99 protein-coding genes and 1 pseudogene (1 of these 100 running past the window's edge) are annotated in these 115,343 nt (G+C 64.2%); 62 read left to right on the forward strand and 38 right to left on the reverse strand.

The genetic code is table 11. The features are described from left to right. The 4 genes and pseudogenes from U5A67_RS26160 to U5A67_RS26175 form a co-directional block, all read left to right on the forward strand. Positions 1-339: pseudogene (locus U5A67_RS26160) on the forward strand (hypothetical protein); the annotation flags it as partial. Positions 340-449: 110 nt separating this feature from the next. Further along, positions 450-1,658, forward strand: coding sequence for an HlyD family secretion protein (locus tag U5A67_RS26165; RefSeq protein WP_321816458.1), 1,209 nt, complete (start codon positions 450-452; stop codon positions 1,656-1,658). Between the two features lies 1 nt (position 1,659). Continuing rightward, on the forward strand, positions 1,660-3,774 hold the full coding sequence (locus U5A67_RS26170; protein WP_321816459.1) for a peptidase domain-containing ABC transporter: 2,115 nt from the start codon (positions 1,660-1,662) through the stop codon (positions 3,772-3,774). After that, positions 3,771-5,309, forward strand: a complete 1,539-nt coding sequence (locus U5A67_RS26175; RefSeq protein ID WP_321816460.1) for a TolC family outer membrane protein — start codon at positions 3,771-3,773, stop codon at positions 5,307-5,309. Before U5A67_RS26170 ends, U5A67_RS26175 begins: the two co-directional genes overlap by 4 nt. 120 nt (positions 5,310-5,429) lie before the next feature. Here the strand turns inward: U5A67_RS26175 and U5A67_RS26180 are convergent, their stop codons facing one another. Together U5A67_RS26180 and uraH are read right to left on the reverse strand one after the other, a co-directional pair. Then, positions 5,430-6,623 (reverse strand): urate hydroxylase PuuD, encoded by a 1,194-nt coding sequence (locus tag U5A67_RS26180; RefSeq protein ID WP_321816461.1) that lies wholly within the window; start codon positions 6,621-6,623, stop codon positions 5,430-5,432. 171 nt (positions 6,624-6,794) lie between these two features. After that, complete coding sequence (gene uraH / locus U5A67_RS26185; protein WP_205981701.1) at positions 6,795-7,148, reverse strand: hydroxyisourate hydrolase; 354 nt, start codon at positions 7,146-7,148, stop codon at positions 6,795-6,797. Positions 7,149-7,709: 561 nt separating this feature from the next. Here uraH and U5A67_RS26190 point away from each other — a divergent pair. Beyond that, positions 7,710-9,086 carry an 8-oxoguanine deaminase gene (locus tag U5A67_RS26190; protein WP_321816462.1) on the forward strand — a complete coding sequence of 459 codons (1,377 nt, stop codon included), beginning with the start codon at positions 7,710-7,712 and terminating at the stop codon, positions 9,084-9,086. Positions 9,087-9,207: 121 nt separating this feature from the next. On the opposite strand, the gene U5A67_RS26195 is transcribed toward U5A67_RS26190, so the two are convergent. Continuing rightward, positions 9,208-10,140, reverse strand: coding sequence for a LysR substrate-binding domain-containing protein (locus U5A67_RS26195; protein WP_027814783.1), 933 nt, complete (start codon positions 10,138-10,140; stop codon positions 9,208-9,210). Between the two features lie 288 nt (positions 10,141-10,428). Here U5A67_RS26195 and U5A67_RS26200 point away from each other — a divergent pair, with 288 nt between their 5' ends. The 4 genes from U5A67_RS26200 to U5A67_RS26215 all read left to right on the forward strand — a co-directional run bounded on the left by U5A67_RS26200 (position 10,429) and on the right by U5A67_RS26215 (position 15,434). Further along, a complete protein-coding gene (locus U5A67_RS26200; protein WP_321816463.1) occupies positions 10,429-12,075 on the forward strand; it encodes an ABC transporter ATP-binding protein in 1,647 nt (548 codons plus the stop codon). A 92-nt stretch (positions 12,076-12,167) separates the two neighbouring features. After that, on the forward strand, positions 12,168-13,274 hold the full coding sequence (locus tag U5A67_RS26205; protein ID WP_205981698.1) for an ABC transporter permease: 1,107 nt from the start codon (positions 12,168-12,170) through the stop codon (positions 13,272-13,274). A 38-nt stretch (positions 13,275-13,312) separates the two neighbouring features. Then, entirely contained in the window at positions 13,313-14,242 is a 930-nt protein-coding gene (locus tag U5A67_RS26210; protein ID WP_321816464.1) for an ABC transporter permease, read from the forward strand. A gap of 106 nt (positions 14,243-14,348) precedes the next feature. Beyond that, the gene (locus U5A67_RS26215; protein WP_205981696.1) at positions 14,349-15,434 is read left to right on the forward strand and encodes a BMP family ABC transporter substrate-binding protein; all 1,086 of its coding nucleotides are present in this window, start codon (positions 14,349-14,351) and stop codon (positions 15,432-15,434) included. A gap of 128 nt (positions 15,435-15,562) precedes the next feature. Here the strand turns inward: U5A67_RS26215 and U5A67_RS26220 are convergent, their stop codons facing one another. Continuing rightward, on the reverse strand, positions 15,563-15,772 hold the full coding sequence (locus U5A67_RS26220) for a dodecin (protein WP_205981695.1): 210 nt from the start codon (positions 15,770-15,772) through the stop codon (positions 15,563-15,565). 219 nt (positions 15,773-15,991) lie between these two features. Here U5A67_RS26220 and U5A67_RS26225 point away from each other — a divergent pair, with 219 nt between their 5' ends. From U5A67_RS26225 to U5A67_RS26245, 5 genes are all read left to right on the forward strand, one after another. Next, positions 15,992-16,897, forward strand: coding sequence for an NAD(P)-dependent oxidoreductase (locus U5A67_RS26225; RefSeq protein ID WP_321816465.1), 906 nt, complete (start codon positions 15,992-15,994; stop codon positions 16,895-16,897). A 179-nt stretch (positions 16,898-17,076) separates the two neighbouring features. Continuing rightward, positions 17,077-18,669: an ABC-F family ATPase gene (locus U5A67_RS26230; protein WP_205981693.1), complete on the forward strand. Its 1,593-nt coding sequence runs from the start codon at positions 17,077-17,079 to the stop codon at positions 18,667-18,669. A gap of 220 nt (positions 18,670-18,889) precedes the next feature. Next, on the forward strand, positions 18,890-20,323 hold the full coding sequence (locus tag U5A67_RS26235; RefSeq protein ID WP_321816466.1) for an aldehyde dehydrogenase family protein: 1,434 nt from the start codon (positions 18,890-18,892) through the stop codon (positions 20,321-20,323). A 183-nt stretch (positions 20,324-20,506) separates the two neighbouring features. Continuing rightward, positions 20,507-21,697, forward strand: coding sequence for a nitronate monooxygenase family protein (locus tag U5A67_RS26240; protein ID WP_321816467.1), 1,191 nt, complete (start codon positions 20,507-20,509; stop codon positions 21,695-21,697). Positions 21,698-21,781: 84 nt separating this feature from the next. Then, on the forward strand, positions 21,782-22,423 hold the full coding sequence (locus tag U5A67_RS26245; RefSeq protein WP_321816468.1) for an OmpW/AlkL family protein: 642 nt from the start codon (positions 21,782-21,784) through the stop codon (positions 22,421-22,423). Between the two features lie 86 nt (positions 22,424-22,509). Here the strand turns inward: U5A67_RS26245 and U5A67_RS26250 are convergent, their stop codons facing one another. Further along, complete coding sequence (locus U5A67_RS26250) at positions 22,510-22,713, reverse strand: DUF1289 domain-containing protein (protein WP_321816469.1); 204 nt, start codon at positions 22,711-22,713, stop codon at positions 22,510-22,512. A gap of 555 nt (positions 22,714-23,268) precedes the next feature. Between U5A67_RS26250 and U5A67_RS26255 the strand changes: the two genes are divergently transcribed. The 4 genes from U5A67_RS26255 (at position 23,269) to U5A67_RS26270 (ending at position 27,418) form a co-directional block, all read left to right on the forward strand. After that, the gene (locus U5A67_RS26255; protein ID WP_205981685.1) at positions 23,269-24,369 is read left to right on the forward strand and encodes a polyamine ABC transporter substrate-binding protein; all 1,101 of its coding nucleotides are present in this window, start codon (positions 23,269-23,271) and stop codon (positions 24,367-24,369) included. A gap of 123 nt (positions 24,370-24,492) precedes the next feature. Then, positions 24,493-25,653 (forward strand): ABC transporter ATP-binding protein, encoded by a 1,161-nt coding sequence (locus U5A67_RS26260; RefSeq protein ID WP_205981684.1) that lies wholly within the window; start codon positions 24,493-24,495, stop codon positions 25,651-25,653. After that, positions 25,650-26,603, forward strand: a complete 954-nt coding sequence (locus U5A67_RS26265) for an ABC transporter permease subunit (protein WP_205981683.1) — start codon at positions 25,650-25,652, stop codon at positions 26,601-26,603. Before U5A67_RS26260 ends, U5A67_RS26265 begins: the two co-directional genes overlap by 4 nt. Further along, positions 26,600-27,418, forward strand: coding sequence for an ABC transporter permease subunit (locus tag U5A67_RS26270; protein WP_205981682.1), 819 nt, complete (start codon positions 26,600-26,602; stop codon positions 27,416-27,418). The genes U5A67_RS26265 and U5A67_RS26270 overlap by 4 nt, the downstream gene beginning before the upstream one ends. A 66-nt stretch (positions 27,419-27,484) precedes the next feature. On the opposite strand, the gene U5A67_RS26275 is transcribed toward U5A67_RS26270, so the two are convergent. Beyond that, complete coding sequence (locus U5A67_RS26275; protein ID WP_321816470.1) at positions 27,485-28,903, reverse strand: methyl-accepting chemotaxis protein; 1,419 nt, start codon at positions 28,901-28,903, stop codon at positions 27,485-27,487. A 201-nt stretch (positions 28,904-29,104) separates the two neighbouring features. Here U5A67_RS26275 and U5A67_RS26280 point away from each other — a divergent pair, with 201 nt between their 5' ends. Then, entirely contained in the window at positions 29,105-29,251 is a 147-nt protein-coding gene (locus U5A67_RS26280; protein WP_205981909.1) for a hypothetical protein, read from the forward strand. Positions 29,252-29,290: 39 nt separating this feature from the next. Further along, entirely contained in the window at positions 29,291-30,061 is a 771-nt protein-coding gene (locus U5A67_RS26285; protein WP_321816471.1) for a class I SAM-dependent methyltransferase, read from the forward strand. A 7-nt stretch (positions 30,062-30,068) separates the two neighbouring features. On the opposite strand, the gene U5A67_RS26290 is transcribed toward U5A67_RS26285, so the two are convergent. The 4 genes from U5A67_RS26290 to U5A67_RS26305 all read right to left on the reverse strand — a co-directional run bounded on the left by U5A67_RS26290 (position 30,069) and on the right by U5A67_RS26305 (position 34,613). Next, the gene (locus U5A67_RS26290) at positions 30,069-31,547 is read right to left on the reverse strand and encodes an NAD(P)/FAD-dependent oxidoreductase (RefSeq protein WP_321816472.1); all 1,479 of its coding nucleotides are present in this window, start codon (positions 31,545-31,547) and stop codon (positions 30,069-30,071) included. 121 nt (positions 31,548-31,668) lie between these two features. Continuing rightward, the gene (locus tag U5A67_RS26295; RefSeq protein WP_321816473.1) at positions 31,669-32,856 is read right to left on the reverse strand and encodes a tetratricopeptide repeat protein; all 1,188 of its coding nucleotides are present in this window, start codon (positions 32,854-32,856) and stop codon (positions 31,669-31,671) included. A gap of 118 nt (positions 32,857-32,974) precedes the next feature. Continuing rightward, positions 32,975-33,655, reverse strand: a complete 681-nt coding sequence (locus tag U5A67_RS26300) for a PspA/IM30 family protein (RefSeq protein ID WP_205981677.1) — start codon at positions 33,653-33,655, stop codon at positions 32,975-32,977. Positions 33,656-34,025: 370 nt separating this feature from the next. After that, positions 34,026-34,613, reverse strand: coding sequence for a plasmid mobilization protein (locus tag U5A67_RS26305; RefSeq protein WP_321816474.1), 588 nt, complete (start codon positions 34,611-34,613; stop codon positions 34,026-34,028). Positions 34,614-35,235: 622 nt separating this feature from the next. On the opposite strand from U5A67_RS26305, the gene U5A67_RS26310 reads away from it, so the two are divergent. Further along, positions 35,236-37,758 carry a penicillin-binding protein 1A gene (locus U5A67_RS26310; RefSeq protein ID WP_205981675.1) on the forward strand — a complete coding sequence of 841 codons (2,523 nt, stop codon included), beginning with the start codon at positions 35,236-35,238 and terminating at the stop codon, positions 37,756-37,758. A gap of 309 nt (positions 37,759-38,067) precedes the next feature. On the opposite strand, the gene U5A67_RS26315 is transcribed toward U5A67_RS26310, so the two are convergent. From U5A67_RS26315 to U5A67_RS26330, 4 genes are all read right to left on the reverse strand, one after another. Then, positions 38,068-38,490 (reverse strand): hypothetical protein, encoded by a 423-nt coding sequence (locus tag U5A67_RS26315; RefSeq protein WP_321816475.1) that lies wholly within the window; start codon positions 38,488-38,490, stop codon positions 38,068-38,070. 257 nt (positions 38,491-38,747) lie between these two features. Continuing rightward, complete coding sequence (locus U5A67_RS26320; protein WP_321816476.1) at positions 38,748-40,229, reverse strand: efflux transporter outer membrane subunit; 1,482 nt, start codon at positions 40,227-40,229, stop codon at positions 38,748-38,750. Then, a complete protein-coding gene (locus tag U5A67_RS26325; RefSeq protein ID WP_321816477.1) occupies positions 40,226-43,381 on the reverse strand; it encodes an efflux RND transporter permease subunit in 3,156 nt (1,051 codons plus the stop codon). The genes U5A67_RS26320 and U5A67_RS26325 overlap by 4 nt, the downstream gene beginning before the upstream one ends. Beyond that, the gene (locus tag U5A67_RS26330; protein ID WP_321816478.1) at positions 43,378-44,463 is read right to left on the reverse strand and encodes an efflux RND transporter periplasmic adaptor subunit; all 1,086 of its coding nucleotides are present in this window, start codon (positions 44,461-44,463) and stop codon (positions 43,378-43,380) included. Before U5A67_RS26330 ends, U5A67_RS26325 begins: the two co-directional genes overlap by 4 nt. 416 nt (positions 44,464-44,879) lie before the next feature. On the opposite strand from U5A67_RS26330, the gene U5A67_RS26335 reads away from it, so the two are divergent. After that, the gene (locus tag U5A67_RS26335) at positions 44,880-45,512 is read left to right on the forward strand and encodes a TetR/AcrR family transcriptional regulator (protein WP_321816479.1); all 633 of its coding nucleotides are present in this window, start codon (positions 44,880-44,882) and stop codon (positions 45,510-45,512) included. A gap of 19 nt (positions 45,513-45,531) precedes the next feature. Here the strand turns inward: U5A67_RS26335 and U5A67_RS26340 are convergent, their stop codons facing one another. The 5 genes from U5A67_RS26340 to U5A67_RS26360 form a co-directional block, all read right to left on the reverse strand. Beyond that, positions 45,532-45,762: a DUF2795 domain-containing protein gene (locus U5A67_RS26340; RefSeq protein ID WP_205981669.1), complete on the reverse strand. Its 231-nt coding sequence runs from the start codon at positions 45,760-45,762 to the stop codon at positions 45,532-45,534. 217 nt (positions 45,763-45,979) lie between these two features. Then, positions 45,980-46,240: a hypothetical protein gene (locus U5A67_RS26345; protein WP_205981668.1), complete on the reverse strand. Its 261-nt coding sequence runs from the start codon at positions 46,238-46,240 to the stop codon at positions 45,980-45,982. Positions 46,241-46,543: 303 nt separating this feature from the next. Further along, complete coding sequence (locus U5A67_RS26350) at positions 46,544-48,289, reverse strand: ClcB-like voltage-gated chloride channel protein (RefSeq protein WP_321816480.1); 1,746 nt, start codon at positions 48,287-48,289, stop codon at positions 46,544-46,546. Positions 48,290-48,419: 130 nt separating this feature from the next. After that, entirely contained in the window at positions 48,420-49,154 is a 735-nt protein-coding gene (locus tag U5A67_RS26355) for a glutathione S-transferase family protein (RefSeq protein WP_205981666.1), read from the reverse strand. 219 nt (positions 49,155-49,373) lie between these two features. Further along, complete coding sequence (locus U5A67_RS26360; protein WP_415767945.1) at positions 49,374-50,468, reverse strand: YeiH family protein; 1,095 nt, start codon at positions 50,466-50,468, stop codon at positions 49,374-49,376. Between the two features lie 111 nt (positions 50,469-50,579). Between U5A67_RS26360 and U5A67_RS26365 the strand changes: the two genes are divergently transcribed. The 8 genes from U5A67_RS26365 to U5A67_RS26400 all read left to right on the forward strand — a co-directional run bounded on the left by U5A67_RS26365 (position 50,580) and on the right by U5A67_RS26400 (position 58,469). Continuing rightward, complete coding sequence (locus U5A67_RS26365; RefSeq protein WP_205981664.1) at positions 50,580-51,542, forward strand: LysR family transcriptional regulator; 963 nt, start codon at positions 50,580-50,582, stop codon at positions 51,540-51,542. A 195-nt stretch (positions 51,543-51,737) separates the two neighbouring features. Beyond that, complete coding sequence (locus U5A67_RS26370) at positions 51,738-52,529, forward strand: sugar phosphate isomerase/epimerase family protein (RefSeq protein ID WP_321816482.1); 792 nt, start codon at positions 51,738-51,740, stop codon at positions 52,527-52,529. A gap of 59 nt (positions 52,530-52,588) precedes the next feature. After that, positions 52,589-53,575, forward strand: coding sequence for a sugar kinase (locus U5A67_RS26375; RefSeq protein ID WP_321816483.1), 987 nt, complete (start codon positions 52,589-52,591; stop codon positions 53,573-53,575). An 86-nt stretch (positions 53,576-53,661) separates the two neighbouring features. Further along, on the forward strand, positions 53,662-54,945 hold the full coding sequence (locus tag U5A67_RS26380) for an MFS transporter (RefSeq protein ID WP_205981661.1): 1,284 nt from the start codon (positions 53,662-53,664) through the stop codon (positions 54,943-54,945). Between the two features lie 42 nt (positions 54,946-54,987). After that, positions 54,988-55,953 carry a D-glycerate dehydrogenase gene (locus U5A67_RS26385; protein WP_321816484.1) on the forward strand — a complete coding sequence of 322 codons (966 nt, stop codon included), beginning with the start codon at positions 54,988-54,990 and terminating at the stop codon, positions 55,951-55,953. Next, positions 55,950-57,023: a substrate-binding domain-containing protein gene (locus tag U5A67_RS26390; RefSeq protein ID WP_321816485.1), complete on the forward strand. Its 1,074-nt coding sequence runs from the start codon at positions 55,950-55,952 to the stop codon at positions 57,021-57,023. The genes U5A67_RS26385 and U5A67_RS26390 overlap by 4 nt, the downstream gene beginning before the upstream one ends. Before the next feature lie 132 nt (positions 57,024-57,155). Next, positions 57,156-57,965 (forward strand): YhfC family intramembrane metalloprotease, encoded by an 810-nt coding sequence (locus U5A67_RS26395; RefSeq protein ID WP_321816486.1) that lies wholly within the window; start codon positions 57,156-57,158, stop codon positions 57,963-57,965. 138 nt (positions 57,966-58,103) lie between these two features. Then, positions 58,104-58,469: a DUF3022 domain-containing protein gene (locus U5A67_RS26400; RefSeq protein ID WP_321816487.1), complete on the forward strand. Its 366-nt coding sequence runs from the start codon at positions 58,104-58,106 to the stop codon at positions 58,467-58,469. A 14-nt stretch (positions 58,470-58,483) separates the two neighbouring features. On the opposite strand, the gene U5A67_RS26405 is transcribed toward U5A67_RS26400, so the two are convergent. Continuing rightward, positions 58,484-58,918 (reverse strand): PGDYG domain-containing protein, encoded by a 435-nt coding sequence (locus tag U5A67_RS26405; RefSeq protein WP_205981656.1) that lies wholly within the window; start codon positions 58,916-58,918, stop codon positions 58,484-58,486. Between the two features lie 223 nt (positions 58,919-59,141). Next, positions 59,142-59,696: a Spy/CpxP family protein refolding chaperone gene (locus tag U5A67_RS26410; RefSeq protein ID WP_205981655.1), complete on the reverse strand. Its 555-nt coding sequence runs from the start codon at positions 59,694-59,696 to the stop codon at positions 59,142-59,144. Positions 59,697-59,995: 299 nt separating this feature from the next. Here U5A67_RS26410 and U5A67_RS26415 point away from each other — a divergent pair, with 299 nt between their 5' ends. Further along, entirely contained in the window at positions 59,996-60,460 is a 465-nt protein-coding gene (locus U5A67_RS26415; RefSeq protein ID WP_321816488.1) for an Lrp/AsnC family transcriptional regulator, read from the forward strand. Positions 60,461-60,663: 203 nt separating this feature from the next. After that, positions 60,664-61,770: a saccharopine dehydrogenase family protein gene (locus U5A67_RS26420; protein ID WP_321816489.1), complete on the forward strand. Its 1,107-nt coding sequence runs from the start codon at positions 60,664-60,666 to the stop codon at positions 61,768-61,770. A gap of 21 nt (positions 61,771-61,791) precedes the next feature. On the opposite strand, the gene U5A67_RS26425 is transcribed toward U5A67_RS26420, so the two are convergent. Continuing rightward, the gene (locus U5A67_RS26425; protein WP_205981653.1) at positions 61,792-62,376 is read right to left on the reverse strand and encodes an AAA family ATPase; all 585 of its coding nucleotides are present in this window, start codon (positions 62,374-62,376) and stop codon (positions 61,792-61,794) included. After that, the gene (gene cydX / locus U5A67_RS26430; protein ID WP_321816490.1) at positions 62,373-62,516 is read right to left on the reverse strand and encodes a cytochrome bd-I oxidase subunit CydX; all 144 of its coding nucleotides are present in this window, start codon (positions 62,514-62,516) and stop codon (positions 62,373-62,375) included. Before cydX ends, U5A67_RS26425 begins: the two co-directional genes overlap by 4 nt. 257 nt (positions 62,517-62,773) lie before the next feature. Between cydX and U5A67_RS26435 the strand changes: the two genes are divergently transcribed. The 19 genes from U5A67_RS26435 (at position 62,774) to U5A67_RS26525 (ending at position 88,297) form a co-directional block, all read left to right on the forward strand. After that, positions 62,774-63,241 carry a hypothetical protein gene (locus U5A67_RS26435; protein ID WP_321816491.1) on the forward strand — a complete coding sequence of 156 codons (468 nt, stop codon included), beginning with the start codon at positions 62,774-62,776 and terminating at the stop codon, positions 63,239-63,241. A gap of 239 nt (positions 63,242-63,480) precedes the next feature. After that, positions 63,481-64,458 (forward strand): magnesium/cobalt transporter CorA, encoded by a 978-nt coding sequence (corA, locus tag U5A67_RS26440; RefSeq protein ID WP_321816492.1) that lies wholly within the window; start codon positions 63,481-63,483, stop codon positions 64,456-64,458. 139 nt (positions 64,459-64,597) lie between these two features. Next, the gene (locus U5A67_RS26445) at positions 64,598-65,563 is read left to right on the forward strand and encodes a sugar ABC transporter substrate-binding protein (protein ID WP_321816493.1); all 966 of its coding nucleotides are present in this window, start codon (positions 64,598-64,600) and stop codon (positions 65,561-65,563) included. Between the two features lie 412 nt (positions 65,564-65,975). Further along, positions 65,976-67,640 (forward strand): sugar ABC transporter ATP-binding protein, encoded by a 1,665-nt coding sequence (locus U5A67_RS26450; RefSeq protein ID WP_321816556.1) that lies wholly within the window; start codon positions 65,976-65,978, stop codon positions 67,638-67,640. Then, on the forward strand, positions 67,637-68,671 hold the full coding sequence (locus U5A67_RS26455) for an ABC transporter permease (RefSeq protein WP_205981648.1): 1,035 nt from the start codon (positions 67,637-67,639) through the stop codon (positions 68,669-68,671). Before U5A67_RS26450 ends, U5A67_RS26455 begins: the two co-directional genes overlap by 4 nt. A gap of 245 nt (positions 68,672-68,916) precedes the next feature. Next, positions 68,917-69,993, forward strand: coding sequence for a LacI family DNA-binding transcriptional regulator (locus U5A67_RS26460; protein ID WP_205981647.1), 1,077 nt, complete (start codon positions 68,917-68,919; stop codon positions 69,991-69,993). A 303-nt stretch (positions 69,994-70,296) separates the two neighbouring features. Then, complete coding sequence (locus U5A67_RS26465) at positions 70,297-72,078, forward strand: methyl-accepting chemotaxis protein (protein ID WP_321816494.1); 1,782 nt, start codon at positions 70,297-70,299, stop codon at positions 72,076-72,078. A gap of 291 nt (positions 72,079-72,369) precedes the next feature. Further along, the gene (locus tag U5A67_RS26470; protein WP_321816495.1) at positions 72,370-72,639 is read left to right on the forward strand and encodes a hypothetical protein; all 270 of its coding nucleotides are present in this window, start codon (positions 72,370-72,372) and stop codon (positions 72,637-72,639) included. After that, positions 72,636-73,397, forward strand: a complete 762-nt coding sequence (locus U5A67_RS26475; protein ID WP_205981645.1) for a 2-keto-4-pentenoate hydratase — start codon at positions 72,636-72,638, stop codon at positions 73,395-73,397. Before U5A67_RS26470 ends, U5A67_RS26475 begins: the two co-directional genes overlap by 4 nt. Before the next feature lie 767 nt (positions 73,398-74,164). Further along, on the forward strand, positions 74,165-76,087 hold the full coding sequence (locus tag U5A67_RS26480) for a PrkA family serine protein kinase (protein WP_027814734.1): 1,923 nt from the start codon (positions 74,165-74,167) through the stop codon (positions 76,085-76,087). A gap of 167 nt (positions 76,088-76,254) precedes the next feature. Continuing rightward, on the forward strand, positions 76,255-77,523 hold the full coding sequence (locus U5A67_RS26485; RefSeq protein ID WP_205981644.1) for a YeaH/YhbH family protein: 1,269 nt from the start codon (positions 76,255-76,257) through the stop codon (positions 77,521-77,523). Next, positions 77,520-79,253, forward strand: a complete 1,734-nt coding sequence (locus U5A67_RS26490; RefSeq protein ID WP_205981643.1) for a SpoVR family protein — start codon at positions 77,520-77,522, stop codon at positions 79,251-79,253. The genes U5A67_RS26485 and U5A67_RS26490 overlap by 4 nt, the downstream gene beginning before the upstream one ends. A gap of 203 nt (positions 79,254-79,456) precedes the next feature. Continuing rightward, the gene (locus U5A67_RS26495; RefSeq protein WP_321816496.1) at positions 79,457-81,133 is read left to right on the forward strand and encodes a SulP family inorganic anion transporter; all 1,677 of its coding nucleotides are present in this window, start codon (positions 79,457-79,459) and stop codon (positions 81,131-81,133) included. A 251-nt stretch (positions 81,134-81,384) separates the two neighbouring features. Next, entirely contained in the window at positions 81,385-82,797 is a 1,413-nt protein-coding gene (locus tag U5A67_RS26500; RefSeq protein WP_415767946.1) for a GH1 family beta-glucosidase, read from the forward strand. A 167-nt stretch (positions 82,798-82,964) separates the two neighbouring features. Further along, positions 82,965-84,206, forward strand: coding sequence for an ABC transporter substrate-binding protein (locus U5A67_RS26505; protein WP_205981640.1), 1,242 nt, complete (start codon positions 82,965-82,967; stop codon positions 84,204-84,206). A gap of 6 nt (positions 84,207-84,212) precedes the next feature. Beyond that, positions 84,213-85,160, forward strand: a complete 948-nt coding sequence (locus U5A67_RS26510) for a sugar ABC transporter permease (protein WP_321816497.1) — start codon at positions 84,213-84,215, stop codon at positions 85,158-85,160. A 50-nt stretch (positions 85,161-85,210) separates the two neighbouring features. Further along, on the forward strand, positions 85,211-86,092 hold the full coding sequence (locus tag U5A67_RS26515; protein ID WP_321816558.1) for a carbohydrate ABC transporter permease: 882 nt from the start codon (positions 85,211-85,213) through the stop codon (positions 86,090-86,092). Positions 86,093-86,129: 37 nt separating this feature from the next. Then, positions 86,130-87,221, forward strand: coding sequence for an ABC transporter ATP-binding protein (locus tag U5A67_RS26520; protein ID WP_205981637.1), 1,092 nt, complete (start codon positions 86,130-86,132; stop codon positions 87,219-87,221). 53 nt (positions 87,222-87,274) lie between these two features. Next, positions 87,275-88,297: a substrate-binding domain-containing protein gene (locus U5A67_RS26525; protein WP_321816498.1), complete on the forward strand. Its 1,023-nt coding sequence runs from the start codon at positions 87,275-87,277 to the stop codon at positions 88,295-88,297. A gap of 20 nt (positions 88,298-88,317) precedes the next feature. Here the strand turns inward: U5A67_RS26525 and ppk2 are convergent, their stop codons facing one another. Then, a complete protein-coding gene (ppk2, locus tag U5A67_RS26530; RefSeq protein ID WP_321816499.1) occupies positions 88,318-89,181 on the reverse strand; it encodes a polyphosphate kinase 2 in 864 nt (287 codons plus the stop codon). A 225-nt stretch (positions 89,182-89,406) separates the two neighbouring features. Between ppk2 and U5A67_RS26535 the strand changes: the two genes are divergently transcribed. After that, positions 89,407-90,162, forward strand: coding sequence for an IclR family transcriptional regulator (locus U5A67_RS26535; protein ID WP_205981634.1), 756 nt, complete (start codon positions 89,407-89,409; stop codon positions 90,160-90,162). 22 nt (positions 90,163-90,184) lie between these two features. On the opposite strand, the gene U5A67_RS26540 is transcribed toward U5A67_RS26535, so the two are convergent. Genes U5A67_RS26540 through U5A67_RS26550 form a run of 3 tightly spaced genes read right to left on the reverse strand, consistent with a single transcriptional unit; the run spans position 90,185 to position 93,731 of the window. Further along, a complete protein-coding gene (locus tag U5A67_RS26540; protein ID WP_321816500.1) occupies positions 90,185-91,063 on the reverse strand; it encodes a citryl-CoA lyase in 879 nt (292 codons plus the stop codon). A 2-nt stretch (positions 91,064-91,065) separates the two neighbouring features. After that, complete coding sequence (locus tag U5A67_RS26545) at positions 91,066-92,262, reverse strand: CoA transferase (RefSeq protein ID WP_321816501.1); 1,197 nt, start codon at positions 92,260-92,262, stop codon at positions 91,066-91,068. A 26-nt stretch (positions 92,263-92,288) separates the two neighbouring features. Then, the gene (locus U5A67_RS26550; protein WP_321816502.1) at positions 92,289-93,731 is read right to left on the reverse strand and encodes an MFS transporter; all 1,443 of its coding nucleotides are present in this window, start codon (positions 93,729-93,731) and stop codon (positions 92,289-92,291) included. A gap of 440 nt (positions 93,732-94,171) precedes the next feature. On the opposite strand from U5A67_RS26550, the gene U5A67_RS26555 reads away from it, so the two are divergent. The 3 genes from U5A67_RS26555 (at position 94,172) to U5A67_RS26565 (ending at position 96,423) form a co-directional block, all read left to right on the forward strand. After that, complete coding sequence (locus U5A67_RS26555; RefSeq protein ID WP_321816503.1) at positions 94,172-95,089, forward strand: DUF2092 domain-containing protein; 918 nt, start codon at positions 94,172-94,174, stop codon at positions 95,087-95,089. After that, the gene (locus U5A67_RS26560; protein ID WP_321816504.1) at positions 95,086-95,733 is read left to right on the forward strand and encodes a DUF6515 family protein; all 648 of its coding nucleotides are present in this window, start codon (positions 95,086-95,088) and stop codon (positions 95,731-95,733) included. Before U5A67_RS26555 ends, U5A67_RS26560 begins: the two co-directional genes overlap by 4 nt. Positions 95,734-95,985: 252 nt before the next feature. Continuing rightward, entirely contained in the window at positions 95,986-96,423 is a 438-nt protein-coding gene (locus U5A67_RS26565; protein WP_241023218.1) for a Fur family transcriptional regulator, read from the forward strand. A gap of 166 nt (positions 96,424-96,589) precedes the next feature. Here U5A67_RS26565 and U5A67_RS26570 read toward each other — a convergent pair whose 3' ends face one another. Next, positions 96,590-96,988 carry a PRC-barrel domain-containing protein gene (locus U5A67_RS26570; protein WP_241023217.1) on the reverse strand — a complete coding sequence of 133 codons (399 nt, stop codon included), beginning with the start codon at positions 96,986-96,988 and terminating at the stop codon, positions 96,590-96,592. A 390-nt stretch (positions 96,989-97,378) separates the two neighbouring features. Further along, positions 97,379-101,701 carry an ATP-binding protein gene (locus U5A67_RS26575; RefSeq protein WP_321816505.1) on the reverse strand — a complete coding sequence of 1,441 codons (4,323 nt, stop codon included), beginning with the start codon at positions 101,699-101,701 and terminating at the stop codon, positions 97,379-97,381. 378 nt (positions 101,702-102,079) lie between these two features. On the opposite strand from U5A67_RS26575, the gene U5A67_RS26580 reads away from it, so the two are divergent. Next, the gene (locus U5A67_RS26580; protein ID WP_321816506.1) at positions 102,080-102,535 is read left to right on the forward strand and encodes a thioesterase family protein; all 456 of its coding nucleotides are present in this window, start codon (positions 102,080-102,082) and stop codon (positions 102,533-102,535) included. A 19-nt stretch (positions 102,536-102,554) separates the two neighbouring features. Here the strand turns inward: U5A67_RS26580 and U5A67_RS26585 are convergent, their stop codons facing one another. Beyond that, the gene (locus U5A67_RS26585; protein WP_321816507.1) at positions 102,555-102,872 is read right to left on the reverse strand and encodes a YnfA family protein; all 318 of its coding nucleotides are present in this window, start codon (positions 102,870-102,872) and stop codon (positions 102,555-102,557) included. Positions 102,873-103,281: 409 nt separating this feature from the next. On the opposite strand from U5A67_RS26585, the gene U5A67_RS26590 reads away from it, so the two are divergent. Beyond that, on the forward strand, positions 103,282-104,361 hold the full coding sequence (locus U5A67_RS26590; RefSeq protein WP_321816508.1) for an asparaginase: 1,080 nt from the start codon (positions 103,282-103,284) through the stop codon (positions 104,359-104,361). A gap of 57 nt (positions 104,362-104,418) precedes the next feature. Here the strand turns inward: U5A67_RS26590 and phnX are convergent, their stop codons facing one another. Continuing rightward, positions 104,419-105,222 carry a phosphonoacetaldehyde hydrolase gene (gene phnX / locus U5A67_RS26595; RefSeq protein WP_321816509.1) on the reverse strand — a complete coding sequence of 268 codons (804 nt, stop codon included), beginning with the start codon at positions 105,220-105,222 and terminating at the stop codon, positions 104,419-104,421. A gap of 47 nt (positions 105,223-105,269) precedes the next feature. Then, on the reverse strand, positions 105,270-106,430 hold the full coding sequence (locus U5A67_RS26600; RefSeq protein ID WP_321816510.1) for a 2-aminoethylphosphonate--pyruvate transaminase: 1,161 nt from the start codon (positions 106,428-106,430) through the stop codon (positions 105,270-105,272). 124 nt (positions 106,431-106,554) lie between these two features. Here U5A67_RS26600 and U5A67_RS26605 point away from each other — a divergent pair, with 124 nt between their 5' ends. Continuing rightward, complete coding sequence (locus U5A67_RS26605) at positions 106,555-107,412, forward strand: LysR substrate-binding domain-containing protein (protein WP_205981621.1); 858 nt, start codon at positions 106,555-106,557, stop codon at positions 107,410-107,412. Positions 107,413-107,435: 23 nt separating this feature from the next. On the opposite strand, the gene U5A67_RS26610 is transcribed toward U5A67_RS26605, so the two are convergent. Beyond that, the gene (locus U5A67_RS26610) at positions 107,436-107,657 is read right to left on the reverse strand and encodes a hypothetical protein (protein ID WP_205981620.1); all 222 of its coding nucleotides are present in this window, start codon (positions 107,655-107,657) and stop codon (positions 107,436-107,438) included. Between the two features lie 292 nt (positions 107,658-107,949). Here U5A67_RS26610 and U5A67_RS26615 point away from each other — a divergent pair, with 292 nt between their 5' ends. Next, positions 107,950-108,618, forward strand: a complete 669-nt coding sequence (locus U5A67_RS26615) for a phosphoribosyltransferase (protein ID WP_205981619.1) — start codon at positions 107,950-107,952, stop codon at positions 108,616-108,618. Positions 108,619-108,659: 41 nt separating this feature from the next. Here the strand turns inward: U5A67_RS26615 and U5A67_RS26620 are convergent, their stop codons facing one another. After that, the gene (locus U5A67_RS26620; protein WP_205981618.1) at positions 108,660-108,956 is read right to left on the reverse strand and encodes a YciI-like protein; all 297 of its coding nucleotides are present in this window, start codon (positions 108,954-108,956) and stop codon (positions 108,660-108,662) included. 188 nt (positions 108,957-109,144) lie between these two features. Between U5A67_RS26620 and U5A67_RS26625 the strand changes: the two genes are divergently transcribed. The 3 genes from U5A67_RS26625 to U5A67_RS26635 all read left to right on the forward strand — a co-directional run bounded on the left by U5A67_RS26625 (position 109,145) and on the right by U5A67_RS26635 (position 110,974). Then, entirely contained in the window at positions 109,145-109,474 is a 330-nt protein-coding gene (locus U5A67_RS26625) for a PsiF family protein (RefSeq protein ID WP_205981617.1), read from the forward strand. Positions 109,475-109,752: 278 nt separating this feature from the next. Then, on the forward strand, positions 109,753-110,199 hold the full coding sequence (locus U5A67_RS26630; protein ID WP_321816511.1) for a hypothetical protein: 447 nt from the start codon (positions 109,753-109,755) through the stop codon (positions 110,197-110,199). 187 nt (positions 110,200-110,386) lie between these two features. Continuing rightward, complete coding sequence (locus tag U5A67_RS26635) at positions 110,387-110,974, forward strand: YSC84-related protein (protein ID WP_205981615.1); 588 nt, start codon at positions 110,387-110,389, stop codon at positions 110,972-110,974. Between the two features lie 24 nt (positions 110,975-110,998). Here U5A67_RS26635 and U5A67_RS26640 read toward each other — a convergent pair whose 3' ends face one another. The 4 genes from U5A67_RS26640 to U5A67_RS26655 form a co-directional block, all read right to left on the reverse strand. Further along, positions 110,999-112,066 (reverse strand): glycosyltransferase family 4 protein, encoded by a 1,068-nt coding sequence (locus U5A67_RS26640; RefSeq protein ID WP_205981614.1) that lies wholly within the window; start codon positions 112,064-112,066, stop codon positions 110,999-111,001. A gap of 300 nt (positions 112,067-112,366) precedes the next feature. Further along, a complete protein-coding gene (locus U5A67_RS26645; protein WP_321816512.1) occupies positions 112,367-113,545 on the reverse strand; it encodes an AAA family ATPase in 1,179 nt (392 codons plus the stop codon). A gap of 93 nt (positions 113,546-113,638) precedes the next feature. Continuing rightward, positions 113,639-115,105 carry an alpha,alpha-trehalose-phosphate synthase (UDP-forming) gene (otsA, locus tag U5A67_RS26650; protein WP_321959756.1) on the reverse strand — a complete coding sequence of 489 codons (1,467 nt, stop codon included), beginning with the start codon at positions 115,103-115,105 and terminating at the stop codon, positions 113,639-113,641. Between the two features lie 75 nt (positions 115,106-115,180). Continuing rightward, positions 115,181-115,343, reverse strand: the 3' end of a protein-coding gene (locus tag U5A67_RS26655) for a mechanosensitive ion channel family protein (RefSeq protein WP_321816514.1). The gene runs 1,148 nt beyond the window's last position; 163 of the gene's 1,311 nt are visible here — the last part of the coding sequence; the start codon falls outside the window, past its right edge; the stop codon is at positions 115,181-115,183.

A 115,343-nucleotide genomic window follows, 5' to 3' on the forward strand; every position in this document is an offset into this window, starting at 1 on the left:
CGCCGTGACGGCGTCGCCGTCGTGTTTTCGGACGTCCCGCCTTTTGCATTGGCGAAATTTCCCATGGAGACGACCGGCGTGACAATCGGCGGGCGTCCAGCACGCCTGCACAACGGCGTTTTCCGGCTTGGCGCGCCGCTTGATGTCTGGCTGCTGTCGTTTTATCTGCGCTTCGAAAATGGGCGCTTCAGCGTGCGGGTGTTCGAACCCATCGCACTAGCCAGGGCCGATGCGCCGCAGTCTGTCGCCAGCGATATCGAAGCCGCGCGCAAGGAAAACTATCCGCATTGGCTCTACGCCGGGCATCCGTCGGTCTATCACTTCGCCGCGACCCGCTAGCGCAACTGCCGGAACGTAGCGATCGATAAGCACAACAACGAAACAGCTGGCGCAAGAAGCCGGGAATCACAAGTTGGCCTGCAAGGCGGGCTACGGGGATCTATCACAACGTGGAACCGATCTTTCTTCCCGAGTTCCGGGATATTCATTGGCGCTGGATTGCCTATGTGGCGTCGGCGGTCGTGCTGGTCGGCGTCGTTTTCGCCTTCACACATGAAGTCGAATTGAAACAGGACGTGCGCTGCGAGATCGTGTCGCCTGCTGAGATCAAGGTGCAGGGGGAGAGCGGGCTCGTCTCTGCCATTTATGTCCAGCCGCCTGCGCACGTGAGCGCCGGCCAGCCGCTTTTTCGGCTCGAGCGTGATTTGTCACTCGCGAGCGACGGTTCGCGACGTGGCGCGTTCGATGCCCAGGTCCGCGACGAAGAGCGTCGTGCCGCCGACGCTCTATACGTGCAGAAGCATATCGATCTCACGAGCCAGCTTGCGACTGCGCGGACGAACGAAGCGAGCCAGCATGCGGCGCTTGCCCAACTCGACGTGCAGGCGGACCAGAATACGCTGCTGGTCAACGAGGCGCAAAAGAAGGTCACACGACTCGAATCCGTTGCCGATTACGTGCCCGCCGATCGTGTCGAACAGGCGCGTGCGGAACTGCATCAGGGCCGCATTGCGCGGGCGGAATCCGCTTCCCGGCGTCAACAGGTCGAGGCCACGCTGGCCGATCTGAAAAACACCCAGACAACGCTGACTGCCCAACTGAAGGAACTCGACGCGAGTCACGCGCGCGATCTGCAGGAAGCCGATGCGCGCTTCGAGCAAAGCCGGCGCGACGCCACGATTTCCGCGCCCAAGGCCGGCGAGGTCACATTCTCGCGGCTTGTGCAGGGCAGCACGCTGGAGTCGTCCGATATCGCGATGGTGATCGTCACCGATCGATCACAGCCATTGCGCGCCGAACTGCGCATTCCGTCGCGCCGGCGTGGTTTCGTACGCGAAGGGCAAACGGTTCGTCTCAAGTTCGACGCCTTTCCTTACGTGCGCTTCGGCTCCTACGAAGCGCGGATAGATTCGATCTCAAGCACCACGGTTGCGGCTGCGCCCGCGTCGGCGGCGGCGCTGGCTGCCGCCAAAGGGGCGACTCCGTCGACAGGTGACGAGTACGTTGCATGGGTCACATTGAGCGGCCATACCTTCGATTACGGCGCGCAGCATTTCGACATCCTGCCGGGCATGCAGGCTACGGCGAGCGTCGTCGTCGAAAGGCGAACCATCGCCGAGTGGGTGCTCGAGCCGCTGTTCAAGATTGTCCGAGGTTGAGATGCAGGTGATCTACCAGAACGAAGTCGCCGAATGCGGCTACGCATGCCTTGCGATGGTCCTTTCGCATTCAGGGCGTGCAACCGAGGTTCGCGAGCTTTCCGCTTACCGGCCCATTTCCGCGAACGGTCTCTCGCTGATGGACCTGTACGACGTGGCGACCGATTACGGCCTCGAAGTCCAGGCATTCCGCTTCGACGCTTCGCAGATCGGCGAGGTGAAGCAGGGCTCGATTATTCATTTCGGCGGCGCGCACTTTGTCGTGTTCGAGCGCGCAACACGGCACTACGTCCATCTGATCGACCCGGCGGTGGGGCGCCGGCGCATCGCCCTGGATACCTTCGTCGCCTGCGTTTCGGGCTATCTGATCGAGTGCGCACCTACGCAGGCGCTCGTGCGGATCAAACGGCGCTCCCGTGTGCCCGAAGCGCTTGCACGCCTGCGCGCGCTCAATCCGCAACTGCGCAGCCATGCCGCGAAGATCCTGTTTGTCGCGGTGGGCGCGCAGTTTGCCATCCTCGCGCAACCGTACTTTGGCTCCTTTGTGCTCGATCACGTGGTGGCGGAGGATAACCTTTCGCTGCTCAATGTACTGGCGCTGACGTTCGGATCGATTTTTCTCATCGGCGCGCTGGGGCAGTACGTGCAAGGCGTGCTCGTCGAACTGTTGTATGCGCGTGTGAGCGTGAGCGCGACGCAAGGTTTATTCGCGCATTTGCTGCGCGTGCCGGTTTCGTATTTCGAGAAGCGCAACGTCGGTGACATCTTTACGCGCTTCAAGGCGCAGGACGAGATCAACGGATTCGCCTCGCGTTCCGTGGTGTCGTTTTGCGTCGACGTCACGGTCGGCGTGCTCGCGCTGCTTATGATGTTCATCCAGGACACGAAGCTTTCCGCGCTTGTTCTGGCGATTTTCACCGCGTACGTACTGGTTGCAGCGCTCATGTTCGCATCGATGCGCGATACGCACGCGCGCGTGCTCCAGGAAAGCGCCCGCTGCGACGACGCGCTGTTCGAAACCGTGCGCGGTGCGTCGCTCATCAAGCTCTCGCAAGGCGAAACGCGGCGCGTCGCGCGTTTCATGGAACTGTTTCGAACCTACGCGTCGGCTCTTTTTCAGAGCAGTCGTCTGACGGCCACGCGCGAAGCGGCGCTCAAGCTGCTGGCGCACGCGGAAACCCTCGCGGTCACCTGGCTCGCGGCAAAGTTGATGCTTGGCGGCGCATTGTCCGTGGGCGCGTTCTATTCGTTCATGATCTACAAGTCGCTGTTTTCAGAGCGCATTGCGCTGGCGATCAACGCTGCTTTCTCGTACAGCATGCTGAGCGTGCCGGTCGCGCGCGTCGACGACATCGTGGCGTGCGAGCCCGAGCGCTACACCGCATTGGCCGATGTCCACAGGACCGTGGAGGTGAACCGCTTCGAGCGCATCGCCGTGCGTGCCGTGACGTTCTCGTACGGCATCTCGGACCAGCCCATTCTCACCGACGCCAGCCTGGACATCGTACGCGGCGACAAGATCGTGATCACCGGGCCGTCGGGCGTCGGCAAGTCGACGCTCTTCAAATTGCTGGCTGCATCCGAAACCGCACAGCGCGGCGAGATCACGCTCAATGGAATCGCCTGGCCCAATCTGAGCGTCGATGAAATCCGTCGCCATGCCACCCACATGCGGCAGGGCGACATCATCCTGCACGGCTCGATCGCCGACAACATCTCGCTCTTCGAGGGCAATCCTGACGAAGCGCGCATTCTGACGCTGCTCGAAGCGGTTGGTCTGCTCGACGATGTCATGCGTTTGCCCATGCGCACGCGCACCGTTATCAGCGATTCGCTGGCCAATATTTACGCCGGGCAACGCCAACGGCTCCTGCTCGCGCGCGCGCTCTATCAGCCTCGCGAACTGCTGCTGCTCGATGAACCGACCTCGAATCTCGATCCGGTTGCGGTACGGCGGATCTCGGCACTGCTCCAGCAGATCGATCGCACGGTCGTCGTCATCACGCACGACGTTGCAATGGCGGAGGGCTTCGACAAGCACTATCGCCTGGTCGACGGCGCGTTCATTCGCGTCGAGCGTCAGCACGCGGAAGCCGCCATGGAGGGCTGCGCATGAGCGTGTTCCGAAACCGGCGATTTACGTGCATGACCGCGCTGGCGATGCTCGCAGTCTTGCCGCTGCCGGGGCGTGCAGATGCGGCCGACCTGTTGTCGGTCGTGAGCGATGCGCTCGATCATGATCCCGCGCTTGCGGCTTCGCGCGACGCATCCCGCGCGGCCGCGCAAGCCATCCCCAAAGCGCGCGCCGCGCTGTTACCCCATGCCTCGGGCGGTTGGGGCCGCGCCTACAACGGCATCGTGACCGAAGATTTCCCGACTCAGCACTACTGGCAGAGCGGCTGGACGGTCGGCCTGACGCAGCCGGTCTTCAACTGGTCGAACTGGACGGCCTATCGCCAGGCCGATTACATCGCGGCGCGTGCCCGCCTGCAAACGGCAAGCGCGATACAGGCCGCGATTCTGTCGGTGTCGCAGGCGTATTTCGATACCCTTGCCGCCGACGATGAGGTTGCGCGCGCAACCGACTATCTGCGTGCGGTCGACGTCCATCTGGCGCTCATCCGGCGCGCGAAGGCGGCGGGGGAAGCCACACTTGTGGATATTCAGGACGGCGAGGCCAGCCATGCGCAGGCGCAATTGCAGTTGCTCGATGCGCAAAGCCAGGTTCGGCTTACGCGCGCGGCGCTCGAACGCCTCGCTGGCAAGACAAGCGACGCGCTCGCGCCGTTGCCTCCCGGCACAGTGCCCACGTTGCAGCCAGCCGATGGCGATGCCTGGGTGACACAGGCGCAGACGCGCGGCTATCCCGTGCAGATCGGTGAAGTCGAGCTACAGGTTGCGAAATTCGATACGGAAAAAGCGCGCGCCGCACGTTATCCCAACGTGGATTTGCAGGTGACGCATACGCCAGCCGGTGCGGGCGGCGGATATGCCAGACCCACGACGACTACGACCGGCATGCTGTCCGTGACGATTCCCATCCTGTCGGGCGGCGAGATTTCCGCGAAAGTGGACGAAGCGCGGGCGATGGAAGACAAGGCGCGCGACGAACTCGACGCTGCCGTGCGTGATGCGGGTGCAGGCGCACGTGACGCGTGGCTGCGCGTGACGGCAGGGCAGCGGCGTGTCGCGGCACTGGGGCAGGTTACGCAACGCACGCAAGCGGCGCTCGATGCAACGCGAATTGGCTTTGGCGCCGGCAGCCGCACGAGTCTCGATGTATTGCGGGCCACCGATTCCCTTTACGCAAGCCGTCGCGATCTGATTCGCGCGCGTTACGACAGTGTGCTGGCCTTGCTCAAGCTGCTGTCGCAGACTGCCATGCTTGACGTTGACGAGGTGGCCCGAATCAACGCGCAGCTATTCGTTTCAGGCACGGCCCAGCCAGCGAGTGCCGTGACGCGTAGTGACAGCACGCGCCAGGACGTGCCAGACCTCAACATGCCCGCTGTCGCGCAGACCGGGCCGATTCGCGAGAGCGTTGTCGTACCGGACGTTCCACGCACGATCCCAACGCGCGCGCTGAACGCGATGGACATGGCGCCGGCCGTGTCCACATCGACTTCGAACTACGCGCCGATCGTCCGCTGAAAGTCGGCGGGGAGGGACATGAGGGACATTAGCGTCCCGTCATGCAAAAGGCCCGAAGCGTCAAACGCTTCGGGCCTTTCGTTTCCAGCTTTGCTTACATAGGGCTCTGCGGTGCGGCGCTTACGGCTTGGCCCCACCCTGGAACCACATCGCGATCTTTTGCCGCTCGTCGTCCGTCATATGCGTGACGTTGCCCAGCGGCATCGCCTTGAGCGTCACAGCCTGCTGATAAAGACGCTGCGCGTTCTGCGAGATCTCATCGGGCGTATCGAACATCACGCCAGCGGGCGCTGCGCCCATCATCGTCGGGTGAGCCGAGTGGCAGCCCGCGCAACGCTGCTGCAGGATCGGCTGGATATCGCCGATCTTGATGGTCGGTACGTTAGCGGCTTCGGCTTGTGGCACGACCGGGCGCGGCAGCGTCCAGACCAGCGCGACGAACATCAGCGCGACACCGCCGATCGGCAGATACCAGAGCTGCTGACCACGATGACGCATCACGAAGAACTGACGGATCAGCGCGCCGGCCAGCATGATGACCACCAGCACGGCCCAGTTGTACTCATGCGCGTAGGTCATCGCGTAGTGGTTCGACAGCATCGCGAACACCACCGGCAGCGTGAAATACGTGTTGTGCACCGAGCGCTGCTTGCCGCGCTTGCCGTAGATCGGGTTCGGCGTTTCGCCCTTGAGCATCGCGTTGACCATCTTGCGCTGGCCAGGAATGATCACGAAGAACACGTTCGCCGACATGATCGTCGCCAGCATCGCGCCCATGATCAGGTACGCGGCGCGGCCCGAGAAAATGTGGCAGGCGAGGTAAGCGGCGATCACGACATAGATGCCCACGCACGCGCCGAGCAGCTTGTCCTTCGTGCCCAGCAGACGGCACAGCGAGTCATAGACGATCCAGCCGGCGGCCAGGAAGCCCAGTGCCGAAGCGACTGCCACGACCGGACCCATATCCAGCACGTTCTTGTCGATCAGATAGGTGTTCGGGGCGAACAGATAAAGCACCGTGAACAGCGACGCGCCCGAGAGCCACGTCGTGTACGAGGGCCACTTCGACCAGTGCAGATCGTCCGGCATTTCGGGCGGCGCGACGGTGTACTTCTGCATGTTGTAGAAGCCGCCGCCGTGCACGTGCCACAGTTCGCCGAACACGCCGCGACGCTTCTGGTTCGGGTCAACCGGCGGTTTGAGGCTGTTGTCGAGCGCGACGAAGTAGAACGATTCGCCGATCCAGGCGATCGCCGCGATGACGTGGAACCAGCGCAATGCGAGGTTCAGCCAGTCGGTAATAAAGCCTTCCATGAAACTCCTCCACTCCTGATTCGTTGCGCGCGGACGTCAGTGCGTCTCGCGCGGGACTGCGGGGGCGGCATCAATGCAGCGCCGCAAAGCGGGGACACAGTGATGTGCCGCCTGTCTCTTTCGATGTGTTGTTGTTGGCTGTGGGGTTAGCGCGCGTGCGTGCCGAAGCGATCAGCTACCGCGGTACGTGCTGTACGACCACGGCGAAACGAGCAGCGGCACGTGGTAGTGCGCGCCGGCATCGGCTACGCCAAAGCGCAGCACGACGCGATCGACGAAGCGCGGTTCCGGCACTTTCGTGCCGATCGAGGCGAAGTAATCGCCTGCATGGAACACGAGTTCGTATTCGCCGGTAGTCAGCGCTGCGCCTTCGAGCAGCGGTTCGTCGCAGCGGCCGTCGTGGTTGGTCGTGACGGTCTTCAGCGCGCGGCGGGTGTCGCCGTCGAGCGCATGGAGTTCGACCTTGATGCCCGCGCCGGGACGGCCGTTCGCGGTGTCGAGCACGTGGGTAGTCAGCTTGCCCATTCGCAGTTTTCCTTGTCTTTTCCTGGTGTCATTGCGAGGTTTCGGCGGCGTCTCGATCCCATGATGCATAAGCGGCGGATCGAGGCTCCACGTCAGTGGCTACATACCCGTCGGCGGATCGATGCGAGCGCCGTGAACGCATTTTAAGAACGATCGGGCCGCAATCGCGCGAGCGATAGGAAAGATAATCCCCGTCGCATGAGCCTGGCCGTCGAGCCTTGCTGCAGGCGGCTCTGGCGGCCACGAAACCGCGGGTTTTCACTCATGTGCACACACGATTCACATCGTAGCTGCGCCAAAAATCGACCTTTATATGCAGGGACTGAATTCCGGTATCTCGGCTACGCGAATTGCCAGCGGAATTTTGGTTGCGGAAGGTATCGGTTATGCGCGCAGCGGTACTGTGCGCAACCCGAAGACGGCGCTGGGCGCCGGGTAACCGGGCCAGCGGCGTCCTCGTCAGGATGCGTCGGCACCGGTGTTTCGGTGGAACGGCGGCGTGGCAAGGGCGTCTGCTTCACATTCACAGTCGATTCACAGACAACGGAGCGAACAGACACGATGGAACGCAATCCCACCACCCGAACCTTGCTCATCAAGAACGCCGACATGCTGGTGACGATGGACGGCGAGCGCCGCGAGATCCGCGGCGGCGGCCTGTATATCGAAGGCAACCGCATCGTCGCAGTCGGCCCGACGGCGGAGTTGCCGCAGAGCGCCGATGAAGTGATCGACGCGACCGGCCATATCGTCACGCCCGGCCTCGTCAACACGCATCACCACATGTATCAGAGCCTCACGCGCGCCGTGCCCGCCGCGCAGGATGCCGAGTTGTTCGGCTGGCTCACGAATCTGTACAAGGTCTGGGCCAACCTGACGCCGGAAATGATCGAGGTGTCGACGCTCACGGCCATGGCCGAACTGCTGCTGTCGGGCTGTACGACGTCGAGCGATCACCTCTACATCTATCCGAACGGCAGCCGTCTGGACGACAGCATCCGCGCGGCGCAAAGCATCGGCATGCGCTTTCACGCGGCGCGCGGCAGCATGAGCGTGGGGCAGAAAGATGGCGGTTTGCCGCCCGATTCGGTGGTCGAAAACGAGGACGCGATTCTCGCCGACACGCAGCGCCTGATCGAGACGTATCACGACGAAGGGCGTTACGCGATGCTGCGCGTGGTGGTTGCGCCGTGCTCGCCGTTTTCGGTGAGCCGCGATCTGATGCGCGAATCGGCGATCATGGCGCGGCATTACGGCGTGTCGATGCACACGCACCTCGCGGAAAACGTCAACGACATCGCCTATAGCCGCGAAAAATTCGGCATGACGCCGGCCGAATATGCCGAGGATCTGGGCTGGGTCGGCCGCGATGTCTGGCATGCGCACTGCGTACAGCTTGACGACCACGGCATCGGCCTGTTCGGGCGCACGGGGACGGGGGTCGCGCATTGTCCGTGCTCGAACATGAGGCTCGCGTCCGGCATTGCGCCGATCCGGAAGATGCGGCTTGCGGGCGTGCCGGTCGGGCTGGGCGTGGATGGTTCGGCGTCGAACGACGGCGCGCAGATGGTGGGCGAAATGCGCCAGGCGATGCTGCTCGCGCGCGTGGGTTTTGGCCCCGATGCGATGACCGCGCGCGAAGCGCTCGAAATCGCCACGCTGGGCGGCGCGAAGGTGCTGGGCCGCGACGATATCGGCGCGCTAGCACCGGGCATGGCGGCGGACTTTATCGCCTTCGATCTGCGTCAGCCGCTCTTTGCGGGTGCGCTGCACGATCCGGTCGCGGCGCTGGCGTTCTGCGCGCCTTCGCAGGTCGCGCTATCGGTGATCGACGGGCGGGTGGTGGTGAAGGAAGGCGTGCTGCAAACGGTCGAACTCGGGCCGGTGATCGAGCGCCATAACCGGCTTGCCGGTCAGCTTGCCCAGGCCGCGCGATAAGCAGGGCATTCGAGCAAAGCACATAGGCAAAAAGCAAAACGGGCGGCGCGCAAAAGCGGGCCGCCCGTGGCTGAACGCGTTGGCCGTTCGGCAAAACGGCCATCGCGTGACGAATGCGTGATTAAGGCTTGTCGATCAGCGTCCTGGTGGCTTCGGCGACGAGGCTGCGCAACCAGCGGACTTCATCCGAATAGTGACAGCGCTCGTGCCACAACTGGTAATACTGCATCGGCGGGAAGTCGAGCGGCGCGGGCACGACCGTCAGCGGCAGGAAGCGCGCGTAATGATCGGCGAACAGACGCGTGGTGGTGAACACCAGATCCGACTTGATCAGCACATAAGGCGCCAGATTGAAGTACGGCAGCGTGACGACGACATGACGCTTCAGGCGCTCGCGCGCCAGATGCACGTCGATGGCGCCGCGCTGGCCCACGGAATACGGCGTGGGCGCGAGGTGCGGCGCGTTCAGGTACTGATCGAGCGTGAGCCCGCCGCGCTTGGCGAACGGGTGCGTGTTGCTCATCAGGCAGACGATCTGGTCAACGAACAGATTCGACAGGTGCAACTGCTCGGGCGGTTCGGGCCAGTTGCCGATCACGATGTCGAGCTTGCCTTCTTCAAGGGCCAGTTCGTAATCGAACGCCGGACCGAGCGAATGGAACTCGAGCGTGGCATTGGGCGCCGCCTGGCGGAACCGCTCGACCACGGTGGGCACGAACAGCACGTTCAGGTAGTCCGGGCAGCCGATGCGGTAACAACGGATCGAAGTGGCCGGATCGAAATTATGTTGCTGGAAGCGGATGCGCTCGATTTCGCGCAGGGCGTTCTGCACGGGTTCGAGCAGACGCAGGCCGTATTCGGTCGGCACCATGCCGGACTTGCCGCGCACGAGGAGCGGGTCGCCGGTGATGTCGCGCAGACGCCGTAGCGCCGCGCTGATAGCGGGTTGCGACTGATTGAGCTTGACGGCCGCGCGCGTCACGCTGCGTTCCATCAAGAGGGTGTGCAAGACGCGCAAAAGGTACGTGTCGATCGCCTCGCGTTGCTGGCTCATGAAATCTCCGATTATATGTTTTGGCTGATCGAGGGGCTTTGGGAATATATGTTTTTTAATATGGACAAAAAGACCCGTCAAGAGAGGGATCTACTGAGCCATCCTGACAAGTCCCTGTTGCGCGAGGCACGACGGCGTGTCACGGGGATTTTTGACGGCTCGACGCTGGCACGCCCGGCAAGGTATCGTGACCTGGCGCGGGGGCGCCTCGCGAGGCCGTAGAACGGCTGGCGAGCAGCAGCACAAACGAACACTGAGATAGCAATAACGTACTGCGACGGAACATCCATGGGCGATTCTTCTTCACGTCAGGCGAGCGGCCTGGACCAGCATGCGGGTCAACATGCGGATCACCGCGTACCGCGGCTTCAACTATCCGGCATAACGAAACAATACCCGGCCGTGCGCGCCAACGACGACGTCACGCTGACGGTTGCACCCGGCGAAATCCACGCGCTGCTCGGCGAAAACGGCGCCGGCAAGAGCACGCTGATGAAGATCGTCTACGGCGCGGTGCGCCCCGACGCCGGCGAGATCCGCTGGGAAGGCGAGAGCGTCGAGATCGCGAGTCCGGCGGCGGCGCGCAAGCTCGGCATCGGCATGGTGTTCCAGCATTTTTCCTTGTTCGAAACGCTGACGGTCGGCGAGAACATCGCGCTCTCGCTCGACGAAAAATTCGATCTCAAGACGCTGTCCGCGCGCATCCGGGAAGTGTCCGGGCAATACGGTCTCGATGTCGATCCGCAGCGCCATGTGCACAGCCTCACGGTGGGCGAGCGCCAGCGCGTGGAGATCGTGCGCTGCCTGCTGCAGAACCCGCGTCTGCTGATCATGGACGAGCCCACTTCGGTGCTCACGCCGCAAGCCGTGCGCAAGCTGTTCGGCACGCTGCGCCGGCTGGCGTCGGAAGGCTGCAGCATTCTCTACATCAGCCACAAGCTCGACGAAATCCAGGAGCTTTGCGATACCGCGACCGTGCTGCGCGGCGGCAAGGTGACCGGCAACGTGATTCCGCGCGAGGAAACCCACGCGTCGCTCGCGCGCCTGATGGTCGGGCGCGAGTTGCCCGCCTATACGCGTCGCGCCCATACGCCCGGCGACGTGCTGCTCGACGTCAAACATCTGTCGATGCCGAGCGACGATCCGTTCGGCACCTCGCTCGACGATGTGAGCTTCGGCGTGCATGCGGGCGAGATTCTGGGCATCGCGGGCGTGTCGGGCAACGGCCAGGCCGAACTGCTCGCGGCGCTGTCGGGCGAGGCGCGTCAGACCCAGGCAGGACGCCACGGCGCGGCGGATTCCGTATCGATTTGCGGCAAGCCCGCTGGGCGGCTTTCGGCGGCGGCGCGTCGTCGTCTTGGCTTTGCGTTCGTGCCGGAAGAGCGTCTTGGACGTGGCGCCGTGCCCGCCATGTCGCTCGCGGAAAACGCCTTGCTCACGGCGCATCGCGAAGGCATGGTGCGCTCGGGCTGGCTCAAGACCGGCGCAATGCGCGCGTTCGCGCAACGCTGTATCGGCGCATTCGATGTGCGCTGCGGCGGACCGGATGCGCTCGCGCAAAGTCTCTCGGGCGGCAATCTGCAGAAGTTCATCGTCGGGCGCGAGATTTTGCAGACGCCGAAAGTGCTGGTGGTCGCGCAGCCCACCTGGGGCGTCGATGTGGGCGCGGCCGCCTTCATTCGCCAGCAGCTGCTCGATCTGTCCGCGCGCGGCGTGGCGATTCTCGTGATCTCCGAAGAACTGGAAGAGCTCTTCGATATCTGCGACCGCATTGCCGTGCTCGCAGGCGGCCGACTGTCGCCCGCGCGTCTGACCGGCGAAACCAACGCCGAGGAAATCGGCCGCTGGATGGCCGGTCTGTTCGGCGAGCGCGCGGCGCAGACGAACGGCGGTCCGCCGCCCGCGGCGCCGGCTGCGCCCGCCGCGCATGCCTAGAGGCAAACTCGAAAGCAAAAACACCAGCAGACGCAAACGCCTCGCCCAGGCCGGGCAACGTATAACGACAACGCGACAGCCATTCCACCGCCATGATTTTTCCTTACCGACTAGAAGCCCGCACGACACCGTCCCGCACGGTGCGCATCGCCGTGCCGCTGATCGCCGCGCTCCTGACGCTGGCAATCGGCTTCCTGATTTTTGGCCTTGTCGGCCGCGATCCCATGCAGGCCATGCACGCGTTCTTTATCGAGCCGCTGTCGAGCGTCAACGGCTGGTCGGAACTGCTGCTCAAGGCTTCGCCGCTCTGTCTGATCGCGCTCGGTCTCGCGGCCGGGTATCGCGCGAACGTGTGGAATATCGGCGCGGAAGGGCAGATGGTGCTCGGCGGCATCGCGGCGAGCGGCGTGGCGATCTATTTCGATCAGGCGAGCGGCTGGTGGATTCTGTTTCTGATGATGATCGCCGGCGTGCTGGGCGGCATGGCATGGGCGGCGATTCCCGCCTGGCTCAAGAGCCGCTTCAATACCAATGAAATCCTCACGAGCCTGATGCTCACCTATGTGGCCACGCAGTTGCTGATCTGGCTGGTGAGCGGCCCGTGGCGCGATCCGAACGGCATGAACTTTCCGCTCTCCGAAATGTTCAGCGGCGACGCGCTCTATCCCACCTTCGGCGGCGACTGGCGCATTCACTGGCTGCGCGGCACGCGTCTGAATGCGTCGATCTTTCTCACGCTCGCGGCCATCCCGCTCGTGTGGCTGTTCATGCGCCGCAGTTTCGCGGGCTATCGCATGAGCGTCGGCGGTCTTGCGCCGCTGGCCGCGCGCTACGCCGGTTTCTCGGAGAAGAAAACCATCTGGACTTCGCTGCTGCTGTCGGGCGGTCTTGCGGGCCTCGCGGGCATGGGCGAAATCGCCGGCCCGATCGGCCAGTTGCAGGCGACGTGGTCGCCGGGCTACGGCTTCACGGCCATCATCGTGGTGTTTGTCGGGCGGCTGCATCCGGTCGGCATCGTGCTCGCGAGTCTGCTGATGGCGCTGCTGTACCTCGGCGGCGAAGCGGTGCAGACCTCGCTGCAACTGCCGCAGGCGCTTTCGGGCGTGTTCCAGGGCCTGCTGCTGTTCTGTCTGCTCGGCGCGGACCTGTTCGTGAACTACCGCGTTCGCCGCCGTCACGCTGTCGCCGCTGCGCATTGACCCCGCCCATACCCGAATACGAAACAAGGCAACACGATATGGATATCCAGCAAGCCAGCTCGCTCGCATCGAGCGCCGTTACCGCCGCCATTCCGCTGATGTTCGCGGGCGTAGGCGAACTCGTCACGGAAAAGTCAGGCGTACTCAATCTGGGCGTCGAAGGGATGATGCTGATGGGCGCCGTCACCGGCTACGCCGTCACCACGATCAGCGGCAATCCCTGGCTCGGCCTTGCCGCGGGCATGGCGGCGGGCGTGGCGATGTCGCTGCTGTTCGGCTTCCTCGTGCTGACGATGCTCGCCAACCAGGTCGCGACAGGGCTTTCGCTCACGATCTTCGGCGTGGGTTTGTCGGCGTATGTGGGCAAGCCGTACACCTCGGCGGCCACTTCGGCGACGATCGGCGCATGGCCGATTCCGGGCCTCTCGCATCTGCCCGTGGTCGGTCCGGCGGTCTTCAGCCTGACGCCGGTCGATTACCTCGCGTTCGTGATGTTCGCCGTGGTCGCGTGGTTCCTCTATCGCACGCGCGCCGGGCTCGTGCTGCGCTCGGTGGGCGAGTCGCCGCAGGTTGCGCATTCGGTGGGCTTTCCGGTGATTGGCGTGCGTTATGGCGCGACGGCGTTCGGCGGCGCGATGGCGGGTCTCGCGGGCGCGTATTACTCGGTCGTGCAACTGCATCTGTGGCAGGAGCAGATCACCGCGGGCCGCGGCTGGATCGCGCTCGCGCTGGTGGTGTTCGCGACGTGGCGACCGGGCCGTCTGTTGATCGGCGCATTGCTGTTTGGTGCAGTGACGGGTGCGCAGTTCTACGCGCAGGCTATCGGCGTGCCGGTGCCTACGCAGTTTCTCGCCATGCTGCCGTATGTGGCGACCATCGTCGTGCTCGTGCTGATTTCGCGTAATCCGAACACGATTCGTCTTAACGCGCCGGCTTCTCTCGGCAAGTCGTTCTTCGGCGCGGCCTAGTCGTTTTCAAAGCGGTATCCACAACGATTCGACAACACGCTTGAACCAATACGCTCGCAGTTTCTCAACCATGACAGCAGCGTCCTCACGGGACCGGAGATCCACAATGAAAAAAACCATCCTGACCGCCTTTGCCGTCGCCGCGACCTGCGGCGCGGCAGCGCTCGTGCCGTCGGCGCAGGCCGCCGACGCGCCGGGCGTCGCGTTCGTCTATCTCGGCAATCCTGGCGATGCCGGCTGGACCTTCGCGCACGATCAGGGTTCGAAGGCCGCCGAACAGAAGTTCGGCAACAAGATCAAGATCACGCGCGTGGAGAATGTGCCGGAATCGGCGGACTCGGAGCGCGTGTTCCGCGATCTGGCCAGCAAGGGCAACAAGATCATCTTCGGTTCGAGTTTCGGTTATCAGGACTTCGAACTGAAAGTGGCGAAGGACTTCCCGGATACGGTTTTCCTGCACGCGACCGGCTACAAGAAGGCGCCGAACTTCGGCACCTATGACGTGCGTATGTATCAGGGCGCGTATCTCGCGGGCGTCGCGGCCGGTTACGCGACGAAGACCAACACGCTGGGTTTCGTGGCCTCGGTGCCGATTCCCGAAGTCGTGCGCAACATCAACGCGTACACGCTGGGCGCGCGTTCGGTGAATCCGAAGGTCCACACCAAGGTTATCTGGATCAATAGCTGGTTCGATCCGGGCAAGGAAAAGCAGGCCGCCGAAACGCTGATCGGGCAGGGCGCGGACGTGCTGCTGCAGAACACCGATTCGAGCGCGACGCTGGCCACCGCCGAGGAAAAGCACGTGCACGCGTTCGGCTGGGATTCGAACATGAAGAAGTTCGGCCCGGATGCGCATCTGGGTTCGGTTGAAGCGAACTGGGGCGTGTACTACACGGCCGTGATCCAGCAGGTGCTCGACGGCAAGTGGAAGAACGATCCGGTCTGGTGGGGCATTCCGCAGAAGGCGGTCGATCTGGGCGACGTGAATACGTCCGCGCTGTCCGCCGATGCGCAGAAGGCCGTCGCCGCGAAGCGCGAAGCGATCGCGAGCGGCAAGTGGGATGTGTTCACGGGTCCGATCAAGGACCAGACGGGCGCGGTGAAGGTGCCGGCCGGCAAGACGCTCGCCGATGGCGAACTGCAACGCCTGAACTGGTACGTCGAAGGCGTGGACGGTTCGCTGCCGAAATAACGCCGACGTCGATCCCGGACGCAAATCCCGGACGCAAATCGCCCACGCTTTCGTCCGATCATTGATGTGTAACGCGGCTGCGCGACGCCTTTACGGCGCGCGCAGCCGTTTGCATTTCAGCGTCGCTTTTAATCGTCGATCCGCAAGCCGACCTTGATCGTCACCTGCCAGTGCATGACCTTGTCGCCCTCGATCAGACCGCGTGTTTCGGTGACTTCGAACCAGTGCAGATTTCGCAAGGTCTTCGACGCGCGTGCGATGGCGCATCGGATGGCTTCGTCGCTGGAAACGGTGGACGAACCGGTGAGTTCGATCTGCTTGTAGACGTGGTCGCTCATGACAAGGTCTCCTCGATGGGGGCGGCGCGCGATGGCGTGCGTGCAGCGTGCAGGCACGTGAATCGAGTATAGGAAACGGTCTCGCAAGCGCCAGCGCGTGCGCGCGCACTCGCGCGGCCGCTACCGGAAATACGCTGCCGGGTATCATGGCGCTCGCGTGATCCGGCATAGTCATGACCGCATCGGCCATGCCTGTAAGCGCATGCAGCGTCGAAGAATTTGCAGCAGGAGACAAGGAAAATGCAAAAGCAGGAACTGGGATTTTGCGGGCCCGGATTGATGGGCGCGCCGATGATTCGCCATTTGCTGGGCGCGGGTCACGCCGTTCACGTGTGGAACCGCTCGCGCGCGAAAGCCGAGGCGCTCGCGAGCGACGGCGCGCAGGTCGCGGATACGCCGCTCGCACTCGCGCAACGTGCGGACGTGGTGCTGCTGTGCGTGTCGGATGGCGCCGCGGTCGAGCAGACGGTATTCGGCGAGCAGGGTTTGCTGTCCGCTGGCGCCGCGCGCGTGCGCCGTATCGTCGATCATTCGAGTATTCCGCCCGATCTGACACGTGCACTGGCTGCGCGCGCGGCCGCGCTGGGTGTGGGCTGGGTCGACGCGCCGGTTTCCGGCGGCGTGGGCGGGGTGCAGGCGGGCACGCTCGCGGTGATGGCGGGCGGCGAGGCCGCCGACGTCGAAGCCGTCTCGCCGATCCTCGCCGCTTACTCGGCGCGCGTCACGCATATGGGCGGCGCGGGCGCGGGGCAGACCACCAAGCTGTGCAACCAGGCGATCGTCACGGCCACGGTAGCGGCCATCGCCGAGGCGGTGGGGCTCGCACGCCGCAGCGGCATCGACGCCGCGAAGCTGCCCGAAGCGCTCGCGGGCGGCTGGGCCGATTCGGTGCTGCTGCGCACCTTCGTGCCGCGCATGACGCAGGAAGGTCTCGCGCCGATCGGCGCCCTGAAAACGTTCCAGAAGGACGTGGATACCGTGGCCGCCGCCGCGCAACAGACCGGCACGCCCATGCCGGTTTCGGGCACCGTCCAGCAGATCCTGCGACTCGGCGCCGCGATGGGGCTCGATCAGGCCGATCTGTCCGGTTTTGTCGACGTCCTGCAGACGCCGCGCGGCGGCTGATCCGGCCCGGCGCGCAAGCACCACGCCTGGCGCCTGCACGAATCTGCCACGAATTTCCGGTAAGTTCATCGCGCGCGCCTGCTGCATTCCCGCTTCGCCAGACTCTGGCAGACGCGCGCGAACTGGCATAACCTGCTAAAATTACAGGTTTTTCGTCGATCTACTTACCGGGACGCGCTGTGCTCTCTACCGCCAACATCACCATGCAATTCGGGCCGAAGCCCTTGTTCGAGAATATCTCGGTCAAATTCGGCGAAGGCAACCGCTATGGCCTGATCGGCGCGAACGGTTGCGGCAAATCCACGTTCATGAAGATCCTGGGCGGCGACCTCGAGCAAAGCTCGGGCAACGTCATCCTCGAACCGAACGTGCGCCTGGGCAAGCTGCGCCAGGACCAGTTCGCCTACGAAGACGTGCGCGTGCTCGACGTCGTCATGATGGGCCACACCGAAATGTGGGCCGCCATGAGCGAGCGCGACGCGATCTACGCGAACCCTGAAGCCACCGACGACGACTACATGCACGCCGCCGAACTCGAAGCGAAATTCGCCGAGTACGACGGCTACACGGCTGAAGCGCGCGCGGGCGAGCTGCTGCTCGGCATCGGCATCGATACGGAATTCCACAACGGCCCGATGAGCGGCGTCGCTCCGGGCTGGAAGCTGCGCGTGCTGCTCGCGCAGGCGCTGTTCTCGAAGCCGGACGTGCTGCTGCTCGACGAACCGACCAACAACCTCGACATCAACTCGATCCGTTGGCTGGAAGATGTTCTGAACGAGTACAACTCGACCATGATCATCATTTCCCACGATCGACACTTCCTGAACCAGGTCTGCACGCACATGGCGGACATGGATTACGGCACGCTGAAGGTCTGGCCGGGCAACTATGACGACTACATGCTGGCTTCGGCGCAGGCGCGCGAGCGTCAGCAGGCCGCCAACCAGAAGGCCAAGGAACGCGTGGCCGACCTGCAGGACTTCGTGCGCCGCTTCTCGGCGAACAAGTCGAAGGCGCGTCAGGCAACCAGCCGTCTGAAGATGATCGACAAGATCAAGATCGAGGACTTCAAGCCTTCGTCGCGTCAGAACCCGTTCATCCGCTTCGAATTCGAGAAGAAGCTGCACAACATCGTCGTGGTCGCGGAAGAGATCACGAAGACGTACGAGCGCCGCATCTTCAACAAATTCAGCATCAGCGTGCAGCCGGGCGAGCGTATCGCGATCATCGGCGAAAACGGCGCGGGCAAGACCACGCTGCTGCGCTCGCTGCTGGGCAACCTGGCCGTGGATAACGGTTCGGTGAAGTGGGCGGAAAACGCGAACATCGGCTACATGCCGCAGGACACGTACGAAGAATTCCCGAACGACGTCACGCTGATGGACTGGATCGACCAGTACCGCCAGGAAGGCGACGACGAGCAGTCCGTGCGCGGCACGCTCGGCCGTCTGCTGTTCAATGCCGACGACATCCGCAAGTCGGTCAAGGTGCTCTCGGGTGGCGAGAAGGGCCGCATGATCTGGGGCAAGCTGATGCTGGGCCGCCATAACGTGCTGCTGATGGACGAGCCGACCAACCACATGGACATGGAATCGATCGAGTCGCTGCAGATCGCGCTCGAAAAGTTCGAAGGCACGCTCGTGTTCGTGTCGCACGACCGCGAGTTCGTGAACGGTCTGGCCAATCGCGTGATCGAAGTGAAGACCAATGGCACGATCAACGATTACAGCGGTAACTACGAGGACTTCCTGGCGAGCCAGGGTGTGCATTGAGCCTCGGCTGCTGATCGAAGCTTGAGATGAGAACGGGCAACGCGTGATGCGTTGCCCGTTTTGTTTTGGTGGTCTCTGCGCGCAATCGAGTTGCGGCGTGTGCCGATGACGACCTCCATGCGCAGTCCACCTTCCGTAAGCGTCACCAAGCTAGAATGCGTGATCACGGCGTCCCGCAAGGCGACGCCATCAAATACACAAACGGAGACAGGAGCAGCGCATGAAACAGTACGACCAGCTCTACATCAACGGCCAATGGATTGCCCCGCAGGGCAAAGGCAGCATCGACGTATTCGATTCGGGCACCGAGGCCGTGATGGGCCGCATCCCCGAAGGCAACGAAGCCGATGCCGAAGCCGCCATCGCCGCCGCCCGCACGGCCTTCGACGCCTGGGCTGCCACACCTGCAGCCGAGCGCGGCGCGTATCTGCAAAAGATCGCCGATAACCTCAAAGCCCGCACCGACGAACTCGCACAACTGATCGCCGGCGAAGTCGGCATGCCGCTCAAGCTCGCGCGCGCGATCCAGGTGGGCGGCCCGGTCTACAACTGGGGCGCCTACGCGAAGCTCGCGAACGAATTCCAGTACGAGGAACGCGTCGGCAACTCGCTCGTCGTGCGCGAGCCGGTGGGCGTCGTCGCGGCCATTACGCCGTGGAACTATCCGCTCAACCAGATCACGCTCAAGGTTGCCGCCGCGCTGGCCGCAGGCTGCACCGTCGTGCTCAAGCCGTCCGAAATCGCGCCGCTGAACGCCTTCGTGCTGGCCGAGGCGATCCACGAAGCGGGCCTGCCCGCAGGCGTGTTCAATCTCGTGAGCGGATATGGCCCGGTCGTCGGCGAATTGATGGCGCGCCATCCGCAAGTCGATATGGTCTCGTTCACGGGCTCGACGCGCGCGGGCAAGCGCGTGTCGGAAGTGGCGTCCGCGAGCGTCAAGCGCGTGGCGCTGGAACTGGGCGGCAAATCGGCCTCCGTGGTGCTCGACGATGCCGATTTCGCCGCCGCCGTGAAGGGCACCGTGGGCGCGTGCTTCCTGAACTCGGGGCAGACCTGCTCGGCGCACACGCGCATGATCGTGCCGGAATCGCGCTACGAGGAAGCGCGCGAACTGGCTAAAGCGGCCGCCGAAGCCTATACCGTCGCCGATCCGCGCGACGAAAAGGCGAAGCTCGGCCCGCTCGCCTCGAAGGTGCAGCAGGAGCGCGTGCAGCACTACATCGAGCGCGGCCTGGCCGATGGCGCCGAACTCGTGACCGGCGGCGCCGGCATGCCCGATGGCCTGACGAAAGGCTTCTTCGTGAAGCCGACCGTGTTCGGCCGCGTGCCGCGCGACGCCGCCATCGCGCAGGAGGAAATCTTCGGCCCGGTGCTGACGATCCTCACGGCAAAGGACGAAGACGACGCCGTCGCCATCGCCAACGATTCGCTCTACGGTCTGGGCGGCGCAGTGTGGGCCGGCAGCGACGAGCGCGCGATGCGCGTGGCGCGCCGCATCCGCACGGGCCAGATCGACATCAACGGCGGCGCATGGAATATGGCCGCGCCGTTCGGCGGCTACAAGCAGTCGGGCCATGGCCGCGAAAACGGCGTCTACGGTCTCGAGGAATATCTAGAGTACAAGTCGATGCAGTTCAAGGTGCCGAAGGCCTGAGTCTTCGATAGCCCGTAGAAAACCGTCGCACCTTGCAAATGTCTCGGTGCGACGTCTTGATAAAGGTCATTGCTGCGGGAGTCATGACTGGCTCCCGCAATAATTTTTGACTTTTATCAATGCTGCAATTGGGGTGCGCGCGACCATTAGCGTTTTGTCATCGACAACGCAAAGCGGGTCACCATGTTTCCTGATCATTCATTCGCGCCGCTCCACCTTCGTGGCCGTCAACTGTTGCCCATCGTGCAAGGCGGCATGGGCGTGGGCATTTCCGCGCATCGGCTCGCGGGCAGTGTGGCGCGCGAGGGCGCGCTCGGCACCATCGCGAGTATCGATCTGCGCCATCATCACGCCGACCTCGTCGAGCAATGCCGCGCCGATCCGCGCCACGAAACGCTCGCGCAAGCCAATCTCGTCGCACTCGGTCGCGAGATCGAAGCGGCGCGCAGGCTGGCCGAAGGCCGCGGCATGATCGCCGTCAACGTCATGAAAGCCGTCAATGCCCACGCCGATTACGTGCGCGCGGCCTGCGAGCACGGCGCCGACGCCATCGTCATGGGCGCGGGTCTGCCGCTCGATCTGCCCGATCTCACGCAAGGCGTCGATATCGCGCTGATCCCGATTCTCTCGGATGCGCGCGGCGTTTCGCTGGTGCTCAAGAAGTGGATCAAGAAGGGGCGTCTGCCCGACGCCGTGGTGCTCGAACATCCGGCCCACGCGGGCGGCCACCTCGGCGTGACCGATCTCGCCGATATGCAGAACGATCGCTTTGGCTTCGAGCGCATCTTCGAGGAGCTGGACGCCGTGTACGCCACGCTCGGCATTACGCGCGCCGATGTGCCGCTGATCGTCGGCGGCGGCATCAACAGCCACGAAGCCGTGCGGCGCTGGCTGCAGGCGGGCGCCAATGGCGTGCAGGTGGGCACGCCGTTCGCGGTGACGGAAGAGGGCGACGCGCATCCGAACTTCAAGCGCGTGCTCGCCGATGCCAAACCGGAAGACATCGTCGAATTCGTCAGCGTGACGGGCTTGCCCGCGCGTGCGGTGAAAACGCCGTGGCTCGATCGTTACCTGCGCAACGAATCGCGTATTCGCGCCAAGATCGGCCAGGTGAAGAATGCTTGCCCGACCGCGCTCGAATGTCTGTCGGTGTGCGGGCTGCGCGATGGCATCGAGAAGTTCGGCCATTTCTGCATCGATACGCGCCTGGCCGCCGCGCTGCGCGGCGAGGTATCGAACGGGCTGTTTTTCCGCGGGCGCGAAGCGTTGCCTTTTGGCAACGCCATTCGCTCGGTGAGGGACCTTTTGGAGCTGCTTTTGACCGGTTCTGCGCGACCTGCTGTCGCACATCGCGCGGCGTTTGCGCTTAACTGATTCGCATCAAGCGTGGGATGACCCCTGCCTCGGAAAATTCGCACTGTCTTGCGAATTACCGCGGGAATCACAGGGGAAATCACCATGAAAAACCACACGAAGACCATCCTCGCCACGGCAGCGCTCGCACTGGCCGCAGCGTTCGGCGCATCGGCCGCGCAGGCCGCCACGCCCGATACGGGCATCTACGCGGGCGACTGGCTGGTGCGCCTGCGCGCGATCAGCATCATGCCGCAGGTAGGCACGAGCGGCACGCTCTCCACGCTGAAAACCGACGTCAACAACGCCATCGTTCCCGAGCTGGATTTCACCTACATGGTGACCAACAACATCGGCGCGGAACTGATTCTGGGCACGTCGCGCCATCAGGTCACGTCGAGCATCGGTGCGCTTGGCGGCGTCGGCGTGCTGCCGCCCACGCTGCTGCTGCAATACCACTTCAACAACGCCGGTGTGTTCCGGCCGTACGTGGGCGCGGGCATCAACTACACGCTGTTCTACAACAACGGTCTGCACGCGGGCGGCCAGCAGGTGTCGATCGACAACCATAGCTTCGGGCCGGCGCTGCAGTTCGGCGTCGACTATCAGGTCGCGAAGCATGTGTTCGTGAACGCCGACATCAAGAAGATCTGGATGCGCACGGGCGCGTCGCTCAACGGCCAGTCGATCGGCACGCTCTATATCGACCCGATCATCGTGGGGATCGGCGTCGGCATGAAGTTCTGAGCGCTTGCGCGTCAGACGCGCCTGTCAATGCAAACGCCGGCGTGTCCGGCGTTTTTTATGCACTACGCACACTCAAGCGCGCACGCTCAGGCGTCCTTGCGCTGAAAACGCATGGCGGTGCCTTCGCTTTCGATGCGGGTCCAGATGGCGCGCTTTTCCTCGTCGCTCAGAAAAACCCAGTTCGAGACTTCGATCGCGGTGCGGCCGCAGCCTTTGCAGATATCGTCGAAAAGCGTGGAGCACACGCCGATGCAGGGGCTGTCGGGAAGGTCGTGAAGATTGGATGCCATCGATCTGTCTTGGGGCGGGATGGCCGGGCAGAAAAGGGCGCGCCGGCCGGGCGGAAAACCCCGCTATGTTAACCGATAAGCCGGGGCGGGCTTTTTTTGCCCATCCAGTTGAAAGGGCAAGTAATTTTTTGGTGCAGGAATGGGCGGTATTCCGGTGCCGGGCGGCCGGCGTCGCGTGAAAGTTGCGTTCGCCGTTTTTTTTGTGGACAGGGACGCTCAAACGGCTAAAATTGCGCGCGATTTACCGTCTGCTGCACGCTTTGCGCGTGGGTCTATCGGCCATTCGGACGCTGTTCCGTTTGTGCGACAAGCTGGCGTTCTTTTTTGTCGCCTGGCGCGATTGATGGTAGGTTCGGTAAATTCTCGGGGCCGCCCGGTGCGGCACGCAGGCAGAACATGCAGTAAACACAAGGCGACGGCTGGCCATCAATCGCGAACTGCGCATTCATGCGCAAGCCATCGATTGGCCGGCAGTTCAAAGGCGGATACAGCCTGATAACACGCTGGGAATCAACTCAAACGACCTCAAGCGGCAGGCTCAGAACGGAGAACGGGATGAAGAAACGGGTTTTGGCGAAACTGGCTGTGCTCGCACTGTGTGCGTCGCCGTGGGTCGCGTCGGTCGCAAAAGACACGCAACTGAACGTGTACAACTGGTCCGATTACATCGCCAAAGACACGATTCCGAACTTCCAGAAGCAGACCGGCGTCACCGTCAAGTACGACAACTACGACAGCGACGACACGCTGCAGGCCAAGCTGCTCGCGGGCAATTCGGGTTACGACGTCGTCGTGCCGACCACCAATTACGCGGGCAAGCAGATCGCCGCCGGCATCTTCTCGCCGCTCGACAAGTCGAAGATCCCGAACCTCAAGTATCTCGATCCGCAACTGATGGCGCTGGTCGCCGGTGCGGATCCGGGCAACAAGTACGCGGTGCCCTGGGCCTACGGCACGACGGGTCTCGCCTATAACGTCGACAAGGCGCAGCAGATCCTCGGCAAGAACGTGCCGCTCGACAACTGGGACATCCTCTTCAAGCCCGAGAACCTCTCGAAGCTGAAGGCCTGCGGTGTTTCCGTGCTCGATGCGCCGGACCAGTTCTTCGCCGCCGCGCTGCACTACATCGGCAAAGACCCGCTTTCGACGAATCCGGACGACTATCGCGCCGCGCTCGCGATGATGAAGAAGATCCGTCCGTTCATCACGCAGTTCAGCTCGTCGGGCTACATCAATGACCTCGTGGGCGGCGACGTCTGCTTTGCGTACGGTTACTCGGGCGACGTCGTGATCGCCAAGCACCGCGCCATCGACGCGAAGAAGCCGTACAAGATCGAGTACGAAATCCCGAAGGGCGGCGCGCCGATCTGGTTTGACGTGATGACCATCCCGAAGGATGCGCAGCACAAGGAAGCCGCGCACGAGTGGATCAACTACATCGAGACGCCGCAGGTGCACGCCGCGATCACCAACGCCGTGTACTACCCGAGCGCCAATGCGGAAGCGCGCAAGTACGTGAACAAGGACATCGCCAACGATCCGGCGGTCTATCCGTCGCCGGAAGTGCTCAAGACGCTGTTCCTCCTCAAGCCGCTGCCGCCGGAAATCCAGCGCCTGCAGACGCGTCTGTGGACCGAATTCAAGTCGGGCCGCTGACGCGACCGGGAGCGTAGCTAGCGCTTCGTTTCACGTTTTACCCCAAGCCCTCGGCACCTACCGGGGGCTTTGTTCGTCAACCCCGTCCAGGTATCAAGTCAGAAAGGCAGGGCAGAGAGAATCATGAGTGACCAGTCGAGTGTGCCGGCCGCAGCCGGCGCGCTGCCTACGGGCTTCGCCGCGAGCGATCCAGCCGCGGACAACTTCGTGCAGGTCGTCGATGTCGTCAAGAAGTTTGGCGACACCACGGCCGTCAAGGGTGTCAACCTGTCGGTGAAGAAGGGCGAGCTGTTCGCGCTGCTTGGCAGCTCGGGCTGCGGCAAGTCCACCTTGCTGCGCATGCTGGCCGGTCTCGAATCGGTCACGTCGGGCAAGATCCTGATCGATGGCGAAGACCTCGCCACGCTGCCGCCGTACCGCCGTCCGGTCAACATGATGTTCCAGTCGTACGCGCTTTTCCCGCATATGACGGTGGAATCGAACGTCGGCTTCGGGCTGCGCCAGGAAGGCGTGAAAAAGGCCGAACTCCAGGAGCGCGTGGCCAATGTGCTCGAACTGGTGCAGATGTCGCGTTTCGCCAAACGTAAGCCGCATCAGCTTTCGGGCGGCCAGCAGCAGCGCGTCGCGCTGGCGCGCTCGCTCGTCAAGCGTCCCAAGCTGCTGCTGCTCGACGAGCCGATGTCCGCGCTCGACAAGCAGATTCGCCAGCGCACGCAGATCGAACTCGTCAACATTCTCGACAAGGTCGGCGTGACCTGCATCATGGTCACCCACGACCAGGAAGAAGCGATGACGATGGCGGGCCGCCTCGCCGTCATGAGCGAAGGCGAGATCGTCCAGCTCGGCACGCCGAATCAGGTCTACGAGTATCCGAATAGCCGCTTCTCGGCGGAATTCATCGGCTCGACCAATCTGTTCGAAGGCAAGGTGGTGGAAGACGAACCGGACCACGTCTACGTGGAATCGCCGGATCTGCCCGTGCATCTTTACGTGAACCACGGCATCACCGGACCGCTCGGCATGCCCGTGACGATCTCGGTGCGCCCGGAGCGCATCTCGCTCACGCGCAAGCCGCCCGAAGGCGTCTTCAACTGGGGCAAGGGCGTGGTGAAGAACATCGCGTACATGGGCGGCTACTCGCTCTATCACGTCAAGCTCGACTCGGGCAAGACGGTGATCGCGAACATGTCTAGCCTCGCGCTTTCCGAAATCGATTCCCCGACCTGGGAAGACGAAGTCTATGTGCGCTGGAGCGCCTCGGCCGGTGTGGTGCTGACGTCATGAGCACTACGCCTATCAGCGCCCCAGGCAGGTTCAGGAAGATCCTGAACTGGCCGGCGAAGCGCTTCAACCTGACCGGTCGCACTGCCGTGGTGGCGGGACCGTTCTTCTGGTTGCTGCTGTTCTTCCTCGTGCCGTTCATCCTGGTGGTGAAGATCAGCTTCGCCGACCAGCAACTGGGCATTCCGCCGTACACGGAACTCACGTCGTTCAGTGACGGGGTCTGGCACATCGCGCTCGACCTCTCGCACTACGCGTTTCTGTTCCAGGACAGCCTGTATTTCGCGACCTACGTGAATTCGGTGGTCGTGGCGGGGATTTCGACGCTGCTGTGTCTGCTGATCGGCTATCCGATGGCGTACTACATCGCGCGCTCGAATCCGGCCACGCGCAACATCCTCATGATGGCCGTGATGTTGCCGTTCTGGACCTCGTTCCTGATCCGCGTCTACGCATGGATCGGCATTCTGAAGAACAACGGACTGCTGAACAATTTCCTGATGTGGACCGGCCTCATCCATTCGCCGATCGAGCTGTATCACACCAACACGGCCGTTTATATCGGCATGGTGTATTCGTATCTGCCGTTTCTCGTGATGCCGCTTTACGCGCATCTCGTGAAGATGGATCTGACGCTGCTCGAAGCGGCCTACGATCTGGGCGCGAAGCCGTGGCGCGCGTTCCTCGAAATCACGCTGCCGCTCTCGAAGAACGGCATCATCGCGGGCTGTCTGCTGGTGTTCATCCCGGCGGTGGGCGAGTACGTGATTCCCGAACTGCTCGGCGGCGCGAATACGCTGATGATCGGCCGCGTCATGTGGAACGAGTTCTTCGATAACGCCGACTGGCCGATGGCTTCCGCCGTGACCTGCGCCATGGTCCTGCTGCTGCTCGTGCCGATGGCGATGTTCCAGCACTTCCAGGCAAAAGAACTGGAGGGCCGCGGCAAATGAAACCGAATCGCGTACTGCAATTCATCGCGCTCGGCCTTGGCTTTGCGTTCCTCTATATCCCGATCGTCAGCCTGATCGTGTACTCGTTCAACGAGTCGCAACTGGTGACGGTGTGGACGCACTTCTCGACGCGCTGGTACGAAGCACTCGCCACCGACGACGAACTCATCAACGCCGCGTGGCTGTCGCTGCGCATCGCGCTGATGACGGCGTTCGCCTCGGTGATCATCGGCACGTGGGCGGGTTTCGTGCTCGCGCGCATGGGCAATTTCCGCGGCTTCACGCTCTACACGGGCATGATCAACGCGCCGCTGGTGATTCCCGAAGTGATCCAGGGCATCTCGCTGCTGCTGCTGTTCGTCGAAATGGGCAAGCTGCTCGGCTGGCCCGCGGGGCGCGGCGTGTTCACGATCTGGATCGGCCACGTGATGCTGTGCATCTCGTACGTCGCCATCATCGTGCAGTCGCGCGTGCGCGAACTCAATCCGTCGCTCGAAGAAGCGGCGCTCGATCTGGGCGCGACGCCGTTCAAGGTGTTCTTCCAGATCACGCTGCCGCTGATTTCGCAGGCGCTTGCGGCCGGCTGGCTGCTGTCGTTCACGCTGTCGATCGACGACCTCGTGCTGTCCGCGTTCCTCTCGGGCCCAGGCTCGACGACGCTGCCGCTCGTGGTGTTCTCGCGCGTGCGCCTCGGCCTGAATCCGGAAATGAACGCGCTCGCGACGCTCTTTATCGCCGTGGTGACGGTGGGGGTGATCGTCGGCAACTACTTCATGCAGCGCGCCGAGCGCAAACGCATGGCGATGGCGGTCTGACGCTTTTCCATCAGCCGGTGGAACATCGAACGGCGCGTGGGCTTCGGTCCACGCGCCGTTTTCCATTCAGAGCCGATAACCCATGCGGAAACCGCCCCAATGCCGCCCATTGACGAAGATCGGCGCGGAGGCGTCCTTCATCATCGCGAACTGGCCGCCGCCCATATCGCGCCGGTAGGTTTGCAGCAGGAACGACTGCGTGTGCGAGCCCGCCGCCACGCCGGTGCGATCGCCAAAGATGCGCCGATTGCGGCAGTTCGCGGCGTTCCAGACCGGATCGGCGCCTTGCGGATGCGAGAACTTGCGGTTGTGCGTCGGAATATAGCCGCGCGGATCGATCGCCGCGCAAAACGCCACGCGCGCGTCGAGCGCCAGCAGCGGTTCGAGAATCGTGGGCAGCACGCGGTCGGTGAAAACGGTGAAGCGCGTCGTGTGCTGCTGCGGATTGCTGTTGGGCACCGGCGCGTACTGCTGGTCGAACAGGTCGGCTTGCGCGATCTCGCCGCGCGCGATGGCCGCTTCGAACAGCTTGCCCACCTGTTTCGCCGCGCCTTGCACCGCTTCGATAAAGCGCGTGTCCTCGGTTTCGACGCCGGTCGCGGCCGATAGCTCGATCAAGGTTTCCGAAACCGTCAGCAGCTTGCCAAGCTGATCCTTGGCCTGCGCGAAATTGCGGCTCGAATCTTCGACGCCGTTGGCCATGTCGCTGACTTGCGCTTCCAGACCGTCGCACTGAGTTTCGATTTCGGCGCTCAACTGGGCGATCTCGCCTGCGTGGGTGTCGAGCTGCTTGATGGCATCGCCGGTACTGTGCACGGCCTCGCCGATGGTGCGCGTGCCTTCGCGCACGCGATGCGCGCGTTCGGTATTGGCGGCGCCTTCCACGATCAGGCGCTCGGTCTGCTGGCTGAGTTGCGCGAGCGTGCGCTCGATCTGGCCGGTCGCCTGCGCGGTCTTGGCCGAGAGATTCTTCACCTCGGACGCCACCACGGCGAAACTCTTGCCCATTTCGCCTGCGCGCGCGGCTTCGATGGCGGCGTTCAGCGCAAGCAACTGGGTCTGACGCGCGATCAGCGAAATTTCCTCGGAAACCTTCGAGACATGCTCCAGTGCGCTTTTGAGCGCGCCGATCTGGCTCTCGATAACGGTCACGCCTTCCACGAGGCCGTGAATATCGTCGAGCGAAGCGTCGATGGTCTGCTGCGACGCCTGCACGGTGGCGGCCGTGCCCGCGCTGACTTCGCGCATGGCGCGCGCCGCGACGGCGATCTGGTGATTCCCGGCCAGCGTATGCGCGGCCGATTCGCGCAGCGACTGGCACACGCCGGCCTGATGCTGCACCCGCGCGGCGACCGCATCGACATTGCCGGACACATCGCAGATTTCGATACCGAGCCGGCCCGCATGCGCCGCGATATCGCCGACGACCGCAGCCCGATTGCCGGTGCGGCGGCGGCCGCGCCAGTTGATGCGCAAAACTGTCATTGGGTGTCTCCTCCATGCCATTCGCGACTTGCTCCCGGTCGCCGCGCCGCCTTGCTGCGCGCGCGAACGCCAGGATTTCAACTTGTTTACGGCGCCGCGGCCGGGTCACTTTAGCGTCGCCAGGTAGCGACACGCTATGATCGGGGAAACACGGGTCAGGCGCGCAAGGTCGAGCAAGCCGCCGCCCGCAGCGGAAACACGATGATTGAAACGATTTTGAATGGGGGCGCGATCTCGTCGATGACGACGATATCGACGCTCTGGCAACAACTGATGCAGCTCTGGGAACTGATCGTGATGGTCTGCCGGTTTTTGTGGGACCTGCTCAGGATGCTGGGCGGGGTGTGACAGCCGGCGGAAAACGGGGCGACAACACGAGGACACACGATGATCGACGATTCCACCCGGCGTTTCACCGACCGGGTCGCAGACTACGTGAAGTACCGGCCGACTTATCCGCGCGAAGTCGCGACTTTCGTGCATGTCGAGTGCGGCGTGGCGCCCGCTGCGACGGTGGCGGATATCGGCGCGGGCACGGGCATTTCCTCGAAGCTTTTTCTCGATGCCGGGCATCCGGTGGTTGCCGTGGAACCGAACGCAGCGATGCGCGAGGCTGCGGATCGGCTGCTCGCGGCTTACCCGGTTTATCGCAGCGTGGCGGGCACGGCCGAAGCCACGACACTCGCCGATGCCAGCGTGGACCTCGTGGCGGCCGCGCAAGCCTTCCATTGGTTCGACAAAGCCGCCGCGCGCCGCGAATTCGCGCGCATTCTCAAACCGCGCGGCAAGATCGTGCTGTTCTGGAATAGCCGCAAGCTGAAGGGCTCGGCGTTTCTTGAAGGCTACGAAGCGCTGCTGCAGCGTTTTTCCACCGATTACACGCGCGTCGCCGAAACCTATCCCAGCGACGACGCCATGGCCGACTGGTTCAACGACGGCTTCGAGCAGAAAACCGTGTTTCCGAACGCCCAGTTGCTCGATTTCGACGGTTTGCGCGGGCGGCTGGCTTCGTCCTCCTACGCACCCAAACCCGGCGACGAGCGCTACGAACCGATGCTCGCCGCGCTGCGCGAACTATTCGACACCACGCAGCAGGACGGGCTCGTGAACTTCGCTTATGAAACGCGTGTCTTCGCGGGCAAACCGCTGCGCGCGTGAGCGGGCATCAGCGCACGAACTCGTAATCGCTCGCGCGCACGCGCCGCGTCTTGCGGCGAAACGTGAACGTGAAACCCGGCCATAGCGAGGTGACCTTGCCACTGCGCGTCTGATACCAGCTATGGCAGCCCGAGGTCCAGACCGTGCGTTTCAACTGCGACTGCAGCGCGTCGTTAAAGGCGCGCTGCACCTCCGGCCGCACGCTCATCGTGCGCGCGCCACGACGCTTGAGCACGCGGATACACCCGGCGATATAGCGGATCTGCGACTCGATCATGTAGATCATCGAATTGTGGCCGAGCCCCGTATTCGGGCCGATCACGAAGAACAGATTCGGAAAGCCCGCCACGCTCGCGCCCAGATACGCTTCGGGACCGTCGCGGCGCCACGCCTCGCCAAGATCGGCGCCATTTAGTCCGCTCACGTGGAAAGGCGCATCCACATCGTTCACCTGGAAGCCCGTGCCGCAGACGATCGCATCGAACGCGTGATGCACGCCATCGCTTGTGACGATGCCATCGGCGACGATTTCGCGAATCGGCTCGGTCAATACCGCGACATTCGATTGCGTCAGCGCGGGCAGGTAATCGCTCGACAACAACACGCGCTTGCAGCCGAGCGCGTAGTCGGGCGCAAGCTTCGCGCGCAACACGGGGTCTTTGACCTTGTGCGCGAGATAGTTGCGCGCGAATTTCATCGGCGCTTTGAGCAGGCGCTGATCGACCACAAAACCCAGCGCGCGCGATTCGAGCTGGCAATAAATCGCCGCGCGTGCGAGACGCTGCGCAAACGGAATATGCCGATAAATCCAGCGTCGGCGCGCATCGATCGCCCGGTCGCGACGCGGCATGATCCACGGCGCAGTGCGCTGAAACACCGTGAGTTGCGCGACTTGCGGCTGGATGCGCGGCACGAACTGGATCGCGCTTGCACCCGTGCCGATCACCGCCACGCGCTTGCCTTCGAGCGCGTAATCGTGATCCCAGCGCGCCGAATGAAACACCTTGCCTTCGAAACGCTCCAGCCCGGCAATCGCCGGCAGGGCGGGGCGCGAGAGCGGGCCGTTCGCGGCGATCAGCAGATCGGCCTCGACGGTTTCAATCGCACCGTCGCGCTCGATTTCGAGGCTCCATACGCGGCGCGTTTCATCGAAGCGCGCCGCGCTCACGCGCGAACGCCAGACGATAAAACGCTCGACGTCATACTTGCGCGCGCAACGTTCCAGATAAGCGAGGATTTCGCGCTGCGGTGCGAAGGTGCGCGTCCAGTCCGGATTCGGCTCGAAAGAAAATGAATAGAGGTGCGAAGGAACATCGCAGGCGGCGCCGGGATAGGCGTTATCGCGCCACGTGCCGCCGAGACTGTCCGCGGCTTCGTAAATCGTGAACGATTCGATCCCCATGCGCCGAAGCTGGATCGCCATGCCAAGGCCGGAAAACCCGCTCCCGACGATCGCGATGCGCGGCGTGCCCGCGTGTGTGGCCATATTGGTCCGATTCGAAGTGTGATGCGCCGATTCAAGCAAAACGGGCTCCGTGAAGGAGCCCGTGTGGCGAAGCCGGCGAGGAAAGCTGCGGGCGTGGCCAGTTCGACACTGGCGACCAGGTTCAGGAGTTCCAGTCGTCCGAGGAGTCGTTGCTGCCCATGTCGACACCGCCGCCACCGGAGCCATCGTCCCAGTCGTTGGAACCCTGGCCGAAATCGACGCCGCCATCGTTGTTGCCACGGCGACGGTCGTCATCGCGATCGACGATCACATCGCGTTCGATCACGCGGTCACGGCCGGAATTGAGCGCTTCGCCCAGCAGCACGCCGGTCAACAGACCGCCCATGCCACCCATGCCGCCACCGCCTTGCTGGACGATGACCTGGGGCGGTTGCTGTTGCGGCGGATATTGAGGCGGATACTGCGGCTGACGCCCGAATGCGGCATCGGCTTCCCGCGCATAGGAGGAATCGGAACCGTAAGCCGCCGCTGGCGCGGCGGCCTGGGCGTTCGGATCGGGACGACCTTCGGCGCGGGCCTTGAGGCTCGCGAACTGGCGCTCCAGATCTTCGATCTCATACGGCGCGACCGGGCTCGTGCTGCCCGAGAGCTTTTCGACCACGCTGCGCAACTGCGTCTCGAAGGCTTCGACGTCTTTTTCGAGCGCTTCGTGACCGGCAACCGTCGAGAGTTTCACGTCGAGCTTGAGCGAACGCACGGCGTTGAGCAGTTCGGTGGCGCGCTTGAGTTGATCGCGACGGTCGTCGCCGGCCTTGGCGTCGTCATTCGACTTCGCGCGGCGCAGCGTCCAGCGCAGCACCAGCGCAATGCCGATCACAACGATCACAATGCCGATCCACATGCCCATGCCGGGACCGTGCCGTTGCGGCGCAGCGGCGGTCGCCATGGCGGCGGCAGGCGCGACGGATTGCGACTGCTGCGCGAACGGATTGCTCGTGCGGCTGGTGGTGGTGGCGCCGGCGCGCGTCGCATCGGAGCGAATCTTCGCCTCGACTTGCGCGAAACGCTGCGGCTGCGTAAAGCGGATCTGCGGGTCCAGCGACTTCGCCTGCTGGACCTGCGTGAGCGCATCGGCGTAACGGCCTTCGCGGTTGAGCACCTGCGCGTACAGATAGTGCGCGCGGGCGTTGTCGGGGTGCGCCTGCAGAACCTCGGCGAGGCCGGCGTCCGCGCGTTGCCAGTCGCCTTGCGACATCGCGGATTCGATCTGCTGCACGCTGGGCACGGCAAACGCCGCGCCGCTCACGAGGGCGAGCGAGGCGAAGACAGCGAGGAGAAACTTTTTCATGTTGCAGGCCGGGCGGTTTGTTGCCCGTCTCCGTGACATACGTTACGTGGATGCGGCACAGCGTTCAGACAATCGATGACAACCGTCTGGCCGCGCCGCATCCGTCACGCGCGGCGCGTTACTGCGCCGGCGTATTGAGCTGCTTTTTCAGGGCTTCGAGGCGGTCGTCCACCGACGGGCCCTTGTTGAGCGCGGCGAGCTTGTCGTCGAGTGCCTTGCCGCTGGAGGCGTCCGCCGAATTCAGTCGGGCGTCCGAGCGCGCGTTCGACAGGTTCACCTTGTCTTCGAGCTTCTGGAAGTCCTGCGCAAGATTCTTGCCGCCGATACCGCCGAGCGCCGTAGCCGCGACGTCCTTGGCCTGAGCGATCTGCTGCTTCGCCTGCAGGATGTTCGAGCGCGCGTTCAGGTCGTTACGACGCGAACGCATGTCGTCGATCTGCTGCTTGAGCTGGTCGACCGACGGTTCGAGCTTGGCGAGTTCGCCGGCCAGCGCATCGCGTTCGGCTTCGGCCGTCGACTGCGCGCCGAGCGCTTCGCGGGCGAGCGCTTCGTCGCCCGATTGCAGGGCGCGCTTCGCGCCGTCTTCGTACTTCTTCGCCTTGTCGGCGGCCACGTCGCGCTTGCTTTGCTGCATCGCGACCTGTGCCTGAATCTCGACGAGCGAGTTCTCGGCCTTGGCGATGCTGTCGTCGAGTTCGCGCACGATCTGGCGCGCGTCGCGCGACGGGTCTTGCACGGAATCGGCCGCGTCGTTCAGGAGACCCTTGACCGTGCGAGAGATGGAGTCGAAAAGCGACATGGAATTCCTCCGGTGTATTGAGATCGGCCCCTGTGGGCCGCAATGCCTGCGTGCATGCCGCGCTGTGACGTGACTGAGTGCGTTCCTCGCATTCAGCTTACGCCGCTTTGCGCTGGCTGCGCATGCAGCGCGAAAATCGGGGCGCTTCGGCCAATTGCAAGAGATGCGCGCGGCGCGTGATCGAAAATGTCACGCGATGAGCGGTGGTATCTGTTGCGCCTTGCGTGGCGCCTGCGGACCCAACCTTACGTCAGCGTTTCGATCGTCTGGCCGGCCCGCAATGCTCGCGGATATTACACCACGAGGTCTCTTAAAAGGGACTTAAAGGCCCGCGCAGGCCGCAACGCGCCGATGTGGCCGATGCAGGATGTCACGCAAACTTTCCGCTTTCCGGCGCGGAGTCGCTGTCCTGTGCATCTTCGTCGTCGAGGATGCGCTGCGTGCGCGTGAAGGGCGCGTCGCTGAGCGGCGGCAGCGGGGCGCTATCGTGCAGATGCGCCTTGGCGGCGAGCGCGTTTTCAGCTTCGGCTTGCGCCTGCGCAGCGTGCGCTTCGGCCGCCAGACGCGCGACGGTTTGCGCCAGCGTGTGCTCGGCGTGATTCGGTGCGAGATCGGGGACTGAATCGTTTTCAGGCGCGGTTTCGGGGTTCGCGTCGTGCGCGGCCGGCGCGCTGCTTTCCTGCGGTTGCGCAGCGGGGCGCACGGCGGCGCCGCGTCCCGCACGCAGCGGTTTCGCCGCTTTACGCAGCACCTGGGCGAGCGCATCGGGTTCGCGCGGCGCATTGAGCCGATCGACGATGCTCGCGGCCTTCACCTGATCGCTGGTCGCGCTGAAAGCGATGACAGCGCGCCGCATCAGCTCGCTGACGCTGATACCGAGTTCGTCGGCCGTGGCGGAAATCGCGCGCTTCTGGGCGGGCGTGACGAAGACGACGATGCGTTCGCTAGGCTTGTTCATGATCGGCTGGCCGGAAAATCAGCGCTGAAATCGGCTGCGAAGTGAACCTCGCCGGCAGTGCGCACGGCAGGCGAGGCGAGCAGGGCGTAGGCAATCACTCCATCATAAGACGAGACGCGCGTGGCGCAACGCAAAGATGCGCGTGCGGCCTTGCCATGTCACGCAACAATGTATCGCGCATAAGGCTAATGACCGCGTATTACCGTATCGAGCTGTGTGTCGATTCGATATTTTCTCCGCAGAACCGTGCAGATGGCGCAAGGTGCCGTCACGAAGGCAAAACAAGGCAGGGCACCACTGCGAGTCCAGGAAACTCTTACAAAAAAAGCGCGACCGTCGCCGCGCGATTTATTTAGAATGCGCTGTTACATTTCGCGTGGACGCTTTTTTTAGCGGCTTTGCGCGAAAGGTTACTGAAAGCGTAACCACGCGACGGCGCGCCTTACCCGCGCGCCGCGTGACCGGACGGGGGCGTTGCCGGTCACGCCACGGCACCGCACTCGGGGTGCGATGCCGTACACGCCGCATTGGCGCCATGACGCCATGATCAGATCAATGCGCGCTCTATGTCTTCATCGAGCGCAGCCGGGGCGCAGTACCAGATGCGCCAATCATCCCAGTCATGCCTATCATCAAACGACCGCCTTCACCGCAATACCCGAACGACGATCGGGAACCTTCCTTCAACAACGCACGCCAGCAGCGCAACGAAGAGCCTCGCGCGGACTCGCGTGGCGGCTCGCGCGGCGATCGCCCGCGCAAGCGTTCCTTCGGTGCATCGCTCGCACTGTGGTTCGCGGGCCTGATCGCGACGCTGTGCGTCGTGGGCGCGCTGATCGTCGGCTATGCGCTCGTCGTCATGGGGCCGCAGTTGCCCTCGCTCGACGCGCTCACCAACTATCAGCCGAAGGTGCCGCTGCGCATCTATACCGCCGATCACGTGATGATCGGCGAGTTCGGCGATGAGCGTCGTCAGCTGGTGCGCTTCCAGGACATCCCGGACGTGCAGAAGAAGGCCGTCCTCGCGATCGAGGACTACCGCTTCTACGAACACGGCGGCGTCGACTTCGTGGGCATTCTGCGCGCGGGCGTGGCCGACCTGATGCACGGCGGCGCGTCGCAGGGCGCGAGCACGATCACGATGCAGGTCGCGCGTAACTTCTTCCTTTCGAGCGAGAAGACCTACACGCGCAAGATCTACGAAATGATGCTCGCCTACAAGATCGAGCGCGCGCTCACGAAGGACCAGATCCTCGAGCTGTACATGAACCAGATTTATCTGGGTCAGCGCGCCTACGGTTTCTCGGCGGCGGCGCGCGTGTACTTCGGCAAGGATCTGAAGGACATCACGCTGGCCGAAGCGGCCATGCTCGCCGGTCTGCCGAAGGCGCCGTCGGCGTATAACCCGATCGTCAATCCGAAGCGCGCGAAGATTCGCCAGCAGTACATCCTCAAGCGCATGCTCGATCTGGGCTACGTCACCCAGGCGCAGTACGACGAAGCCGTGAAGGAGCCGCTGCACACGCGCACCACCGGCACCGAGTACAGCGTGCACGCCGAGTACATCGCGGAAATGGTGCGTCAGATGATGTACGCGCAGTACAAGGACGAAACCTACACGCGCGGTCTGACGGTCACCACGACCATCGATTCGGCCGATCAGAATGCCGCTTACGCCGCCGTGCGCAAGGGCGTGATGGATTACGAGCGCCGTCACGGCTATCGCGGCCCGGAAGGCTTCGTGCAACTGCCGGCAGCCGGCGACGACCGCGATCAGGCGATCGACGACGCGCTCACCGATCACCCGGACAACGGCGATATCGTCTCGGCTGTCGTGACCGAAGCCGGTCCGAAGTCGGTGACCGCGCAACTGCTCGACGGCACCTCGGTCAACATCACGGGCGAAGGTCTGCGCTTCGCGGCGACGGGTCTGTCGACGCGCGCTTCGGCGGCGATGAAGATCCGCGCGGGCTCGATCGTGCGCCTGATCGCGGATGAAAAGAACAACTGGCAGATCACGCAGTTGCCGCAGGTGGAAGGCGCGCTGGTGTCGCTCAGGCCGCAGGACGGCGCGATTCGCGCGTTGATCGGCGGCTTCGACTTCAACAAGAACAAGTTCAACCACGTGACGCAGGCATGGCGTCAGCCGGGTTCGAGCTTCAAGCCGTTCATCTATTCGGCATCGCTCGAAAAGGGTCTGGGACCGGCGACCATCATCAACGATGCGCCGCTGTACTTCCCGCCCAGCTCGCCGGGCGGCGACGCGTGGGAGCCGAAGGACGACGACCAGCCGGACGGTCCGATGCCGATGCGCCTCGCGCTGCAGAAGTCGAAGAACCTCGTGTCGATCCGCATTCTGTCGTACATCGGCACGAAGTACGCGCAGGACTACGTGACGCAACGTTTCGGCTTCGACGCGGACAAGACGCCGCCTTATCTGCCGATGGCGCTGGGCGCGGGTCTGGTGACGCCGCTGCAGTCGGCGGGCGCGTATAGCGTGTTCGCTAACGGCGGCTATCGCATCAATCCGTATCTGATCGCCGAAGTTGACGATGCGCACGGTCAACCGGTGTCGCGCGCGCAGCCGCTCGTCGCGGGCCAGAACGCTCCGCAGACGCTCACGCCGCGCAACGCGTACATCATGAACAGCCTGCTGCATTCGGTGGCGACGGCGGGGACGGGCGCGGGCACCAACGTGCTGCATCGCGACGACCTGCAAGGCAAGACCGGTACGACCAACGATGCGCACGACGGCTGGTTCGCCGGCTATCAGCGCAATCTGGTGGCGGTGGCGTGGATGGGTTACGACCAGCCGAAGAGCCTCGGTAGCCGCGAGTTCGGTGCGCAGCTTGCGTTGCCGATCTGGGTGAACTACATGAGCCAGGCGCTGCGCAATATCCCGCAGGAAGAACCGCCGATGCCGGCCGGTATCACGACGATCGGCGGCGAGCTTTATTACTCGGATGTCACGCCGGGTGCGGGCTTCGTTTCGGCGATTGGCATGGATTCGGGCATGCCCGCGGGCGCGGCAAGCGACGCCAGCGGCGCGACCGGCAGCATGGGTCCGGGCGGCATGACGCCGCCGAACGTCACCTCCAGCGAGAAGCAGCAGATTATGGATCTGTTCGAAACGAACAAGCCTTGATCGATCGTTCGGGTTGCCAGGCAGCCCGGGCGATAGCGGTAAACACACAGCAAAACACGGCACCCCGGCAACGGCGTGCCGTGTTTTGTTTTGCACGGACGATTTCCTTTTGCAACAAGCACTTGGGCAGGTTGCCCAGGGCTTTTCCACAGGCCCATCAACAAAATCTGTTGATAACCTGAGCGCGAATCGTTGTTCTGTTGTCCACAGTTTTTGTTGGCAGCCCTGTGGGTAACCTTGGGAGAGCGAAGCTAACTGTCTGATCCGCAAGCGCTTGTGCCTGCGTATAGCGGATGAAGCAGCGCTGCATCAAAACGTATTGTCGTATCGCACTCCGATGGTTTTGCCGTGCGAACCGCCCGAATACATGACCGCCCAGTGCGTGAGCCAGGCGCCCGTGAGCGCGCCCAGGGCGTCGGCGAACAGATCCTTGTACGAGAAACCATCGGTGCGGCAGGTACCGTCGATGGTCTCCTTCACCAGACCGGGCACGGTGCCGAACAGCGTGCCGTAGATCACCGGATGATCGGTGTCGCGCATCAGCCAGCCGCCGATCGCGCCGAACGGTGCGGAAACGCCGAAGTGCTCGAGCTTGTCCGTGCCGGTCCAGCGATCGTTGGTCTGGACGCGAAAACCGCCGTGCGATCCGTTGCAGTCGAAACTCGCGTGCGCGGTGGCGCTGGCCATGAGCAGCAGTGCGGCGCAAAGACCGCCTTTGGTGTGAAGTGCCATGATCGGTGAGGTCGGAAGTGCAGAGGTTGTGGTTGTTTGCTGTCCTCGTCGCGCGCCAAAGCCAGCCGTTTTCTCTCCATCGAACCGGGCATTATTTATAAAGGAATCCGAATTAATCGATTCGCTTAGCCTCGATTTGCAGCCGAGTGTATCAGTAAAGTCTTAAATGTTTACTTGAGATCTTCCCGTCGGAGAAATGTGAAATACGCCCTGAGAAAGGGCGTATTCGAGAGGGGGAAGTTGACCCGGCGTGCGGGTCAGGGCGCCGATGCGTTCGTGCTGCTGCCTGTCGGCGGGTTGCCCATCGCCTGGAATAGCGCGGCTGTATCCGAGAGACGCGTACCGCGATAGCGGATCGCATCGAGGCTGGCGTTGCGCCATTGCTGCTCGCTCTGGCGCACGGCGTAGTAAGGCACCGCGCCCAGTTTGTAGCGCGCGTGGGTGTCGTCGTAGACGCCTTGCGCGGTCTGCGCCGAGGTGCTGGCCGAATCGAGCGCCTGCGCATCGTGCGCCAGCGCGGCGAGCCGGTCGGCAACGTCCTGAAACGCCGCGAGCACGGTCTGCTTGTACGACGCGTTGGCCGCGTCATACGACTGCAGCGCCGCGCGCCGCTGCGCCATCAGCGCGCCGCCGTGAAAGATCGGCTGCGTGAGCGATGCGCCGATCGCCCACAATGCGCCCACGCCCGATGTCGCGACCGGCCAGCTAAAGCCGCCCTGGCCGAGTCCCGCGCTCAGCGTGATGCTCGGGAACATTTGCGCCGTGGCCGCGCCCACATCGGCGGAAGCGGCGATCAGCGCGGCGCCGGCCGCCTCGATATCGGGACGCGTCTTCAGCAGATCGGACGGCACCACCACCGGCACCTGTTGCGGCAGATGGAAACTCGCGAGATCGAGATCGGCGGGCGCCTGGTCGGGCGTGCGTCCGAGCAGCACGGCCAGCGCGTGTCGCATCGTCGCCGCCTGCTGCTGCAACCCCGGCAGATTGGTGGCGAGCGCCGCCGCGCTTTGCTGCGCGTTGAGCACATCGGTATGCGAAACCGCGCCCAGCGCGTAGCGTTTTTGCAGATCGTCGGCCTGCGCATTGGCAATGGCGATGAGCTTTTCCGTCGTGTCGATCTGCGCGTGCAGTGTCGCCACGCCCAGCGCGCTGGCGACGATATTCGCCGCGAGCGCGCGGCGCGCCGCTTCGTACTGGAACGCCTGCATATTCACGCGCGAAGCGAGCGCCGCGTTATTCAGCCGCGACGCGCCGAAAATATCGAAGGAATAGCGCACTTCGACCAGCCCGGCGAACAGGTTGTATTCGAGCTTGTCGATACCCAGTTGCGGAATGCCGGGCGCGCGCTGACGCTGCGCCGTGCCGATCGCATCGACAGTCGGCAGCAGGGAACTGCCGATCTGGCCGCGCAACTGTTCGCGCGCCGCTTGCAGGCTGTGATTCGCGGTGGCCAGATTCGGGCTGTTCGCAAGGCCTTCCTCGACCAGCGCATCGAGCGCCGGCGAATCGAACTGCGTCCACCATTGGGGCACCGGTTGGCCGCCCACCACGAACTGCTGCGCCACGCCTTGCGCGGCCACGGTTTGATCGGGCTGCGGCGCGGCGCCGTAATGCGCGGGCTCCGGGATCACTGGCGCGGTGCCATTCGGCCCGAACGAGCAGCCGCTTGCCAGCAGCGCGGCGGCAGCCGCTGCACATACGCGCAAGCGTGAAGTTTTCATCAGCGCGGAATCTTTCATGATGCGTTCTCCGCGTCAGGTTGTGCCGCGTCGCTTTCGCTGCTGCGCACGCGGAATGCCGCGGCGTAAAGCGCGGGCAGGAAGAACAGCGTGAGCACGGTTGCGCTCGTGATGCCGCCCATCAGCGCCGTGGCCATCGGTCCGAAGAAGTTCGAGCGCACCAGCGGAATCAGTGCGAGCACCGCGGCCGCGGCGGTCAGGATGATCGGCCGGAAACGCCGCACGGTCGCGCCCACGATGGCGTCGAAGCGCGGGTGTCCGGCGCGGATATCGCTCTCGATCTGATCCACCAGAATCACCGAATTGCGCATGATGATGCCGAACATGGCGATCACGCCGAGCATCGCCACGAAGCCGAACGGCTTGTGAAAGAGCAGCAGCGCAATCGCCACGCCGATCAGGCCGAGCGGCGCGGTGAGCACCACCATCATCACGCGTGAAAGGCTTTGCAACTGGATCATCAGCAGCGTCAGCACGGCGATGGCGAGCACCGGCAATTGCACGAAGATCGACGCCTGGCCTTTCGCGCTTTCCTCGACCGAGCCGCCCACCTCGATGCGATAGCCGGTCGGCAGCGTGCCGCGCATCGATTCGAGCTGCTTTTGCAGCGCATGCGTGACGTCGATGCCTTGCGCGCCGCGCCGCACATCGGCCTGCACGGTGATGGTGGGCTGCCGGTCGCGCGACCAGATCACGCCGTATTCCAGCGTGTTTTCCATATGGCCGATGGCGCCCAGCGGCACCGGGCCGTTCGGCGTCGGCATGGCGAGTGCGAGCAGATGGGCGGGATCGACGCGTTCGCTGGCCGGCGCGCGCAGATCGACGCTGATGAGCTTGTCGCGCTCGCGATACTGCGTGACCGTGTAGCCGGAGTAGGTCATCTGCAGGAAGTTCGCCACATCCTGCGAAGCGATATTGAGCGCGCGCGCCTTCTGCTGGTCGATGGCGAAATGCAGCGAGCGCTCGGCCGGTTCGTCCCAGTCGAAGCTGACGTTCTCGGTGCGGGTGTCGGCGCGCATGAGTTTCGCCACGCGATCGGCGATACCGCGCACGGTGGCGATATCGTCGCCGCTCACGCGGAACTGCACGGGATAGCCCACCGGCGGCCCGTTTTCGAGCCGCGACAGACGCGTGCGGATCGCCGGGAAGTCGTTGCGCAACTTCGTTTCGAGCCAGTCGGCCAGCTTTTCGCGGTCCTCGACCGACTTCGCGGTGATGACGAACTGCGCGAAATTCGGTTGCTGCAACTGCTGGTCGAGCGGCAGATAAAAGCGCGGCGCGCCCGTGCCGACAAAGTCGATCGAATGGTCGATTTCGGGGCGACCCTTGAGTGCTTCTTCGAGCCGCTTCGTCTGCCGCAGCGTGGCGTCGAACGACGCGCCTTCGGGCAGGCGTACATCGACGAGCAGTTCGGGGCGGTCGGAACTCGGGAAGAACTGCTGCGGAATCTGCGTGAAACCGGCGAGCGCTACGACGAACAGCACGACGGTCAGCGCGAGCACGACGATATGCCGCTCGATGCACCAGCCCACCCAGCCGCGCAGGCGATGATAAAAACGCGTGTCGTAGATGTCGTCTTCGTGGTGAGCGCTGGCGCCGGTACTCGCGTCGTGCTTGCGCTCGGGCAGCAGGCGGTAACCGAGCAGCGGAATCAGCACGACCGCCGCGAACCACGAGGCGATCAGCGCAATCGCCGAGACCTGGAAAATCGAGCGCGTGTATTCGCCGGTACTCGATTTCGCCAGCACGATCGGCAGGAAGCCGGAGACCGTCACCAGCGTGCCGGTGAGCATCGGGAACGCCGTGCTCGTGTAGGCGTAGGCGGCGGCGCGCGTGCGGTTCCAGCCCTGCGCGAGCTTCACCGCCATCATCTCGACGGAAATGATGGCGTCGTCCACCAGCAGGCCGAGCGCGAGCACGAGCGTGCCGAGCGAAACCTTGTGCAGGCCGATCCCGCACAGATACATCACGAGCGCGGTGATAGCGAGCACGATCGGAATCGTGATGACCACCACCATGCCGGTGCGCACGCCGAGCGACACGAGGCTCACGACCAGCACGATGCCGACCGCTTCGGCCACGGCTTCGACGAAGTCGTCGACGGAATGCGAAACGGCGTCCGGCATGCTCGACACTTCCACGAGCTTGAGGCCGGCCGGCAGTTCGCGGCGCAACTGGTCGACCCGCGCATCGAGCGCCTTGCCCAGGCGGATCACATCGCCGCCCGGCTGCATGGTGATGCCGATGCCGAGCACCGCCTTGCCCTGGAAACGCATCTGCGTGGCGAGCGGCTCGTCATAGCCGCGCCGGATCGTGCCGATATCGCCGAGCCGGAAACTGCGGCCATTCACGCTGATGAGCGTATCGGCGAGCGCCTTGAGGTCGGTGAACTGGCCGCTCGGGCGCACGAACACGCGGTCGTCGGCGGTGGTGAGGGTGCCCGATGCCGATACGCTGTTCTGCGCGCCGATCGCCTGACCGATCTGCGTGGGCGAGATGCCCAGCCGCGTGAGCTGCGCGTTGGCGATTTCGATGTAGACGCGCTGGTTCGGATCGCCGAAGTAATCGACCTTGCCCACGTCCTTCACGCGCAGCAGTTCCTCGCGCAGTTTATCGGCGTAATCGTGCAGCTGGGCGGGCGAAAAACCGTCGCCTTCGAGCGAATAGATATTGGTGTAGACGTCGCCGAATTCGTCGTTGAAGAACGGGCCTTGCACGCCTTGCGGCAGCATCGGCGCGATATCGCCGACTTTCTTGCGCACCTGATACCAGGTTTCGCGCACTTCGGAAACCGGCGCGGAATCCTTCATCGTGAAGAACACCAGCGATTCGCCGGGCCGCGAGTAGCTGCGCAGAAAGTCGATATACGGCGTTTCCTGCAGCTTGCGGCCGATGCGGGTGGTGACTTCGTCCTCGACCTGGCGCGCGCTCGCGCCCGGCCAGAAGGTCTGGATCACCATCACGCGAAACGTGAAGGGCGGATCTTCGGACTGCGAAAGACGCGAATACGACAGTGCGCCGAAGATCGTCGCCAGCGCGATGATGAAGGTCACCAGCGAGCGATGGCGCAACGCCCATGCGGAAAGATTGAAGCGGCCTTCGTCGTGATCGGCGCCGGGGCTGCGATCGACCTGATCTTCGCCTTCGCTCATGACGCGAAATCCTCGGGATGCAGCGGCGCGATCGGGTGCACTTTCTCGCCCGCGCTGACCGTATGCACGCCTTGCAGCACGATACGGTCGCCGTCCTTGAGGCCGTCCGTCACGGTGATGGTGCGCGCGTCGTAGCGCGACACGCTGATGCGGCGCAGTTGCAGCACGTTATCCGCGCCTTGCACGATCCACAGCGCGGGCGCGTTGTCGTCGTGGAACAGCGCCGTGGCGGGGATCGTGAAGGCGCTGTTGGCGTCGGCGTGGGCCGCCAGCACGATGTTCGCGGTCATGCCCAGACGCACGTCGGCGTCCGGGTGTTCGAGCGTGAGCTTGATGCGCCACGTGCGGCTTTGCGGATCGGCGGCGGCGCCCAGCTCGCGCACCTTCGCCGTATAGCGGCGGCCCGCCAGCGCGGGCAGCGTGACTTGCGCCGTATCGCCGGTGTGCAGACCCGCGATGGCGTTTTCGGGCAGATCGCTGACCACGTCCACCTCGCCGGTCCAGGCGAGCTGATAGACCGCCTGACCGGCCTGCACGTTCTGGCCGGTATCGGCGTTCTCGGCGGTAATGACGCCGGTGTGATCGGCGACGAGTTGCGTATAACGGCGTTGATCCTGCGAAAGCGCGAGTTGCTGCTTCGCCTGGTCGCGCTGCGCCACGGCGGACGCATACGAATCCTGGGTCTGCTCGAGCTGCGCGCGGGCGATCAGATTGGCCTGCGCCTGGGCGGTATCGCGGTCGAGTTGCTGTTTTGCGAACACGAAGCGGTGCTGGGCGGCGTCGAATTGCGCCTGCGCGCTCGCGGCATTTTTGTCGTAATCGGCGGGATCGAGCCGCGCGAGCACCTGACCGGGTTTGACCGCATCGCCCAGGCGCACGTTGCGTTCGATGATCTTGCCGTTGACGCGGAACGATAGCGGCGTGCTGTTGCGCGCCTGGACTTCGCCGGGATACGTGCTGGACGGCGCGCTCTGGTCGGCGTGCACGGTCATCGACACGACCGGACGCGGCGGCAGCGCGGCTTCCTCGTGCTTGCCGCAAGCGGCAAGGCCGGTCAGCGCGCAGAGCGCCGCGGTGGCCATGAAGCGCGCTAATTGTTGTGGACGGGCCTTCGACGACGATGATTCAACGATGGCTCGGGACTGCCTGCGCATGCTGCTCGATGCGCCACGACTGCGACGATTCACATGGACCTCGATACGCGTAGAACGCACGCGCGCCATGTCCGTGCGCCTGTTGCTCGCGCCGGGCCTGTCGCGCCGCCGCTGAGTTCGCCTGCATGCAGAAGGCCCGCGCGCAGACGCGGGGCACGTGGATGTCTCCTCCGTCGCGCACCGGTCTCAGATGATGAAGAGGATTCTAATACAACGCTGTATCTGAATACACGAATGAATCCGAGGAAAGATTCAGTGTTAGACTCGCGCTACCGTCCGGGTCATGCCCATGGCATCGTCGCGGCGACACCGTCCCCAAAAAATCTCACTCGCTTTCCCACACCATGACGCGCCCAGCCACTCCGCGCACCCGACTCACCCGCGAGCAGAGCCGCGACCAGACACGCGAGCGCCTGCTCGATGCCGCGCAGGCGCTGTTCATGACCAAGGGGTTTGTCGGCGCGAGTGTGGAGGACATCGCGCACGAAGCGGGCTACACGCGCGGCGCTTTCTACTCGAATTTCGAGAGCAAGGCCGAACTGATGGTGGAATTGCTGCGGCGCGATCACGAGGCGATGGAAGTCGATCTGCGCGCGATCTTCGAGGCGAACGCCCCGCGCGAAGTCATGGAAGCGCGCGTGCTGACCTTCTATAGCCGTCTGCCGCAGGACAACAAGATGTTCCTGCTGTGGGTGGAAGCCAAACTGCTCGCGGCCCGCGACGCGCGTTTTCGCACGCGTTTCAACGCCTTCATGAAGGAAAAGCGCGAGCGTCTGGCCGCTTACATTGAAGAATTTTCCACGCGCGTGGGCACGCCGCTGCCGATCGCGCCGGACCTGATGGCGCTCGGCCTGATGGGTTTGTGCGACGGCGTGCAGTTCCTGTCCACCGCCGATCCGCAGCACGTGACGCTGCCGGTGGTGGAAGAGGTGCTGGGCCGCTTCTTCGCGCGTGTGGTGTTCGGCCGCGACGCCTGAACCGGCTGCGCGAAGCGCCTCAGATACCGAGGCCAGGACCGTAGTTGCTGCCGATCAGGCGCGTGACCGAGGCCACGTCGCGATAATCCTGCTCGGGCATTCCGTCGAGAATCGCCAGCACCTCGTTGCTCGCGCCGGCCGTGCGCGCGGCTTCGACGAGATCGTCCTTGTTCGCGGGCCAGCGCACTTCGCGCAGCACGTCGCTGAATTGGAGATCGATGGGTTCTTCGGGGATCGACGAGGCGGACATGCGCAAAATCCTTGGCGCGGCAGCGCGCGGGCGTGACGCTTGGGTGAGTCGGCGGAAAAATCAGCTCGTGTCGAAGCAAAAACACAGCTTGAGCAGCGGTCTTTCGATGAACTCGACCGGCCGCTGGCGTCGCGCGAACCAGCATACACACATCCCGCGCCGCGCCGCCGACAGGTGCGCAGCAGGTGCCGCCATGCCTTTTTGCTAACGCCCAAACTCAGGTCTGCTGATGCAGGATCGGGCTGAGCGTGCGATCGAGGCGATGGGACTTGGGCAGGCTTAGATATTCCCAATGCTGCACGCCTGTGGCGCTAGGCACGTCGGGCGCGGGCGGCGCCACCGGCACATCGGCCATGGGCGAGCGCAGGGCGGACACGGGCGCGCTGGCCCGGTCGATCTGGGCGTCCTGCGTGCGCACAGGTGCGGCGAAGCACGAGGCCGACAGCAGCACGGTAGTCAACACTGTCGAGGTTTTCATCGCTCGACCTCCTTTCCTCATGCGGCCCGAAGGACGCAGCAAGTGCCGTGCCGTTGCGGTCAGGCTGACCGGACGAGGCAGGGCAGCCGCGAGCAGGAAGCTGGAGAAACCTCGCGGGCCACACGGCGCCGCAGGGCGTGCGGGAAAGCAGCGACAGAACAATGAAAGTATCTGTCAGCGTGCGCGCGCGAGCGGAAATCCAATAATGGCAGCAAATGCGGCCTTACGTCTCGCACGCACGTGCTTTTTTGATTTGTCTCATGAAATCAGTGATCTAGACGTTAATACACGTCAATCGCGTGCTTATCGCTCGGGGTTCATCCGCTGATAGGCGTCGAGCAGCGACGTCTTGTAAACCACGCCCGCCAGGCGGGGCTGCTGCGCGCTTTCGATCACCGGCAGACGCTCGCCCTGGAACGACATGAAGTGCTGTAGCGCGACCGCTAGCGGCATGTCGGGCGTCAACACGTCGAACGATGCCTTGAGGTAATCGCAGGCGTGCTTGTTCGAGGTATCGCGCTTTTGCAGCAAATCGTTGGTGATGTCGGCGAGGGCGACCGCGCCCAGGAACCGGCCGGTGTCGTCGGTCACATAGAGATACTTGACCGGATATTCGAGGAACACGCGCGTCATGTCCTGCACGGTGGCTTCGGCGCGCACGACGGTATCGGCGGGACGGATCAGTTCGCGCATCTGCGTGGCGCGCAGGCGCAGCCGTTCGGCTTCCTCGCGATTGCGGTGCAGCGTGATTTCGTACATCGACTTCGTGCCGGTTGCGCGCGCCACGAAATAGGCGACCACGCAGGACAGCATCAGCGGCAGCACGACCTGGTAGCTGAGCGTCATCTCGAAGATCATCAGGATCGCCATCAGCGGCGCCTGGGTTGCGCCAGCCAGAAAGGCGCCCATGCCGACGATCGCGTAGGCGAACGGCGCCGAAGTGCCATGCGGCCACAGCGCGTGCATGCCCTGGCCGAACAGACAGCCGAGTACGGCGCCCATGAAGAGCGTTGGCGTGAAGACGCCGCCGACCGCGCCGGAACCGACCGTCGCCGCCGTCGCAACCAGTTTGAACACCAGCACGGTGGCGAGCGCCGTCCAGGTCCACGGCGAATGCAGGATCGAGTTCACCACGCTGTAGCCGTTGCCCCAGACTTCGGGCGTCCACACGGAAAGCACGCCGCAAACGAGGCCGCCCAGCGCGAGCTTCGCGGGCAACGGCAGCTTGAGGCGGCTAAAGCCGGCCTTCGTCACGTCCATCATCGAAAGAAAGCGCGGCGCCAGCACGCCGCACAGAATCCCGAGCGCCACGAACAGCAGCACCTCCACGCCCGTGACCGGCGGAAACACCGGCATCTCGTACGGCGGCTTGTAGCCCGCGAATTCGCGCATCGTGATGTTCGCGACCACCGAGGCGACCACGATCGGCCCGAAGCTTTCCATGACGATCGCGCCCAGCACGATTTCGGTGACGAAGAACGCGCCGGCAATCGGCGCGTTGTAGGCCGAGGTGATACCGGCCGCCGCGCCGCACGCCACCAGCAGGCGCAGACGCTGCGGATCGAAGTGGACCCAGCGCCCGATCAGCGAAGCCGCGAGCGCGGCCAGTTGCACCATCGGACCTTCGCGGCCGATCGAGCCGCCGCTTGCGATCGTGAACAGCGACGACGCGCTGCGCCAGATGCTCTTGCCGACCGGCATCACGCCATCGCCGATCGCCACGGCTTCGACGTAGTCGGTGTGGATCGGCTTGCTGCCGGTGCCCGGCGAACTGCGTCTGGCCATCAGCAGCAGGCAGCCTGCGACGAAGCCGCCCGCGGCCGGCAGCCAGATGCGCGTATGCCAGGGCAGGCGGCGCGCCATCTCGACGAAACTGCCTTCGCTACCGGTAAACAGGATTTGCAGATGGGCGATGCCTTCGCGAAAGAGGACGGTCGCAAAAGCCCCCGCCACGCCGACGATGACCGACCAGATGAGCATCGTGTGGGCGTCGGAAAGGCGAAAGAGGTCGCGGGCGCGGGTGCGCAGTTTCAGCAGGAATGACAGCACGGCAGGCGGGCAGGTTGGTCGGTTGAAAAAAGCCGCGCATACGTGCAGCGCGGCGCTTGACGCAAAGGAAAAGCGGCCGCGCGTGATGCGGCGGCAGCGTTCAAGCGTGATGGTTGCCGCGCACCGGCGTTCAGCGCACGGCCCGGTCCAGCTCCGGGTAGTGGCGGAAGATGCCCGTGTCGTTGAACGGCAGACGGCGCTCCGACTGCACGTACGCGGCGATATTCGGCCGCGCGGCCACGGCATCGTGCAGCGCGACGATATGCGGATAGTGATCGGCGAGATGCCTGGTCGCTTTCGGAAACGCATAGCGCAGCCCCTCGACGACCTGGAACATCGACAGATCGACGTAACTGAGCGCACGGCCAACCATATGCTGCGGCCCCTGCGGATTCTGCGCGAGCACACGCTCGAAATAGCCCATGAATCTGGGCATGCGATGCTGGATGAAGTCTTTCGAGCGCGCCTTCGCTTCGTCCTTCTGGTCTTCGTAGTAGAGGCCGCTTGCGATCGGATGATGCGTGTCGTGCACTTCGGTCACGAGATCGGCGATCGTCAGTTGCAGGCCGTTCGCGACGATGCGCATGCCTTCGTCGTGCGGCGCGAGCTTGAGCTTCGGTCCGAGATAGAACAGGATGTTGGCGACGTGCGGCACGAGCAGGTCGCCGTCCTTGAGAAAGGGCGGGGCGTAGGGCGGGTACGGACCGTCGCTCTCCAGTTCGGCCATCATCGCGCCGATTCCCTCGCCGTCCTCTTTCGAGCCGCGCGCGACATCCACATAGGGCGCACCGGCTTCCTCCAGCGCGAGCCGCACGAATTCGCCGCGTCCCTGCAAACCGTCCCAGTAATACAGTTCGTATGCCATCGGTCGTCCCCTTGATCGGATCGGACAGTATGGGCCGCAACCGTCGCGCCTGGGCGCTGCGTGGCGTGGCGGTTTGTCGACGCACAAAGCGCGCCGCACAAGCGCAAAAAGCCCCGCCGGTGGCGGGGCAAGCGACCGGGTTGGCCGGTGCGCGATCTCTCAGGTGGTCCCTCGAATACGTTCCTGTCATTAACCGCAAGTCGTCGCAGATCGCTGGTATCAGCCGAACAGCCGTTGCACGCCCCAGGTAATCGCGAGGCCGCCGAACACCAGCCACACGTAGAGGATGAAACCCGTGGTCAGCGCACGCGGACCGGCCTGGCGAATCTGCGACACCCGCGTTTCGATACCGAGCGCCGTCATGGCCATGGTCAGTGCGAAGGTGTCGAGCATATTGAGCGTCGAGGTGGCCGGTTCGGGCAGCACGTGCAGCGAGTTCACCACCACCAGCGCGAGGAAGCCGAGCGCGAACCAGGGCACCGCCAGCTTGCGGGCGCCGGACTTCGCACCATCGGCGCTCATTGCTCCGACTGCACCACGCGCCGAGCGATTGAGCCACACGCCGAGCACCAGCAGCACCGGCACGAGCAGCATCACGCGGGTCATCTTGACGATGGTGGCGATGTGCGTGGTTTCCGGGCTCACATTGCTTGCCGCACCCACGACCTGCGCAACTTCGTGAATCGTGCCGCCGAAGAACAGACCGGCGCCGACCGTATCCAGGTGCAGCCAGCCAGCGCGGTACAGCAGCGGGTAGAGGAACATCGACAGCGTGCCGAACAGCACCACGCTGCCCACCGCCATCGCGCTCTTGTGCGGCTTCGATTGCAGCGTCGACTCGAAGGCCAGCACCGCGGCCGCACCGCAAATCGCGCTGCCGGCGGCCGTGAGAATGGCCGTATCGCGGTCGAGCTTCATGAATTTCATGCCCGCCCAGGTGCCGATCACCAGCGTGCTCACGACGATCACCACCGATTCGACGAGCCCCGGCACGCCCACCTGAGCGATTTCCTGCAGGCTCACGCGCAGACCGAAGAACGCCACGGCGATGCGCAACAGCTTGCGCGCGGAGAAGTTCACGCCCGCCGCCCAGCTTTCGGGCATGGTGTCGGGCAGCAGATTGCCGTAGATCGCCCCCGCGACGATACCGACGATCAGCGGGCTCAAGCCCAGATTGGCGATGGCGGGCAGGGCGGCGAGCCGGGTAACGGCGAAGGCAAACAGCGCGACGAACAACACACCGTTGATCTGGCCGCGTGTCGAGAGCGACGGGTGCGCAAGCGTAGGCGACGTAGTGGACATGGCAGTAGGCATTCCGTGGAAGAAGCAAACGGCTTCGAATGCGCTAATCCTAATTTAGATATAAGGATATGAAAAATCGTCATTTGCGAAGTAAACTATAAGCCAACCCTATAATTGACCGCGATGACCCCGGAACAACTGATAACTTTCGCTGCCGTCGCCGAGCATCTGAACATCAGCCGCGCCGCGCAGGCCTTGCATCTGTCGCAGCCCGCCGTGTCGGGGCAGTTGCGGCTGTTGCAGGAGGAATTCGGCGAGCCGCTGTATCTGCGCGACGGGCGCGGCGTGCGCCTCACGCCCACCGGCGAGCAACTCGCGGCCTACGCGGCGCGGCTGCGCGAAAACTGGCGCGATACGCTGGCGTTCCGCGACGCGCTGCGCGGGCTCGAACGCGGCACGCTGCGCATCGGCGCGAGCACGACGCCCGCGAGCTACCGGCTGCCGTATCTGGTGGCGGCGTTTCATCGGCGTTATCCGGACGTGAAGCTGGAAACGGCCAGCGGCAATACCGCCGATGTGGTGGCGATGCTCGGTCAACTCGATATCGCCCTGGTGGAAGGGCCGGTGGGCGCGCAACTGCCCGCCGATTGCGCCGTGCATCCGTGGCACGAGGACGAAATCGTCGCGATTGCGCCGCGCGGGCATGCGCTGCTCGGCGCCGTGGACGCCACGCTTGCAGCAGGCGCACAGCGCTGCGATCTGTCGGCGTTTGCCAATCTGCCCGTGGTGCTGCGCGAGGACGGCTCGGGCGTGCGCCAGCTGGTCGAACGCGCGTTTGCGCGCGCGGCGGTGCCGATGCGCGTCGCGCTCGAAATCGCGGGCGTGGAGGGCGTGAAGGAAGCGGTGCGGGCGGGCATGGGAATCGGCTTCGTTTCGGCCATGTCGATGCGTCACGAAGACGGCGCGCTCCAGCAGATCCGCATCGGCCCGGAGCCCCTCGCGCGGCGCTTTTCGATCGTGGTGCCGCATGCGGGCGCGGCTTCGCGCGTGGCGCAGCGCTTTCTCGAACTCTGTCTGCTCGACGAGCCGGGCCAAAACGGTGCCAGTTCAGACAACACCGCGGCCGGCACAAGGTTCCCGCCTTGATTTAGGGGATTTCCACAATGGCGCGGGTTGCGGGGTCGGCGCAACATCGCGCCATCAATTTGACGGTTCGGAACCCAGGCGCCCAGGCGCTTTTTTTCGACGCCAGATTGGAACCGGTTCCAAGCGCATCGCGCGGAGACCCGCAAATTCAGGCAAGCGGAACCGGCAGCAACGGGATGCAACAGGAAGACGACGATGGCGGAAGTAGCAATTGTGGCAAGCGCGTTTGGCGCAGGATCGATCTGGCGTGACGGCCATGCGGCGTGGTTCGGCGCAACGAAAGCGGCGGGCGCGGGCGCATTCGAAGTGCGGCGCGAACTGATGCACGACGCGGATGCCGAGCCCGCTGCGCTACGCGCGCTCGGCACAGCGCTTGCGCGATCGGGCTTGTGGCCGGTCTGGTCGACGCCCGACACGCTTTACGCCGATGACGGCGCGCTCAACGAAGCGCAACTGCGCCACGCCGTCGAATGCGCCCGTGCGTTGGGCGCGCGCTTCGTCAAGCTGCAACTGGGCGGTTTTGCCGGCGAGGCGCATGTCGCGCAACTCGCGGCGATTCTCGAAGAACTTGGCCTGAAGGCACAGGAAGGCGAGGAAGGCGCGCTGCGCGTCGTGGTCGAGAACGGCCAGCTCGAACAGGGCGGCAAGCTCGCGCAGTTCACCGCGTTGTTCCGCGCCTTGCGCGCCGCGAACGAGGACAAGCTGATCGGCATGACTTTCGACATCGGCAACTGGCAGTGGACCGGCGAAGCGCCGCTGATGGCCGCCGTCGCGCTCGCGCCGTACGTCGAATACATCCATTGCAAGGCGGTCGAGGGTGAAGGCGCGCGACGCTTCGCCTGCGCGCCCGCCGCCGACGATCCGCTGTGCCGCGCCGCGCTCGCGCGCCTGCCGGCGGACGTGCCACGCGGCATCGAGTTTCCGTTCGACGAAGCGCGTATCGACGAAGACGCTTCACGCTACGTGGCGTGGCTCGCAACGGCCTGAGCGCACACGCAAACGCGAAACGCGCCGCTCCCGAATTCACTTTTGCAGGAACGCATTCCATGACGCACTCACTCGATGTGATCACCTACGGCGAAGCCATGGCGATGTTCGTGGCCGCCGACACCGGCGCGCTCTCCGACGTCGCGCACTTCACCAAACGCGCGGCGGGCGCGGAGCTGAACGTGGCGACCGGCCTCGCGCGGCTGGGCTTCAAGGTGGGCTGGATGAGCCGCGTCGGCGACGATTCGTTCGGCCGTTTCGTGCGCGGCGTGCTGGAGCAGGAGGGCATCGACGCGCAGTGTGTCGAAACCGATCCGCGCTATCCCACTGGCTTCCAGCTCAAGTCGAAAACCGACGATGGCAGTGATCCGGCTGTCGAATATTTCCGCCGCGGCTCGGCTGCGAGCCACCTGTCGATCGGCGATTTCAAGCGCGGCTATGTGCTGGGCGCGCGCCATCTGCATCTGAGCGGCGTGGCCCCGGCGATTTCGTCGACCTCGCTCGAACTCGCCTTCCTGCTGGCGCGCGAGATGCGCGAAGCCGGCCGCACCATCAGCTTCGATCCGAACCTGCGCCCGACGCTCTGGGGCTCGCAAGCCGAAATGGTCGCGACGCTCAACGAACTTGCGCGTTTCGCCGACTGGGTGCTGCCGGGCGTCAACGAAGGCCGCATTCTCACAGGCTCCGACGATCCCGAGTTGATCGCGCGCTTCTATCTGGAGCGCGGCGCGCGCGGCGTGATCGTCAAGCTGGGCGCCGAAGGCGCGTACTTCGAGACCAACACCGGCGAGCGCGGCCATGTGCAGGCGCAGCGCGTGGAAAACGTGGTCGATACCGTGGGTGCGGGCGATGGCTTTGCCGTCGGCGTGGTGAGCGCGCTGCTGGAAGGGCGCACGCTGCCGCAGGCCGTCGCGCGCGGCAACCGCATCGGCGCGCTTGCGGTGCAGGTGATCGGCGATTCGGAAGGGCTGCCGACGCGTGCCGAACTGGACGCGCTCGAAGCCCACGACGCCCACGACCGCAGCCCCACGCAGGCCGCCGCGTAACACAGCCTCAACGCCCCCACTCAAGCCGCTTTGCAAGGAACGGTACGGGGCGCTCAAGCCAGCCGTACCGCCGAAAGGAGACACCGATGACCACAACCTCGCTTGCCCCGCGCCGCTGGTGGGCGATCATGCCGATCGTCTTTATCACCTACAGCCTCGCCTACCTCGACCGCGCGAACTACGGTTTCGCTTCGGCGGCGGGCATCAATCGCGATCTCGGCATCAGCCCCGCGCTGTCCTCGCTGATCGGCGCGCTGTTCTTCCTCGGCTATTTTTTCTTCCAGTTGCCCGGCGCCGTCTATGCCGAGCGCCGCAGCGTGCGCACGCTGGTGTTCGTGAGCCTGTTGCTGTGGGGCGGCTGCGCCGCGCTCACCGGCGTCGTCACGAATATTCCTTCGCTGATGGCGATCCGCTTCGTGCTGGGCGTGGTGGAAGCCGCGGTGATGCCGGCGATGCTCATCTACATCAGCAACTGGTTCACCAGATCCGAACGCTCGCGCGCCAATACGTTTCTGATTCTCGGCAATCCGGTGACGGTGCTGTGGATGTCGGTGGTGTCGGGCTATCTCGTGCATGCGTACGGCTGGCGCCACATGTTTATCGCCGAGGGCGTGCCCGCCGTGCTCTGGGCCGTGTGCTGGTGGTTCCTCGTGCGCGACAAACCCGCGCAGGTGAACTGGCTCTCGAACGACGAAAAACGCGCGCTCGACGCCACCATGCGCGCCGAACAAGCCGCCATCAAACCGGTCAAGAATTACGCCGAAGCGTTCCGCTCGCCCGCCGTGATCCTGTTGTGCGCGCAATATTTCTGCTGGAGCATCGGCGTCTATGGTTTCGTGCTGTGGCTGCCGTCGATCGTCAAAAACGGTTCGTCGCTGGGTATGGTCGAAACGGGCTGGCTCTCGGCAATGCCGTATCTCGCTGCTACCATCGCGATGCTCGCCGCCTCGTGGGCCTCGGACAAGCTCAACAAGCGCCGCGCCTTCGTGTGGCCTTTCCTGCTGATCGGTGCGATGGCGTTCGCAGGCTCGTATGCGCTGGGCGCGACGCACTTCTGGATCTCGTACGCGCTGCTGGTGGTCGCCGGCGCGGCGATGTACGCGCCATACGGCCCGTTCTTCGCGATCGTGCCGGAACTGCTGCCGAAGAACGTCTCGGGCGGCGCGATGGCGCTGATCAACAGCATGGGCGCGCTCGGCTCCTTCGTGGGCTCGTACGTGGTCGGCTATCTGAATGGCGCGACCGGCTCGCCTGCGGCATCCTACGCGTTCATGAGCGCGGCGCTGCTGGTTTCGGTGGGCCTCACGCTCGCCGTGAAGCCCCGCCGCGACGATGCCCCTGGCTATGCCGCGCCCGCGCATGGTAAATAACGCATTCGACAACGCACCCGAACGAACGGAAACAGCGGACCTATGAAGCAGAAAATCGTTGCCTACAAGACCTTGCCTGCCGACGTCACCGACTATCTGCGCGAGCATGCCGAAGTCGTGTTCGTCGATGGCAGCGACGCGGCAGCCCTGGGCGCCGCGCTCAAGGACGCCGACGGCGCCATCGGCGCGAGCGTGAAGATCACGCCGTCGATGCTCGACGGCACGCGCATCAAGGCGCTCTCGACCATCTCGGTGGGCTTCGACCAGTTCGACGTGCCCGATCTCACGCAGCGCGGCATCGTGCTCGCGCACACGCCCGACGTGCTCACGGAATCGACCGCCGATACGGTGTTCTCGCTGATTCTCGCGAGCGCGCGCCGCGTGGTCGAACTCGCCGACTGGGTCAAGGCCGGCCAGTGGAAGGCGAGCATCGGCGCGGCGCACTTCGGCGTGGACGTGCAGGGCAAGACGCTCGGCATCGTCGGGCTGGGGCGCATTGGCGGCGCGGTCGCGCGTCGTGCGGCGCTCGGTTTCAACATGAAGGTGCTCTACACGAACCGCAGCCCGAACGAGACGGCCGAGCGCGAATACGGCGCGCGCCGCGTCGAACTCGACGAACTGCTCGCCACGGCGGATTTCGTCTGCCTGCAGGTGCCGCTGACCGACGCCACGCGCCATATGATCGGCGCGGAGCAGTTCGCGAAGATGAAGAAGAGCGCGATCCTCATCAACGCCTCGCGCGGCGCGACCGTCGACGAAAAGGCGCTGATCGCCGCGCTCGAAGCGGGCACGATCCACGGCGCGGGCCTGGACGTATTCGAGCAGGAGCCGATCGATCCGGCTTCGCCGCTGCTGCGCATGCCGAATGTGGTGGCGCTGCCGCACATCGGTTCGGCTACGCACGAGACGCGTCACGCGATGGCGCTCAACGCGGCCGAAAACCTGGTGGCGGCGCTGGCCGGCACGCTGCGCACCAACATCGTCAACCGCGAGGTGCTGGCGCGATGAGCGTGGGTGCAAGCGGCCCGGACGCGCAGGACAGCGCGGCAAGCGCCGGCACGGCACGCCGCGCGACCATCAGCGATGTCGCGCGCGAAGCGGGCACGGGCAAGACCAGCATTTCGCGCTATCTGAACGGCGAGTTGTCGGTGCTGTCGCCCGATCTGCGTGCGCGCATCGAAGCGGCCATCGAACGGCTCGACTATCGGCCCAACCAGATGGCGCGCGGCCTCAAGCGCGGGCGCAACCGGCTGCTTGGCCTGCTGCTCGCCGATCTGGCCAATCCGTATTCGGTCGAAGTGCTGCAGGGCGTGGAAGAGGCCTGCCACGCGCTCGGCTATATGCCGCTGATCTGCCACGCCGCCAACGAAGTCGATATGGAGCGGCGTTATCTGCAACTGCTCACGACGTATCGGGTGGAAGGGGTGATCGTCAACGCGCTGGGCGTGCGCGAATCGATGCTCAAGCCGGTGGGCAGCGGCGGCATTCCGGCGGTGCTGGTCGACCGCACGGTCGACGGGCTCGACGCCGATATGGTCGGTCTCGACAACGCCGCCGCCGTGCGTCAAGGCGTGCAGCATCTGATCGAGCGCGGCTACGACGATCTGGTATTCGTGGTGCAGCCGTTCGAGCACGTGAGTTCGCGCCGCGAGCGCGAAGCGGCGTTTCGCACGGCCACGCAGGACGCCCGCTGCGCGCAGCGCACGCATGTGCTGGATCTGCGCGAAGAGGCCGCGACCGCCGCTTCGCTGGCCGCCCTCGACCAGCATCTCGCCGATGCGGCACGACGCGGCGCCCGCTGCGCGCTATTCGCGGCCAACGCGCCGGTTGCGCTGCAACTCGCGCTCCATCTGAAGGCGACGCTCGGCGCGCAGTGGCAGCAGCAGGCCGCGCTGATCGCCATCGATGATCCCGATTGGGCCGAACTGGCCGGCATCACCACGATCCGGCAGCCGACGCGCGAAATCGGCTATCGCGCCGTCGAGTTCCTGCACGAGCGCATCGAAGGCGCGGCGCCCGCCGCGCGCGCGGCGGCTTTTCCGGGCGAACTGGTCGTGCGGGCGTCGACGCTGGGCTGAAGCGCAAAGGCTGGGCGCGGCCGCCGCTGCGGCGGTCGGCGCTGCGCGATCGGCCCATTTTCTGCGATGATGCGGGCTGCGGCGGGCGACATGAGTGATTATGTGCGCACGCCGGACGTCACAAGGAACCCCATGCACGTAGATCCGCTCACGCTCGTCTGCCTTTCTCTCGCGACGCTGTTCGTCGCTTTGCTGCCGATATCGCTGTACCGCCGCCTGCGCCGGCCCTTTATGTTCGACTGGCGCGACACCATCGCCGGGATTGCCGTGTTCGCGCTGTTCGCCACCGTGGTCGAGCGCGCGCTCAACGGTTTTATCCTGCACGACAACCCCGCGACCGCCGATCTGCTGACCAACCCGATCGCCTTCGTCGTCTACGGCGCGCTCGCCGCCGGCGTGTGCGAGGAAGTGGGGCGCTACATCGCCATGCGCATGCTGGCGCGACGCGGCGGCCGTCTGCCCAACACGCCGCAGGACAGCACGGGACTCGCTTACGGCATTGGCCATGGCGGCGCGGAAGCGTGGTTTGTCGGCGTGCTGGTGCAGTTGCAGTGGATCTTTTTCGCGGTGCTCGCCAATCGCGGCGAGCTCGACGACCATCTGACCAATCTGACGATGGATTCGGTGCTGCGCGTGCATCTGGTGCTCGCCACGCTGTCGCCGCTGCATGCGGGCGTGTTCGCGCTCGAACGCACGGCGGCGTTCGTGTTCCAGATCGCGCTCTCCGTGCTGATGTGGCGCGGCGTGCAGGCCGGGCGCAAGACCATCCTGCCGATCGCCATCGGCGTACATGCGCTGATCGACGTGCCCGCCGCGATGTTCCAGGCGCGCCTCGTGCCGCTGGTGGCCGTGGATGCGCTCTATGTGTCGCTCGCGATCGTCGCGGCCATCGTCCTGTTCAAGACCTGCTCGCCGCGCCGCAGCGAGCCGCGCACGGCCTGATCCGGCCGCATTGCTGGAATCGCTGGCTTTCCTGCCTGTCTTGCCCGCACCGGCTGGCCGCGGCACTGGCGCCGCGGCGGCCGCTCGGGTACGCTTCGGCGCTATCTCGAATCACTTCACACCGGGCATTGCCGAGCGATGGAAGACTATCTGTATGAATGCGCAAGCGCCGATATCGAGCAGCTTGCGCGCGTGATCGCCGATCTGTTCCCCGAACAGACGCGCTTTGCCGAACAGGCGGCCGAAAACGGCTCGCCGCTGCTGGTCGTGCATTGGGTGGCGATGCGCATGGGCGCGGCTGCGCGCCGCATGACGCTGACGGTGGCGATTACGCCCGCAGCGATGGCGCGTTACCGCGCGCTGCCGGCGCGCCTGCGCGGGCGCAGTTTTGCGGTGCTGCGCGCCTACGTGGAAGCGACCATCGGCTCGCTCGAGGAGCAGCACGCGAAGGGCGAGGAAACGCCGCGCGACGTCACGCTCGATCTCGACGAGGAATTTGCCTGAGGGGAGGGCGGCGCTCAGTCGGCCAGCCGGTACACCTTGGCGAAACGCGCGGCCTTGACCACGCCGTAATCGCCGGGGGCGTACTGCATGACCCAGTCGCCGGCCGCGCCGTTCAGGCGGTCGCTGCCCGCTGCGCGCAGGATCGTAAAGGGCTCGTCCATCCGCTTGGCCAGCACGACGCTCGGACGGTTGCGGTAAGCGCCCGGTTGACCGTGCGCGAGCGCGGCATCGGCGGGCAGATATTTCGGATCGAAGCGTTCGCGCGAAACGACCCAGCGCTCGCCGGTCGCGCCGGTGATGATGGCGTCGCCGGGTGCGTAGCGGTTCGGGCCTTCGAGGCTCATCAGCTCGCCCGGGGCGGCCGCGAATTCGACGGCGACGGTTTCGTCCTTGACCACGCGTTGTGCGGCGGGATCGGCGGCGAGGTCGAGTTGGGTCAGTTCGATCATGGTGGTAGCGGCGGACTCGTGCCTGAAAAGCATATCGGTACAAAAACTGCCTGAAATATAGGCTCAAGCGCCAGCGAGCGCAAATACCGCCCGCCGTTCAAACCTGCATCAAAACAGCCACGCAAAAACACGACGGCCGGGCATTCGAGCCCGGCCGTCGCGCGGTCCGCAAGCGTACCTTGAAATCGGGCCGCGCGCGAGCGGCGCCCGATCTCCTGTCGCTTTACTGTGCTGCGCTGGCTGCTTCGGGGGCGCTGGCTGCGGCAGCCGGCGCCTTGGCCTTCGGCTTCAGCTTGTGCTTCGGATGCGCCGCACCCTTCGGGCCGTGATCCGGGTGACGGAAGGTCGTGTCCGCGAGCTTCTTCTGTTCCGGCGAGAAGCTGGTGTACAGCGGCTCGAAGGCCGTCACGAGCTTCTGCATGTCGTCGGCGTGCGCCTGGGTGATCTGGGCGTACTGCTTCATGTCGTCGAGCGCGTTACGCTGCGCTTCGCCTTCCACGCGCTGCTTGTACAGATCGGCCATGGTCTGGCCGTTGCTGCGCATGACATCGGCAAACGTCTTCCATTGCGGCTCTTGATCGGCGGTGATCTTCAGCGACGAGTGCAGGTAAGCAATACGCTCTTCCACGCGCTGCTGATGCTGCGCGGCGCGCACATCGGCGCTCGATGCGGCTGCGGCGACCGGCGTGGACGCGGCTGCCGTTTGTGCGACAGCGCCTTGCGCGAAGGCGGCGCTCATCGTGAGCGTAGCGGCCAGGATGACGAAAGCTTTCTTCATTGTTGCTCCTTGAATCTTCATTTCGTAGCGAGTTTGTAGCTGTCTGGAAGCCACTTTGTAGCGAGTAGGCACAGGACCGCGTGGTACAGCCGTGGTGCGAGCCTCATACACACACGTTGCAGTCGTGTTGCAGGCGTTATTAGTACCACGTTATCGCGACAAAACGGCGCCGATGCGACAACTGCTTACAAACGAAACGCTCGGAAATAAGCTGAAACACCCTGCATCCGGCGTGCATACGCGCGCGATAATGATGCGACCTTTCATGCTTCGATCACGCTACAGGAGCCGTCACCACGATGAGACCGCCGCGCCTCGACCAACTCGACGACCTCGACCGCAGCCTCGTTGCGCTGCTGCAGGAAAACGCGCGGGAAAGCGTGGCGAATCTCGCGCGCCAGCTCGACGTTGCGCGCACCACCGTGCTCGCGCGCATCGCGCGGCTCGAACGTTCGCAGGTGATCGCGGGCTATGGCGTGCGGCTCGGTCAGGACGTGCTCGATGCGAGTCTGCAGGCGTGGGTCGGACTCATCATCGCGCCGCGCCACGGCCCCGATGTGCAGAAGCGGCTGGGCAAGATGCCCGAGGTGCAACTGCTCTGCGCGGTATCCGGCGAATACGATTATGTGGCGTGGCTGCGCGCCGATTCCCCCGAGCGCCTGAACGAACTGCTCGACCAGATCGGCGGCATGCAGGGCGTCGAACGCACCACAACGTCGATCGTGCTCGCGCGCAAGATCGACCGCGGCACGGTGATGGGCTAGGGCGCTTCGCGCGCAGCGTTGATCCCTTGTTAACAGCGTTTTTACGCTTTTTCGTCATTTCGACGAAAGTCATCGTCAAAATGACGAAATCCGACGTCGATACGCATCATTTTGCGCCTATGATCTGATTTTGCACCTCCCTAGACTGTAGTCGAGCGGGCGCGGTATGGCCCCGACCACAGAACACTAAAAGGAGATGCAAGATGAAAGTCGCGATCGCAGGCGCCGGGCTGATCGGCCACACCATTGCACACATGCTGCGTGAAACCGGGGATTACGAAGTGGCCGCGCTCGACCGCGATGCGCATGCGCTCGACGTGCTTTCGGCGCAGGGCATCCCCACCATCCGCGTCGATTCCGCCGATGCCGCCGCGCTGCGTGGCGCGCTCGAAGGCTACGACGTCCTCATCAACGCGCTGCCGTACTACCTCGCGGTGAACGTGGCCTCGGCAGCCAAGGGCGCGGGCGTTCATTATTTCGATCTGACCGAAGACGTGCGCGCGACCCACGCCATCCGCGCACTCGCCGATGGCGCCGATCACGCCTTCATGCCGCAATGCGGTCTCGCACCGGGCTTTATCGGCCTGGCCGCGCATGCGCTCGCGAGCCGCTTCACTGAAATCCGCGAAGTGAAGATGCGCGTGGGCGCGCTGCCGCAGTTCCCGACCAACGCGCTCAAATACAACCTCACCTGGAGCGTGGACGGTCTCATCAACGAATACTGCCAGCCTTGCGAAGCGATCCGCGATGGTCGCACGCAATGGGTGCAGCCGCTCGAAGGCCTCGAACACTTTTCGCTCGATGGCGTGGAGTACGAAGCATTCAATACGTCGGGCGGGCTGGGGACGCTATGCGAAACGTTAGCGGGCCGGGTGGAATCGCTCGATTACAAGTCGGTGCGTTATCCCGGCCATCGCGCGTTGATGCAGTTCCTGCTCGAAGATCTGCGTTTGTCGGGTGATCGCGATGTGCTCAAGTCGATCATGCGCCGCGCCATTCCCGCCACCGAGCAGGACGTCGTGCTGATCTTCATGACGGTCACCGGCATGCGTAACGGCCAGCTGGTGCAGGAAGTGTTCACACGCAAGATCTTCGCGAAGACAGTCTGCGGCGTGCCGATGAGCGCGATCCAGATCACCACGGCGGGCGCGATGTGCGCGGTGCTCGATCTGTTCCGCGAAAAGCGCCTGCCGCAGGCGGGTTTCGTGCGTCAGGAGCAGGTGTCGCTGAGCGATTTCCTGGCGAACCGCTTCGGTCAGGTTTATGAAGGCGCGACGCTCGATGCGTTTGCGCCGGTCGCGGTGACCTGAAGCGCTCCGCTCGCGATCGACTCAGCCAGCCCGCACCAGCCGATCGAGCAAGGCGTCGTAATCGGCTGGGGTGGGCGCGGTCGTATCGAACACGATCAGATCGTCGCGTTGCGCGCCTTCCGGTTCGAAGCGCCGCTGACGATATTCGTCCCAATGCGCGAGTTTCCAGGCGTCGTCGGGATGCGCGCGCGCCACGATGCGCCGGTGCGCCGTCGCTTCATCGGCATGGACCCAGACGGCGGCGAGCGCCACGTCGTCAGTCACGCCCAGCCAGCTTCGATCGAGCAAACGCCGCTCGCGCACTTCGCGCGACAGCGGCCCGACCACCAGCACGCTCACGCCCAGCGCGAGATTTTCGCGCGCAGTATCGAGCACGCCCTGATATTCCGGGTCGCGCAGATGGTGGAGAAAGAGCGGACTGTCGCGGTCGTGCGGATCTTGCCCGAGCGCGGCCAGCGTCGCCGCACTGGTGCGCCCGTAGAGCGTGTCCTTGTCGAGCAGGCAGAAGGGTTCGCCCGTCGCGCGGGCGAGCGGGGCGATCAGACGTTTGGCGAGCGAGGTCTTGCCGGTGCCCGCGTGGCCGCAGAAGAAAACCAGCCGTGTCACGCAGTCCGGTCCGATGCCTCGCCGGGCGGTGCGGCGGCGTCGCCATTGAGCAGCTTGCCGTTGGCGTCCAGCCACATCACGTTGATGATGCCAAAGCCAAGCGCCACGCCGATGCCGAGTATCCACGTGAAGTACCACATAGTCTGCGTCCTCCGGGGATTGACGGGGTGAGCCGATGCGTTCATCGACCGAAATCGCGCGATCGCGCGCCAATTCCCGCAGCATATACCATTGCCGTCAGCGCGCTCGCAACATGTGCCGCCCTACGGTGCGCCGCCCGACGGATCTCCGCCCGACGCAGCGGCCTGGCCCAGTGCGTATATGATGGGCGCTCGCAGGCCGGCAGTAAAAATCGATAAAGCCGATAAACGCCGATAGACACCAGGGGACTACGCCCATGCCATTGCGCGTATGCAGAGAGCGTCACCGTTCGTGGAATACCGCTGCCGCGGCGCTGGCCGCGGCATCCGCGCTGATGCTGACACTGGCGCTCGGCGGCTGCGCCGAAGAAGCCGCGCCCGCCATGCCCTTCAAGCCGGTGCCGCAGGCGCGTATCGACAAACCGGGCTACACCGAGCCGGGCGAAGGCCTCGTTGCCGTGGATGTGCGGCGCGAGCGCACGCGCAACGTCGTCGTCAAATTTCGCGATGCGCCGGTCTATATCGATGGCGATGAAGTCACCGATCTCATGGACGGCGAGCACGTCACCTTTTACCTGAAGCCTGGCGTCCACCGCATCGGCGTGACGACGCAGTTCGATCCGGTGGTCGAGCTGCGCTTCATGGTCGATCCGCGCTACACGAATCGCGCGAGTGTAACGTTCGACAAGGATCATCGGATCGGCATCCGGCGCGTGGCGCAGTGAGTGCTGCCCGCCGCCGCGCATGAACCGATGGCGGTTTGCGCGCCGCAGACTTTCACCTCGCTTTCATCAAACGCCCGCAGACACCCTGGCACCGTGCTTGCTACGCGTTTTGCGGAACTGGCGCCGCGCGCGATGGTCGATGCAACGCTTACACTGGCAAGCGCTTTACCGTATCCCGTAACAATTTGAGGACAGGCGGCGCGGCTCTATGCGTGCGCGCCGCCGGGACGAATCCGAACATGCTTATCAATTGCGCCGCGTATCAGGGCGGCAAGAAACTGGCCGATATCGACGTCGAGACCATCAGCGACTATCTGCAAAAGCCCGAGTGCTTTGTCTGGGTCGCACTCAAGGACCCCGACGCCGGCGAAATGGCCGCGATGAAGGAAGAATTCGGCCTGCACGCGCTCGCCATCGAAGACGTGATGAACGGCAACCAGCGCCCCAAGATCGAGGAATACGGCAACACGTTGTTCGCGGTATTCCACACGATCGAGATCGACGGCGAAGGAGAAATCATCACCGGTCAGGTCAACGTGTTCGCCGGGCCGAACTTCGTGCTCTCGGTGCGCCATCGCGCTGTGCAGGGTTTCCAGGACGTGCGCGCGCGCTGCGAGCGCGAGCCGGATCTGCTCAAGGAAGGCTCGGGCTTCGTGCTCTACGCGCTGATGGACAGCGTGGTCGACCGCTACGCGCCGGTGCTCGAAACGCTCTCCAGCGAGATCGAGGAGCTGGAAGACCGCATCTTCGAGAAACACACGCTCGGGCAGTCGCGCGCCATCATCGAGGATCTGTACTCGCTCAAACGCCGCCTCGTGATCCTTCAGCATCACATCACGCCGCTCGTCGATGCCGTGGGCAAACTGGTGGGCGGGCGCATTCCGCAGGTGTGTCTGGGCATGCAGGCGTACTATCGCGACGTCTACGATCATCTCGTGCGCATCTCCAACATGATCGACGCGCGCCGCGAAATGATCGTCACGGCGATCCAGGTGAATCTCGGCATGATCTCGCTGGCCGAGAACGAGGTGACCAAGCGGCTTGGCTCGTTTGCGGCATTGTTCGCCGTCCCGACCATGATTGCGGGTATCTACGGGATGAACTTCGAACATATCCCTGAGCTACATTTCAAGTACGGTTACGAGGTTTGCCTCGCCGTGATGGCGGCCATCGACGTGGTGCTGTACATCCTGTTCCGCCGCGGCGGCTGGCTTTAAGCGGGTTTGGCTGCATCGCTCGTTGCGGTGCAGCAGCATTGACCCGCGCGCCGCGAACCCACAGAATGGGTCGCCTGCAAACGTTTGCGTATAAACAGAAATACGGCCCAGCCGGGCCAGACAACCGGAGACTACCAGGATGAACTCCCGCATTCGCCGTCGCGTTCTTTGTACTGCTGCTGCACTCGTGACGGTCGCCGTCACGGCCGGTGTGCCGCTTTCCGCACACGCCCAGGCCGCCGGCCACAAGCCGAAAGTTGCACTTGTCATGAAGTCGCTCGCCAACGAGTTCTTCCTCACCATGGAGACCGGCGCGAAGGACTATCAGAAGCACAATTCGGGCGAATTCGATCTCGTCACCAATGGCATCAAGAACGAGACCGATACGGCCGCGCAGATCCAGATCGTCGAGCAGATGATCGTTGCCAAGGCCGACGCCATCGTGCTCGCGCCCGCCGACTCCAAAGCGCTCGTGCCGGTCGTCAAGAAGGCCGTGGATGCGGGCATCATCGTCGTCAATATCGACAACCGGCTTGACCCGGATGTGCTCAAGTCGAAGAACCTGAACGTGCCGTTCGTGGGCCCGGACAACAAGAAGGGCGCGCGTCTGGTCGGCGACTATCTGGCGAAGAAGCTCAAGGCCGGTGACCAGGTCGGTATCGTCGAAGGCGTGTCGACCACCACCAACGCGCAGCAGCGCACCGCCGGCTTCAAGGACGCGATGGACACACTCGGCGCGAAGATCGTCTCGACGCAGTCGGGCGAGTGGGAAATCGACAAGGGCAACGCGGTGGCCTCGGCGATGCTCAACGAATATCCCGACCTGAAGGCGCTGCTGTGCGGCAACGACAACATGGCGATCGGCGCCGTGTCGGCCGTGCGCGCGGCGGGCAAGCAGGGCAAGGTCTACGTCGTGGGCTACGACAATATCGACGCGATCAAGCCGATGCTCAAGGACGGCCGCGTGCTCGCCACCGCCGATCAATATGCGGCAAAGCAGGCCGTGTTCGGTATCGATACGGCGCTCAAGGCGATCAAGGATCACAAGAAGCAGGCCGAGCTGTCGGGCGTGGTCGAAACGCCGGTCGTGCTCGTCACCAAGTAAGGGCGCTTTCGGCCGCTTTCAGCCGCTTTTAGCCCCAAGCCACGCCTCGGGCGGCACAAAATATGCATGCCGAATTTTCCGCGTGCATCGTCCGGGGCGGTTTCCCGTTGCAGTCCGGTCGGCTGGCCGGGCGCGCTAGCGCAAGTGTAATAAACCGCTCAAGAAAAGCTGTGCGCCGCCGTTAATCGTAGCGTGATGGTTACGTGATCGTCGCATGTGCCGACGCGCTACCGGAAGCGTATGCCCGGCGTGCCGCCCAACCGGCGGCCGCCAGCTTGTGGAGAGGGCGGGCCAGCGCGTACCGCGCGCCGGCCGCGCCCTTTGTGTGCGGATCGTACGCGGTGCCCAGGGCAATCGATTCGCCATGGCAGGCAGCGTTCGAGGCAGCGACTACAGGATCGTGATGGAAGCAATGGCCCCCGATGCACAGTCCCCCGCACCCGCCGACGGCGTGGTGCTGACGGTGACTGGCGTCGGCAAGACCTACGAGCAACCCGTGCTCGCCGACGTCAGCCTCGCGCTGCGCGCAGGCGAGGTGCTTGCGCTGACGGGCGAGAACGGCGCGGGCAAGAGCACGCTCTCGAAGATCGTGGGCGGCCTGACTACCTCGAGCGCCGGCAGCATGACGCTGATGGGCGCGGCCTACGCACCGGCCAGCCGCAAGGAAGCCGAAGCGCTCGGCGTGCGCATGGTGATGCAGGAACTCAACCTCCTGCCGACCCTGTCGGTCGCCGAGAACCTGTTCCTCGACCGTCTGCCGCGCGCGAAAGCGTTTGGCTGGGCGGGCTGGATCGATCGCGCGCGCCTGCGCGAGGACGCTCGCGCGGCGATGGCGCAGGTCGGCCTCGAAGCGATCGATCCCGATACGCTGGTGGGCGAACTGGGTATCGGCCATCAGCAACTGGTTGAGATTGCGCGCAATCTGATCGGCACCGAGGGCGCGCCGCTGCGTGTGCTGATCCTCGACGAGCCGACCGCGATGCTCACGGGCCGCGAAGTCGAATTGCTGTTCGAGCAGATCGCACGGCTCAAGGCGCGCGGCGTGGCGCTGGTCTACATCTCGCACCGGCTCGAAGAGCTGGAGCGCATCGCGCAGCGCGTGGCCGTGCTGCGCGACGGCCGGCTGGTGCGCGAGGACGCGATGGCGAACCTCACGCCCGATCGCATCGTCGCGTTGATGGTGGGCCGCGAACTGGGCGAGCGCATCGATCTGGGCGAGCGCAACATCGGCGCGACCTTGTTGAAGGTCGACGGCCTGGCGCGTGCGAATGCCGTGCGCGACGTGTCGTTCGACGTGCGCGCGGGCGAGATTTTTGGCGTCTCGGGCCTGATTGGCGCGGGACGCACGGAGTTGATGCGCCTGATTTACGGCGCCGATGCGAAGGATCGTGGCACGGTCGCGCTCGCGCCCGCGCCGGGCAAGACGCCGGTGCCGGTGCGGATCGAGTCGCCGGTCGATGCGGTGCGCGAAGGTATCGCGCTGATCACCGAGGACCGCAAGGGCGAAGGATTGTTGCTGCCGCAACCAATCGCCGCGAATGTCTCGCTCGGCAATGTGGGCGCGGTGTCGCGCTACGGCGTGGTGGACGCGGCGCGCGAAAACGCTATGGCCGCGAAGCAGATTGATGCAATGCGCATTCGCACGGCGGGACCGGGGCAGGCGGTGGGCGAACTGTCGGGCGGCAACCAGCAGAAAGTGGTGATTGGCCGCTGGCTCGCGCGGCGCGCGTCGAGCGATGTGCGCGTGCTGCTGTTCGACGAACCGACGCGCGGTATCGACGTCGGTGCGAAGTTCGACATCTACGCGCTGATGGGCGCACTGGCGCGCGAAGGCCGTGCACTCGTGGTGGTGTCGAGCGATCTGCGCGAGCTGATGCTGATCTGCGACCGCATCGGCGTGATGTCGGCGGGAAAGATGACGGCTGTGTTCGCGCGCGGCGAGTGGACTCAGGACGCGCTGCTGGGCGCGGCGTTCGCGGGCTATCGCGCCGAAGACGCCATGCTGGCCGATGCCGCCGATCTGCCCGAAGTGGAAACGGATGGCTCTGGAACGGGCCCAGGAGGAAGCGCTTCATGACGAATCAACCGTTGCGCGAACAACCATCGCCGTCGGGTCACGATGGCACGCAGGCGGCGAGCGGCAAGCCTGCGGGCACGCGCTTTGGTTTGTCGAATTATCTGGGGCTGGCGCTCGCGCTGGTCGCGATGATCGTCCTGTTCTCGCTGCTGAGTTCGCACTTTCTGACATACGATACGTTCAGCACGATCGCGAACCAGATTCCCGATCTCGTCGTGATGTCGGTGGGGATGACCTTCGTGCTGATCATCGCGGGCATCGATCTGTCGGTGGGGTCGGTGCTGGCGCTCGGTGCGTCGGTGGTGAGCGTGGCGGCGCTGAAGTGGGGCCTCGGCGCGTTGCCGTCGGCGCTGCTCGGTCTGCTGGCTGCGGCCGCGACCGGCATGCTTACGGGCGCGGTGACGGTGGGCTGGCGCATTCCGTCGTTCATCGTCTCGCTCGGCGTGCTGGAGGCGGCGCGCGGTCTGGCGTACCAGATGACGAACTCGCGCACGGCGTATATCGGCGATGCATTCGATTTCCTCTCGAATCCGATCGCGTTTGGCATCTCGCCCGCGTTTCTGATCGCCGTCGCGGTGATGGTGATCGCGCAACTGGTGCTCACGCGCACGGTGTTCGGCCGCTATCTGATTGGTATCGGTACCAACGAGGAAGCGGTGCGGCTCGCAGGCGTCGATCCGCGGCCATACAAGATTCTGGTGTTCGCGCTGATGGGCGCCTTGTCGGGCCTCGCGGCGCTGTTTCAGGTGTCGCGTCTCGAAGCCGCCGATCCGAACGCGGGCGTCGGCCTCGAACTGCAGGTGATCGCGGCCGTGGTGATCGGCGGGACCAGCCTGATGGGCGGTCGAGGTTCGGTGATCAGCACGTTTTTCGGCGTATTGATCATTTCCGTGTTGGCGGCGGGACTCGCGCAGATCGGCGCGAACGAGCCGACCAAGCGCATCATCACCGGCGCGGTGATCGTGGTGGCGGTGGTGCTCGATACGTATCGCAGTAACCGGCGCAGCAGAAGTCGCAGCGGCGGGAAGTGAGCAACAGGATTCAGCAGTTAGTCACGCAGTCAGTCGTACAGGTAGTCAAAAAAAGCAGAACAAGCGATGCATCAGGTAGCAAGGCAGGCTGCGGACCGGGCAGCCCGCGCATCGCAGCAATAAGAACGTAACGAGGGCGCGCCTGCGTAGCAGACCAGCAAACCAGCGCAGGCGCCGGGAGCAATCGCCGGGAGTACGGCGGCAGCAGTAGAAAACGCGCAGCACAAAGCAGGAGCAACAGAAAAATGGCGACGATCAAAGATGTGGCCGCCGTGGCGGGGGTGTCATTCACGACGGTGTCGCATGTGGTGAACAATTCGCGGCCCGTGTCGGCGGACGTGAGGGCCAAGGTCGAGCAGGCAATCCGCGAGCTCAACTACGTGCCCTCGGCGGTCGCGCGCTCGCTCAAGGCGCGCTCGACGGCGACCATCGGGCTCGTCGTGCCCAACGGCACGAATCCGTATTTCGCGGAACTCGCACGCGGCGTCGAAGACGGCTGCGCGCAGAAGGGCTACTGCGTGTTCTTCTGCAATTCCGATGACGATCCCGTCAAGCAGCGCAACTATCTGCGCGTGCTGCAGGAAAAGCGCATCGACGGCCTGATCGTGGCCTCGGCCGGCGACGACGCCGTGCTGGCCGCGACACTGGGCGACACGCGCGAGCCGATCGTGGTGGTGGACCGCAACATCGAAGGCCTCGACGCCGATCTCGTGCAGATCGACCACGAGCGCGGCGCGTGGCTCGCCACGCGCCATCTGCTCGAACTCGGCCACTCGAATATCGGCTGTATCACCGGCCCGGTCACGACCGCGGTGAGCGCGATGCGCGTGCACGGCTTCCTGCGCGCGATGGCCGAACGCGGTATCGAAATCGCGCCAGGCGCAATCGTCGAAGCGGATTTTTCGGGCGCGGGCGGTTATCGCGCGGCGGCGCAGCTGTTCGACAGCGTGCGGCCCAGCGCGATTTTCGCGGTCAACGACATGATGGGCATCGGCGCACTGCGCGCGGCGGCCGAGCGCGGCCTGCGCGTGCCGGCCGACTGTTCGATCATCGGCTTCGACGATATCGAACTGGGGAATTTCACCTGGCCCGCGCTCTCGACCGTCGGGCAGCCCGCGCGTGCGCTGGGTGAAATGGCGGCGCTCACGCTGATCGAGCGGATCGGCAACAACGATCGCGAGAAGAGCAATAACGCGAAGGTGCTCCGGCGCGTCATGACGCCGCAGTTGCTGGCGCGTGAATCGACCGCGCCGTGGAGCGGCATGCAGGAATCGCAAGCCGAGCCGGAATCCGAACCCGAGCCTGCCTCGCTCGCGGCCTGACACCGCAACATAGCGTTTCGACATCATCCCGTTGCGAATACAACGTGGTGATGTCGATCCAGCGCTACCTCCCTGATTGCGTTCGCAGACCCGATTCGCCGGGCGTCTGCCGCATTGTCAATAATTCGAATGCTGCAGCGGGGCATTTGTAATTGTTGCGCCGTGCATTTCGATTGATTCTTCATACCATATAACAATTTCAAGTCTCTCAAACGTTTGCCGTAAACGAATTCAGAGCAGGTTAAACGCAGTTATTCGTTTTTATGGGCGGCAGCCTCCGCCTTCGGCAAGCACGGGAGAGTCATGAACAAGGGCATCAGCATCAAGGCACGCATCGGCCTCACGATGGGTTTTCTGGCGACGCTCATCGTCGTCATCAGCGTGGTGGGATTGCTTGGACTCACGCGCTCCAACGACGCCTATCGCGATACCTACACGAATCAGATGCCAAGCGGCCATGCGGTGAACATGGCCGAAATCTACGCCGCACGCGAGCGCCTCGCGCTCGACCGCGCGGCCTTCCAGATCGGCACGCCCGACGCGGCGGTCACGCTGGGCCGCGCCAAAGAAATGCGCGGCGTTTCGGACGGCTTCTGGAAAAAGTATCTCGATCTGCCGCGCGGCCAGGACGAAGACCGTATCGCGCAGGACGTCGCCGCCAAACGCGACGCGCTGCATCAGGCCGCCGATACCTTCGCCGCCACCGTCGCGGCCGCCGACCAGAGCAAGGTGCTCGACGGCGCGAAAGCGCTGCAGGCCGCCTATGACCAGCTCTCGAAGGCCGACAGCGCGCTCGACAAGCTGCAGACCGGCCTCGCGCAGGACGGTTTCGACGCCTCGCAGGCGGCGTTCAGCGAGCTTCGTATCGCCGTGGTCGCCGCGCTGCTGATCGGCATCGGCGCTTCGGTGTTCTCGTTCCTCGCACTGCGCCGCGCGATTTCCGAGCCGCTCGGCGAGGCGCTGGGCGCCTTCACGGCGATTGCGGCCGGCGATCTGCGCCGCCCCGTCGTGGTGCGTACGCGTGACGAAATGGGCGAACTGCTCGGCGGCGTCTCGCGCATGCAGAGCAGCCTGACCGACACGGTGCGCTCGGTGCGCGAAGGCGCGGAGTCGATCGCCACGGCCACGCGCCAGATCGCGGCCGGCAATATCGACCTGTCCTCGCGCACGGAAGAGCAGGCATCGGCGCTGCAGGAAACGGCGTCGAGCATGGAGGAGCTGACCGGCACCGTGAAGCAGAACGCCGAAAACGCCCGCCAGGCGAGCCAGCTTGCGGCCAATGCTTCGGAAATCGCCAACAAGGGCAGCAGCGTCGTGAGCCAGGTCGTCGGCACGATGGGCGATATCAACCAGAGCTCGGCGAAGATTTCCGACATCATCACGATCATCGAAGGCATCGCCTTCCAGACCAACATCCTCGCGCTCAACGCGGCCGTGGAAGCGGCCCGCGCGGGCGAGGAAGGCCGGGGCTTCGCCGTGGTGGCGGGCGAGGTGCGCAGCCTGGCACAACGTTCGTCGGCGGCGGCCAAGGAAATCAAGGCGCTGATCGACACCTCGGTCGAGCGCGTGCAGGCGGGTTCGGCGCTGGTCGACGAAGCCGGCCGCACGATGACCGAGATCATCGGCGCGGTGCAGCGCGTGACCGACATCATGGGCGAGATCGCCGCCGCGTCGCAGGAACAGTCGAGCGGTATCGACCAGGTGGCGCGCGCCGTCACGCAGATGGACGAAGTCACGCAGCAGAACGCCGCGCTGGTGGAAGAGGCCGCCGCCGCCGCGCAGTCGCTGGAAGACCAGGCGGGCCGTCTGCGCGCCGCCGTGGCCGTGTTCAGCCTGGACGATCACAGCATGTCGGCGACGTCGTTTGCGCCCGCTGCGCCGGTCCTCGCGGCGCCTGCCAGCCCGAAGCCCGCAGCGCGCCCGGTGGCGAAGGCCGCCGCCGCTCGCCCGGCGCCCAAGGCTGCTGCATCGTCCGCGTCGTCCGCGCAGTCCGCACCGAGGGCTGCCGCTCCGGCCGCAGCCCGTCCGGCAGCGAGCGCCGCTGCCCCGGCTACGGCATCGAACGACGACTGGGAAACGTTCTAAACCGGTTTGCGCGGGTTTCGTCGGCGTAATAAGCCGCCGAAAAGCGGCTGAGAACCGGCTGAACCCACGCTTCACAACGGCAACTCATGCCGGATGAATTTGCGCCGCTGCCTTGCAGCGGCGTTTTTTTTGCACGTAAGGTGCCTGCGCGTACCGCGCCGGGATGGTTACGGTACATTGTGTGTCGTGTCACGCTCGCAGCCCGGTGCGCAAGGTACACTGCGCCGCAACTGGACCGGGTGGCCCGGGAGGCAGCCGCAGGGCGTGCGAGGCGAGGGCCGGAGCGGTTCAATGCCGGTTCAAGGCCGGGAGAAGGCCAGCACAACGGGACAACGGGGCGGCAATGCGGTCACGAATGGGCGCCAGGGAGGGCGCGCTGCATTGCCGGACATCAGCATCAAGCGGATTCAGCTGGATTCGGGCGGATTCAAGCGGATCAACGCAATTCAGACGAATCCGGCGGCCTCGCGCCGCCATCGAGCCATGACGACAACGTGCCTGTCCGCGCCAATCGCCAATGCGGCGTTGGCCGGCGAACGTACAACAAGGACCCAGACATGACACGTGACGATCTCGTGCAACGCCTCGTGACGGCGCGTCAGCGCCATCACCTGATCGAGACGCTGCCGCCCGAAAGCCTGCCGCCCGACGCGGCCACGGCCTATGCGATCCAGCAGGCCGTGATCGACGGCCTGGGCACCGCCACGGGCGCCTGGAAGATCGGCGCACGCTCGCCCGGCGGCGCCGCTTCGGGCGCACCGATTCCCGCCACCCTGGTGCATGCGTCGCCCGCGCGCGTCGATCGCCAGCACTTCTTTCGCGTGCTGGTGGAACTCGAAATCGCGTTCCGTTTCGCCGAGCCGGTCGCGCCGCGCCCCGACGCCTATGCGCGCGACGAAGTGCTCGCGCTGGTCGGCCAGGTGCTGCCGGCGATCGAAATCGTCGATAGCCGTTTTGCCGAATGGCCCAATGTCGCGCCGCTCGCCCAGCTCGCCGATGCGCAGAACAACGGCGCACTCGTGACCGGCCATGCGCAGCCTTATGGCACGCTCGCGCGCGCGCTGGATTTCGTCGCGCCCGAACTCGAACTGACCTTCGACGGCGTCTCGCTCGTGCCCGAAGCGCCCGGCAATCCGGCGGGCGATCCGCGTGAATTGCTGCTGTGGTTCGTCAACCATTGCGCCGCCATGGGTATCACCATCGAACCCGAATGGACGATTACCACGGGTTCCTACGTAGGGGCTCACCGCATCGAAGGCCCGGGTCTGCTACGCGGTCATATCGACGGATTCGGCGAAGTCGAAATCGAATTCGTGTGATGCAGATCTGATCCCGTCTCTGGCGCAGCGAACGCATGCGTCGTCACATTTCATTACGGCCATCGCACGACTTGTGCGATGGCCGTTTTTCATTCGGCTCGCCGCGGACTTCGTGCACCGAAATGTTTCGCGCAAACTGTCACGCGTGACATGTTTAACGTGTCGGCCATGCAGCGAGCACAAAAATGCCACTACTGACGATAGGGGCAGCAGCGCGCAAAAAACACTGTGCAGATGCACGAATAAATGCGCGGCAGGTCACCGACGCACGCCAATACGACGCGTAAAACGAGAAAAAACGCGCAGGCAACGATAGGGCATCCGCGCGGCATCAGCGAAGGCATCGCCGGATCGAACTGTTACAAATAAGGCGATGAAAAAGCGTTGCAGCGTGTACACGCGCTTGCGCGGCCATGCGTTGAGGGAGGAAGTGGTGCGCAGGAAGGAGGAGCGAGCGGACAGTGCGGCTTAACCTTTCTCGCGATGCTCGAACGTCGAAGACCGTGGCGATCTATCTGCGATTATGTGCAACTCACCGCAGTAACATCGGCAGTAATATCGCACACTACGGCGTGAAACTTGCGAGGGTGGGAAGATCATTGTAAGTCGTGTTTCGCGTAGCTCCAAGCACTCAAATCGGCCCTTGAATCCGGCGCGATTTATGTGTGAAAAAAAATTCAAAAGGGTTTAGGATGAATTCGAGCGATGTCGTTTCCGATTAGCGCGCCGCGCACGACATCGGTCGCAGATCTCGGCGAGGAGGTAGCATGGATATCTACAGCAGCTTCGCGACCCGCTTCGAAAAAACGCGAGAAGAGGAACTCTCGCTCGAGGAGTATCTCGCGCTCTGCAAAGAAGATCCCAGCGCGTACGCCACGGCTGGCGAACGCATGCTGACGGCAATCGGGGAACCAGAACAGATCGATACCCGCAATGATCCGCGCACGTCGCGCATCTTTGCGAACAAGGTCATCAAGGTGTATCCCGCTTTCCGCGAGTTCTATGGCATGGAGGACGTGATCGAGCAGGTCGTCGCGTACTTCCGCCATGCGGCGCAAGGACTCGAAGAAAAGAAGCAGATTCTCTACCTGCTCGGTCCTGTGGGCGGCGGTAAATCGTCCATCGCCGAGCGTCTCAAGCAGCTCATGGAACGCGTGCCGTTCTACTCGATCAAGGGCTCGCCCGTGAACGAGTCGCCGCTGGGTCTGTTCGACTACGACGAAGACGGTCCCATCCTCGAAGAGCAATACGGCATTCCACGCCGTTATCTGAAGAGCATCCTGAGCCCGTGGGCCGTCAAGCGCCTGCACGAATACAACGGTGACATCCGCAAGTTCCGCGTGGTGCGCCGCTATCCTTCCATCCTGCGTCAGATCGGTATCGCCAAGACGGAACCCGGCGACGAGAACAATCAGGACATCTCGTCACTGGTCGGCAAGGTCGATATCCGCAAGCTCGAGCAATACGCGCAGGACGATGCGGACGCCTACAGCTACTCCGGTGGTCTGTGTCTCGCGAACCAGGGTTTGCTCGAATTCGTCGAAATGTTCAAGGCGCCGATCAAGGTGCTGCATCCGCTGCTCACGGCGACCCAGGAAGGCAACTTCAAGGGCACCGAAGGCTTCGGCGCGATTCCGTTCAACGGCATCATTCTCGCGCACTCGAACGAGTCGGAATGGAAGGCCTTCCGTAACAACCGCAACAACGAAGCACTGCTCGACCGGATCTTCGTGGTGAAGGTGCCGTACTGCCTGCGCTACTCGGAAGAGATGAAGATCTACGAGAAGCTGCTGCGCAATTCGTCGCTGGCCGATGCCGTCTGCGCACCGGGTACGCTCAAGATGATGGCGCAGATGTCGGTGCTCACGCGTCTGCAGGAACCCGAGAATTCCAGCCTCTTTTCGAAGATGCAGGTCTACGACGGCGAGAATCTCAAGGACACCGATCCAAAGGCCAAGTCGTACCAGGAGTATCGCGACTTCGCCGGTGTCGACGAAGGTATGAACGGGGTGTCCACGCGTTTCGCCTTCAAGATTCTCTCGCGCGTGTTCAACTTCGATTCGACCGAAGTGGCGGCGAATCCGGTGCATCTGATGTATGTGCTCGAACAGCAGATCGAGCGCGAGCAGTTCCCGCCGGAAACCGAGCAGAAGTATCTGTCGTTCGTGAAGGACGTGCTGGCGTCGCGTTACGCTGAATTCATCGGCAAGGAGATTCAGACCGCGTACCTCGAATCGTATTCGGAATACGGTCAGAACATCTTCGATCGCTATGTCACGTACGCCGACTTCTGGATTCAGGACCAGGAGTTCCGCGATCACGACACTGGCGAGAGCTTCGACCGCGCGGCCCTGAACGCCGAACTGGAGAAGATCGAAAAGCCGGCGGGCATCAGCAACCCGAAGGACTTCCGCAACGAGATCGTGAACTTCGTGCTGCGTGCGCGTGCTGCCAATGCCGGCAAAAATCCGGCCTGGATCAGCTACGAGAAGCTGCGCGTGGTGATCGAGAAGAAAATGTTCTCGAATACGGAAGAACTTTTGCCGGTTGTCTCGTTCAATGCAAAAGGATCGGCGGAAGAGCAACGCAAGCATGAAGACTTCGTCAACCGCATGGTGGCGAAGGGCTATACGCCGAAGCAGGTCCGGTTGCTCTGCGACTGGTATCTGCGTGTGCGCAAGTCGTCATGAGCGCAGAAGCTTTACCTTCCTGCTGCGCCGCCGCAACGATCGTGCGGCGGCGCAAAAGGAAACTCCGGCAGGGCGCAGGCCACGCAGCCGCGAGCGGGTGAACGCGGCAGGCACGGCATCCCAGACTGCGCACCTCGCCCATTCCAAACTGGAGCGGGAGACTGGATGTGCTTCATCAAATCATCGACCGCAGGCTGGCAGGCAAGAACAAGAGCATTGCAAACCGCGAGCGCTTTCTGCGCCGCGTGAAAAACTATATTCGTCACGCCGTCTCGGAAGCGGTGCGTGACCGCAGCATCAAAGATATTCAAAGCAATCAGAGCATCACCATTCCGCGCAAGGACATCGCCGAGCCTTCGTTCCGGCACGGCCCGGGCGGGCGGCGCGAAATGGTCCATCCCGGCAACGAGGATTACATTCGCGGCGACCGTATCGCGCGCCCGCAGGGCGGCGGAGGCGGTGGCGGCAGCCAGGCGAGCAACGAAGGCGAAGGTCAGGATGACTTCGTGTTCGAACTCTCCCGCGAAGAATTCATGCAGTACTTCTTCGACGACCTCGAACTGCCGCGCCTCGTCAAAACCCATCTGATGGCGGTGCCCACGTGGAAGAGTATCCGCGCGGGCTGGGCGGCCGAAGGCACGCCCAATAACATCGACGTGGTGCGCTCGCTGCGCAGCGCGCTGGGCCGCCGTATCGCGCTGGGCGCGCCGCTCGTGAACGAGCTGCATGCGCTCGAAGAACAGCTCGAAGCGCTGATGTCCGATACGACCGATCGCCGCGACGACATCAAGATTCTCGAAGACGAGATCCACCATCTGCGCGGGCGCATCTGGCGCATTCCGTTTATCGATCCATTCGATCTGCGTTACGTGAACCGCGTGAAGCAGCCGCAGCCGTCCAGCCAGGCCGTGATGTTCTGTCTGATGGATGTGTCCGGGTCGATGGACGAGCAGCGCAAGGATCTGTCCAAGCGCTTCTTCATCCTGCTGTACCTGTTCCTCAAGCGCAACTACGAGAAGATCGAGGTGGTGTTCATCCGTCACCACACGCGCGCCGAGGAAGTGGACGAAGACACCTTTTTCCATTCGACGGAAAGCGGCGGCACGGTCGTGTCGAGCGCGCTGGAACTGATGAAGAAGGTGATCGAGGACCGTTATTCGCCGAGCGAATGGAACATCTACGGCGCGCAGGCGTCCGACGGCGACAACTGGACCGACGATTCGCCGAAGTGCCGCAAGCTGCTTGCGGATGACATCCTGCCCAAGGTGCGCTATTTTGCCTATATTCAGGTGACGCCGGAGGAGCAGAATCTCTGGCTCGAATATGCGCAACTGGCGCTTTCCGAGCCGGCGCTCGCGATGAAGAAGGTCGACACGGCGGCGGATATCTACCCCGTGTTCCGGGAGCTTTTTGAAAAACAGGTAGAGCGATCATGACGACGCGACACCTGCACAACGAGGCGCGCGGCTATGAGCCGGAGCGCCGGAAAACGGGCGGCCGCGGAACCGGGCAGCATGGCGATCACGACGCCGCCGCCGGAATGGGGGGACATGACGCCGATCCCGCGCGCAGCGATGCGCCCGGGGCCGGCGGGCACGAGCTCCCTCCTGAGCGGCGGTTTGCGCAGAATAGGGAAGTGCATATGAACGTAGCCGATAGACGGCCGTTGCCGTGCCCATCCGACTGGACCTTCGATCTGATCGAAGAGTACGACACCCATATCTCGCATGTTGCAGAGCAATACGAACTGGACACTTACCCTATCCAGCTCGAATTGATCAGCGCCGAGCAGATGATGGATGCCTATGCCTCCGTCGGCATGCCGGTCAATTATCGCCACTGGTCGTTCGGCAAGCATTTTCTCTCCACGGAGAAAAGCTATCGCCGGGGCCAGATGGGTCTCGCTTACGAGATCGTCATCAACTCGAATCCCTGCATCGCGTATCTCATGGAAGAAAACACCATGACGATGCAGGCGCTCGTGATCGCGCACGCGGCTTACGGCCACAACTCGTTCTTCAAGGGCAACTATCTGTTCCGCCTCTGGACGGACGCGCACGCGATCGTCGATTACCTCGTCTACGCGAAGAATTACATCGCCGAATGCGAGGAGCGTTTTGGGCTCGATCGGGTGGAGGAACTGCTCGACTCGTGCCACGCGCTAATGAATTACGGCGTCGATCGTTACAAGCGCCCGCAAAAGCTTTCGCTCGAACGCGAGGCCGCGATGCGCCGCGAACGCGAGGCGTATCTGCAATCGCAGGTCAACGAACTCTGGCGCACGCTGCCGAAAACGCAGCAGCCGATCGCCGAGGAAACCGACGAACGCTATCCGCCCGAGCCGCAGGAAAACCTGCTGTATTTCGCGGAAAAGAACGCGCCGCTGCTGGAGCCCTGGGAGCGCGAAGTCATTCGCATCGTGCGCAAGGTGGGGCAGTATTTTTATCCGCAACGTCAGACTCAGGTGATGAACGAAGGCTGGGCGACCTTCTGGCATTACACGCTGCTCAACACGCTGTATGCGCAAGGCAAGCTGGAAGACGGCTTCATGATGGAGTTCCTGCATTCCCATAGCAATGTGGTCTATCAGCCGCCTGTCACCAAGCCTTACTACAGCGGGATCAATCCGTATGCGCTGGGCTTTTCGATGATGAGCGACATTCGCCGCATCTGCGAAAACCCCACCGACGAAGACCGCCGGTGGTTCCCGGAACTCGCGGGCAGTCCGTGGCTGAAGGCGCTGCACTACGCAATGCGCAATTTCAAGGACGAGAGCTTTGTTGCGCAGTATCTGTCGCCGCATCTGATCAGGGAAATGCGCCTCTTTTCCGTGCTCGACGACGATATGCGCGATGCGCTCGAAGTCTCGGCGATTCACGACGACAGCGGTTATCAGTACGTGCGTCAGGCGCTTTCGCGTCAGTACGACATGCATCATCGCGAGCCGAATATCCAGGTGTGGTCGGTGAATACGCGCGGCGACCGTAGCCTCACGCTGCGTCACTTCATGAGCGACAACCGCCACCTTTCCGGCGATACCGATGAGGTTTTGCGGCACATGGCGCGCCTCTGGCAGTTCGACGTGTATCTGGAGAGCGTCGATGAAAACGGCACGGTCAGGAAGCGCTATGACTGCCGTTACGTGCCGCCGGCGGTGAGGGTTTAACACTCACTCACGTTCTCCCTGCGATGCGGTAACCGAAGGCCAGCCTGAGCGCTGGCCTTTTTTCTTGCTCGCGCTTTCAAGTGCCTTTTAGACGGCGAGGCAGAAGGGGCCGCGCTAAGATACGTCGCTATTCGTGCTGTGTATTTTTCATCGAGGATTCACGGAGGAGACGTTGCGGATGCAAGAATCGAAAGGACGCTGCCATGGCGCTTGACCTGTTCAGAGGCGTGCGGCCGATCACGCGCGAAGGCGCATTGCGCGATGCCAAAGCCGGTGTCCTGCTCGCGTCGATGAATATCCCGCAGTTGCTTGGCTACGCGCGCATTGCGGGCATGCCTGCGGTGACCGGCATTTACACGGGCTTTTTGCCGCTGATTGCGTTCGCGTTATTTGGCGCTTCGCGTCATCTGGTGGTGGCCGCCGATTCGGCCACGGCGACCATTTTCGCCAGCAAGCTCTCGACGATGGCCGCGCCCTCCAGCGCGGAATATGTCGCGCTGGCCGGCATGACGGCCTTGCTCACGGCCGCGATGCTCTTGCTCGCGCGCATCTTCAAACTGGGCTTTCTCGCCGACTTTCTCTCGCGCACTGTGCTGGTGGGTTTCCTCACCGGCGTGGGCATGCAGGTTGGCGTGGCGATGCTCGGCGATATGCTGGGCATTCCGTTTAGCTCGCGGCGCACGGTGCTGCAGATCAAGCAGATCGTCCTGCAATTCAACACGATTCACTGGCAGCCGCTCGCCATTTCCGCGCTGGTCGTCGCGACGATTCTGCTTTTCAAGCGTTTGAAGCCCGGCTGGCCGGTGCCTTTGCTTGCGGTCGTGGGCGGCATCGCAGCGAGTGCGAGCTTCGATTTCGCGGGCCACGGCATTGCCATTACAGGGCCGGTGGAAGGCGGTTTGCCGCATATCGACTTCCCCGGCGTAGGCTGGTTTCAGATGATCGATCTGCTGCAGGTGGCGGCGTCGTGCTTCGTCATCATCGTCGCGCAGAGTGCTGCGACGAGTCGCGCTTTCGCGGAGAAATACGGCGAACGTGTCGATGAAGACCGCAATCTGCTCGGTCTCGCAGCGGCGAATGCAACCGCTGCAATCAGCGGCGCTTTCGTGGTCAATGGCAGTCCTACGCAAACGGCAATGGGCGATCAGGCCGGGGCACGCAGCCAGTTTGCGCAGCTTGTATTTGCGGGCGTGGTGGTGGTCGTGCTGCTGTTTTTTAGCCGCTGGTTGCAGTATCTGCCGCGTTGCGTGCTGGCTGCGATCGTCTTCACGATTGCCGTGGGTCTCGTGCATATCGGCCAGTTGATCGACATGCGCGCGGAAAGCCGCGGCGAATTCCGGCTTGCCGTCGTGACAGCGATTTCGGTCGTGGTGATCGGCGTGGAGAACGGCATTCTGATTGCGATCGGGCTGTCGCTGCTGCGTCATGTGCGTCATAGCTATCGCCCGCATACGATGGTGCTGATGCCGAACGAGGCGGGACGCTGGATGCCCGTGCCCGCGCAAGCGGGGCAGATGACCGCGCCCGGCTTGATCGTTTATCGCTTTGGCGCAGACCTTTTCTACGCGAACGATCATTTTTTCGTCGACGATTTGCGGCGTTTGATCGACGGTGCGCCTGCGCCCGTGCGTTGGCTGGTGATCGATGCCGCAGCCATTACCGATGTCGATTATTCCGCAGGTCGTTCGGTCAACGAATTGTGCGAATCGCTGCGCAATAGCGGCGTGCACGTGATTTTCGGCCGCGTGAACCGCTATCTGCGCGCCGATATGGACCGCCACGGCATTACGCCCGTGATCGGCGCGGAAAACATCTACACGACCCTGCACGAGGCGCTCGCCGCCGTGCATCCCGAACTCGACGCGCACGCCGACGCCTGACGCGCGTATCGAACCAATCCGCATCAATCTAGACGAGCGGCGGCGGCAAGGCCAGCCGCCGCTCTTGCGCGCCTACACGCAAACTACTTAAAAAGCTCCAGAAAAACCCTGATTGCCCGCGCGTTTTGGCGGCTGATATCGTGCGCCTCAAGCGCTGTGGAAGCGCTTCCACTCCAACCACCGGAAGGCCGGAACCATCGCGGCGCGCCTCGCGCTACGATGGACTGGCCAGACTTCGCGCAGGAGCATTCGTGACACACGATTCATCCGCTTCGCTGCATTCCGCCTCAACCGCCACGCTCGAAGACGACGCCTTCACGCCGTCGCCTGACTCCGCGCTCTGGCGCCGCGACTTCCTGCTCGGCGCGGCCACCGCCTCGTATCAGATCGAAGGCGCCGCTACCGAAGACGGCCGTCTGCCGTCGATCTGGGACACCTTCAGCGCCACGCCCGGCAAGGTGCTGGCCGGTGACACGGGCGCCGTCGCCTGCGATCACTATCACCGCTGGGCGGGCGATCTCGATCTGCTCAAGGACCTGAATTTCGAGGCTTATCGCTTTTCGATCGCCTGGCCGCGCGTGATGGATGCGTCGGGCCGCCCGAACCCGAAGGGCATCGCGTTTTACAAGCGCCTGCTCGAACGCCTCAAAGAGCAGGGCATCCAGACCTTCGCGACGCTCTATCACTGGGACTTGCCGCAGCATCTGGAAGATCGCGGCGGCTGGCTCAATCGCGACACCGCCTACCGTTTCGCCGATTACGCCGATCTGATGAGCCGCGAACTACGCGGTCTGGTGGATTCCTGGATGACGCTCAACGAGCCGTGGTGCTCGGCTTATCTGGGCTACGGCAACGGCCATCATGCGCCGGGCCTGGCGAACCCGCGTTATCCGACCCAGGCGATGCACCATCTGCTGCTCGGCCACGGTCTCGCGACGCAGGTGTTGCGCGCCAACGATGCGAAATCGGCCAAAGGCATCGTCGCGAACGTCGGGCGCGGCACGCCCAATTCGAACAGCGCCGCCGATATCACCGCCGCGCGCCGCTTCGAAGTGCAGCACAACGCGTGGATTCTCGATCCCTTGCTCAAGGGCGAATATCCGGCGGAACTGTTCGAACTCTGGCCGGGCACCGAACCCTTGATTCTCGATGGCGATATGGAAACGATCGCTACGCCGCTCGATTTCCTCGGCATCAACTACTATTTCCGCACCAACGTGAAAAGCGACGGCGCGCACGGCTACACCGAAGTGCCGCTGCCCGATGTCGAGCGCACGCAGATGGGCTGGGAAGTCTACCCGGACGGCCTGCGCGATCTGCTGGTCGGCTTTCACGACACCTATGAAAAGCTGCCGCCGGTCTACATCACCGAAAACGGCATGGCGTCGGACGATAGCGTGCAGGACGGCGAAGTCGTCGACGCGCAGCGCATCGCGTTTCTCAAGCGCCATCTGGCGGCCGTCGATGCGGCGATCAAGAAGGGCGTCGATATTCGCGGCTATTTCGTCTGGTCGCTGCTCGACAACTTCGAATGGGCCTTCGGCTACGAGCGGCGCTTTGGCGTCGTGCACGTGGATTACGACACGCAAAAGCGCACCAAAAAGCGCAGCGCCGAATTGATCGCGCGCTTTATCGCCGAGCGCAACGCACGCGAAGGCCATTAATCAGAGAACGGTATTAACCGTAATTGCAGTACCGGCTGCGCGCCGCGAGAATGCGTCAACAGGGGAAGTCACAAGCCGCAGGACCGCGCGCGCCAGCCACCCGTAACACCGCGATAGTTTGACTTCATGTACCCGCAGATAAAACCGGCATAACCGGAGGAGACGTAATGAAGCAAAACGCACCTGTCCTGCGCGCCATCGCGGCCGCGCTGGCATTGGCCGGAGCGCTCGCCGCCCACGCCGCGGACGCGCCGCTCAAGGCCAATGTGATTCACTGGTGGACCTCGGGCGGCGAATCGGCTGCCATCAAGCAGTTCGCGCAAGCCTACGATCAGGCGGGCGGCCAGTGGGTCGACAACGCAATCGCGGGCGCCGACCAGGCGCGCGCCACGGCCATCAACCGCATCGTCGGCGGCGATCCGCCCACCGCCGCGCAGTTCAATACGTCGAAGCAGTTTCACGACCTGATCGACCAGGGACTCCTGAATAATGTCGATGCGGTCGCCACGAAGGAAAACTGGAACGCCATCCTGCCGGATTCGGTGCTCAATCAGATCAAGGTCAATGGCCATTTCTACGCCGCGCCGGTCGATATTCACATGCAGGACTGGTTCTTCTACTCGAAGCCGGTATTCGCCAAAGCGGGCATCGCCAACGAGCCGAAGAGCATGGACGAACTGTTCAGCGATCTCGACAAACTCAAGGCAGCGGGCGTGATTCCGCTCGCGCTGGGCGGCCAGGCGTGGCAGGAAAAGATCACTTTCGATGCGATCTTCGCCGACATGGACCGCAATCTGTACATGAAGGTCTATCGCGATCGCGACGCCAATGCGGTCAATTCGCCGGCCTTCAAGAACGTGCTCGCCACCTTCAAACGCCTGCATAACTACGTCGATTCCGGCTCGCCGGGCCGCAACTGGAACGATGCGACGGCGCTGGTGATTTCGGGCAAGGCCGGCATGCAGATCATGGGCGACTGGGCCAAGGGCGAGTTCTCGAACGCGAAGCAGGTTGCGGGCAAGGACTTCGGCTGCTTCCCGGGTTTTGCGAATTCGCCGTACATGATCGCGGGCGATGCCTTCGTGTTCCCGAAGACCGACAATCCGCAGGCCGTGAAGGCGCAGCAACTGCTGGCGTCGGTGATGACATCGCCGAAAGCGCAGGCCGCGTTCAGCGAGAAGAAAGGCTCGATTCCGATTCGCCTCGACGTGGATACCGCCGGTTTCGACGTCTGCGCGAAGGAGGGCATGGCGATCATGAAGGACAAGACGCGTCAGTTGCCCAACCCGGAAATGCTGATTCCGCCCGATGTGCAGGGCTCGCTCCAGGACGTCATCACCAACTTCTGGAACAAGAACCAGTCGGTCGAGGACGCGCAGAAGGCGTTCGCCACGGCCATCAAGAGCTAGATGCCCATGTACGCGCTCAAGCTGGACGAAGCCAAACAACGGTCTAAACGGCAGGCGCGTGCAGTGCGCCCCATGCGGCGGCGCGTCTCGCTCGCCGCATGGATCGCGCTGCTGCCGATGGCGGCCACCGTCGTGTTCGCGTATCTGGGCACGATGTTGTGGACCGCACGCGTGTCGATGAGCTATTCGCGCTCGCTGCCGTCGAACACTTTCGCGGGCGTCACGCAGTATGTGCGCCTGTTCGAAACCGAACGCTGGATCGTGTCGCTGCAAAACCTGGCGATCTACGGCGTCTGCTTTATCGCCGCCTGTCTTGTGATCGGTTTGCTGCTGGCGATTTTCATCGATCAGCGCGTGGCCGCCGAAGGCGCGCTGCGCACGATCTTTCTCTATCCGTATGCCATGTCGTTCGTGGCGACCGGCCTGGTGTGGCAGTGGATTCTGAACCCTGAACTCGGCGTGCAGGCGGTGTTGCGGCACATGGGTTTCGAGCACGCGCAGTTCGACTGGATCGTTTCGCAACGCTTCGCGATCTATACGCTCGTGATCGCCACCGTCTGGCAGGCGTCGGGACTGGTGATGGCGCTGCTGCTCGCGGGCTTGCGCGGCATCGACGAGGAAATCTGGAAGGCCGCGCGCCTCGACGGCATTCCGCGCTGGCGCGTCTACGCGAGCATCGTCGTGCCGATGCTGAAAACGTCGATGTCCACCGCCTTCGTGCTGCTCTTCGTGATGGTCGTGAAGCTCTACGACGCCGTGGTCGCGATGACGCAAGGCGGCCCCGGCACGGCCAGCGAAGTGCCCGGCAAGTTCATCATGGATTATCTGTTCAACCGCGCGAATATCGGCCTGGCTTCGGCCGCGTCGATCGTGCTGCTCGCCACCGTGCTCGCGATTCTCGCGCCGGTGCTCTATGCGAGAAACCGCATGGCCAGCAAAGGAGAACGAGCATGAGCGCGCCGTTGACCGATTCATCCGGCGCCATTCCGCGCGTTAAACGCGCTATGCCTGGCACGAAAGGAAAACCCAGGCGCAGCCGTTTGACCCCGGCCCGCCTGGGTATCTACGGATTCCTGATTATCGCCGCGTTGTTCTTCCTGTTACCGCTCTATGTGATGCTCGTCACCTCGGTCAAGCCGATGGAGGAAATCCGCCTCGGTCATCTGCTGGCATTGCCGCGCCACCTGACGCTTGCGCCTTGGCAGGACGCCTGGTCGTCGGCGTGCACGGGGCTCGAATGCGCGGGCATTCGCGTGGGCTTCTGGAATTCCGTGCGCATCGTCGTGCCCAGCACGATCATCTCGATCGTCGTGGGTGCGGTGAACGGCTATGCGCTGTCGTTCTGGAAACCGCGCGGCGCGGGCCTGCTGTTCGCCGTGCTGCTCGCGGGCGCGTTCATTCCGGTGCAGGTGATGGTGTATCCGCTCGTGCGCGTGCTGGCGACCGTGCATCTGTTCAGTTCGCTGCCCGGCATCGTGGTGATCCACACGATCTTCGGCATGCCGGTGATGACGCTGCTGTTCCGCAATTACTATGCGTCGCTGCCGCAGGAACTGTTCAAGGCGGCGCGCATCGACGGCGGCGGCTTCTGGCGCATCTTCGCGCAACTGATGTTGCCGATGTCGGTGCCCATCATCGTGGTGGCGATCATCATGCAGGTCACGGGCATCTGGAACGACTACATTCTGGGCCTCGTCTTCGCCGGCACCCGCAATCTGCCGATGACCGTGCAGCTCAACAACATCATCAACACCACCACCGGCGAGCGGCTCTACAACGTCAACATGGCCGCGACGATCCTCACTTCGCTCGTGCCGCTGGCGATCTATTTCGTGTCGGGGCGCTGGTTCGTGCGCGGTATCGCGTCGGGCGCGGTGAAGGGCTAAATCAGGCACTAGGCGTAATACAAGCGAGACATAAGCGATGACGAACCTGGCAAACGTATCGGTGCGCAATCTGCGCATCGAGCTTGGCGCGAACACCGTGATCGAGGACCTCGACCTCGACGTGCGCGCGGGCGAATTCGTAGTGCTGCTCGGCCCTTCGGGTTGCGGCAAATCCACCTTGCTGCACAGCATCGCGGGCCTGATCGACGTGACGGACGGCAGCATCGAGATCGGCGGCGAGGACATGACCTGGGCCGACCCGAAAGATCGTGGCGTAGCGCTCGTGTTCCAGTCCTACGCGCTTTATCCGACCATGAATGTCGAGCGCAATATGTCGTTCGCCTTGCGCATCAACGGCACGCCCAGGCCGGAGATCGAGCGCCGTGTCAAACGCGCCGCCGACATGCTCCAGCTCGGCCCGCTGCTCGCGCGCCGTCCCGCGCAGCTCTCGGGCGGCCAGCGCCAGCGCGTGGCGATCGGCCGGGCGCTGGTGCGCGAAGCCGATGTGTTCCTGTTCGACGAACCGCTGTCGAATCTCGATGCCAAGCTGCGCACGGAACTGCGCCGCGAACTCAAGCAACTGCACCAGCAGCTAGGCGCGACGATGATCTACGTGACGCACGATCAAGTCGAAGCGATGACGCTCGCCACGCGCATGGCCGTGATGAAGGGCGGCGTGATCCAGCAGTTCGGCACGCCCGCCGAAGTCTATGCACGCCCGGAAAATCTGTTCGTGGCGACCTTCCTTGGCACGCCGCCGATGAACCTGTTGCGCGGCACGCTCGAAGCCGACGAAGGCAAGCTCTGGTTCCGCGGCCCGCAACTTTCCGTCGATGTCACGAATTACGCCTTCAAAGGCGCGCCAGATCTGACAAAGCCCTGCATACTGGGCGTGCGTCCCGAGGATGTGCGCGCGGGCGCGGGCGCGCGCGGTGATGCGCTGCAAGGCAAGGTCACCCTGCTGGAACCGATGGGTAATCATCGTGTGCTCTGGCTCGATTATCATGGCGCGCAGATCGCATCGATCGATCAGGACAAGGCGCCGCTCGCAGGCGGGGCGCCGGTGCCGTTCGAGATCGATGCATCGCAGGTATCGCTGTTCGACGAAGCGAACTCGGAGCGGCTGTAAGCAGGTCGCAAGCACGCTGCGACACGACAAAAAGACCAAGGGACGAACCAGACGTGGCAACCCTAAAAGACGTGGCAACACTCGCTGGCGTGGGCCTTTCCACCGCCTCGCGCGCGATCTCGGGCAAGGGGCCGGTATCGGCCGAGGCGGTAGCGCGCGTACAGGCGGCGATCGATCAGCTGAACTTCCGGCCATCGTCGATCGGCCGGGCGATGGCGACGCAGTCGCTCGGCATCATCGGCATCTTCGTGCCGACGTTCTTCGGCTCGTACTACGGCACGATACTCAAGGAAACCGATACCGAGCTGCGCGCGGTGCGCCGTCACGTGGTCGTGGCGACGGGCTGCGGCGAAGCCTCGCCGCGCGAGCAGGCGATCGAGGCGGTGCGCTTTCTGATTGGCCGCGATTGCGACGGCGTGGTAGTCATCAGCCACGATCTGCACGACGACGATCTGGGCATGCTGCACGCGCTGCATCCGCGCATGGCGTTTTTGAACCGCGCGTTCGACCAGTTGCCCGATGCATCGTTTTGCGCCGACCACTTCCACGGCGGCGAACTGGCGGCCCGCACGCTGATCGAGCACGGCCACCGCGAGATTGCGGCGATCGGCGGTACGGCGAGTTCCTCGGACAACCAGGCGCGTCTGGATGGTTTTTTCGCCGAACTCGAACGCCACGGCATCGAACGCGAGCGCGTGCCGCTCATCATGTCGGACTTCTCGCCCGAAGGCGGCTATGCGGCAGCGGGGCGGCTGCTCGATTCGAAACGGCGCTTCACAGGCCTGTTCTGCGCGAACGACACCATGGCGATGTCGGCGCTTGCGCGGCTGCAGCATGCGGGTATTTCGGTGCCGCGCGATGTGTCCGTGATCGGCTACGACGATGATTATTCGGCGGCCTATATGGCGCCTGCGCTCACATCCGTTCACATTCCCACGGCCGAACTCACGCGCAATGCCGTGCGCTGGCTGATCAACCAGTGCTACGGCACGGAGTGGGACATCGAACGGCGCTTCGACGTGAGCGTGACGATGCGCGCGTCGGTCGCGCAGGCGAACCCGGCGCACGCAAAGTAAAAAGCAAAGCCCGGGCGAAGTCAGTACTGCAACGGCACGTGCCGATACGCGTAATCGGGTTCCACGTAGCCGTTCGGCTTCTGGCGGTGCGGCAGCTTGACCTTGTCGCGCGGCACCGCCTCATAAGGCACCTTGCTTAGCAGATGCGCGATGATGTTCAGGCGCGCGCGCTGCTTGTCGTCCGAGTGCACATAGAACCACGGCGCGAAATTCGTATCGGTTTTCTCGAACATCTCGTCGCGGGCGCGCGAGTAGTCGAACCAGCGATGGTAAGACTCCAGATCCATCGGCGAGAGTTTCCAGATCTTGCGCTCGTCGGTGATACGCGCTTCGAGGCGGCGCGTCTGTTCTTCCGGGCTGACTTCGAGCCAGTACTTGAGCAGGATGATGCCCGAGTGCACGATGGCGCGCTCGATCAACGGCACCGTGGTGAGAAACTCCTGCACCTGTTCTTCGGTGCAAAAACCCATCACGCGTTCGACGCCCGCACGGTTGTACCAGCTGCGGTCGAAGATCACGACTTCGCCCGCCGCGGGCAGATGCGGCAGATAGCGCTGGAAATACATCTGGCTCTTCTCGCGCTCGGTGGGCGCGGGCGTGGTCACGACGCGAAACACGCGCGGATTCACCCGTTCCGTGATGGCCTTGATGGTGCCGCCTTTGCCCGCGCCGTCACGGCCTTCGAACAGCACGCAGACTTTCGCGCCGCTTTTGACCACCCACTCCTGCATCTTCACGAGTTCCTCGTGCAGATGACGCAGCGTTTTCTCGTAGGCTTTGTCGCTGAGTTTGTCGTCGGGCTTGCCGTTGGGCTTCTCGTCGGGCCTCTCGCCGGATTGCGGCGCAGCGTCTTTCGATGCCTTCTTCGTCTTCGTATCGGACATGGCGTTCCTTTCCATCGGACTGGTTGAGAGAGCATGCGGCGACGAAGCAGCCCGTGCCGCGCGCAAGTCGCAGGGTAGTCGACGTGTCTGCGCCGGAGCAACGCGATTCAGGCATCCGTCCGGCATCCATCAAGGCAAGTGCAAAACATGTGCATACGGACAAGGTCGCGGCTTGCACGGGGGATCGCGTAAAATCAGGCTCGTTCCCATCCCGCTTCGATCGTCATGTCCGCGGACTCATCCGTCCAACCTGCGCCCAAAAAAGAAGAAGGCGTCGCCGTCATCGACCGTGCGTGCGCCATCCTGTTTGCGTTCCGTCCCGAGGATAGCGCGCTCACGCTTGCCGAGCTTGCTGCGCGCACAGGGCTCTACAAGAGCACGCTGCTGCGCCTGGCCGGCGCGTTGATCCAGCATCGGCTGCTGCTGCGTCTGGACGATGGCCGCTACCAGCTCGGCCCGGCGACGTTCGCGCTGGGCGCGCTTTATCAACGCGGCCTGAATCTCGGCGATATCCTGCTGCCGCTGATGCGCGAGCTGATGGAGAAAAGCGGGGAGAGCGTGTCGTTCTACGTGCGCGACAACGCAGTGCGCGTGTGCCTGCATCGCGTCGATTCGAAACATGTCGTGCGCCATCATGTGCGCGAAGGTGATGTGCTGCCGCTCGAAACCGGTTCGGGCGGGCGCGCGCTGCTCGCCTTCGGCGGCGAGCCGGGCGAGAGCCACGATCAGACGAGGCGCGATTTTTACTGCATGTCGGTGGGCGAGCGCGACCGGGAGACGTCGGGCGTATCGATGCCGGTGTTCGGCGTGCACGACACGCTGCGCGGCGTGCTCACGCTCGCGGGGCCGAGTTCGCGCATCGACCATGCGTTCGTCGAGGCGAATCTCGATGCGCTATTCGATTGCGCCGCGCGCGCAACCGATGCGCTGGGCGGCGATTCGCGCGCGCTGCGCGCCGCGCAGCAGCGCGCGCGCGCCTGAACACGCTTAAGCGTCTGCAGAATCAGCGTTTGTTTTCGTTGTGGTTGTCGTTTTCGTGTTCGGCTTGTAGATGACGCTCCGCCGGGCCGGTGTACGCGTAAGCCATCTGGCGCGGCATCGGTCCTTTATTGCGCTCGCCGCGGCCGCGCTGCTCCCATGCGTGCGCGAGAATGCCCACCGCCCGCGACAGGCAGAACACACCGCGCGCAAGCTCGGGCGCAAAGCCCAGTTCGGCATAAATCACGGCGGTCACGCCGTCGATATTCATCGGCACCGGCTTGTCCTTGCGCTTTTTCAGCAGCGCTTCGATACCGCGCGCGATCGCTGCATAACGTCCGCCGATCACGCCGCGTTCGACGCGGACATCGACCATTTCCAGCAGACGTCCCGCACGCGGATCGACCGGATGAAAGCGGTGCCCGAAACCCGGCAGATATTTGCCGTGTTCGGCGATAAACGCATCGACGCCTTGTTCGACCGCATCGTCCAGCGCGCTGCCCGCATCGATGCGCTCGCCGATCGCCGCGTAAAGCTCGACCGCCTGCTGGCCCGCGCCGCCATGCACATCGTCGAGCACGTTGAGCGCCGAGGCCATCGCGCCATTGAGCGGCAGCCCGCAACTCGTGGCGATGCGCGATATCGCAATCGACGGCGCGTGCGGGCCATGATCGACCGAGGCCACCAGCGCCGCTTCGAGCAGCGCGGCTTCGTCGTCGCTGGGCAGGTCGCCGCGCAGCATCAGCCAGATCATTTGCGGAAAACTCACGCGGCCGATCAGTTCCTGGATCGGGTAGCCGCGGACCTTGATCGAGCCCGGATGAATATCGATGATGGAGGTGCGCCAGTAGTCGGCGCACAGCGCGGCGAGGTCGGCGTTGCGGTTGTCTTGCGTGTTGGACATGTTCAGATCACTCCTTGCGCGCGCAACGTTTCCACCTGCGCAGCGTCGTAACCGAGTTGCGCGAGCGTTTCGCGCGTGTGAGCGCCCAGCGTGGGCGCGGGCGTGGTGGGCGCGGCATCGGCGTCGGACAGGCGCAGCCCGGCACGCGTGACGCGTTGACCCGCCTCGCCATGCGCGGGCGCGAATTCGCGCACGAAGCGCCGTTCGGCCAGATGCGGATGCGCCAGAACCTGCGGCACCGTGAGCACGCGGCCCACCGGCACGCCGCGCGCGAGCAGACGCGTTTCCCAGTTCGCGGCGCTATCGGCGGCGAGCGCGGCTTCGATATCGGCCTTGAGTTCGGCGCGATGCTGTTTGCGCAGATGGCGCGCGGCATAGCGTGCGTCTTGCGGCAGATCCGGGCGGCCGATCACCTCGCACAGGCTCTCGAACTGGCGCGTTTCGTTGGCGGCGATGTTGAGCAGGCCGTCGCCGGTTGCGAAGGTGCCGGAGGGTGCGGCGGTGAAGTTTTCGTTGCCCATCGGCGTGGGCTCGACGCCGGCGTTGAGATAGTTCGACACGACCCAGCCCATGCTGGCCAGCGCCGATTCGAGCATCGACACATCGAGCCGCCGGCCACGCCCGCTCGTGCGCGCATCGACCAGCGCGGCGCAGATGCCGAACGCAGCGGTGAGGCCGCCCACCGTATCCGAGACCGGATAACCCACGCGCAACGGCGCGCTTGCGGCATCGCCGGTCACGCTCATCACGCCGGCCATGCCCTGAATGATCTGATCGTAGGCAGGGCGGGGCGCGAGTTCGCCGCTTTCGCCGAAACCGGAAATCGCGCAATACACCAGCCGCGGATTTGCTTCGGATAGCTGATCAAATCCCAAACCGAGGCGATCCATCACGCCGGGGCGGAAATTCTCGACCAGCACGTCGGCGTCCTTGACGAGTTCGAGCAGGATCGCCTTGCCGCGCGCGTCCTTGAGATTGAGCGTGATCGAGCGCTTGCCCGCATTCACGGCCACGAAGGACGCGCCCATATTGCGCGCGGCGGCGTCCTTGTCGGCGCCCAGACGGCGCGCGAGATCGCCGCCTTCGGGGTGCTCGACCTTGGTGACATCGGCGCCGAGCAGCGCGAGTTGATAGGCGCAGAACGGGCCCGCAAGCACGTTCGACAGATCGAGAACGCGTACTCCAGAGAGAGGCAACATCGTGATTCCAGCCTGTTTTTAAAGCATCAATGGGAAATTTCTTCGAGCGAGCGCTGCGTGGTGCGCGGGCCGAACAGGCCGATCGCCGCCATCACCATGACCATCGCGCCGGTGATCAGCGCGAAGACGCCCGGGACGCCGAAATGACGCAGCGCGAACGCAATCATGAAACCCGAGAACATCGCGGAAAGGCGCGACATCGAATAGACAAAGCCCACCGCCGTGGCGCGCATGCGCGTGGGAAAGAGTTCGACCTGATAGGCGTGATAGCCGACCGATAGCAGCGTGCCGCCCAGCGTGATGAGCACGCCGAGCAACATCAGCATCGCGGGCGCGGTCTGGAACGCGAACAGCGTGCCGAACACCGCAATGGCGAGCGCGGCCAGCACGATCAGCGTCTTGCGCTCGATGCGGTCGGCGATCGCCATGCCGATCAGCGGACCGAACGGATTCGACGCGGCAATCACGAAGGAATAGAGCAGGCTGTGCGTGACCGTCACGCCTTTGGAGACGAGCAGCGTCGGCACCCAGGAAGCGAAGCCATAGAAGCCGATCGCCTGAAACAGGTTGAAGACGAGCAGGGTGATCGTGCGGCGGCGATACGGCGGCTGCCAGAGTTCGGCGAAACGCGCTTTGGCCGGCGTTGCGTGCGCCGTGCTTGCGGTATCGAAGGAAGGCGCGGGCAGCGCTCGACCGTATTGCGCCTCGACTTTGGCTTCGAGTGTTGCGAGCACGCGTGCGGCTTCCTCGTAGCGTCCGCGCTGTGCGAGCCAGCGCGCGCTTTCGGGCACGCGGCGGCGAATCGCCCACGCAATCAGCGCACCGCACGCGCCGAACATCACGACCCAGCGCCAGCCGTCGAAACCGAGTGGCGCGCGCGGCACGAACCACCACGCCAGCAGCGCCACCGCCGGCACCGCCGTGTACTGCACGAGATGCACGAAGGCGAAGGCGCGCCCGCGCATGTGTTTGGGCACGAGTTCGCTCACATAGGTGTCGATGGTGACCAGTTCGATCCCCACGCCGATGCCCGCGATCAGACGCCAGAGGTTGATCGCCGGGGCGCTGGTCTGCATCGCCATCACAAAAGTGGCCGCCGAATACCAGAGCAGCGAGGCCGTGAACATCGTGCGGCGGCCATAGCGGTCGGCGAGTCTCGTGAAGCAGAAGGTGCCGATAAAGAGGCCCGCGAACGAAGCGGCCACGAAGGCGCCAAGACCCGAAAAGCCGAAGAACGACGCCGTGGTGGTCGAATAAAGCCCGCTTTTGACGAGGCCCGGGCCGACGTAGGCGGTGAAGAACAGATCGTAGAACTCGAACCAGCCGCCCAGCGAGAGCAGCAGCACGAGCGACCAGACCGCGCGTGTGGCCGGCAATCGGTCGATGCGCGCGTTGATCTGTGCCGCGGAGCTGGGCGCGGCGGCATCGCGAGGCGGCGCGTGGGTCGCGCGTAGCGGCAGACTGGACATGGTGGCGTCTCCTGAGCAGAAGCTGCGGCATGACGTCCGCAGTTCGCGTTGTGTGATGTGTCGTTGCGTTTCGGCGATCATTCTATCTGGGAGAACGTCGTTCTATAAATCGCAAACGGATGATAACGCGAGGTTTTATCGACACCGACCAGGGGTTTTACGGAGCACCTCACCTGGCAACGCCATCGGCGTGAAGCCCGACATGCCGCTCGACATAAAGCCCGGCACGCACCCGCGCGAGCGCGCGCATTCATGTGACGAAGTTTTGGGAACTGCTAAGCTCGGCGTTATGAAGCGTGCGCGACGCTGTGCCGCGTCGATGCGCTTCGCCGACCGTCATCGCCGTCCGTGCAAAAGTGCATCGATGCAGGGAAGCACGGCGAGACAGGAGAACGAGGGAACGGCGGTCGGATCAAGCGATCTTTCAGTCAGGAGACGATGTGAATAAAAGAGTCTTCCCTGGAGTCAATCGGCGCGCGTTGCCTCGATTCAACGGCACGAAGTTATCGCTTTCGATGGGCGTGGCGCTGCTCGGCGCAGTCACGCTCGCGGGCTGCGCGCATCAGGAAACGTCGGGCGAGCGAGCGCCTGCGCAATCGAACGTGCCTTCGCCGCTCAACGATCTGGGCACCGACAGCACGGAGAACGGCGGCGCGTCGAGCGCGATCGATGCGCACGCAACCGATGCGCTCGATGCAATGGGCACGTATCTGCGCACCTTGCACGCGTTCGAAGTCGATGCCGATTCGGCCACCGACGCCGTGCTCGACAACGGCCAGAACGCCGCGCTGCTGCGCCATACGGTGCTCAAGGTCAAGCGCCCCGACCGTCTGCGCGCCGATATCACCGGCGACGGCAATGTGCGCGGCATCTTTTACGACGGCCGCCGCTTCACGATCTACAACCAGAAAAAGGGCTTCTACGCGCGACGCGATGCGCCGCCCACGCTCGACGGTCTGGTCCACGACCTGGCCGCGAACTGGCACATCGAAACACCGCTCGTCGATCTGTTTTACTGGGGCAACGGCAAATCGGACGATCTGGCGATTACGTCGGCGCAGACGATCGGCGTCGAGAAAGTCGATACGCGCAGTTGCACGCATTACGCCTACCGCCAGCAGGGCGTGGATTGGGAACTGTGGATCGAAGCGGGGCGCCGGCCGCTGCCGTGCAAGATGATCATCACCGATACGACCCAGACTTCGCGCCCGCGCCATGAGGTGACGTATCACTGGCGGCTGAATCCGGTGTTCGCGCCTTCGACGTTCGTGTTCCGGCCGCGTGCCGGCGCGCGCCAGATCGAGCTCCAGCCTGCCGACTCGACGTCGGGGCAAACGTCCGATGTGGAGGCTCAATGATGCGCGGCCAGACTACGCAACGGGCAATCGCGGCGGCGCTGACGATGTCGATGGCGCTGGCCTCGGGTGAGGCGCTGGCGTTTCGCGGCATGGCGCGCACGAGCATCCATCCGATGGGCGGGAATTTTGGCGGCGGCGGGATGCATACGCGGCCTGGATTCAACGGCGGCGGCGAGCAGATGCATACGCGCCCAGGCGCCAATGGCGGTGGCGAGCAGTTTCATGGCGGACAACCGGGGCCTGGGCCGCAGCCGCATCCGCCGGGGCCTCAGCCGAATCCGAATCCCAATCCGCATCCGCATCCGCCAGGGCCGCAGCCTGGTCCTGGACCCGCGCCAGCACCGCATCCTCCTGGGCCAGGACCTGGACCCGGCCCAGGCCCGGGTCCGGGCCCGCATCCGCCCGGGCCGCCGCCACCTCCGCCGCCTTACTGGGGCGGCGGCTGGTACGTCGATCCGGTGGCCGCAGCGGTGACGGTCGGCGTGACGGCGGCCGTGGTCGGCTCGATGGTCGCGACGCTGCCGCCATCGTGCACGGCCGTCGTGGTCGGCGGCGCGACTTACGAGCAGTGCGGCGCGACCTGGTATCAGCCGCAGTATGTGGGCGCGCAGGTGCAGTATGTCGTCGTGACGGCGCCCAGATAAACACCGGGGCAGGGAAGCCGACGGGCACTCGTCCGCCGGTGTAACGCGAGCACGAACAGCCGCCAGCAAACGTGATCCGGCAACGATCGCGCGTCATCGGAATGAAAGCTTCGGACCCGCGGATCTCATAAACCGCAGCGCATCGCGGGGGCTTAAGCAAGCCTTAAGCAAGCGCCGACGAGACTGTCGGTCAGGTCCGAAAATGTATCCGATGTAATGAGAGCGATCTACGCAGATCTGAAACGTGCCCGCATGCGTCCGACGTCGAGTCGGGTCGCCGTGCTGCAACTGTTTCACGAAAATCCGAACGAACACATGACCGCCGATCAGGTGTTCCGGCGCGTCCCGCCGGACACCGAGCAATGCAGCCTCGCGAGCGTCTACCGCGCGCTGGCGCAGTTGCTGGAGGCCGGGCTGATCACCAACGCGTGGATCGGCGAGCAACGCGTCGTGTATGAACTGAACCGTGGCACGCGCCATTCGCATCTGGTCTGCAACGACTGCGGCACGATCCGCGATATCGACGACAGCGAACTCGAGGCGCAGCACGCGACGATCGCCGCCGCGCGCGAATTCACGTACACGAGCGCGAGTCTGGTGATCTTCGGGCGATGCGCGCATTGTGCGGCGGCGATCGAGGCTGGCGCGCGGCGCATTCCGGCGCGAGCCGTTGCACATCGCATGGAATAAGGTGCAGGACAAGCAAACCCAGCGCGGATTGACGGCGCTGGGACGCAGGGCGAGAGGCGGTTTGACGGCTTCATCGCCGTGTTTTTATGATTTTACATAACATAAATTATCGAACTTTTATTTGAGGTAGCTAAGCCCTCCTTAGCCACCTCAAATCGCCGCAAATTTACTCCTTCGCGTAATTGAACTCCGGCATCGCCTTCAACGACGACTTATCCGTCTGCAGCACGATCTGCTTGGCGCTGATCTGCAGATCGTTGAACGGCACGGCAACAAGGTGTTTGCCCATGCCCAGAAAGCCGCCCACCGAAAGAATCGCAAACGCGCCGGCATTCGGCGACTCGAGCACGATATCGTCGATTTCGCCGATCTTGTTGCCGTTGTTGTCATACACATCCGAGCCGACCAGTTTCGACGCTCTAAAACCCGTCCCGGACTGAACCGTTGCCAGGCGTTGCACGGCGATCGACTGCGGCGTGCCCTGGCCATAAGCGAGCGACGAACCGGCCAGGCCCGAAGCCGCGATCATCAGCGCAAACGCGAGCGAACTGGCGCGAGTTTTCATGATGTTTTCCCCCTCGACGATGGTTGTGGATGTTTGTCGTCCGAGCGTTGCCAGACTTCAAACACCCCGGCGCAAGCCACATGCCCGTCGCCGGCCGGACGTGCTTTGCGCAACCGGCGTTCCAGCCACGGCACGCGCCTTGCAACCGACATTGGCACTCGTAGTCATCGCATCGTCAGGAGGATGCCTATGCCGCTCGCCTCGCCGCTTGCCTCGTTTGCCGCTATCGACGCGCTCCACGCGCATTTACCCACCGAGGAGCCGCTCGATCCCCATCCCAAGCCGCCGCCGCCCTTGCCCGACGGCGACGTGCCGCCGCCTCCGCCGCTTGGCGATCCGCCCTCGGATGCGCCGCCGGAACGCGCCCGGTATTCAAGCGCGGCGTATGCCTCAAAGCCCACGCCGCGCCACCGGCACGCCCGCGCCGCGTTCGCCCAGCAATTCGCGGCGCGAGCGCGTGAGCAGCAGCATGATCTGGTCGGGATCGGCGGGTTTGGTGATGTGCCAGTCGAAGCCCGCCGCGACGGTCTTTTTGCGATCTTCTTCCTGTCCCCAGCCCGTTAGCGCCACGACCACCATCTCGGACGATTCGGGCATCGCGCGCAGCGCACGCGCCACGTCGTAACCGCTCAATCCGGGCATGCCGAGATCGAGCAGCACCGTCTGCGGACGAAACACCGCCGCGAGCGCCAGCGCCTCTTCGCCCGCATGCGCCACGCGCACATCGTGGCCCGAGATCGACAGCAGCAACGCGAGGCTTTCCGCCGCGTCCCGGTTATCGTCGACAACGAGCACGCGGCGCGTGCTGCGCGCCGCGTCACCCGGTTCATCGGCCGCGGCGCGCTCGGGCTGTGTCGGCACGACGATCGGCAGAATCACGCGGAATTCGCTGCCCAGGTTCGCCCCGGCCGAGCGCGCGTGGATCGTGCCGCCGTGCAGCCGCACGAGCCCTTTGGAGAGCGCGAGGCCGATACCCAGCCCGCCTTCGGTACGCGTCGAGCGCGCGTCGATCTGCGAAAACATCGCGAACAGGCGCTCGTGCGCGTCGGGCGGCAGACCGATGCCGTCATCCTTCACCGCGAGTTCGACCGAGTCGCCGGACACCGTGATCGTCAGTTCGATATGGCCGCCCGGATCGGTGTATTTTCCGGCGTTATTGAGCAGATTCGATACGACCTGGGCCAGCCGCAGCGCATCTGCGTCGATCAGCACATCGGGCAGCGGCGCATGTACGACAAGCGCGTGACGCTTGCGCTCCAGCAAGGGCCGCGACGCTTCCACGGCGGTCTGGATCACGCCCGCGAGACTCACCACGTCGCGGCGCAGATCGAGCTTGCCGCAGGTGATGCGCGCGAGGTCGAGCAGATCGTCAAGCAGTCCCGACATATGCGTGACCTGACGGCGGATCACGTCGGTGGCCCACGCCAGTTGCCCGGGCGTGAGCGACGCCGAAGCCAGAATCGCCGCCGCGCTGCGGATCGGCGCAAGCGGGTTGCGCAGTTCGTGCGAGAGCGTGGCGAGGAACGCGTCCTTCTGATGATCGGCTTCTTCTAGCTGCTGACGCACGCGCACGTGCGCCGAAATATCGCGGAAATAGCAGACCAGGCCGAACTGATCGTCGGGCAACGGCGTGCGGTGCACTTCCCATTCGTAGCATTCGCTGCCTTCGCGATCGCGCCGCGCCTCGATGCGCTCGGGCGTGTGATACGGCTGCCCGGTTTCGAGCGTGCGCCGGAAAATATCGACGATTTCCTCGGCGTAAGGCGCGTTCCAGACTCGCCGCATCACGGCGCTCACGTCCTCGCCGATCAACTCGGCCGCATCGCCGAAAAACGGCCGCGCGGCCGGATTCACTTCGCGTATGCGCAGGTCGCGATCGACCAGATAGACGCCCAGCGGCGCCTCGTTCATGAGCGTTTCGAATTGCGCGGTGCGCAGACGGATCGATTCCTGGGCGTCCTTGCGCTCGGTCACATCGGTCATCAGCACGGCGGCGCCTTCGGCCGCCGGATAGATGCGCGTCTCGAACCAGCGGCCCGTGTGGAGGCAGCGCGTTTCGAACTGGCGCGCCTCGCGCGCGACCAGCGCGGCTTGCAAGGCTTCGGCAAAACCGTTGGTCGCGGCTTCGGGACAGACATCGACGAGCCGTTGGCCAAGCGCCTGCGTCGCGGTTTTGCCGGCCAGTTCCAGAAAGCGCGGATTCACCAGCGTCAGCCGCGCGTCCTGATCGAGCAGGAAGAACTGATCCTGAATGCTCGAGAGCGCCAGTTCGAGCAGTTGTTCGTTGGCGCGGCGAATCTGCGTGCGTTCGAGCAGCGCGCCCACCCGCGCCGCCAGTTCGCGCGCGGAAAACGGCTTGACGAGATAGTCGTCGGCGCCAGCGTCGAGGCCTTCGAGGCGCGACTCTTCGCCCGCGCGCGCCGACAGCAGGATCACCGGCACGCCGCGCAAGGCCGCATCGCGGCGCACTTCGGCAAGCAGGCCGAAGCCGTCGAGGCGCGGCATCATCACGTCGGAAACGATCAGGTCGGGCCGATGGCGGCGCGCCATCTCCAGCGCCTGCACGCCGTCCGCGGCGAGATCGACCTGATAGGCGCTGGCGAGCAAGGTGCCGACGTAGGCGCGCATATCGGCGTTATCGTCGACCAGCAGAATGCGCGAGCCGAAGGTCATCGCGAAACGCCGGTCGCGCAAGCCCGTGAACGCCGCGCTCGCCGCTGGGTCCATCCGCAGGCCGTCGGTTTCGCCGATGGCGGCTTTGTCCGCCGACGCCGCCTGGCCGTCCGCCTTCCCTACGCCTGGCGTGCCCAGCCAGCCCGCGGCCTCCGCCGCAAACGCGGCGGCAAAGTTCGACGCGCCTGGTGTGGCGGCGCGCAGATGCGCCGCATCCAGATGCGCGCTGCCAAGCGGCACGCTCACCGTGAAGCGCGAACCGTGCCCCGGCTCGCTCCACGCCTCGATGCGCCCGCCATGCAGCTTGACCAGTTCGTAGACCAGCGCGAGACCGATGCCCGAGCCTTCCTGCGTGCGCCCTTGCGTGCCCTCCACGCGATGAAAGCGCTCGAACAGGCGCGGCATTTCGTGCGCCGGAATCCCGCTGCCGCTGTCTTCGACGGTGAGCAGCGCATCCGCGCCATGGCGCGCGAGACTCACGCCGATGCGCCCGGCCAGCGTGAACTTGAAGGCATTCGAGAGCAGATTCAGGACGATCTTTTCCCACATCTGCCGGTCGACATACACTGCCTCGTCGAGCCGGCACTGCACGCGAAACGCCAGCCCGCCGCGCTCGATCGCCGACCGGAACGTGCTCGCTACGTCCTGGGTCAGGCGCGCCAGATCGGTCGGCTCGTAGCAGACGTCGATGCGCCCTGCTTCGATCCGCGCGAAATCGAGCAGCGAATTCACGAGGCGCAACAGCCGGTGGCCGCTGCGGCGCGCGAGACGCAGCAAAGCCAGTTGCGCGGGATCGTGATTGGCGGCAACGAGGTCGTCGAGCGGCGAAAGCATCAGCATGAGCGGCGTGCGCAGTTCGTGGCTGACGTTGGAGAAAAACGTGGTTTTGGCGCGATCGAGCGCGGCCAGTTGCTCGACGCGCCGACGTTCGTTTTCGACCGCGCGCGCGGCTTCGACAATGCTGCCCGCCTGCGCCGCGACCAGTTCGATAAAGCGGCGGTAATCGTCGTCGAATCGCAGCCGCGGGCTCAGACCCGCGACGAGAAAGCCGATACAGCCGTTCGCGCCAGCGGGCGCGGCGGAATCCGCACGACCGGTTGCACGCATCAAGGGCACGACGGCGGCGCGGCTCACCGGCTCGGGCCAGACCGAAGGCGCAGGCAGCAGGCCAGCGAGCGCGTCAGCCTCCAGCGGCGCGCCCGAGCGCGCGGCTTCGGCGAATGCGAGCCCGAGGGTGCCGGCATGCGCGCCGTGCAGCGCCACATCGGCGGCCAGATGCGGAGAATCGGCGTGACTGGACGCCGTGCGGTGCGCGAGCGCGCCATCCTCGCCCAGCAGATAGAGCGCGACGAACGGCAGATCGTGCCGGTTGGCGTCGAGCGCGGCGACGATCTCGTCGCACGCACCCGCGACCGATTGCGCGCTGCGCGCCGCGCCCGACAGTTGCGCCACAGACGCGAGACGACGTTCGGAGAGGATGCGCCGCGTGTCTTCGGTCACGACGCACAACATGCCTTCGACCGCGCCGTCGTCGCCATGAACCGGGCCGTAGGAAAACGTGTGATACGTCTCTTCCTTGAAACCGTTGCGTTCGAGGAACAGCAGCAGGCTTTCGTCCCAGGTCGCTTCGCCGGTGGTCAGCACGTGCTGGATGCGCGAACCCGCCTCGGCCCACACTTCCGCCCAGACTTCGCGCGCGGGCAAGCCGATGAATTGCTGCTTGCCGCCGAGCGTTGGCCGGTAAGCGTCGTTGCAGAGAAACGTGAGATCGGGCCCGTAGGCGAGCCACATCGCGTAGCGCGAAGCGAGCATCAGGCGCACGACGCTCTTGAGGCTATGCGACCAGCTTGCGTAGGCGCCGAGCGGCGTGCCGGACCAGTCGAAAGCGCCGACGAGCGCGGCCATGCCCACCCCGGCGTCCAGCGGCTGCGCGCGCTGCTGCAGGCCCTGCCCGACCGCCGCAATGGCCTCGTCCACGACGGTGCGGATGGCGTGCTGGCGCGCCTCGCTTCCGTCGTCGCGCTCTGCTTCACCGGTCATGAGGTCTCCCGTGGGGGCTGGGTCTGGCTTGCCGCCTGGTATGTCGCCTGGCCTGCTGCTGGGGTTGCCACATCGGTTTGCCACCATCAGTGCCCGTTGCGGACAGTGCCTCATAGCAGCAATTTGCGCGCCTGATGCCGATCCGTTCGAGAGTGCGCCCTGCCCGCGCGCCGTGTCAACGCTCCCGCACCCGCATTCCGAAGACGAATCGCTTGCGGCACATCGCTGCCGACGGGGGCGCCAGGAAGCGCGTCAGCCGCTACAATCGCGCACTGGCTGCGGCGAATTGCCCCAGGCGGGCGATCCGACCCCGCCGCAAACGCCCCGCAGTCAAGCACAACACCGAGACAAACCCCGCATCAGTTCAGGCAACGCGTCATGGCCCGCATCGAGCTCCATTTTCCCGAAGACCAGTATTACTACTCGACCCACCTCACCGTGCGCGTCACCGATATCAACTCGGCCAATCACCTCGCGAACGATTCGATGATCTCGATGATTTCCGAGGCCCGCGCGCGCTTCCTGTTCGACGCCGGTATCGAGGACATGAAGGACGCGCACACGAGCATCATCGTCACGGATCTGGCGACCACCTACCGCGCCGAAGCCTATGCCCGCGACCAGTTGTGCTTCGAAGTCGGCATCATGGATTTCAACAAATACGGCGGCGACATCATTTTTCGCATCACGCGCCCCACGGACGGCGCGCTGATCGCGATGGCGAAATCGGGCTTCGTGTTTTTCGACTACGAGGCAAAGAAGGTCGTGCCGATGCCGAAGGCGTTCCGCGCGAAATTCCCCGAGGTCAATACGCTGGCTGGAGCGTTGGCCTGAGCGCCAGCGTCATGCGTTTTCAGCGCGGCTGAAACGCAATCAGGGCCATGCCGGCGAGCGTGAACGCGATGCCGGCCCAATCCCACGGGCTCGGGCGGATCGCTTCGACGCCCCACAGCCAGAGAATCGCGACGAACACGTAGACGCCGCCATACGCGGCATACGTGCGACCGGCCGCGTTCGGGTGCAGCGTCAGGAGCCAGGCGAACAGCGCGAGCGACGCGGCCGCGGGCACCAGCAACCAGACGCTCGCGCCTTCGCGCAGCCAGCGATAAGGCAGATAGCAGCCGACGATCTCGGCGAGCGCGGTGGCGACAAACAGCAGAAACGTCTTCATGGGCGAGGTTCTATCCAGGGGCGCTCATGGTAACGCAGGCCATCGTTACACGTAAAAATCATCATCTATTACGCATGGGAATTTTCAGTTGCCCGCAATCTGGAAGGCAGATTTTCTGTATTGCGGATGATTAAATGGTGAGCGTCGTTATTCATTTTTTAAAGCGACAAAATGAATAAATCCGGTTTCATTACGTCGAATTACGTAAACGATTGCGAAGAATATCAACCTGCATGTTGTCACTCACGCTGAATTCCGTTGCACAGCGTATGTTTTCGCTGTTATTCCCCGGCGGCAAAAAATCGCACTTCATCAATGCGATATTGCATTTATCGGTAAATGGCAAATAATCGATTGGCGCAGTGCGCGCCTTGAATATCGATTATCTAAATATCAAAGGAAAACAATCATGCGACACGCCGTTTATGCCCGCTATTTCGCCACGCTGTTATTCCTCGTTTCCGCGTTAATTCCCCCCACTGCTTTTGCCGCCGATACCGCCTTGCCGCGCGTCGCCGTGCTCGCCACTGGCGGCACCATCGCCGGTCAGGCCGATGCGCGCGCGGCCAACGCCTACAACGCGGGCGCAGTGGGCGCCCAGCAACTCGTGCAGGCCGTGCCCGGCATCGAAAAACTCGCGCAACTGAGCACCGAACAGGTCGCCTCGATCGGCTCGCAGGACATGAACGACAAGGTCTGGTTCGCGCTGGCGCGGCGCATCCAGCAGATATTCGATCGCAACGAGGCCGATGCTGTCGTCATCACCCACGGCACCGACACGCTCGAAGAAACCGCCTTCTTCCTCGACAACGTGCTGCACACCGACAAACCCGTCGTGCTGGTCGGCTCGATGCGGCCGTCCACGGCCACCAGCGCCGACGGCCCGAGCAATCTCTACGAAGCGGTGGAAGTGGCGGCGAGCCCGGCGGCGCGCGGGCGCGGCGTGATGGTCGTGCTCAACGACACGATCCAGTCGGCGCGGGCGACGACCAAAACCAACACCACGAGCGTGCAGACCTTCGTGTCGCCCAACAGCGGGCCGATCGGTTACGTCGATCCGGCGAGCGTGCGCTTTCTCGCGCCGGCGTTCCAGCCGGATAGCCACAAGTACACCCTGCCCTCGGGCGAAGCGCTGCCGCGCGTCGCCATCGTCTACTCGCACGCGAATATGGACGGCGTGGAGATCGACAGCGCGATCGCCAGCAAGGCAAAGGGCATCGTGCTCGCGGGCGTCGGCGACGGCAATACGTCGAAGACGGCGCTGGATGCGCTCGAACGGGCCGCGAAACAGGGCATCGTCGTGGTGCGCGCGTCGCGCGTGGGTTCGGGCTTCGTGAATCGCAATGTCGAGGTCAACGACGACCAGAACGGTTTCGTCGTTTCGCTCGATCTCAATGCGCAGAAGGCGCGCATTCTCACGCAACTGCTGATCGCGAACGGCATCACAGCGCCTGCGCAGGTGCAAAAGGCGTTCGCCGCGACTTGGTGATCGCGCGCGCGAAAAAAACGGGCGGCATCGCGCCGCCCGCTCACATCGAAGGCTTGATCAGGGACGCTCGCCGCGCGCCAGACGCGTTTCGATTTCCGTGACCACAGGCAGCAGATCGGCCACGCTGTCGATCACGTAATGCGCGCCCGCCGCGCGCAGACGCTCGACCGCCGCCGCACGGCGCAGCGCGAATTCGTCGGGCGCGAGTGCGTGCACTTCGTCCTCGGTCATGCCGAAGGCGTTGCCGCTCACCGCCACGCCCACGGCCCACGTGCCGCCGTTCAGACCTTCTTCGATGCCGACTTCGGTGTCGTCCACCTTGATCGCATCGCGTGCGAGCCACACGCCCAGCTGCGGCAGCGTGCGATAGATCATGTACGGCGACGGACGGCCTTCCGGCGTGTCGCCCGTGCAGACGATGCTGTCCGCCTCGAAGCCTTGCGCAGCCGCGCCCGGCACGATCTGATCGATGATCTCGCGCGTATAGCCCGTGGTGGAGCCGATGCGCACGCCATCGGCACGCAGTTGCCTCGTCACGGCCGCGACGCCCGGAATCACGTCGCTGTACTGCGCGGCCACGGCGACGTTCTTCGGCACGAATACGTCATAAACCGCGTCGATATCGGCTTCGCCCGGCAGATGGCCGTGGCGCGCCTGCCAGGCTTGGGCCACGCGCGGCAACGCCATCAGCGCGGCAATATGCGGACGCTTGGCCATACCCATCGGACCGCGTGCCTCGTCGATCGTGATCGGCACGCCGAACTGCTCGAAGGTTTCGACGAAAGCGCCCATCGGCGCGCGCGAACCGTAGTCCACCACCGTGCCGGCCCAGTCGAAAATCACTGCCTTGACGTGTTTCATTTCCCTTTGTCCTTCGAATGACGCTGCGTTGTACGTGTATCGATCAATCACGCTGCCAGCGCCTCGCGGGCGTCCAGCGAAGCGTGTTCCGGCGCGCCGTCGGGCACGCCCAGGGTGCGCAGGGCCGTGCCGCAGGCTTCGACCACGCGGCGCATCACCGCTTCGTCGAGCGCGCCGATACAGCCGATGCGGAAGCTTTCGACGTTCGTGAGCTTGCCCGGATAGATGATGAAACCCTGCTCTTTCATCAGCTCGTAAAAGCGCGTGAAACTGAAGTTCGCATGCGCAGGCGAAAAGAACGTGACAATGATCGGCGAGCGCCAGTTTTGCGTGAGCAGCGGCTCGAAACCGAGCGCCTGCATGCCCGCCACCATCACATCGCGATTGCGCGTGTAGCGCGCGAGCCGCCCCGGCTGGCCGCCCTGTTCCGCATAGAGGCGCAGCGCTTCGAGAAAGGCCGCCACGGCATGCGTCGGCGGCGTGAAGCGCCACTGGCCGGTGCGGTTCATCACGTCCCACTGATCGTGCAGATCGAGCGCGAGCGAGTGGCTGACGCCCTTGGCCGCTTCCAGCGCGCTTTTCTTCGCGATCACGAAACCGAAGCCCGGCACGCCCTCGATACATTTATTCGCCGACGAAACAAACGCCTCGCACGGCAGCGTGCGCATATCGAGCGGCACGGCGCCGAACGCGCTCATCGAATCGATCAGCAGACGGCGGCCATGACGCGCGACCAGCTCGGCGATTTCCTCGACCGGATTGAGAATGCCCGAACTGGTTTCGCAATGAACGACCACGACATGCGTGAAATCCGCGTGTTCGACGAGCAGTCGCTCCACATCGGCGGCGCGCGGCGGCAGGTAGTCGCCGGTGTCGTGCACCGTATGGCGGCGGCCCAGATAGCGCAGCGTGGTAGCGATGCGCTTGCCGTACGCGCCGTTGGCCAGCACCAGCACGTGGCCGTCGCGCGGCACGAAGCTGCCGAGCATCGCTTCGACGCAGTAGCTGCCGCTGCCCTGCAAGGGCACGCAGTCGTAATCGAGATCCGTGGCGCCGGCGATCTCCAGCAACGCGGCGCGCAGGCGCGCGGTCATGGCGCGGAAATCGGCGTCCCACGATCCCCAGTCGCGCTGCATGGCGGCCTTGGTCGAAGCGGCCGTGGTCAACGGGCCGGGGGTCAGCAGGTAAGGATCTGCGGCGGTGGTCATGCGGGCTGCTCCAGTCGGTGTTCAGCGTGATGGCGTTACGGTACTGGAACGGCGAGCATCGGTAAAATCGATATAATCGATGTCGATATCAGTGAAACTTATAGCAACGCAAAGGTCAGCCGCCATGCAATACGCGCAGCTTCGCGCCTTCCACGCCGTCGCCGAGCACGGCGGCTTTTCGCGCGCCGCACAGGCGCTTTCGCTGACCCAGCCCGCCGTGTCCGACCACGTGCGGCGGCTGGAAGCCGATTTCGGCGTGAAGCTGTTCGAGCGCGCGCCGCGCGGCGTCGAGCTGACCGAACTCGGCCGCAGGCTCTATGCGGTGACGCGGCAGATGGTGGGCTGCGAACGCGACGCGCGGCGGCTGCTGGAATCGGCGGGCGCGCTGGAATCGGGCGAACTGGCGCTGGTCGCCGATGCGCCCGATCTGGCGATCAAACTCGTCGGCGCGTTCCGGCGCCGTTTTCCGGGCGTGGTGGTGAAGCTCGGCATTGCGAACGCGACCGAATGTATGCGCCGCGTGCTGTCGAGCGAAGTCGATGCGGCGATTACCGCCGCGCATCAGGTGCATAGCCGGCTGCAAACGCGCGTGCTACGCGAGGAGCCGCTCGTGGCCGTCGTGCCCGCCGACAGCCCGGCCGCGAAAAAGCGCCGCATGACCTACGAGGAACTGGTGCGCGAACCGATGATCTTCCGCGAGGCGCACTCCGTCACGCAGCAACTGCTCGAAGCCGAACTGGTGCGCAAAGGGTTGCAGGTCCAGCCGGTGCTTTACGTGGATGGCCGCGAGGCGCTGCAGACCGCCATCGCGCAAGGCGTGGGCGCGGGGGTGATCGCGGGCGCGGAATTCGGCGAATCGCGGCGCATTCGCGCGATTCCGCTCGTGGATTGCCAGGTGCGTATGGTGGAATCGCTCACGCGTCTGGCCGATTCCTCATCGTCCAATCTGCTCGACGCGCTGTTCGCGACGCCGCTCGACTAGGCGCTGCGTTCAGGACACGACGCTCAGGACACGACAATATCCGCGCCCACTTCATGCAGCAGGTCGCGCAGCGTTTCCGCCTGATCCATGCGCGCGCCGCGCCGCAGGTGAATGCGCAGCGCGTGACCCGCAATGCCGTCGATGGGCCGCGCGAGCCGCAGCTCCAGGGCGAGGCCAAGGCCTTCGGGGGCATCGGCTTCGGCGGGTTCGACCACACGCGGCGAAAAACAGGCGGTTTCGGACATGGCATGGACCTCGTCGGTAAAAGGCACGGTGCCATGCTAACCATGCGCGCGGGCCGCGCCAAACGAGAAATCCGCGTATGCAAATGAGTGCGCGGCGGGAGACCTTTGCGCCCGTCGGGCTATGCAGCACGCCTGAACGACATTCATTCCTGGCTCGGGTTTTGAGCGCGGTTTTTATCGCGTATTTTCCCGCCGAGTGTGCGCCGGGTTCAGCCCGTGCGTGGCACACTGGACACCTCTCTTCTTCGCTGCCGAGCGCCGGAAAATCGCTTCCGGGTCGACACTACGCGCCATGAATCGCCCATTCACCGATCGCCGCGAGGCGGGGCGTCAACTCGCCGCGCAACTCGTCGCGCCTTATGGCGGGCGGCGCGATGTGGTCGTGCTCGCATTGCCGCGCGGCGGCGTGCCGGTCGCGTTCGACGTGGCGCAGGCGCTGGGCGCGCCGCTCGACGTCTTGCCCGTGTGCAAGCTCGGCGTGCCGTGGCAACCCGAACTGGCGATGGGCGCCCTCTCCTCGAACGGCGCGCAATACGTGGACGAAGCGCTGATCCGCGAAGCCGGCGTGAGCGAAGCGCAATTGCAGAGCGCGCTGGCGCTCGCGCGCATCGAACTGGGGCGGCGCGAGGCGCGTTATCGCGGCGAGCGCGCGGCCGTGCCGGTGGCGGGTTGCGTGGCGCTGCTCATCGACGACGGCATGGCCACCGGCGCGTCGCTCAAGGCTGCTGCGCTGGCGCTGGCCTCGCTTGGACCCGCGCGCATCGTGGCCGCGCTGCCGGTTGCGCCTGCGGGCGCACGCGCGCGGCTGGACGGCACCGTCGACGATTTCGTCTGCGTGCAGACGCCCGCGTCGTTCATGAGCGTGGGCCAGTTCTACGCCGATTTCACCCAGGTCGATGACGAAACCGTGCGCGATCTGCTCGATCGCGCCGCGGCCGGCTCGTCAGACGAATCGCATTAGACGCGACCGCTCACCCTCGATCGTTGTGCGGGCATCGGCATTCAACGCACCGGGCTTGCCGCGTGCTCGCCCACCACTGTTTGCCACGGCCGCACGCGCCATGCTTTCACGAGCCCGGCCTGCACATAGGGATCGGCGTGCGCGAAGGCTTCGGCGGCGGCCGGGCTGTCGCCCTGGAACAGCAGCAGCGCATTGTCGACGGGATCGGCGATCGCGCCCGCGAGCAGCAATTCGCCGCGCTCCGCCGCCGCCCACGCGAGCGCGAGATGCGCGTGGCGATGTTCGGCGCGCCGGTCGAGGTAATCGTCGGCGAGTTCGTACATCAAGAGGTAATGCATGGCCTGTCTCCTTGTGCGTGCGATGCAGATAGATCGCATTGTGCCGTAGCGCACGTCAACCGAAGCGTGCGCCGGTCCGTTTTCAGGTTGGCTTTGCCATAATGGTTGCGGCGATGGGCAAGGATGTGACGAACCAGCGGCCTGCGCGCACGACTACCGACAATGTCGATATCCCATGGGAGTGAACGATGAAGATCCAATCCGTCATTGCTGCAATCGTGCTGGGCGGCGTGTTCGCCGCACCGGCGTTCGCACAGACCGCTGCTCCGGCCGCCGCTTCGGGCGCTGCCATGAATAGCCAGCAGTCGAAAATGAAGACCTGCAACACGCAGGCCGCCGACAAGAAAGGCGACGACCGCAAGGCCTTCATGAAGCAATGCCTGTCGGCAAGCGGCGCGGCCCCGGCCACCAAGATGACGCAACAGGAACGCATGAAGTCCTGCAACACGCAAGCCGCCGACAAGAAAGGCGATGACCGTAAAGCCTTCATGAAGACCTGCCTCTCGACCAAGAGCTGATTCGATGCCATCGGCATCCGCCAGGGATTCCTGATCAACCTGGCGAAGCATCGCGTAGTGCATCGGCAAACGACGCGCCCCGGCATTTTGCTGCGGCGCGTCGTTTTTTATGGTGTGGTTCATGCAACGCGAACCGCCAGGACCTCGCGCCGGCGCGCCATTTTTCTCCTATGATGGCTCCAGCGGCCCCTTCCCTTATACGAAAACGTCTATCGCCATCGGGCCGACCTACAGAGGCTGATCCTGCTTGATGCCATCGGCATCGAACGGAGGCGCAGATGGCATGGAGACACAAGAATCGCTGGTTTCGTCGCTGGATGCTGGTGATGGTGTTCTGGCTCGTGCCGGTGATGATCGTCGCGGTGCGCGAGATCCAGGAGGAAATGGCCTATAACCGCGCGGATCTGCAGCGCGCGCTCACCTCGTGGACCTTCACCGACGCCGAACGCAACGCCGGCGCCCCGCTGCACTGCCAGGGCACGCCCGAAAGCGCGGGCGCCGCGGCTTGCCCGCAGGCCGTGCTGGCCGAAAACGCCGCCGTCTGGCAAACCGCACGCGACGAATACGCGCAACGCCGCATGACGCTCGTGCGCTATCTCTGGCATGCGTTTGTTGGTTACTGGATCGTGCCGGCCGTTGGGCTGCTCGTGTTCGGCATCGTGATCGGCGCGATTCGACGCGCGCTACGGCGACCGCCGGCCGCCAAAATCGTGCCGGAACCCTGATTTTCCCCGCTCTCGTTTGCTTTCCTCGACCCCGCCAGGCCTTGCTGGTGGCGGCGCGCGGCCGCTGCGCGATTTCCGTGCCCGCTCCGAATGGTCATTTGAAAGCCTGTGCTATAACGACGAGGCTGATTCGTCATCGGCAGCGCCGCGGCGGTTCGGCTTTCCGGAAAACAGAACGGAGAACAACATGCAAGGACGTCGCTTCATCCTGAGAGCATCGGTTGCCATCGCACTCGCCAGTGCGGCTCTCGCAGGCTGCTCGACCACCGGCAGCACGCCACCCACCGATCAAACCAACGACGCGCGCCGCCAGTCGATCGACGCCAGCGTCGACGGCACGATGTCGCGCCTGTTCCAGACCGTGCCGGGCGCGCGCGAGCTGGTCGGCAAGGCGCGTGGCGTGCTGGTGTTCCCGCAGGTGATTCAGGCCGGTATCGGCATCGGTGGCGAGCACGGCGACGGCGCGTTGCGCGTCGGCGGCAGCACGGTGGGCTACTACAGCACGACGGGCGCGTCGGTGGGCGCGACGCTCGGCATGCAGTCGAAAGCCGTGGTGTATCTGTTCATGACCGAAGACGCGCTCGAACGGCTGCGGACCTCGGAAGGCTGGTCGGTGGGCGGCGACGCCTCGGTGGCCGCCGTCAAGGTGGGCGCCAACGGCAAGATCGACACCACCACCGCCGTCAAACCCGTCGAAGTCTTCGTGCTGACCAACAGCGGGTTGATCGGCGATCTGTCGCTCGGCACCACCAAGATCACGCAACTGAAGCTGTAACGCGCTGCGGATCGACGTCCGCGCTCAGGTCGCGGACGTATCGATCACCTTGAAACGCGAACGCCGGTTCGCGCGAATCACCGCCTGATACGCCTCCACATACTGCTGCGCCATGCGATGCGAGGTGAAGCGCTCCTCGAAGCGGCGGCGCACGCCGTCACGCGGCACGCGCGCGAGGCGATTGATGGCGGCCACCGCGCCAATCTCGTCTTCGACGATAAAACCCGATACGCCATCGTCCACCACTTCCGGCACCGCGCCGCGATTGAAGGCGATCACCGGCGTGCCGCAGGCCATCGCCTCGATCATCACCAGACCGAACGGCTCCGGCCAGTCGATCGGGAACAGCAGCGCATGGGCGCCCGAAAGAAACTCGGCTTTCTGGCTGTCGTTGATCTCGCCGACGAAATCGACGTTCGGCAATGCGAACAGCGGCTTGATCTCGCGCTCGAAATACTCGCGGTCGGCTTCGTCGACCTTGGCGGCGATGCGGATCGGCAGGCCGCAACGCTGGGCAATGCGGATCGCCGTATCGACGCGCTTTTCCGGCGAAATGCGCCCGAGAAACGCCAGATAGCGCTGCTCCACCGGCTGCGGCGTGTAGAGATTTTCGGGCAGGCCGTGATAGACCGTGCGCAGCCATTTGGCCTGCGGGATCGGCTGGCGCTGCGAGTTGGAGATCGAGATGACCGGCGCGGTGTTGAAGGTGTCGAACACCGGCTGCTGCTCGGGCAGATCGAGGCGGCCATGCAGCGTGGTCACGAACGGCGTTTCCTGGCGCTTGAACACCGAAAACGAGTAGTAGTCCATATGGAAGTGCAGCACGTCGAACTGATCGGCCTGACGGCGCACCAGTTCCATCAGCAGCATGTGCGGCGCCACGCGGTCGCGAATCGCGGGATCGAGACGCAGCGCGCGCGGCCAGACCGGTTCGAGCTTCGCGCTCGTGACGGAATCGCCGCTGGCGAACAGCGTCACGTCATGGCCGAGCTCGACCAGCGCCTCGGTGATGTACGACACGGCGCGTTCCGTGCCGCCATAGAGCTTGGGCGGGACCGATTCGGTCAGCGGAGCGATCTGCGCAATTCTCATCGGGGTGTCTCCAGTGTTCGGCAGCGACGCCTGGGCCCATCGGGTCAAGCAAACGGGTAACGCACGGGTAACACGTGAGTGACGCACATTGCGCGCCCGTTGCCTCGGGAACCTCGTGAGGCATTGTAAGCGAGGTGTCACAAAGCGCACACGCAGCGGGCGTTCCGGGGACCGAACGCGCCCGCTTTTGCTGGCGTACCAACGATCCATTATTCGGCAATCGACGCCGCCTCGCCCCCGCTCTTTCAATTTTTCATACTGATTTACATGCGGATACAACGGCGCCCGGGCGAGCCATGCTCAGCGCGTCGGCCACTTCCATGCGGGCACGTCGAGGGAATCGGGATCGGCGAAGCTGGTGGCGCCCAGACGCCGTTCCAGCACGATCGACTGGCTGCCCGCTTCGCGCTCCAGCGCCGCCACGAGCCGCGCCGCGTGCGAGACGACCAGCACCTGCGATTGCATCGACGCCCGCGCAATCAGGCGCGCGAGCGACGGCAGCAGATCGGGATGCAGGCTGGTTTCCGGCTCGTCGAGCACCAGCAGCGCGGGCGGACGCGGGCTCAGCAGCGCCGCCGCAAGCAGCAGATAGCGCAGCGTGCCGTCGGAAAGCTCCGCGCCGCGCAAGGGCCGCAACAGCCCTTCCTGGCGCAGCGCCACTTCGAACCGCCCTTCGTGATTGACGATCTCGACGCGCGCGCCCGGAAACGCATCGCCGATGGCGTTATCGAGCGCCGCGCCGTCGCCAATCTCGCGGATCGTCTGCAAGGCCGCCGCCAGATTCGCGCCATCGTCGGCGAGCACGGGGGAATGCGTGCCGATCTGCACCTGGCGCGCGCTCGCGTGCTGGTCGGTGCGGAAGTGGTCGTAGAAGCGCCACGAGCGGATCTGCTCGCGCACCGCGATCATCTCGGGCGCGCTGCGCGGGTCGGCGTACTCGGTCATCATGCTGTCGAAGCTCGCCACCGGCTGCGCGAGCGTGGACCATTCGCCGCGCCGGCCGTCTTCATCGTCGCGGATGCGGATCATCGGCCCCTGGCGATCCACCAGCAGCGCGGACGGACGCAGCACCGGCCCGCTCCAGATGCACTCGCGCTTGATGACCGGATCGAGCGAAAACTGCGAGGTGGACGCGGGCGGCGGCAAACCCAGATCGATCGCGTATCCAAAGGTCTCGCCCGCGAAGCCGAGCTTGAGACTCACCGCGTCTTTGTGCACCGTGCCCTGCACTGCGTGCTCGCCCGCGGTCACGGCGCGCGAAAAGCGCTCGGGACCGGCCCAGAGCGTCGATTGCAGGCCGCCTTCGCGCGCCAGCGACGGAATCACGCCGCCGCGCGCCGTGAGCGCGAGTAGACGCAGCGCGCGATAGAGATTGGATTTGCCGCTGCCGTTCGGACCGGTAATCACGTTGAGCGGTCCAAGCGGCACGATAAGCTCGCGCAGCGAGCGGTAATTGGCGATGGCGAGCGTGGTGAGCATGAGGCGTAGACGACGTGAATGACGGGCGGCGCGTTGGCCGAAGATCAACGCCGGATCATACGCAATCCTCTACGCCTCATCGCGCAAGCTGCGTCAACGCGGCTGCGGCACGCTCGCCAGATCGCGCAGGAAACGATCGCGCCACACGCCCAGATCGTTGCGGCGCAGCGCCGCCATATTGGTTTCGTGGCGCTCCCGGCGCTCGGCGAGCGGCATCGCCAACGCGCGCTCCAGCGCTTCGGACATACCCGTCGCGTCGTGCGGATTCACCAGCAGCGCGCCGCTCAACTCCGCCGCCGCGCCCGCGAAAATCGACAGCACCAGCACGCCGGGATCATCGGGATTCTGTGCGGCCACGTATTCCTTCGCGACCAGATTCATGCCGTCGTGCAGCGGCGTGACATAGCCGATCTGCGATTCGCGAAACAGCGACATCAGCTTCCAGCGGTCGTACTGCTGGCTCAGATAGCGGATCGGCGTGTAATCGAGGCCCGAATAGCGGCCATTGATGCGCCCGGCCTCGCGCTCCAGTTCCTCGCGGATCACCTTGTAGCTGGCCACGTCCGAACGCGTTGGCGGGGCGATCTGCACGAGCGTGACCTTGCCGCGCCATTCGGGCGAATGTTCGAGCAGCTGTTCGAACGCGTGAAAGCGCTCGACCAGCCCCTTCGAATAATCGAGCCGATCCACGCTCATGATGAGCTTGCGCCCTTCGAGGCTCTGCTTGAGATCGAGCACATGCTGGCGGCTTTCGTAGCGTGCGGCCTGTTCGGCGATTTCGTCGGGAAACACGCCGATGCGATACACACCCGTGCGCAGCTTGCGCCCGTAGGCTTCGATTTCGCCTTCGTGCTCGCCCTGCCGGCCCTGCTCGCCCGTTTTCTCGCCCGTCTTCTCGCCCGTCTTCTCGCCCGTCTTCTCACCCAGCTCGCGTACGACGCCGCGCGCCTCGCGCGCCATGTAGTCGTGAAACGCCTGCTGGTCGTTGCGGGTCTGGAAACCGAGCAGGTCGTAACAGCACAGCGATTTGACGAGTTCGTCGTGCGGCGGAATCGTCTGCAGCACCTGCGGCGACGGAAACGGAATATGCAGAAAGAAGCCGATGCGGTTGCGAAGGCCTTCCGAACGCAGCGCCTCTGCGAACGGAATCAGATGGTAGTCGTGGACCCAGATGATGTCGTCGGGCTCGATCAGCTTCATCAGCTTGTGGGCGAGCCACGCATTGACGCGTCGATAACCGGCGTATTCGTCGCGCTCGTAACGCGCCAGGTCGTTGCGATAGTGGAACACCGGCCAGAGCGTCGCGTTCGAAAACCCGCGGTAGTACTGGTCGTAATCCTTTTTCGTGAGGCCGACCGTCGCGAACGTCACCGCGCCTTCCTGCACGAGCGTGGGGCCAGCGTTGGCGACCGTCTCGCTCACCACATCGCCGCTCCAGCCGAACCACACACCGCCCGCGTCCTTGAGCGCGCCGAACACGCCAACCGCCAGGCCGCCCGCCGAGCCTTTGGTCTCCGTGGGCGTCGCCACGCGGTTCGAGACGACTATCAGTCTGGCCATCGTTGCGCTCCTTCCTCTTTCATCTGCATGCTTCCTCTGTCTCTGTTATAGGTTCTGGGCGCGCACGGTGGGCAATCAACGTCCTGGGCGGTCCTCCAGCAAGGCTTCGGCTTCGCTCTCTTCGTGCTCGCTGCCTGCGCGCGTGCTGCTGCCCGCCACCGGGTCCGCCGCAGTATGCGCGGCGGTGCTCGACGCCGGCGCCGCAGCCGGACGCCACGGCGGCATCGGACGCTGCGCG

This window comes from Paraburkholderia sp. J69-1, from assembly GCF_905220255.1.
Classification (GTDB): domain Bacteria; phylum Pseudomonadota; class Gammaproteobacteria; order Burkholderiales; family Burkholderiaceae; genus Paraburkholderia.

What these genes read in the sequence shown, in the direction of transcription:
- U5A67_RS26170 (WP_321816459.1), top strand. Translation starts at nt 1,660, where the DNA reads ATGCAGGTGATCTACCAGAACGAAGTCGCCGAATGCGGCTACGCATGC.
- U5A67_RS26175 (WP_321816460.1), top strand. Translation starts at nt 3,771, where the DNA reads ATGAGCGTGTTCCGAAACCGGCGATTTACGTGCATGACCGCGCTGGCG.
- U5A67_RS26180 (WP_321816461.1), bottom strand. Translation starts at nt 6,623, where the DNA reads ATGGAAGGCTTTATTACCGACTGGCTGAACCTCGCATTGCGCTGGTTC.
- uraH (WP_205981701.1), bottom strand. Translation starts at nt 7,148, where the DNA reads ATGGGCAAGCTGACTACCCACGTGCTCGACACCGCGAACGGCCGTCCC.
- U5A67_RS26190 (WP_321816462.1), top strand. Translation starts at nt 7,710, where the DNA reads ATGGAACGCAATCCCACCACCCGAACCTTGCTCATCAAGAACGCCGAC.
- U5A67_RS26195 (WP_027814783.1), bottom strand. Translation starts at nt 10,140, where the DNA reads ATGAGCCAGCAACGCGAGGCGATCGACACGTACCTTTTGCGCGTCTTG.
- U5A67_RS26200 (WP_321816463.1), top strand. Translation starts at nt 10,429, where the DNA reads ATGGGCGATTCTTCTTCACGTCAGGCGAGCGGCCTGGACCAGCATGCG.
- U5A67_RS26205 (WP_205981698.1), top strand. Translation starts at nt 12,168, where the DNA reads ATGATTTTTCCTTACCGACTAGAAGCCCGCACGACACCGTCCCGCACG.
- U5A67_RS26210 (WP_321816464.1), top strand. Translation starts at nt 13,313, where the DNA reads ATGGATATCCAGCAAGCCAGCTCGCTCGCATCGAGCGCCGTTACCGCC.
- U5A67_RS26215 (WP_205981696.1), top strand. Translation starts at nt 14,349, where the DNA reads ATGAAAAAAACCATCCTGACCGCCTTTGCCGTCGCCGCGACCTGCGGC.
- U5A67_RS26220 (WP_205981695.1), bottom strand. Translation starts at nt 15,772, where the DNA reads ATGAGCGACCACGTCTACAAGCAGATCGAACTCACCGGTTCGTCCACC.
- U5A67_RS26235 (WP_321816466.1), top strand. Translation starts at nt 18,890, where the DNA reads ATGAAACAGTACGACCAGCTCTACATCAACGGCCAATGGATTGCCCCG.
- U5A67_RS26240 (WP_321816467.1), top strand. Translation starts at nt 20,507, where the DNA reads ATGTTTCCTGATCATTCATTCGCGCCGCTCCACCTTCGTGGCCGTCAA.
- U5A67_RS26245 (WP_321816468.1), top strand. Translation starts at nt 21,782, where the DNA reads ATGAAAAACCACACGAAGACCATCCTCGCCACGGCAGCGCTCGCACTG.
- U5A67_RS26250 (WP_321816469.1), bottom strand. Translation starts at nt 22,713, where the DNA reads ATGGCATCCAATCTTCACGACCTTCCCGACAGCCCCTGCATCGGCGTG.
- U5A67_RS26255 (WP_205981685.1), top strand. Translation starts at nt 23,269, where the DNA reads ATGAAGAAACGGGTTTTGGCGAAACTGGCTGTGCTCGCACTGTGTGCG.
- U5A67_RS26260 (WP_205981684.1), top strand. Translation starts at nt 24,493, where the DNA reads ATGAGTGACCAGTCGAGTGTGCCGGCCGCAGCCGGCGCGCTGCCTACG.
- U5A67_RS26265 (WP_205981683.1), top strand. Translation starts at nt 25,650, where the DNA reads ATGAGCACTACGCCTATCAGCGCCCCAGGCAGGTTCAGGAAGATCCTG.
- U5A67_RS26270 (WP_205981682.1), top strand. Translation starts at nt 26,600, where the DNA reads ATGAAACCGAATCGCGTACTGCAATTCATCGCGCTCGGCCTTGGCTTT.
- U5A67_RS26275 (WP_321816470.1), bottom strand. Translation starts at nt 28,903, where the DNA reads ATGACAGTTTTGCGCATCAACTGGCGCGGCCGCCGCCGCACCGGCAAT.
- U5A67_RS26280 (WP_205981909.1), top strand. Translation starts at nt 29,105, where the DNA reads ATGATTGAAACGATTTTGAATGGGGGCGCGATCTCGTCGATGACGACG.
- U5A67_RS26285 (WP_321816471.1), top strand. Translation starts at nt 29,291, where the DNA reads ATGATCGACGATTCCACCCGGCGTTTCACCGACCGGGTCGCAGACTAC.
- U5A67_RS26290 (WP_321816472.1), bottom strand. Translation starts at nt 31,547, where the DNA reads ATGGCCACACACGCGGGCACGCCGCGCATCGCGATCGTCGGGAGCGGG.
- U5A67_RS26295 (WP_321816473.1), bottom strand. Translation starts at nt 32,856, where the DNA reads ATGAAAAAGTTTCTCCTCGCTGTCTTCGCCTCGCTCGCCCTCGTGAGC.
- U5A67_RS26300 (WP_205981677.1), bottom strand. Translation starts at nt 33,655, where the DNA reads ATGTCGCTTTTCGACTCCATCTCTCGCACGGTCAAGGGTCTCCTGAAC.
- U5A67_RS26305 (WP_321816474.1), bottom strand. Translation starts at nt 34,613, where the DNA reads ATGAACAAGCCTAGCGAACGCATCGTCGTCTTCGTCACGCCCGCCCAG.
- U5A67_RS26310 (WP_205981675.1), top strand. Translation starts at nt 35,236, where the DNA reads ATGCCTATCATCAAACGACCGCCTTCACCGCAATACCCGAACGACGAT.
- U5A67_RS26315 (WP_321816475.1), bottom strand. Translation starts at nt 38,490, where the DNA reads ATGGCACTTCACACCAAAGGCGGTCTTTGCGCCGCACTGCTGCTCATG.
- U5A67_RS26320 (WP_321816476.1), bottom strand. Translation starts at nt 40,229, where the DNA reads ATGAAAGATTCCGCGCTGATGAAAACTTCACGCTTGCGCGTATGTGCA.
- U5A67_RS26325 (WP_321816477.1), bottom strand. Translation starts at nt 43,381, where the DNA reads ATGAGCGAAGGCGAAGATCAGGTCGATCGCAGCCCCGGCGCCGATCAC.
- U5A67_RS26330 (WP_321816478.1), bottom strand. Translation starts at nt 44,463, where the DNA reads ATGGCCACCGCGGCGCTCTGCGCGCTGACCGGCCTTGCCGCTTGCGGC.
- U5A67_RS26335 (WP_321816479.1), top strand. Translation starts at nt 44,880, where the DNA reads ATGACGCGCCCAGCCACTCCGCGCACCCGACTCACCCGCGAGCAGAGC.
- U5A67_RS26340 (WP_205981669.1), bottom strand. Translation starts at nt 45,762, where the DNA reads ATGTCCGCCTCGTCGATCCCCGAAGAACCCATCGATCTCCAATTCAGC.
- U5A67_RS26345 (WP_205981668.1), bottom strand. Translation starts at nt 46,240, where the DNA reads ATGAAAACCTCGACAGTGTTGACTACCGTGCTGCTGTCGGCCTCGTGC.
- U5A67_RS26355 (WP_205981666.1), bottom strand. Translation starts at nt 49,154, where the DNA reads ATGGCATACGAACTGTATTACTGGGACGGTTTGCAGGGACGCGGCGAA.
- U5A67_RS26360 (WP_415767945.1), bottom strand. Translation starts at nt 50,468, where the DNA reads ATGCCTACTGCCATGTCCACTACGTCGCCTACGCTTGCGCACCCGTCG.
- U5A67_RS26365 (WP_205981664.1), top strand. Translation starts at nt 50,580, where the DNA reads ATGACCCCGGAACAACTGATAACTTTCGCTGCCGTCGCCGAGCATCTG.
- U5A67_RS26370 (WP_321816482.1), top strand. Translation starts at nt 51,738, where the DNA reads ATGGCGGAAGTAGCAATTGTGGCAAGCGCGTTTGGCGCAGGATCGATC.
- U5A67_RS26375 (WP_321816483.1), top strand. Translation starts at nt 52,589, where the DNA reads ATGACGCACTCACTCGATGTGATCACCTACGGCGAAGCCATGGCGATG.
- U5A67_RS26380 (WP_205981661.1), top strand. Translation starts at nt 53,662, where the DNA reads ATGACCACAACCTCGCTTGCCCCGCGCCGCTGGTGGGCGATCATGCCG.
- U5A67_RS26385 (WP_321816484.1), top strand. Translation starts at nt 54,988, where the DNA reads ATGAAGCAGAAAATCGTTGCCTACAAGACCTTGCCTGCCGACGTCACC.
- U5A67_RS26390 (WP_321816485.1), top strand. Translation starts at nt 55,950, where the DNA reads ATGAGCGTGGGTGCAAGCGGCCCGGACGCGCAGGACAGCGCGGCAAGC.
- U5A67_RS26395 (WP_321816486.1), top strand. Translation starts at nt 57,156, where the DNA reads ATGCACGTAGATCCGCTCACGCTCGTCTGCCTTTCTCTCGCGACGCTG.
- U5A67_RS26400 (WP_321816487.1), top strand. Translation starts at nt 58,104, where the DNA reads ATGGAAGACTATCTGTATGAATGCGCAAGCGCCGATATCGAGCAGCTT.
- U5A67_RS26405 (WP_205981656.1), bottom strand. Translation starts at nt 58,918, where the DNA reads ATGATCGAACTGACCCAACTCGACCTCGCCGCCGATCCCGCCGCACAA.
- U5A67_RS26410 (WP_205981655.1), bottom strand. Translation starts at nt 59,696, where the DNA reads ATGAAGAAAGCTTTCGTCATCCTGGCCGCTACGCTCACGATGAGCGCC.
- U5A67_RS26415 (WP_321816488.1), top strand. Translation starts at nt 59,996, where the DNA reads ATGAGACCGCCGCGCCTCGACCAACTCGACGACCTCGACCGCAGCCTC.
- U5A67_RS26420 (WP_321816489.1), top strand. Translation starts at nt 60,664, where the DNA reads ATGAAAGTCGCGATCGCAGGCGCCGGGCTGATCGGCCACACCATTGCA.
- cydX (WP_321816490.1), bottom strand. Translation starts at nt 62,516, where the DNA reads ATGTGGTACTTCACGTGGATACTCGGCATCGGCGTGGCGCTTGGCTTT.
- U5A67_RS26435 (WP_321816491.1), top strand. Translation starts at nt 62,774, where the DNA reads ATGCCATTGCGCGTATGCAGAGAGCGTCACCGTTCGTGGAATACCGCT.
- corA (WP_321816492.1), top strand. Translation starts at nt 63,481, where the DNA reads ATGCTTATCAATTGCGCCGCGTATCAGGGCGGCAAGAAACTGGCCGAT.
- U5A67_RS26445 (WP_321816493.1), top strand. Translation starts at nt 64,598, where the DNA reads ATGAACTCCCGCATTCGCCGTCGCGTTCTTTGTACTGCTGCTGCACTC.
- U5A67_RS26450 (WP_321816556.1), top strand. Translation starts at nt 65,976, where the DNA reads ATGGCCCCCGATGCACAGTCCCCCGCACCCGCCGACGGCGTGGTGCTG.
- U5A67_RS26455 (WP_205981648.1), top strand. Translation starts at nt 67,637, where the DNA reads ATGACGAATCAACCGTTGCGCGAACAACCATCGCCGTCGGGTCACGAT.
- U5A67_RS26460 (WP_205981647.1), top strand. Translation starts at nt 68,917, where the DNA reads ATGGCGACGATCAAAGATGTGGCCGCCGTGGCGGGGGTGTCATTCACG.
- U5A67_RS26465 (WP_321816494.1), top strand. Translation starts at nt 70,297, where the DNA reads ATGAACAAGGGCATCAGCATCAAGGCACGCATCGGCCTCACGATGGGT.
- U5A67_RS26470 (WP_321816495.1), top strand. Translation starts at nt 72,370, where the DNA reads ATGCCGGTTCAAGGCCGGGAGAAGGCCAGCACAACGGGACAACGGGGC.
- U5A67_RS26475 (WP_205981645.1), top strand. Translation starts at nt 72,636, where the DNA reads ATGACACGTGACGATCTCGTGCAACGCCTCGTGACGGCGCGTCAGCGC.
- U5A67_RS26480 (WP_027814734.1), top strand. Translation starts at nt 74,165, where the DNA reads ATGGATATCTACAGCAGCTTCGCGACCCGCTTCGAAAAAACGCGAGAA.
- U5A67_RS26490 (WP_205981643.1), top strand. Translation starts at nt 77,520, where the DNA reads ATGACGACGCGACACCTGCACAACGAGGCGCGCGGCTATGAGCCGGAG.
- U5A67_RS26495 (WP_321816496.1), top strand. Translation starts at nt 79,457, where the DNA reads ATGGCGCTTGACCTGTTCAGAGGCGTGCGGCCGATCACGCGCGAAGGC.
- U5A67_RS26505 (WP_205981640.1), top strand. Translation starts at nt 82,965, where the DNA reads ATGAAGCAAAACGCACCTGTCCTGCGCGCCATCGCGGCCGCGCTGGCA.
- U5A67_RS26510 (WP_321816497.1), top strand. Translation starts at nt 84,213, where the DNA reads ATGTACGCGCTCAAGCTGGACGAAGCCAAACAACGGTCTAAACGGCAG.
- U5A67_RS26515 (WP_321816558.1), top strand. Translation starts at nt 85,211, where the DNA reads ATGCCTGGCACGAAAGGAAAACCCAGGCGCAGCCGTTTGACCCCGGCC.
- U5A67_RS26520 (WP_205981637.1), top strand. Translation starts at nt 86,130, where the DNA reads ATGACGAACCTGGCAAACGTATCGGTGCGCAATCTGCGCATCGAGCTT.
- ppk2 (WP_321816499.1), bottom strand. Translation starts at nt 89,181, where the DNA reads ATGTCCGATACGAAGACGAAGAAGGCATCGAAAGACGCTGCGCCGCAA.
- U5A67_RS26535 (WP_205981634.1), top strand. Translation starts at nt 89,407, where the DNA reads ATGTCCGCGGACTCATCCGTCCAACCTGCGCCCAAAAAAGAAGAAGGC.
- U5A67_RS26540 (WP_321816500.1), bottom strand. Translation starts at nt 91,063, where the DNA reads ATGTCCAACACGCAAGACAACCGCAACGCCGACCTCGCCGCGCTGTGC.
- U5A67_RS26545 (WP_321816501.1), bottom strand. Translation starts at nt 92,262, where the DNA reads ATGTTGCCTCTCTCTGGAGTACGCGTTCTCGATCTGTCGAACGTGCTT.
- U5A67_RS26550 (WP_321816502.1), bottom strand. Translation starts at nt 93,731, where the DNA reads ATGTCCAGTCTGCCGCTACGCGCGACCCACGCGCCGCCTCGCGATGCC.
- U5A67_RS26560 (WP_321816504.1), top strand. Translation starts at nt 95,086, where the DNA reads ATGATGCGCGGCCAGACTACGCAACGGGCAATCGCGGCGGCGCTGACG.
- U5A67_RS26565 (WP_241023218.1), top strand. Translation starts at nt 95,986, where the DNA reads ATGCGTCCGACGTCGAGTCGGGTCGCCGTGCTGCAACTGTTTCACGAA.
- U5A67_RS26570 (WP_241023217.1), bottom strand. Translation starts at nt 96,988, where the DNA reads ATGAAAACTCGCGCCAGTTCGCTCGCGTTTGCGCTGATGATCGCGGCT.
- U5A67_RS26575 (WP_321816505.1), bottom strand. Translation starts at nt 101,701, where the DNA reads ATGACCGGTGAAGCAGAGCGCGACGACGGAAGCGAGGCGCGCCAGCAC.
- U5A67_RS26580 (WP_321816506.1), top strand. Translation starts at nt 102,080, where the DNA reads ATGGCCCGCATCGAGCTCCATTTTCCCGAAGACCAGTATTACTACTCG.
- U5A67_RS26585 (WP_321816507.1), bottom strand. Translation starts at nt 102,872, where the DNA reads ATGAAGACGTTTCTGCTGTTTGTCGCCACCGCGCTCGCCGAGATCGTC.
- U5A67_RS26590 (WP_321816508.1), top strand. Translation starts at nt 103,282, where the DNA reads ATGCGACACGCCGTTTATGCCCGCTATTTCGCCACGCTGTTATTCCTC.
- phnX (WP_321816509.1), bottom strand. Translation starts at nt 105,222, where the DNA reads ATGAAACACGTCAAGGCAGTGATTTTCGACTGGGCCGGCACGGTGGTG.
- U5A67_RS26600 (WP_321816510.1), bottom strand. Translation starts at nt 106,430, where the DNA reads ATGACCACCGCCGCAGATCCTTACCTGCTGACCCCCGGCCCGTTGACC.
- U5A67_RS26605 (WP_205981621.1), top strand. Translation starts at nt 106,555, where the DNA reads ATGCAATACGCGCAGCTTCGCGCCTTCCACGCCGTCGCCGAGCACGGC.
- U5A67_RS26610 (WP_205981620.1), bottom strand. Translation starts at nt 107,657, where the DNA reads ATGTCCGAAACCGCCTGTTTTTCGCCGCGTGTGGTCGAACCCGCCGAA.
- U5A67_RS26615 (WP_205981619.1), top strand. Translation starts at nt 107,950, where the DNA reads ATGAATCGCCCATTCACCGATCGCCGCGAGGCGGGGCGTCAACTCGCC.
- U5A67_RS26620 (WP_205981618.1), bottom strand. Translation starts at nt 108,956, where the DNA reads ATGCATTACCTCTTGATGTACGAACTCGCCGACGATTACCTCGACCGG.
- U5A67_RS26625 (WP_205981617.1), top strand. Translation starts at nt 109,145, where the DNA reads ATGAAGATCCAATCCGTCATTGCTGCAATCGTGCTGGGCGGCGTGTTC.
- U5A67_RS26630 (WP_321816511.1), top strand. Translation starts at nt 109,753, where the DNA reads ATGGCATGGAGACACAAGAATCGCTGGTTTCGTCGCTGGATGCTGGTG.
- U5A67_RS26635 (WP_205981615.1), top strand. Translation starts at nt 110,387, where the DNA reads ATGCAAGGACGTCGCTTCATCCTGAGAGCATCGGTTGCCATCGCACTC.
- U5A67_RS26640 (WP_205981614.1), bottom strand. Translation starts at nt 112,066, where the DNA reads ATGAGAATTGCGCAGATCGCTCCGCTGACCGAATCGGTCCCGCCCAAG.
- U5A67_RS26645 (WP_321816512.1), bottom strand. Translation starts at nt 113,545, where the DNA reads ATGCTCACCACGCTCGCCATCGCCAATTACCGCTCGCTGCGCGAGCTT.
- otsA (WP_321959756.1), bottom strand. Translation starts at nt 115,105, where the DNA reads ATGGCCAGACTGATAGTCGTCTCGAACCGCGTGGCGACGCCCACGGAG.